This window comes from Rhodococcus sp. P4_C10 (assembly GCF_056402135.1).
On record NZ_JBFUHZ010000014.1, the window covers coordinates 1 to 115343 of the forward strand.

General features: G+C 70.7%; 80 protein-coding genes and 5 pseudogenes (1 of these 85 running past the window's edge). 31 read left to right on the top strand and 54 right to left on the bottom strand.

All coding sequences use genetic code 11. The features are described 5' to 3' along the window. The coding region (locus tag AC1DWC_RS11690) for an integrase core domain-containing protein (RefSeq protein ID WP_477908211.1) at positions 1 to 204 on the top strand (204 nt) is incomplete at its 5' end. Between the two features lie 13 nt (positions 205 to 217). On the opposite strand, the gene lpqB is transcribed toward AC1DWC_RS11690, so the two are convergent. The 5 genes and pseudogenes from lpqB to ahcY all read right to left on the bottom strand — a co-directional run. Then, complete coding sequence (gene lpqB / locus AC1DWC_RS11695; RefSeq protein WP_477908213.1) at positions 218 to 2005, bottom strand: MtrAB system accessory lipoprotein LpqB; 1788 nt, start codon at positions 2003 to 2005, stop codon at positions 218 to 220. Further along, entirely contained in the window at positions 2002 to 3738 is a 1737-nt protein-coding gene (mtrB, locus tag AC1DWC_RS11700; RefSeq protein WP_477908215.1) for an MtrAB system histidine kinase MtrB, read from the bottom strand. Before mtrB ends, lpqB begins: the two co-directional genes overlap by 4 nt. After that, positions 3735 to 4421, bottom strand: a complete 687-nt coding sequence (gene mtrA / locus AC1DWC_RS11705) for an MtrAB system response regulator MtrA (RefSeq protein WP_477843858.1) — start codon at positions 4419 to 4421, stop codon at positions 3735 to 3737. The genes mtrB and mtrA overlap by 4 nt, the downstream gene beginning before the upstream one ends. Beyond that, positions 4418 to 5083: a dTMP kinase gene (locus tag AC1DWC_RS11710; RefSeq protein ID WP_477908417.1), complete on the bottom strand. Its 666-nt coding sequence runs from the start codon at positions 5081 to 5083 to the stop codon at positions 4418 to 4420. The genes mtrA and AC1DWC_RS11710 overlap by 4 nt, the downstream gene beginning before the upstream one ends. A gap of 48 nt (positions 5084 to 5131) precedes the next feature. Then, positions 5132 to 6595: pseudogene (gene ahcY / locus AC1DWC_RS11715) on the bottom strand (adenosylhomocysteinase); the annotation flags it as partial. Between the two features lie 187 nt (positions 6596 to 6782). On the opposite strand from ahcY, the gene AC1DWC_RS11720 reads away from it, so the two are divergent. After that, positions 6783 to 7766 (top strand): iron-siderophore ABC transporter substrate-binding protein, encoded by a 984-nt coding sequence (locus AC1DWC_RS11720; RefSeq protein WP_477908217.1) that lies wholly within the window; start codon positions 6783 to 6785, stop codon positions 7764 to 7766. Here AC1DWC_RS11720 and AC1DWC_RS11725 read toward each other — a convergent pair. From AC1DWC_RS11725 to AC1DWC_RS11775, 11 genes and pseudogenes are all read right to left on the bottom strand, one after another. Then, positions 7741 to 9045, bottom strand: coding sequence for an MFS transporter (locus tag AC1DWC_RS11725; protein ID WP_477908219.1), 1305 nt, complete (start codon positions 9043 to 9045; stop codon positions 7741 to 7743). The two genes, AC1DWC_RS11720 and AC1DWC_RS11725, sit on opposite strands and share 26 nt — an antisense overlap. Before the next feature lie 54 nt (positions 9046 to 9099). Then, entirely contained in the window at positions 9100 to 9711 is a 612-nt protein-coding gene (locus tag AC1DWC_RS11730) for a TetR/AcrR family transcriptional regulator (protein ID WP_477908221.1), read from the bottom strand. Between the two features lie 121 nt (positions 9712 to 9832). Then, entirely contained in the window at positions 9833 to 10006 is a 174-nt protein-coding gene (locus AC1DWC_RS11735) for a rubredoxin (protein ID WP_477843834.1), read from the bottom strand. Further along, positions 10006 to 10170 carry a rubredoxin gene (locus AC1DWC_RS11740; RefSeq protein WP_477908223.1) on the bottom strand — a complete coding sequence of 55 codons (165 nt, stop codon included), beginning with the start codon at positions 10168 to 10170 and terminating at the stop codon, positions 10006 to 10008. Before AC1DWC_RS11740 ends, AC1DWC_RS11735 begins: the two co-directional genes overlap by 1 nt. Positions 10171 to 10172: 2 nt before the next feature. Then, entirely contained in the window at positions 10173 to 11393 is a 1221-nt protein-coding gene (locus tag AC1DWC_RS11745; RefSeq protein WP_477908225.1) for an alkane 1-monooxygenase, read from the bottom strand. 130 nt (positions 11394 to 11523) lie between these two features. Further along, a complete protein-coding gene (locus tag AC1DWC_RS11750) occupies positions 11524 to 13083 on the bottom strand; it encodes an amino acid permease (RefSeq protein WP_477908227.1) in 1560 nt (519 codons plus the stop codon). Between the two features lie 103 nt (positions 13084 to 13186). Then, positions 13187 to 14107, bottom strand: a complete 921-nt coding sequence (locus tag AC1DWC_RS11755) for a cation diffusion facilitator family transporter (RefSeq protein ID WP_477908229.1) — start codon at positions 14105 to 14107, stop codon at positions 13187 to 13189. A gap of 78 nt (positions 14108 to 14185) precedes the next feature. After that, positions 14186 to 15421 (bottom strand): mannose-6-phosphate isomerase, class I, encoded by a 1236-nt coding sequence (manA, locus tag AC1DWC_RS11760; protein WP_477908231.1) that lies wholly within the window; start codon positions 15419 to 15421, stop codon positions 14186 to 14188. Further along, on the bottom strand, positions 15421 to 16542 hold the full coding sequence (locus AC1DWC_RS11765) for a tobH protein (protein WP_477908419.1): 1122 nt from the start codon (positions 16540 to 16542) through the stop codon (positions 15421 to 15423). Before AC1DWC_RS11765 ends, manA begins: the two co-directional genes overlap by 1 nt. Beyond that, positions 16535 to 17896: pseudogene (locus AC1DWC_RS11770) on the bottom strand (phosphomannomutase/phosphoglucomutase); the annotation flags it as partial. The gene AC1DWC_RS11765 and the pseudogene AC1DWC_RS11770, both read right to left, overlap by 8 nt. 126 nt (positions 17897 to 18022) lie before the next feature. After that, positions 18023 to 18403, bottom strand: coding sequence for a DUF3499 domain-containing protein (locus AC1DWC_RS11775; RefSeq protein ID WP_072843794.1), 381 nt, complete (start codon positions 18401 to 18403; stop codon positions 18023 to 18025). An 81-nt stretch (positions 18404 to 18484) separates the two neighbouring features. Between AC1DWC_RS11775 and AC1DWC_RS11780 the strand changes: the two genes are divergently transcribed. After that, complete coding sequence (locus AC1DWC_RS11780; RefSeq protein ID WP_477844392.1) at positions 18485 to 18979, top strand: metallopeptidase family protein; 495 nt, start codon at positions 18485 to 18487, stop codon at positions 18977 to 18979. Between the two features lie 118 nt (positions 18980 to 19097). On the opposite strand, the gene AC1DWC_RS11785 is transcribed toward AC1DWC_RS11780, so the two are convergent. Then, positions 19098 to 19331: a WhiB family transcriptional regulator gene (locus AC1DWC_RS11785; RefSeq protein ID WP_169888194.1), complete on the bottom strand. Its 234-nt coding sequence runs from the start codon at positions 19329 to 19331 to the stop codon at positions 19098 to 19100. A 484-nt stretch (positions 19332 to 19815) separates the two neighbouring features. Between AC1DWC_RS11785 and cofD the strand changes: the two genes are divergently transcribed. Genes cofD through AC1DWC_RS11800 form a run of 3 tightly spaced genes read left to right on the top strand, consistent with a single transcriptional unit; the run spans position 19816 to position 22714 of the window. After that, on the top strand, positions 19816 to 20790 hold the full coding sequence (gene cofD, locus AC1DWC_RS11790) for a 2-phospho-L-lactate transferase (RefSeq protein ID WP_477908233.1): 975 nt from the start codon (positions 19816 to 19818) through the stop codon (positions 20788 to 20790). Beyond that, entirely contained in the window at positions 20787 to 22160 is a 1374-nt protein-coding gene (locus tag AC1DWC_RS11795) for a coenzyme F420-0:L-glutamate ligase (RefSeq protein WP_477908235.1), read from the top strand. The genes cofD and AC1DWC_RS11795 overlap by 4 nt, the downstream gene beginning before the upstream one ends. Positions 22161 to 22165: 5 nt before the next feature. Beyond that, positions 22166 to 22714: an NUDIX hydrolase gene (locus AC1DWC_RS11800; protein ID WP_477908237.1), complete on the top strand. Its 549-nt coding sequence runs from the start codon at positions 22166 to 22168 to the stop codon at positions 22712 to 22714. A 25-nt stretch (positions 22715 to 22739) separates the two neighbouring features. Here the strand turns inward: AC1DWC_RS11800 and AC1DWC_RS11805 are convergent, their stop codons facing one another. Together AC1DWC_RS11805 and AC1DWC_RS11810 are read right to left on the bottom strand one after the other, a co-directional pair. Next, the gene (locus AC1DWC_RS11805; RefSeq protein WP_477908239.1) at positions 22740 to 23387 is read right to left on the bottom strand and encodes a CoA transferase subunit B; all 648 of its coding nucleotides are present in this window, start codon (positions 23385 to 23387) and stop codon (positions 22740 to 22742) included. Continuing rightward, on the bottom strand, positions 23384 to 24130 hold the full coding sequence (locus AC1DWC_RS11810) for a CoA transferase subunit A (RefSeq protein ID WP_477908421.1): 747 nt from the start codon (positions 24128 to 24130) through the stop codon (positions 23384 to 23386). Before AC1DWC_RS11810 ends, AC1DWC_RS11805 begins: the two co-directional genes overlap by 4 nt. A 201-nt stretch (positions 24131 to 24331) precedes the next feature. Between AC1DWC_RS11810 and pcaH the strand changes: the two genes are divergently transcribed. The 6 genes from pcaH to AC1DWC_RS11840 are packed head-to-tail and all read left to right on the top strand — an operon-like array spanning position 24332 to position 30281. Continuing rightward, positions 24332 to 25054 carry a protocatechuate 3,4-dioxygenase subunit beta gene (gene pcaH / locus AC1DWC_RS11815; RefSeq protein WP_097210539.1) on the top strand — a complete coding sequence of 241 codons (723 nt, stop codon included), beginning with the start codon at positions 24332 to 24334 and terminating at the stop codon, positions 25052 to 25054. Beyond that, positions 25047 to 25694, top strand: coding sequence for a protocatechuate 3,4-dioxygenase subunit alpha (gene pcaG / locus AC1DWC_RS11820; RefSeq protein ID WP_477908241.1), 648 nt, complete (start codon positions 25047 to 25049; stop codon positions 25692 to 25694). The genes pcaH and pcaG overlap by 8 nt, the downstream gene beginning before the upstream one ends. A 13-nt stretch (positions 25695 to 25707) precedes the next feature. Beyond that, positions 25708 to 27066 carry a lyase family protein gene (locus tag AC1DWC_RS11825; protein ID WP_477908243.1) on the top strand — a complete coding sequence of 453 codons (1359 nt, stop codon included), beginning with the start codon at positions 25708 to 25710 and terminating at the stop codon, positions 27064 to 27066. Then, complete coding sequence (gene pcaDC / locus AC1DWC_RS11830) at positions 27063 to 28238, top strand: bifunctional 3-oxoadipate enol-lactonase/4-carboxymuconolactone decarboxylase PcaDC (protein ID WP_477908245.1); 1176 nt, start codon at positions 27063 to 27065, stop codon at positions 28236 to 28238. Before AC1DWC_RS11825 ends, pcaDC begins: the two co-directional genes overlap by 4 nt. A gap of 2 nt (positions 28239 to 28240) precedes the next feature. Then, complete coding sequence (locus AC1DWC_RS11835) at positions 28241 to 29047, top strand: IclR family transcriptional regulator (protein WP_477908247.1); 807 nt, start codon at positions 28241 to 28243, stop codon at positions 29045 to 29047. A gap of 22 nt (positions 29048 to 29069) precedes the next feature. Continuing rightward, positions 29070 to 30281 carry an acetyl-CoA C-acetyltransferase gene (locus tag AC1DWC_RS11840; RefSeq protein WP_477908249.1) on the top strand — a complete coding sequence of 404 codons (1212 nt, stop codon included), beginning with the start codon at positions 29070 to 29072 and terminating at the stop codon, positions 30279 to 30281. An 85-nt stretch (positions 30282 to 30366) separates the two neighbouring features. Here the strand turns inward: AC1DWC_RS11840 and AC1DWC_RS11845 are convergent, their stop codons facing one another. Further along, positions 30367 to 31554: a 4-hydroxybenzoate 3-monooxygenase gene (locus tag AC1DWC_RS11845; RefSeq protein ID WP_477908251.1), complete on the bottom strand. Its 1188-nt coding sequence runs from the start codon at positions 31552 to 31554 to the stop codon at positions 30367 to 30369. A 114-nt stretch (positions 31555 to 31668) separates the two neighbouring features. After that, positions 31669 to 32385, bottom strand: a complete 717-nt coding sequence (locus AC1DWC_RS11850) for an IclR family transcriptional regulator (RefSeq protein ID WP_477908423.1) — start codon at positions 32383 to 32385, stop codon at positions 31669 to 31671. Between the two features lie 179 nt (positions 32386 to 32564). Here AC1DWC_RS11850 and AC1DWC_RS11855 point away from each other — a divergent pair, with 179 nt between their 5' ends. Further along, on the top strand, positions 32565 to 33845 hold the full coding sequence (locus tag AC1DWC_RS11855) for an MFS transporter (protein WP_477908253.1): 1281 nt from the start codon (positions 32565 to 32567) through the stop codon (positions 33843 to 33845). A 39-nt stretch (positions 33846 to 33884) separates the two neighbouring features. On the opposite strand, the pseudogene AC1DWC_RS11860 reads toward AC1DWC_RS11855, so the two are convergent. From AC1DWC_RS11860 to rfbD, 4 genes and pseudogenes are all read right to left on the bottom strand, one after another. After that, positions 33885 to 34595 (bottom strand): annotated as a pseudogene (locus tag AC1DWC_RS11860) (SGNH/GDSL hydrolase family protein); the annotation flags it as partial. A 51-nt stretch (positions 34596 to 34646) separates the two neighbouring features. Next, positions 34647 to 35723 carry a mannose-1-phosphate guanylyltransferase gene (gene manB, locus AC1DWC_RS11865; RefSeq protein ID WP_072843797.1) on the bottom strand — a complete coding sequence of 359 codons (1077 nt, stop codon included), beginning with the start codon at positions 35721 to 35723 and terminating at the stop codon, positions 34647 to 34649. A 34-nt stretch (positions 35724 to 35757) separates the two neighbouring features. Then, positions 35758 to 36651 carry a glycosyltransferase family 2 protein gene (locus AC1DWC_RS11870; protein WP_477908255.1) on the bottom strand — a complete coding sequence of 298 codons (894 nt, stop codon included), beginning with the start codon at positions 36649 to 36651 and terminating at the stop codon, positions 35758 to 35760. Positions 36652 to 36661: 10 nt separating this feature from the next. Then, positions 36662 to 37519 carry a dTDP-4-dehydrorhamnose reductase gene (gene rfbD / locus AC1DWC_RS11875; protein ID WP_477908257.1) on the bottom strand — a complete coding sequence of 286 codons (858 nt, stop codon included), beginning with the start codon at positions 37517 to 37519 and terminating at the stop codon, positions 36662 to 36664. 195 nt (positions 37520 to 37714) lie between these two features. On the opposite strand from rfbD, the gene AC1DWC_RS11880 reads away from it, so the two are divergent. Both AC1DWC_RS11880 and AC1DWC_RS11885 read left to right on the top strand, forming a co-directional pair. Beyond that, positions 37715 to 39181, top strand: a complete 1467-nt coding sequence (locus tag AC1DWC_RS11880) for an LCP family protein (RefSeq protein WP_477908425.1) — start codon at positions 37715 to 37717, stop codon at positions 39179 to 39181. 62 nt (positions 39182 to 39243) lie between these two features. Next, positions 39244 to 39966, top strand: coding sequence for a TIGR03089 family protein (locus tag AC1DWC_RS11885; protein ID WP_477908259.1), 723 nt, complete (start codon positions 39244 to 39246; stop codon positions 39964 to 39966). On the opposite strand, the gene AC1DWC_RS11890 is transcribed toward AC1DWC_RS11885, so the two are convergent. The 10 genes from AC1DWC_RS11890 to AC1DWC_RS11935 all read right to left on the bottom strand — a co-directional run bounded on the left by AC1DWC_RS11890 (position 39963) and on the right by AC1DWC_RS11935 (position 50970). Then, positions 39963 to 40136 carry a hypothetical protein gene (locus AC1DWC_RS11890; protein WP_477908261.1) on the bottom strand — a complete coding sequence of 58 codons (174 nt, stop codon included), beginning with the start codon at positions 40134 to 40136 and terminating at the stop codon, positions 39963 to 39965. The genes AC1DWC_RS11885 and AC1DWC_RS11890 overlap by 4 nt on opposite strands. A gap of 201 nt (positions 40137 to 40337) precedes the next feature. Continuing rightward, positions 40338 to 42806 (bottom strand): FtsX-like permease family protein, encoded by a 2469-nt coding sequence (locus AC1DWC_RS11895; protein ID WP_477908263.1) that lies wholly within the window; start codon positions 42804 to 42806, stop codon positions 40338 to 40340. Next, entirely contained in the window at positions 42800 to 43546 is a 747-nt protein-coding gene (locus AC1DWC_RS11900) for an ABC transporter ATP-binding protein (RefSeq protein WP_477908265.1), read from the bottom strand. The genes AC1DWC_RS11895 and AC1DWC_RS11900 overlap by 7 nt, the downstream gene beginning before the upstream one ends. A gap of 120 nt (positions 43547 to 43666) precedes the next feature. Continuing rightward, positions 43667 to 44356 carry a response regulator gene (locus AC1DWC_RS11905; protein ID WP_477841508.1) on the bottom strand — a complete coding sequence of 230 codons (690 nt, stop codon included), beginning with the start codon at positions 44354 to 44356 and terminating at the stop codon, positions 43667 to 43669. Next, entirely contained in the window at positions 44353 to 45543 is a 1191-nt protein-coding gene (locus AC1DWC_RS11910) for a sensor histidine kinase (protein ID WP_477908267.1), read from the bottom strand. Before AC1DWC_RS11910 ends, AC1DWC_RS11905 begins: the two co-directional genes overlap by 4 nt. A gap of 168 nt (positions 45544 to 45711) precedes the next feature. After that, the gene (locus AC1DWC_RS11915; protein ID WP_477908269.1) at positions 45712 to 46872 is read right to left on the bottom strand and encodes an acyl-CoA dehydrogenase; all 1161 of its coding nucleotides are present in this window, start codon (positions 46870 to 46872) and stop codon (positions 45712 to 45714) included. A 183-nt stretch (positions 46873 to 47055) separates the two neighbouring features. Then, positions 47056 to 47730 carry a TetR family transcriptional regulator gene (locus AC1DWC_RS11920; RefSeq protein WP_477908271.1) on the bottom strand — a complete coding sequence of 225 codons (675 nt, stop codon included), beginning with the start codon at positions 47728 to 47730 and terminating at the stop codon, positions 47056 to 47058. 81 nt (positions 47731 to 47811) lie between these two features. After that, positions 47812 to 48918 (bottom strand): Rv3169 family protein, encoded by a 1107-nt coding sequence (locus AC1DWC_RS11925; protein ID WP_477908273.1) that lies wholly within the window; start codon positions 48916 to 48918, stop codon positions 47812 to 47814. Between the two features lie 121 nt (positions 48919 to 49039). Continuing rightward, complete coding sequence (gene purE / locus AC1DWC_RS11930) at positions 49040 to 49549, bottom strand: 5-(carboxyamino)imidazole ribonucleotide mutase (RefSeq protein ID WP_477908275.1); 510 nt, start codon at positions 49547 to 49549, stop codon at positions 49040 to 49042. A gap of 119 nt (positions 49550 to 49668) precedes the next feature. Further along, positions 49669 to 50970, bottom strand: a complete 1302-nt coding sequence (locus AC1DWC_RS11935) for a 5-(carboxyamino)imidazole ribonucleotide synthase (protein ID WP_477908277.1) — start codon at positions 50968 to 50970, stop codon at positions 49669 to 49671. Positions 50971 to 51106: 136 nt separating this feature from the next. On the opposite strand from AC1DWC_RS11935, the gene AC1DWC_RS11940 reads away from it, so the two are divergent. Then, positions 51107 to 51667 carry a GtrA family protein gene (locus AC1DWC_RS11940; protein WP_477908279.1) on the top strand — a complete coding sequence of 187 codons (561 nt, stop codon included), beginning with the start codon at positions 51107 to 51109 and terminating at the stop codon, positions 51665 to 51667. 3 nt (positions 51668 to 51670) lie between these two features. Here AC1DWC_RS11940 and AC1DWC_RS11945 read toward each other — a convergent pair whose 3' ends face one another. The 4 genes from AC1DWC_RS11945 to AC1DWC_RS11960 are packed head-to-tail and all read right to left on the bottom strand — an operon-like array spanning position 51671 to position 55525. Beyond that, the gene (locus AC1DWC_RS11945; RefSeq protein WP_477908281.1) at positions 51671 to 52975 is read right to left on the bottom strand and encodes a sensor histidine kinase; all 1305 of its coding nucleotides are present in this window, start codon (positions 52973 to 52975) and stop codon (positions 51671 to 51673) included. 12 nt (positions 52976 to 52987) lie between these two features. After that, positions 52988 to 53665 carry a response regulator transcription factor gene (locus tag AC1DWC_RS11950; RefSeq protein WP_477908283.1) on the bottom strand — a complete coding sequence of 226 codons (678 nt, stop codon included), beginning with the start codon at positions 53663 to 53665 and terminating at the stop codon, positions 52988 to 52990. A gap of 49 nt (positions 53666 to 53714) precedes the next feature. After that, positions 53715 to 54254, bottom strand: a complete 540-nt coding sequence (locus AC1DWC_RS11955; protein ID WP_477908285.1) for a PH domain-containing protein — start codon at positions 54252 to 54254, stop codon at positions 53715 to 53717. 17 nt (positions 54255 to 54271) lie between these two features. Next, positions 54272 to 55525: an AI-2E family transporter gene (locus tag AC1DWC_RS11960; protein WP_477908287.1), complete on the bottom strand. Its 1254-nt coding sequence runs from the start codon at positions 55523 to 55525 to the stop codon at positions 54272 to 54274. 203 nt (positions 55526 to 55728) lie between these two features. Here AC1DWC_RS11960 and AC1DWC_RS11965 point away from each other — a divergent pair, with 203 nt between their 5' ends. Continuing rightward, the gene (locus tag AC1DWC_RS11965) at positions 55729 to 56148 is read left to right on the top strand and encodes a DUF7144 family membrane protein (protein WP_477908289.1); all 420 of its coding nucleotides are present in this window, start codon (positions 55729 to 55731) and stop codon (positions 56146 to 56148) included. Between the two features lie 111 nt (positions 56149 to 56259). Here the strand turns inward: AC1DWC_RS11965 and AC1DWC_RS11970 are convergent, their stop codons facing one another. Then, the gene (locus tag AC1DWC_RS11970) at positions 56260 to 57102 is read right to left on the bottom strand and encodes a biotin--[acetyl-CoA-carboxylase] ligase (protein WP_477908291.1); all 843 of its coding nucleotides are present in this window, start codon (positions 57100 to 57102) and stop codon (positions 56260 to 56262) included. Between the two features lie 159 nt (positions 57103 to 57261). On the opposite strand from AC1DWC_RS11970, the gene AC1DWC_RS11975 reads away from it, so the two are divergent. The 3 genes from AC1DWC_RS11975 to AC1DWC_RS11985 are packed head-to-tail and all read left to right on the top strand — an operon-like array spanning position 57262 to position 59860. Continuing rightward, a complete protein-coding gene (locus AC1DWC_RS11975; RefSeq protein WP_072843655.1) occupies positions 57262 to 58902 on the top strand; it encodes an acyl-CoA carboxylase subunit beta in 1641 nt (546 codons plus the stop codon). A 17-nt stretch (positions 58903 to 58919) separates the two neighbouring features. Then, a complete protein-coding gene (locus AC1DWC_RS11980; protein ID WP_477908293.1) occupies positions 58920 to 59222 on the top strand; it encodes an acyl-CoA carboxylase epsilon subunit in 303 nt (100 codons plus the stop codon). Next, positions 59219 to 59860, top strand: a complete 642-nt coding sequence (locus AC1DWC_RS11985) for a Maf family protein (protein ID WP_477908295.1) — start codon at positions 59219 to 59221, stop codon at positions 59858 to 59860. The genes AC1DWC_RS11980 and AC1DWC_RS11985 overlap by 4 nt, the downstream gene beginning before the upstream one ends. A 79-nt stretch (positions 59861 to 59939) precedes the next feature. Here AC1DWC_RS11985 and AC1DWC_RS11990 read toward each other — a convergent pair. Beyond that, positions 59940 to 87383 (bottom strand): annotated as a pseudogene (locus AC1DWC_RS11990) (non-ribosomal peptide synthase/polyketide synthase); the annotation flags it as partial. A gap of 17 nt (positions 87384 to 87400) precedes the next feature. Between AC1DWC_RS11990 and AC1DWC_RS11995 the strand changes: the two are divergent. The 7 genes from AC1DWC_RS11995 to AC1DWC_RS12025 all read left to right on the top strand — a co-directional run bounded on the left by AC1DWC_RS11995 (position 87401) and on the right by AC1DWC_RS12025 (position 93508). Continuing rightward, the gene (locus AC1DWC_RS11995; protein WP_477908297.1) at positions 87401 to 87748 is read left to right on the top strand and encodes a hypothetical protein; all 348 of its coding nucleotides are present in this window, start codon (positions 87401 to 87403) and stop codon (positions 87746 to 87748) included. 43 nt (positions 87749 to 87791) lie between these two features. Then, positions 87792 to 88694 (top strand): sulfurtransferase, encoded by a 903-nt coding sequence (locus AC1DWC_RS12000; RefSeq protein WP_477908299.1) that lies wholly within the window; start codon positions 87792 to 87794, stop codon positions 88692 to 88694. Continuing rightward, on the top strand, positions 88691 to 89101 hold the full coding sequence (locus AC1DWC_RS12005; RefSeq protein WP_072843660.1) for a SufE family protein: 411 nt from the start codon (positions 88691 to 88693) through the stop codon (positions 89099 to 89101). Before AC1DWC_RS12000 ends, AC1DWC_RS12005 begins: the two co-directional genes overlap by 4 nt. Positions 89102 to 89288: 187 nt before the next feature. Then, entirely contained in the window at positions 89289 to 90707 is a 1419-nt protein-coding gene (locus AC1DWC_RS12010; RefSeq protein WP_477908301.1) for a condensation domain-containing protein, read from the top strand. 185 nt (positions 90708 to 90892) lie between these two features. Then, on the top strand, positions 90893 to 92680 hold the full coding sequence (locus AC1DWC_RS12015; RefSeq protein WP_477842373.1) for an acetyl/propionyl/methylcrotonyl-CoA carboxylase subunit alpha: 1788 nt from the start codon (positions 90893 to 90895) through the stop codon (positions 92678 to 92680). A gap of 76 nt (positions 92681 to 92756) precedes the next feature. Beyond that, the gene (locus AC1DWC_RS12020) at positions 92757 to 93173 is read left to right on the top strand and encodes a DUF1707 SHOCT-like domain-containing protein (protein ID WP_477908303.1); all 417 of its coding nucleotides are present in this window, start codon (positions 92757 to 92759) and stop codon (positions 93171 to 93173) included. Next, entirely contained in the window at positions 93173 to 93508 is a 336-nt protein-coding gene (locus tag AC1DWC_RS12025; RefSeq protein WP_072843664.1) for a hypothetical protein, read from the top strand. The genes AC1DWC_RS12020 and AC1DWC_RS12025 overlap by 1 nt, the downstream gene beginning before the upstream one ends. Here the strand turns inward: AC1DWC_RS12025 and AC1DWC_RS12030 are convergent. The 4 genes from AC1DWC_RS12030 to AC1DWC_RS12045 all read right to left on the bottom strand — a co-directional run bounded on the left by AC1DWC_RS12030 (position 93501) and on the right by AC1DWC_RS12045 (position 97492). Further along, positions 93501 to 94307 carry a tyrosine-protein phosphatase gene (locus tag AC1DWC_RS12030; protein WP_477908305.1) on the bottom strand — a complete coding sequence of 269 codons (807 nt, stop codon included), beginning with the start codon at positions 94305 to 94307 and terminating at the stop codon, positions 93501 to 93503. The genes AC1DWC_RS12025 and AC1DWC_RS12030 overlap by 8 nt on opposite strands. A gap of 21 nt (positions 94308 to 94328) precedes the next feature. Then, positions 94329 to 95384, bottom strand: a complete 1056-nt coding sequence (locus AC1DWC_RS12035; protein ID WP_477908307.1) for a lipid II:glycine glycyltransferase FemX — start codon at positions 95382 to 95384, stop codon at positions 94329 to 94331. 247 nt (positions 95385 to 95631) lie between these two features. Beyond that, complete coding sequence (lat, locus tag AC1DWC_RS12040; RefSeq protein WP_477908309.1) at positions 95632 to 96990, bottom strand: L-lysine 6-transaminase; 1359 nt, start codon at positions 96988 to 96990, stop codon at positions 95632 to 95634. 64 nt (positions 96991 to 97054) lie between these two features. Next, the gene (locus tag AC1DWC_RS12045) at positions 97055 to 97492 is read right to left on the bottom strand and encodes an Lrp/AsnC family transcriptional regulator (protein WP_477908311.1); all 438 of its coding nucleotides are present in this window, start codon (positions 97490 to 97492) and stop codon (positions 97055 to 97057) included. Between the two features lie 62 nt (positions 97493 to 97554). Between AC1DWC_RS12045 and amaB the strand changes: the two genes are divergently transcribed. Next, positions 97555 to 99075 (top strand): L-piperidine-6-carboxylate dehydrogenase, encoded by a 1521-nt coding sequence (gene amaB / locus AC1DWC_RS12050; protein WP_477908313.1) that lies wholly within the window; start codon positions 97555 to 97557, stop codon positions 99073 to 99075. On the opposite strand, the gene AC1DWC_RS12055 is transcribed toward amaB, so the two are convergent. From AC1DWC_RS12055 to AC1DWC_RS12065, 3 genes are read right to left on the bottom strand one after another with little or no spacing between them, the layout of a single operon-like run. Beyond that, the gene (locus tag AC1DWC_RS12055) at positions 99026 to 99907 is read right to left on the bottom strand and encodes an SDR family oxidoreductase (RefSeq protein ID WP_477908315.1); all 882 of its coding nucleotides are present in this window, start codon (positions 99905 to 99907) and stop codon (positions 99026 to 99028) included. The two genes, amaB and AC1DWC_RS12055, sit on opposite strands and share 50 nt — an antisense overlap. After that, positions 99904 to 101367 carry a flavin-containing monooxygenase gene (locus tag AC1DWC_RS12060; RefSeq protein WP_477908317.1) on the bottom strand — a complete coding sequence of 488 codons (1464 nt, stop codon included), beginning with the start codon at positions 101365 to 101367 and terminating at the stop codon, positions 99904 to 99906. Before AC1DWC_RS12060 ends, AC1DWC_RS12055 begins: the two co-directional genes overlap by 4 nt. Then, on the bottom strand, positions 101364 to 102299 hold the full coding sequence (locus AC1DWC_RS12065; protein WP_477908319.1) for a patatin-like phospholipase family protein: 936 nt from the start codon (positions 102297 to 102299) through the stop codon (positions 101364 to 101366). Before AC1DWC_RS12065 ends, AC1DWC_RS12060 begins: the two co-directional genes overlap by 4 nt. Positions 102300 to 102404: 105 nt before the next feature. On the opposite strand from AC1DWC_RS12065, the gene AC1DWC_RS12070 reads away from it, so the two are divergent. After that, the gene (locus AC1DWC_RS12070; RefSeq protein ID WP_477908321.1) at positions 102405 to 103463 is read left to right on the top strand and encodes an acyl-CoA dehydrogenase family protein; all 1059 of its coding nucleotides are present in this window, start codon (positions 102405 to 102407) and stop codon (positions 103461 to 103463) included. On the opposite strand, the gene AC1DWC_RS12075 is transcribed toward AC1DWC_RS12070, so the two are convergent. The 3 genes from AC1DWC_RS12075 to AC1DWC_RS12085 all read right to left on the bottom strand — a co-directional run bounded on the left by AC1DWC_RS12075 (position 103406) and on the right by AC1DWC_RS12085 (position 107676). Next, positions 103406 to 105412, bottom strand: coding sequence for a carbohydrate-binding protein (locus AC1DWC_RS12075; RefSeq protein ID WP_477908323.1), 2007 nt, complete (start codon positions 105410 to 105412; stop codon positions 103406 to 103408). The genes AC1DWC_RS12070 and AC1DWC_RS12075 overlap by 58 nt on opposite strands. A gap of 119 nt (positions 105413 to 105531) precedes the next feature. Further along, positions 105532 to 107241, bottom strand: coding sequence for an alpha/beta hydrolase (locus AC1DWC_RS12080; RefSeq protein WP_477908325.1), 1710 nt, complete (start codon positions 107239 to 107241; stop codon positions 105532 to 105534). 30 nt (positions 107242 to 107271) lie between these two features. Continuing rightward, complete coding sequence (locus AC1DWC_RS12085; RefSeq protein ID WP_477908327.1) at positions 107272 to 107676, bottom strand: DUF7144 family membrane protein; 405 nt, start codon at positions 107674 to 107676, stop codon at positions 107272 to 107274. A 103-nt stretch (positions 107677 to 107779) separates the two neighbouring features. On the opposite strand from AC1DWC_RS12085, the gene AC1DWC_RS12090 reads away from it, so the two are divergent. Beyond that, positions 107780 to 112351 (top strand): ATP-dependent helicase, encoded by a 4572-nt coding sequence (locus AC1DWC_RS12090; protein WP_477908329.1) that lies wholly within the window; start codon positions 107780 to 107782, stop codon positions 112349 to 112351. A 2-nt stretch (positions 112352 to 112353) separates the two neighbouring features. After that, positions 112354 to 113142: pseudogene (locus AC1DWC_RS12095) on the top strand (DNA-formamidopyrimidine glycosylase family protein). A 7-nt stretch (positions 113143 to 113149) separates the two neighbouring features. Here AC1DWC_RS12095 and AC1DWC_RS12100 read toward each other — a convergent pair. From AC1DWC_RS12100 to AC1DWC_RS12110, 3 genes are all read right to left on the bottom strand, one after another. Beyond that, a complete protein-coding gene (locus AC1DWC_RS12100) occupies positions 113150 to 114496 on the bottom strand; it encodes a permease prefix domain 1-containing protein (RefSeq protein ID WP_477908331.1) in 1347 nt (448 codons plus the stop codon). Beyond that, on the bottom strand, positions 114496 to 114861 hold the full coding sequence (locus AC1DWC_RS12105) for a PadR family transcriptional regulator (RefSeq protein ID WP_477908333.1): 366 nt from the start codon (positions 114859 to 114861) through the stop codon (positions 114496 to 114498). The genes AC1DWC_RS12100 and AC1DWC_RS12105 overlap by 1 nt, the downstream gene beginning before the upstream one ends. Positions 114862 to 114943: 82 nt before the next feature. Continuing rightward, positions 114944 to 115343, bottom strand: the 3' portion of a protein-coding gene (locus AC1DWC_RS12110) for a TetR/AcrR family transcriptional regulator (protein ID WP_477908427.1). Its footprint extends 185 nt past the window's final position; only the last 400 of its 585 coding nucleotides appear in the window; its start codon lies off the right edge, out of view; the stop codon is at positions 114944 to 114946.

The following is a 115343-nucleotide window of genomic DNA, read 5'->3' on the forward strand; positions in this document are numbered from 1 at the left end:
ATCAAACCGCACTGCCCGTGGCAGAACGGCAAGGTCGAACGATTGAACCGCACTCTGCAGACCGAGTGGGCGTACCGGCAGGTCTTCATCACCAACGCCGAGCGGACCGCCGCACTTGCGCCCTGGCTTGAGCACTACAACACTCGACGYCGCCACAGCGCACTCGGCGGACTCCCGCCGGTCAGCCGTCTGGCACCAACCTGATGGCCGGGTACACCTAGCCCGGCAGGATCGGGATCGCCTTGACCCCGGTCAACCCGGGCACCTCACGCCAGTAGCGGTCGCCGGCCGGGTCGTTGTTGTTCAGCTGGAACACCGCGCGCGCGTCCGCCACGAACACCGTGGTCACCGACGCGTCGACGGAGCTCACCGGCGCCGAGAGGTTCCGGCTCGGCAGGGCGTCCATCCGGGACCCGTCGACCGCCACGGACACCACCGGGATGTCCGAGGCCGCTCGGGCCACCACGATCGCCTCGCCGCTGCTCCAGTCCAGGGACAGGGCGGGGCTGCCCAGTCCGATCGCGACGGGCCGCGGCGCGGTCAGCGCGTAACCGCCGTCCGGCCTCGGGACCACCGTCGCGACGTACACCTTGCCGTCGACGATCAGCGCCGCCCGGACGCCGTCCCGGGACAGCCGCAGTTCGGTGATCGTGGCGCCCAACGGGGCGAGGTCCGCGGTGTCCACCGGCAGTACCACCAGCTGACCACCCTGGGGGTCGCGGACCACCCGCACCACCGAGGTGCCGTCGACGACGGTCCACACCGCCGGCTCGGTGCGCGACCACGTCGGCCGCGTCATCGAGCCCGCCTCGAGGGCCGGCGTCGCGAAGCCCTCGACGGGCCCCACCATCAGCGCGCTCCTGGGCTCCGGCTCGGGCTTGCCGGTGTCGGCCACCGCGGCCGCCAACCGGCCGTCCCGTGAGAGCGCGATCGACTCCAGAGTGGTGGCGGTGCCGAAGTATCCGGGCATCGCGCTCACCCCGGTGTCGTTGACGGCCACCAGCGCGCCGTCGACCAGCCCGTGCAGGCCCACTGTCGTGCTCGCGGTCGCCATCGGGTTCGTCGAGGACACGTCGGCGGTGGTCCAGCCGTTCGCGTACCGCTCGTCGAGAGGGGCGCCGTCACCCGTCAGCACGTACGGTCCGGAGATCTCGGCCGCCGCGAGGGTCCACACCACCTGGGCGGCGAGCAGGTCGCGGGCGTTCTGGTCGAGCGCCGACGCGCCGGTGAAGTCGATGTGCAGGCCGCCGAAGCCGACCCCGACCCCGGCGCTGCGGCCGTCCGCCTTGGTGATCGGTGCCAGCACCGACACCTTGCCCGCCATGTTCTGCACCGCGTCGGAGAGCGCGGGCTTGGGTCCGGCGATCAGCAGCTCGATCAGTCGTCCCGGCATCTGTTCCTGAGTCGCGGAGATCCACCGGAGGTCCGGCACCACGGTGGTGCCCGACGGGTCCAGGAAGTACAGCGCCTTGCGCTGGTAGGTCTTGAGGAACTGCGGGCGGTCCATGATCACCCCGGGCGGCAGGTCGTCGATCCGCCACTCGCCGTTGACCTTGCTCAGGCGCACCTTCGCCTCGAAGTTTCCCTCCACCGCCTGGTACTGCCCGCCGTCGTCCAACTGGCCGACCCGGTTGGCCCGGATCGTGTAGGTGGCCTGGTCGTCGGCGCGGGACTCCGGCAGCACGTCCACCTTGTCCACGACGGTGGTGCTGGCGGTGTCGTCCCAGCGGGCGGACGCCGCCGGCGTGAGGAACTGGCGAGCCGCCAGGTGCTTGTCCGCCGGGTCGGTGCTGGCCGAGAAGAAGTCCCGCAGCAGCAGGTCCGGTTCCCGGCCCGGCGTCGGCACCGGCACGCTGACGACCACCGGCTCACGGGTGATGGTGCCGATCGCCTGCGGCGACGACGACTCCGGCAGACTCGCGCAACCGCCGACCACTACGGCGACGGCCAGCAACGCGGCCGTCAGCGAGATCCGCCCGCGACCGCGCCGGCGCTCGCCCGTCACGGCCGCCGCTCCCGCAGGACCGGCACGCTGGAGGCCTGGTCGGGATCGAGGGCCTCACCGGAGGGATCGGCGTGCCCGCTGTGCGGGCGTTCCGCGCCGGGCAGCGGGCGGCCCTGGACGTGCTTGACGCTCGGCGGCCGCAACGGCAGCGGACTGCTGGTGATCTTGTGCCCGCGCACCAGCGGCAGGGTGAAGCGGAAGCAGGCACCCTCCCCCGGCTCGCCCCACGCCTCGAGCCGACCGTCGTGCAGCCGCGCGTCCTCGACGCTGATCGCCAGGCCGAGTCCGGTGCCCCCGGAGCGGCGCACCCGAGACGGGTCGGACCGCCAGAACCGGTTGAACACCAGCTTCTCCTCACCGGGTCGCAGGCCGATGCCCTTGTCCCGAACGATGAATGCGGCCGCGTCTTCGTCGGCGCGCAGGCGCAGCAGCACCGGTTTGCCCTCCCCGTGGTCGATGGCGTTCGCGAGCAGGTTCCGCAGGATCCGTTCGACCCGGCGTGGGTCCGCCGAGGCCAGCACGGGCTCGTCGGGCAGGTCGAGGATCAGTTCGGTCCCGGACTCCCGGGCCAGATGGCGGATCGTGGCGACCGCCGCGCGGGCGCTCATCCGCAGGTCCAGCTTCTCGGCCGCCAGCTCCGCCACGCCGGCGTCGTGCCGGCTGATCTCGAGCAGGTCGTTGAGCAGTGACTCGAACCGGTCCAGCTCGGCGACCAGCAGCTCCGAGGACCGGCGCATCGCCGGGTCCAGGTCGGCGCTGCCGTCGTGGATCAGCTCGGCGGCCATCCGGACCGTGGTCAGCGGGGTGCGCAGCTCGTGGCTGACGTCGGAGGTGAACCGTTTCTGCAGGTTGCCGAACTCCTCGAGCTGGGCGATCTGCTTGGACAGGCTCTCGGCCATGTCGTTGAAGGACATCGCCAGCCTGGCCATGTCGTCCTCGCCGCGGACCGGCATCCGTTCGCGGAGCTTGCCGTCGGCGAACCGCTCGGCGATCCGGGACGCGGACCGGATCGGGAGCACCACCTGCCGGGCCACGATCATCGAGATCGCGGCCAGCAGCACCAGCAACACGACCCCGCCGACGAGCAGGGTGCTGCGCATCAACGACAGGCTCTTGTCCTCGCTGGCCAGCGGGAACACCAGGTACAGCTCGAGTGTGGAGACGTCCGACGCGGTGGGGCTGCCGATGATCAGCGCGGGACCGCGGTAGCCGTCCGAGTCGGAGACCGTGGCGAACTGGTAGCTGACCTGACCGTTCTTGACGAACTCGCGCAGGTTCGCCGGGATCTGGTCCTCGGGCCCACTGGAGACCCCCTCGAGCGGCGGGATGCCGGGCACGATCAGCACCGGGTTGAAGGTGCCCGCCGCCCCGGTCGCCGGGCCCGTGTCGGTGCGACTGGTCAGGGCGGCGGCCGCGGCGTCGAGCCGTGCGGCCAGCGAGCTGCTGTCGTCGGATCCGGCCAGCTGGTTCTGCACGGTGTTACGGGCCCGATCCATCTCCTCCGTCGCGGCGCTGATCTTCGCCTCGAGGAGCCGGTCGGTGATCTGGCTGGTCAGCACGACACCGAGGATCGTGATCACCACCAGCGAGAGCGTCAGTGTCGACACGACCACCCGCAGCTGCAGCGAACGACGCCACAGGTGTGCGAGCGAACGGCTCCACCCACGAAAACGACGCAGCACCGGACCGAATGTGCCACCGATCCGGCGCCGCGCGCGAGTGCGTCCGATCACGGCGGTCCGGCCTTGTAGCCGACCCCCCTGACCGTGAGCACCACTTCGGGATTCTCCGGATCAGTCTCGACCTTGGCGCGCAGGCGCTGCACGTGCACGTTGACCAGCCGGGTGTCCGCGGCGTGCCGGTATCCCCACACCTGCTCGAGCAGCACCTCGCGGGTGAACACCTGGCGGGGCTTGCGGGCCAGCGCGACCAGCAGGTCGAACTCCAGCGGCGTCAGCGCGATGAGCGCGCCCTCGCGGGTCACCTTGTGCGCGGGCACGTCGATTACCACGTCGGCGATGGCGAGCAGCTCGGCCGGTTCCTCCTCGGTGCGACGCAGCCGCGCCCGCACCCGGGCCACCAGCTCCTTCGGCTTGAACGGCTTCATCACGTAGTCGTCCGCACCGGACTCGAGGCCCAGCACCACGTCGACGGTGTCCGTCTTGGCGGTGAGCATGACGATCGGCACGCCGGAGTCCGCGCGCAGCACCCGGCACACGTCGATGCCGTTCATCCCGGGCAGCATCAGGTCGAGCAGAACCAGGTCCGGCCGGATCTCCCGGACGGCGGACAGCGCCTGCGTGCCGTCACCGACGACGAAGGGCTCGAACCCCTCGCCGCGGAGCACGATGGTGAGCATCTCGGCCAGGGCCGTGTCGTCGTCGACGACAAGAATGCGTGGCTTCATGGTCTCTATCGTGTCACTTCCGACGGCAACCGACGCTGATTGGTTACGTCGGCGGCGAGTTGGGCCGGATCCACGTCGGGCCCGACCACGGTCCACGGCGAGATCCAGCCGCGCGCGGCGAGCCCGTCGTAGACCTCGCCGGTGCGGGCCTGCAGCCCGCCGTCCCGCTCGTAGGCGTCGCGCTGCCGGTCGGCCTCCTCGCCGGCCCGGTCGCGGGCCCGCTGCGCGGCCAGCTCGACCGGCACCCGCAGCAGCACCTGACGGTCCGGGCGCGGCAGGTCGAAGCGGCCGAACTCGAGGTCCTCGATCCACTGCACGGCCGGCCCGGCGGCGCCCTGGTGGCTGCGGGCCGCGGTGTAGGCGGCATTGGAGGCCACGTAACGGTCGAGCAGCACGACGTCGTGCCCGGCGACCAGTTCGCGCAGTTCCCCCGCCGCATCCCGGCGGTCCAGCGCCCACAACAGGGCCATCGCGTTGACGGACTCGGCGGTGTCGCCGTGGAAACCGCGCAGCGCCTCGGCGCCGAGGTCCGCGTGCACGGAGACCCCGTACCGGGGGAAGGCCAGGGTGGCCACGGACAGTCCGTCCGCGCGCCAGGACGCGACGACGGCGTTCGACAGCGTCCGCTTGCCGGCCCCGTCGAGGCCCTCGAGTGCGATCAGTGTTCCCACGATGATCCAGCTTAGCTGCGCGGACGACCGTGGCCGGCCCCGGAGTCCGGGGCCGGCCGGGCCCTCGACGTCGACGCCGATGTACTCGGCCTGCTCCTTGGTCAGCTTGGTGATCGAGCCGCCGAGCGCCTCGACGTGGATCCGCGCGACCTTCTCGTCCAGGTGCTTGGGCAGCCGGTAGACCTCGTTGTCGTACTCCTCCGGCTTGGTCCACAGCTCGATCTGCGCGATGGTCTGGTTCGCGAACGAGTTGGACATCACGAAGGACGGGTGCCCGGTGGCGTTGCCCAGGTTCAGCAACCGGCCCTCGGACAACACGATGATGCTGTGGCCGTCGGCGAAGGTGAACTCGTCGACCTGCGGCTTGATGTTGATCCGCGTGACGTCGGCGGCGCGCTCGAGGCCGGCCATGTCGATCTCGTTGTCGAAGTGGCCGATGTTGCCCAGGATCGCCTGGTGCTTCATCTGCTTCATGTGCTCGAACGTGATGATGTCCTTGTTGCCGGTGGACGTGATCACGATGTCGGCCTGGCTGATGAACTCCTCGACGGTCTTGACGTCGAAGCCGTCCATCAGCGCCTGCAGCGCGTTGATCGGGTCCGCCTCGGTGACCGTGACGCGGGCGCCCTGGCCCTTGAGCGCCTCGGCGCAGCCCTTGCCGACGTCGCCGTAGCCGCAGACCAGCGCGGCCTTGCCGCCGATCAGCACGTCGGTGCCGCGGTTGATGCCGTCGAGCAGCGAGTGGCGGGTGCCGTACTTGTTGTCGAACTTGCTCTTGGTGACCGAGTCGTTGACGTTGATCGCCGGGAAGACCAGCTCGCCTGCGGCGGCGAACTGGTACAGGCGCAGCACGCCGGTGGTGGTCTCCTCGGTGACGCCCTGGACGGACTCCGCGACGGCGGTCCACTTGGTCGCGTCGGCGGCCAGCGAGGCACGGAGCAGCGCCAGGAACACCTTGTACTCGTCCGAGTCGTGATCCTCGTCGGTGGGCGGCACGACGCCGGCCTTCTCGAACTGCGCGCCGCGCAGCACCAGCATGGTGGCGTCACCGCCGTCGTCGAGGATCATGTTCGCGGACTCACCCGGCCAGGTGAGCATCTTCTCGGCCGCCCACCAGTACTCCTCCAGCGTCTCGCCCTTCCAGGCGAAGACGGGGACGCCCTTGGGCTCCTCCGGGCTGCCGTGCGGGCCGACGACGACGGCCGCGGCGGCGTGGTCCTGGGTGGAGAAGATGTTGCACGACGCCCAGCGGACCTCGGCGCCGAGGGCGACGAGCGTCTCGATCAGCACCGCAGTCTGGATGGTCATGTGCAGCGAGCCCGACACGCGCGCACCCTTGAGCGGCTGCACCTCCGCGTACTCGCGGCGCAGGGTCATCAGGCCCGGCATCTCGTGCTCGGCGAGCCGGATCTCCTTGCGGCCGAACTCGGCGAGCGAGAGGTCCGCCACCTTGAAGTCGATTCCGTTGCGGCTGTCCGCCACGAGGTTGTTCTCAGACACGCTGGTCGTCATCTGCCTCTCCTGTTTGGATTTGTCTCGGCCCAGGCTATCGGGTTCGGACCCCGTCCGAAGACCAGCCGTCCGTGTACGGACCCCCGGCCCGCCGGCATCCCCACCCAACTTCTAAGGTGAGGGTAACCAAACAAACGAAGGGTGGTGCGGCATGGTGTCGGCATTGAGGCGGCGGACGGTTCTGTCGATGGGTCTGGTCGCGGCGGCCGTGATGGCGGTCGGCTGCTCCTCGACCTCGGCGGAGGGCACGTCCGATGCGGGGGCCGGGGCCGCCGCCGAGGCGGGCGCGCTCCCGGTGACGATCGACCACGTGCACGGATCGACCTCGGTCGAGGCGGTGCCGCAGCGGGTCGCCGCGGTGGGCATCGGCGACGCGGACGTCCTGCTCGCCCTCGGTGTGACTCCGGTCCTGGTGCCCGCGTGGAAGGGATCCGTCGACACCGGCATCGGCGAGTGGGCGAAGCCCGCCCTGGCCGGCGCGACGCCGCCCGCTCTGGCCAATGCGACGGCCGGATTCGACGTGGAGAAGGTCGCGGCGTCGAACCCGGACCTGATCGTCGCCGTGAACAACGCCATCGACGCGAACGTCTACGGCCAGCTCAGCGCGATGGCGCCGACCGTGCTGCATGCCGCCGACCAGGCCGACTGGATGCTGCCGTGGCAGCAGGTGACCACCCGGATCGGCGACGCCGTGGGTCGTCCGGCCAAGGCCGCGGAGCAGGTCCGCATGGTCGAGGACACCTTCGCCCGCGCCCGTAGCGAGCACCCGGAGTTCGCGGGCAAGTCGGCGATCCTGGTCCGGTACCTCGACGGCGACAAGTTCCGGGCCTACAGCCCCGCCTCCGCGCGCGGCCAGCTGCTCACCGAACTCGGATTCGGCGTCCCGGCGCAGCTGCGCGACCGCTTCGGCGATGCGCTCTACACCGAGATCTCCGCGGAGAACCTGGGCCTGCTCGAGGCGGACCTGCTGGTGGTCGACAACTACGACGCGGCCGCCGCGCGGCTCGACGCGCTGCCCACGTTCACGGGCCTGCAGGTGGTCCGCTCCGGCGCGATGGTGGGCCTGGACCCCGTGGTCAGCGACGCCGTCTCCATGCCGAACCCGCTGACCATCCCGTTCTCGGTGAACGCGGTGCTGGAGAGGATCAGCCGGACGCCGGTCGGGGCCTGACGGCCGCACGCGCCGCCGCGGCCCAGATCCCGGCCGCGGCGGCGGCGACCACCACGGCGAGGGTCCACCACGGCGTGGACGGCGCGACCGTGCCGGCGTCGACCAGGTCGTAGATCTGCCCGATCGCGAGGGAGCCGACCAGGGTCATCAGCCCGCCGAGGGTGCTCAGCATGCCGAAGTGGGCGCCGAGGTGCCGCTCGCCGGCCAGCACGCCGATGGTGTCGCGCATCGGCGGCACCATCAGCATCTGGCCGAGATGCAGGGCGGCCACCCACAGGCCCACGCCGACCAGCCCGGCGGCCACCGAGTCGGACGCAAGGGCTCCGGTGACGATCGGGAACAGGAACGACGCGGCGATGACCCCCATCCCGGCGACGATCGCCGTGTGGTGGCCCAGGCGGTGTGCCAGCGCCACCGTCGGCGACTGACCGACGATCACCAGTACCGCCGACGCGACGAAGAACCAGCCGAGCGCGGCCTGCGAGCCGGTGACCCGTTCGAGCTGTTCGGGCAGCATCAGGTACAGCTGGTTGTAGGCCACCAGTTGGAAGCCGCACAGCGCGACGAAGACCATGAACCGGCGATTGTGCAGGACCGTCCGCCAGACCACCCGCAGGCCGTCCGGACCCTGGGCGCCGGTCGGCCGGTGCGAGGTGGACGCGTCCGCGGGCAACCAGAGCGCGAACATCACGCCGAGGCCGGCGAAGAGGACGGCAGCCGCGATCGTCGTCCACGCGAAGGGCACCCCCAGCAGCAACGCGCCGAGCGCCGGGCCGATCACGGTGCCGAACCGGCTGCACATCTGCTCGATCCCGAACAGTTCGGTGCGGCGGATCCCCCCCGACTCCTCGAGCCCGCGCCCGTAGGCCGCGTTCGCGGCCTCCACCGCGGGTGAGAACAGCGCCGCCGCCAGCCCGACCAGGACCACGCCGACGATCATCGTGGCCAGGCTCGATGCCACCCCCAGCACCACGAAGCCCACCACCCGGATCGCGATGCCCAGCAACACCATCGGGCGAACCCCGAACCGGTCGGCGAGGCTGCCGCCGAGGAAGAACATGCCCTGCTGGCTGAAGGTGCGCAGGCCCAGGACCAGTCCGATGGCCCACCCCGCCAGGTGCAGGTCGTCGGCCAGGTGCACCGCGAGGAACGGCACCACGAGGTAGAAGCCGATGTTGAACAGCACCATCGACGCCAGGATCAGGCGCACCGCCGGAGGCAGGGTGCGCGCCGTTCTCAGCGCCGAGGTGACGGGACCGAGAGGGCGGACACGCAGCACGAGTGGTCAGCCTAGTCGGGTCGCACCGGGCGCAGGGACCCCGCGACCGGGCAGCTACGCGTGCGCGCCGATGATCGCCTCGATGAACGGCACGAAGGTCCGCGACAGGTCCTCGGCCACATCCCGGTCCGAGTCGGGCGGCATCGAGATGTAGCTGATCGCCAGGCGGACGATGCCCCGGCTGAGAATTCCGGCCTCGGCGGGCGGGGCCTGGACCCAGCTGCGTTCCAGCGTCTCGGCGAGCCTCGCCGAGGCGTGCTCGAGCAGGGGCCCGCTGTCGGTGGTGATCAGCCGGAGCAGGTCGGGCTTCGCCTCCCCGGTCAGCAGGGACTGCACCAGCGGATCGGAGGCGCTCTGCCGGAAGAACATGGTGAAGCCCTCGACCAGGGCCACGTGCGGCCGGCCCACGTTGGCGTAGATCGCGTCCTCGACGGCGCCGACGAAGCGGTCCGCGAGCCGCAGGGCATAGGCCTGCGCGAGCCCCTGCCGGGACTTGAACTCGTTGTAGACGGTCTGCCTGCTGACCTGCGCGCCCGCCGCGACATCGGTCATGGTCACCTCTGACCAGTCCTTCACCGACAGCAGGTCCCGCATCGCGTCCAGAACCGACTCCCGCAGGAGGGTGCGGGTGGCCTGCTGGTACGGGAGTCGGTTCGACGGAGCCATGGTGGCGAGAGTGGCATTGTGCGTGCGCGGCGTCAAACGTGGACGGCGTCACCGTGCACACCGGCAGTGGCGGCCGGTTCGCGCAGGTCGGCGATCCCGGTCCCGGCGATCGCGACCGAGGTCATGACCGAGCGACCTCGACCATGTCGAAGTCGGCCTTCGCGGCGCCGCAGTCCGGGCAACTCCAGTCGTCCGGGATGTCGTCCCACCGGGTGCCCGGGGCGATACCGTCGTCGGGCCACCCCAGCTCCTCGTCGTACTCGAATCCACACTGGACACAGCGGTACAGCCTCATCACGCACTCCTCGCGAAATCGATCTTCTCCCGCACTCCGCAGTCCGGGCAGCACCAGTCGTCGGGGACCGAGTCCCACCCGGTGCCGGCCGGGAAGCCCTCGCGCGGAGCACCTTTCGACTCGTCGTAGACGTACTCACAGACCGGGCACCGGTAGGCAGCCATGATCACGCCACCCCGAACCGGGCGTAGATGCGCTCACGCTTGGCCGGCTGCACGTTCACCCGGGTGATGTCGCCGTCGTAGTGGTCGAGGACGCGGTGGTCCATGACCTTGCGCCAGACCTGCGGGCAGTACGCGAGGGTGATCATGCTGGCGTAGCCGCTGGGAAGGTTCGGCGCGCCGTCCATGCTCCGCAGCGTCTGGTAGCGCCGGGTCGGGTTGGCGTGGTGGTCACTGTGCCGCTGCAGGTGGTACAGGAAGATGTTCGTGCAGATGTGGTCGGAGTTCCAGCTGTGCGCCGGGGCGCAGCGCTCGTAGCGTCCGCTCGCGGTCTTGCGCCGAAGCAGGCCGTAGTGCTCCAGGTAGTTCACGGTCTCGAGCAGCGAGAACCCGTACACCGCCTGGATCGCCAGGAACGGCAGCACCTCCCAGCCGAAGCCGGCCACCAGCGCCGCGTACAGGACCACCGACATCAGCCAGGCGTTGAGCACGTCGTTGTGGATGCTCCACACGCTCTTCTCGAGCCGCTGCATCCGGGCCTTCTCGAGTTCCCACGAGGACCTCAGGCTGCCCCAGACGCTGCGCGGCAGAAAGGCCCAGAAGGACTCGCCGAAGCGCGCGCTGGCGGGGTCCTCCGGGGTGGACACCCGGACGTGGTGGCCGCGGTTGTGCTCGATGTAGAAGTGCCCGTAGAACGTCTGGGCCAGGGTGATCTTCGAGAGCCAGCGCTCGAGCTCGTCCTTCTTGTGCCCCAGTTCGTGCGCGGTGTTGATGCCGATGCCGCCCACCACGCCGATGCTCAGCGCCAGCCCGATCTTCGACGCGAGTCCCAGCCCGCCGTCGATGCCGAGCCAGCCCAGGTTGTCCGCGGTCCACAGGTAGCAGGCGAACACCAGGCTCGCGAGCTGGAACGGGATGTAGACGTACGTGCAGTACCGGTAGTACTTGTCGTTCTCGAGCCGCTCCATCACCTCCTCGGGCGGGTTCTGCCCGTCCGGCCCGAAGAAGACGTCGAGCACCGGCAGCAGCCCGTAGACGAGGATCGGCCCGATCCACCACCACACCGGCGAGACCGCGGACCAGCCCAGCTCGTTGAATCCCCAGACCAGCCCGGCCGCGAGGAACACCGCCGTCGGCGGGACCAGCCCCAGCAGCCAGAGGTGCCGCTTCTTGTCTCGCCACTGCGCGGCGGGTACCTGCTCCGCTGGGTCGACTCGCATTGCCATGACCGCCTCCTCTCGAGGGCCGGCCCACATCAGTGAGCCAGGTCACCCGAGAGTTGACAGTACGCCGCCATTTGTCTGCGGTCTATACAAATACCAGAATTTGTAAACGGCGTCCGGGGGCGGCCGGCGGTCAGAGGCCCACCCCGCCCGGGCCCTCGGGCCCACCCAGGTGACCGAGTGCCTTCGCCTCGACCCCCGGTTCCGCCCGGTTCCGCCGCCCGACCATCGAGTGACGGTGCCCGTAGGCAAAGTAGACGACGATACCGATCGCCATCCAGACGACGAACCGGATCCAGGTCTCGACCGACAGGTTGAGCATCAGCCACAGGCAGGCCAGCACCGCGAGGATCGGCACCAGCGGGACCAGCGGGACCCGGAAGCCGCGCGGCAGGTCCGGCCGGGTACGACGCAGCACGATCACGCCGAGGCACACCAGCACGAAGGCGAACAGGGTGCCGATGTTCACCATCTCCTCGAGGGTGCCCATCGGGAAGAAGCCGGCCAGCAGCGCGGAGACGACACCGACGATGACGGTGATCCGCACCGGGGTGCCCTTGCGGCCGGTGTGCGCCAGCTGGCGCGGCATCAGCCCGTCCCGCGACATCGCGAACAGCACTCGGGTCTGGCCCAGCAGCATCACCATCACGACGGTGGTCAGGCCGGCCAGGGCACCCAGGTTGATCACCCACTGCGCCCAGGTGATGCCGTGGAACTCGAAGGCCGTCGCGAGCGTGGAGTTCTCGCCCGCGAGGTCGGTGTACTTGACCATGCCGGTGAGCACCAGCGTCACCGCGACGTACAGGACGGTCACGATCAGGAGGGAGGCGATGATGCCTCGCGGCAGCGCCTTCTGCGGGTTCTTGGTCTCCTCCGCCGTGGTGGCCACGACGTCGAATCCGATGAACGCGAAGAACACCAGGCTGGCGGCGGCGAGCAGGCCGTACCAGCCGTAGGTGCTGCCACCCGCCCCGGTGAGGAACGAGAACAGCGACTGGTGGATGCCCTCGCCGGTGCTGCCCGGCTGCGACGGCGGGATGTACGGCGAGTAGTTGTCCTTGTTGATGTAGAAGGCACCGACGACGATCACCAGCAGCACCACGCCGACCTTGATGCCGGTGATCACCGCGGACACCCGCGAGGACAGCTTGGTGCCGGTCACGAGGATGACGGTCAGGACCGCGATCAGCAGGATCGAGCCCCAGTCCATGTCCACCGGCCCGATCGAGACCACCGTCGACCCTTCGGCGCCGAGCACATTGCCCAGGTACAGCGACCAGCCCTTGGCCACCACCGAGGCCGCGAGCGCGAACTCGAGGATCAGGTCCCACCCGATGATCCAGGCCACGAACTCGCCGAAGGTGGCGTAGGAGAAGGTGTACGCGCTGCCGGCCACCGGCACGGTGGAGGCGAACTCGGCGTAGCAGAGGGCTGCCAGCCCGCAGGCGATCGCCGCCAGCACGAAGGCCAGCGACACCGACGGCCCGGCCACGTTGCCCGCGGTCCGCGCCGTCAGCGTGAAGATGCCCGCGCCGACGACGACGGCGACGCCGAACACCGTCAGGTCCCAGGCGGTGAGGTCCTTGCGGAGTTTGCTGTCCGGCTCGTCCGTGTCCGCGATCGACTGCTCGACCGACTTGGTGCGGAAGATCCCGGACTGTCGCCCAGACTCCGGCTTCTCGTGCACTGCCATCTTTGCCTCCTCGAGAGGGATCCAGCTGAGCCTATGACCCCGGGGCCCGCTCGAACAGGATTGTGTGGACGCCTCGCGCGTCAGGTAAGTGGTACGGGCCCGGTTACACGGGGGCCGTGCGGTACAGGTCGGGCTCGAGGTAGATCACCCGGGCCGTCGGCACCGCCGCGCGGACCCGGGCCTCCGCCTCGTCGATCGCGGCCGCGATCGTCTCGATGTCGGATCCCGGTGCCACCGCGACCTTGGCGGCGACGAGCAACTCCTCCGGGCCGAGGTACTGGGTCTTGCAGTGGATGACGCGGTCGATCTTCGACCCGTCGACCAGGGCGGCGAGGATCCGCTCCTCCTCGTCCTCGGTGGCGCCCTCGCCGATCAGCAGGCTCTTCATCTCGATGATGAGGATGACCGCGATGACGCCGAGCAGGACGCCGATGCAGAGCGTGCCGATGCCGTCGAAGACGGGATTGCCGGTGAGCATCGACAGGCCGACGCCGCCCAGCGCCAGGACCAGACCGACGAGTGCGCCGGTGTCCTCGAGCAGCACCACCGGAAGCTCCGGACTGCGCGAGGTCCGGATGAAGCGCCACCAGCCGGCCTTCCCCTTGAGCGGGCGCGACTCCTTGACCGCGGTGAGGAAGCTGTAGGCCTCCAGGCCGATTGCGATCAGCAGGATCACCACGGCGACCATGGGCGAGGACAGGTCCTCGGGGTGCTGGATCTTGTGGATGCCCTCGTACAGCGCGAACATCGAGCCGAGGGTGAACAGCACCAGCGCCACCACGAACGAGTAGAAGTAGCGGTTGCGCCCGTACCCGAACGGGTGCAGCTTGGTGGCCGCGCGGTTGGCCCGGCTCTGCCCCAGCAGCAGCAGGCCCTGGTTCGAGGTGTCGGCGACCGAGTGCACGGACTCCGCGAGCATCGACGACGATCCCGTGATCAGGAACCCGGCGAACTTGGCGACCGCGATCCCCGCATTCGCGGTCAACGCCGCGACGATCGCCTTCTTGCCTCCACTAGCTGACACTGCAGTACTCCTCCCCCGGCCGGCTTCTGCGGTCCGAGAATCGATCCGGGCGCTGACTACGGCGCGACGGCCCGACCGTCACCCGACCGAGGCGCTGAACAGCTGGGCGTCCGGGGTGGACGCCGATGCCGTCAGCGCGGGATCCGAGGCAGCGATCCACGCCGCGTCGCCCTGGTCGAGCACGAGGGTGTCATCGCCACCGCGAATTGTGACAGACCCGGAGGTGCAGAGCAGGATTCGGGGACCCGACGCGTCGAACTCCACGGCGGCCGGATTCGCGACACCGTCACGGGCGAGGTCGACGCGGGCGAGCGAGAACTCGGGCGCCGGCGTGTCGTAGACGTGCACGCCTGTCCCCGGCACCGGCGCCGGCAGCAGGAACGATCCGGTCAACGGCTCGAAGTCCAACACCCGCAACAGTTCCGGGACGTCGACGTGCTTGGGCGTCAACCCGCCGCGCAGCACGTTGTCCGAGTTCGCCATCATCTCGACGGCGAGGCCGTGCAGGTACGCGTGCAGGTTCCCGGCGTCGAGGTACAGGCCCTCGCCGGGCTCCAGGGTGACCCGGTTGAGCAGCAGCGACGCCAGCACACCCGCGTCGCCGGGGTAGGACTCGCCCAGCCCGAGCACGGTGCGCACCTCGTTGGCGAACGGGCGCTCGGCGCCGGGCGCGGCGGCCAGGTAGCGGACGCAGCCGTCGAGGATCCGCGGCAGCAGCGCACCCAGCGCCGGCTGCGGCAGCGTGATCCAGGTGGTGAACAACGCGCGCAGGCCTGCCGAATCCGGTTGCCCGGCAAGGAGTTCGATGTGGTGCGCCAGTTCCGGCACGTCGAGGGCCCGCAGCAGTTCCACGGTGCGGTGCGGATCCCGGAACCCGGCCAGCGCCTCGAACCTGGTCAGCGCCACCACGAGTTCCGGCTTGTGACTGTCGTCGCGGTAGTTGCGTTCGGGCGAGTCCAGGGCAATGCCGTCGGCCTCCTCACGCAGGAAGCCCTCCTTGGCCTGCTCCGCACTCGGATGTGCCTGGAGCGAGAGCGGTTCCTCTGCCGCGAGCAGCTTGAGCAGGAACGGCAACCGGTCCCCGAATCCGGTGCGTGCCCGGTCCCCCAGCTGTCCCGCCGGGTCGGCGTCGATGGCGTCGAGCAGCGAGCGGGACCCGTCGTCGGTCAGCAGCCGCGCCGGGTCCGCGGGGTGCGAGCCGAGCCAGAGTTCGGCCTCGGGATGGTCCGAGGGCACCGGGCGACCGCACAGGGCGGCGATCGCCGTGCGCGAACCCCAGGCATAGGTGCGCAGCGCACCGGAGAGCAGGTGCACTAGCTGCCGCCGATCAACTGCAGGTAGGCGGCGGCCATCCCCAGCCGCACCGCGGTCACCGCGAGCTGCTCGACCTCGGTGCGCTCGCCCCGAGCCGGTCCCGCGGCCCGTCCTCCCATGTCGCGGTCCCCCATGTCACGGCCCCCCATCTCGATCGTCTCCTCTTCCCCTGCGGCCAGCACCAGTTCGGCGTCCGGGAGGGCGGCGATCCGCCGTCCGGCGACGGCGCGCGTGCCGGACGTGGCCAGCGCGAACACCCGCACCGGGCGCACCGGCGGCGGGCCGTCGAGTTCCTCGTCGTGGAAGATCGGGTCGTAGTCGGCCGGCCGCGCCGCATCGGCGCCGGCGAAGCGGGCGCGAGCGGCCAGCACGTCGCCGAGGTCGGCCGCCGAGGCGACCGTGCCCGCGGCGCGCAGCACCAGTTCCGCGCAGTGCCGAGCCAGGGCCGTCGTGGCCGGGCCGTCCCCCGCCAGGACCACCCGACGGCCACGCATGCGGACGGCCGTCGACTTGGCGGGGTTGTGGAACACCTCGTTCTCCGGGTGCCCCCGCAGGGCCTCGGCGTCGAGCCGGTCCGCGAGCTCACCGAGGTCGGGCAGGAGGTCCCGCGCGCGTACCGACTCGAGCGCGGTCAGCACCGCCAACCCGGCGGCAAGGTAACGGGGGAAGGCGTAGTGGTCGGGCACGTGGACCCGCGGCGGCAGCAGCATCGCCCGGCCGGCGCCCGCCGCCCGCAGCGGACCCTCGTCCGGCGCCGCCAGCACCACCTCGGCGCCGCGGCGCAAGGCGCCGTCCGCCGCCTCGAGCAGCCGGGGGTCACCGGCGTCGTCGCCGGCCACCACCACCACGTCCAAGGGCCCGACCCAGGGCGGCACCGCGCTCAGCTGCAGCAAGGGCAGCCCCACCCGGGAGCCCAGCGCGGCGGTGAGCACGGACGCTGCGGCCGCGGCCCGGCCGGGTCCGGTCACCAGCACCACACTGCGGGGACGCAGCCCGGCGAGCCGGTCCAGCGCACCCTCGGCCMCGGCCGCGGCCGKGGCCCGGACCTGCGCGCCACCGAGCGCGGCAGACCGCATGGAACCGTCGACGTCGGCGGCGACCACACTTGCCGCGTATCTCAGTTACCAACGAATCGACGTCTTCCGACGTGCGGGCCTCTACGTTGAGCCGGAGCAACGGCTCGGTGTTCGACGCGCGCAGGTTGAACCAGGCGCCGTCGCCGAGGTCGACGGTCACGCCGTCGAGCCGGTCCACGGACGTCGTCCGCGACGCGAAGGCCGCGACGACCGCGTCGGTGCGCTCGGCGGCGACGGCGACGGTCGAATTGATCTCCCCGGACGCCGCGTACCGCTCGTAGCTCGCCATCATCTCGGACAGCGGCCGGTCCTGGCCGGCCAGCGCGGCCAGCACGTGCAGGGCCGCCAGCATCCCCGAGTCCGCACCCCAGAAGTCGCGGAAGTAGTAGTGCGCCGAGTGCTCGCCGCCGAAGATGGCGCCGGTCTCGGCCATCTGCTGCTTGATGAACGAGTGCCCGACCCGGGTGCACACCGCGGTGCCGCCGAGTTCGGCGACCAGTTCCGGGACGGCCCGTGAGGTGATCAGGTTGTGGATGACGACCGCCCCCGGCTCCTTGGCCAGTTCACGCTCGGCTACCAGCGCGGTGACCGCGGACGGCGAGACCGGGTTGCCCAGCTCGTCGACGACGAAGCAGCGATCCGCGTCGCCGTCGAAGGCCAGTCCGATGTCCGCGCCGGTCTCGCGCACGTACGCCTGCAGGTCCACCAGGTTCTTCGGGTCGAGCGGGTTCGCCTCGTGGTTCGGGAAGGTGCCGTCGAGTTCGAAGAACAGCGGCCGCACCGACACCGGCAGCGCGCCGAGCACGGCGGGCACGGTGTGCCCGCCCATGCCGTTGCCCGCGTCGACGGCCACGGTGAGCGGTCGCATCTGCGACAGGTCCACGAGCCCGCGGACGAACGAGGCGTACTCGTCGAGCACGTCCTGCTCGGTCACCGAGCCGGTGGCGCCGTCGTGGGACGGGACGCCGGCGATCACCTCGGCGGCGACGGTGGCCAGGCCGGTGTCCTGGCCGACCGGCTTCGCGCCGGCCCGGCACAGCTTGATCCCGTTGTAGCGCGCGGGATTGTGGCTCGCGGTGAACATGGCGCCGGGGCAGTCCAGGAGCCCGGACGCGAAGTACAGCTGGTCGGTGGAGGCCAGCCCGATCATGACCACGTCGAGGCCCTGGGCGGTCACCCCGTCCGCGAAGGCCTGAGCGAGTTCCGGTGACGAGGCGCGCATGTCGTACCCGATGGCCACCCGGGTCGCGGCCTGCGCCGGATCCGGGGTGTCACGGACGAGCCGGGCGAACGCGCCCGCCACGTCGCGAACGAAGTCGGCGTCGATCTGTTCACCGACCACCCCGCGCACGTCGTATGCCTTGATCACGGCATGGACGGATTCGGCGGAACGTGCCACTGCATTTCTCCTGCGTTCGGGGATTGTCTTCTCGCGCGCTGTCTCGGTGGGAAGCCTAGTGCCCCAGACCGGACACGCGGAATCAGCGGCCGACGCCGCGGCGGGACCGCATGGTGGATTCGAAGATCAGCTGGTGGGGTCCGGCAGCACCCGCAGGTGACCGCGACGTCCCGTACGCGGCGCGGAGACGGCCGGAGCCGCATGCTCGACACCGCGGGACTCGACGTGGACGCGTTCGCCCCGGCCGGCCTCGCGCACGGCCTCCGCCAGTGCGGTCAGGTCGTCCTCGTCGGGGCTCGTGGCGAATCCACCCTCGTAACGGACCAGTTCCCAGCCCTTCGGCGCGGTTATCCGAGAGGCGTGCGCATCGCACAGGTCCCAGGAATGCGGCTCCGCCACCGTCGCGAGCGGACCGACGACCGCGGTCGAGTCGGAGTAGACGTACGTCAGAGTCGCAACGGCAGGGTTCTTGCAACCCGGCCGGCAGCATCGACGTAGTGATATCACGAGAGTGAGGGTATCCCGCCGCTCCGCCAACTCCTACTCGGACACACCGAGTGACGATCGCGGTCGGTAGGATTGACACTCATGCGCAGAGCCCGACACGGTCGACCACTGAGTTCCCGATCGGCGGCTCGCCGGGGACGCGGGATCCGCGGACCGCTGCTGCCCGCGAGCGTTCCGGCATGGCGCAGCCGCGCGGAGAAGTTCGACCTGCTGGTGCTGGAGGCGTTCGCACCGATCGACGCCCGCTGGCACGACCGGATCGCCAAGCTCGACATCGCGGTCGACGAGGTGCCGAAAATTCGTGCACTGGACCCGGATTCGGTGACCTGGCCGCCCGAGGTGGTGGCCGAGGGACCCGTCCCGCTGTCACGACTGGTGCCCGCGGGCGTGGACCGGCACGGCGCCACGACCCGGGCGCGACTGGTGCTGTTCCGGCGCCCACTCGAACTGCGGGCCAAGCGCCAGGAGGACCTCGTCGACCTGCTCAACGAGGTGCTGGTGCGCCAGGTGGCCACCTACCTCGGAGTGGACCCCGAGGTGGTCGACCCCGACCTCACCGAAGACCCCGACGACTGACGGTCCGACAACCACACCGAAAACGTCACTGCCGGTTGATGACTGACCTCAACGGCCGGAAACTCGGTACGGCTGCGCCGACAGTAGTCGACGCAGCCGTACCGGACTCCCCGTTGTTCTAGACGATCCCCCGCTTGAGGCGCCGGCGCTCACGTTCCGACAGGCCGCCCCAGATGCCGAACCGCTCGTCGTTCGCGAGCGCGTACTCGAGACATTCCCCCCTGACCTCGCAGCCAAGGCAGATGCGCTTGGCCTCGCGGGTCGATCCCCCCTTCTCCGGAAAAAAGGCTTCCGGGTCGGTCTGCGCACACAGCGCGCGTTCCTGCCATTGGTCTTCGATGGCCTCGAACATGTCGTCGAAGCCGGTTTGCACCAGACTCAGCACCGGACGGACGACCCCCATGTCGTCCTGCGTCTGACTGACGCCCAGTGCCGTGCCCCCCGTGGCATCGATCTGCGGTTCCCCTTCAATGGCGCTCGGGAGAGTTAGTGATTCCTCGTACTGGATGGACATCATGCCGCCTCCTCACCTCTTGATTAGCGCAGAAATTTCATGAGCAGTCGGGACTCCCGACAATGTCATTCGAAATGAAACAGACGTTCGAATCGCTACCCATCGCAATGGATCTCGGATGATGAGCATGGAATGACATAGATGTGATTAGACACGCCCAGCTACCGAGGGTCAAGCTGTCAGCTAATTTTCCCTTACCATCCCCGACGAGCGATTCCGGACTGCTGCGCATATGTCCGGTTCTGCGCGTGTCGTGGTCGGCGCATGACGCTGGCACGGTGCCACTCGGTGGCACCGACGCTGGCCGCATAGGCTCTTGCGCGTGAGAGTCACTGTATTGGTAGGCGGAGTCGGCGGGGCGCGTTTTCTGCAGGGAATTCGCAGTCTGCTCGCAGAATCGGGCGAAGCGGTTGAACACGAAATCACTGCGATCGTCAACGTCGGCGACGACGTGTGGATGCACGGGCTGCGAATCTGCCCGGACCTGGACACCTGCATGTACACCCTCGGCGGGGGCATCGACCCCGAACGCGGGTGGGGCCATGTGGGCGAAACCTGGAACGCCAAGGAGGAGCTCGCGGCGTACGGCGCCAAGCCCGACTGGTTCGGCCTCGGCGACCGGGACATCGCGACGCACCTGATCCGGTCGCAGATGCTGCGCACCGGCTACCCGCTGTCCGCGGTGACCGAGGCGCTGTGCAACCGCTGGCAGCCCGGGGTGCGGCTGATCCCCGTCACCGACGACCGCAGTGAGACGCACGTCGTGATCACCGATCCGGCCGACGGCGAACAGCGAGCAATTCATTTCCAGGAATGGTGGGTGCGGCACCGGGCCCAGGTCCCGACCCACAGTTTCGTCCATGTCGGCGCGGACAAGGCGGCACCCGCACCGGGCGTGATCGACGCCCTGGAGAATGCGGATGCGGTGCTGCTGGCGCCGTCGAACCCGGTGGTCAGTGTCGGCGCGATCCTCGCCGTCCCCGGCATCCGGGGTGCGCTGCGGACCGGACGCGCCAAGGTGGTCGGCCTGTCCCCCGTCATCGACGGCAAGCCGCTGCGCGGCATGGCCGACGAGTGCCTGGAGGTGATCGGCGTCGAGACCTCCGCCGAGGCAGTCGGGCGCTACTACGGCGCGCGATCGGACACCGGAATCCTGGACGGCTGGCTGATCCACGACACCGACACCGCCGACGTCCCCGGCGTGACGGTCGAGGCGGTCCCGCTGCTGATGACCGACCCGGAGACCACCGCGGAGATGGCGCGGGCGGCGCTGCGCCTGGCCGGGGTGTCGGTGTGAGCTCCGAGAACGACAACGGCACGGCCGGCATCGGCGACCACGGCGCCGGCGCGGCCATCGAGATCCTCCCGGTGTCGGGTCTGCCCGAGTTCCGGCCCGGCGACGACCTGGCCGCCGCCCTCGCCGTGGCGGCGCCGTGGCTCCGGGGCGGCGACGTGCTGGTCGTAACCAGCAAGATCGTCTCGAAGGTGGAAGGCCGAATTGTGGCCTCCCCCACCGACCCCGACGAACGCGACGCGGCCCGCCGCGTCCTCGTCGACCAGGAGGCCGTGCGCGTCGTGGCTCGCAAGGGCCGCACGCTGATCACCGAGAACCGGCTGGGCATCGTCCAGGCCGCATCTGGAATCGACGGGTCCAACGTGCATCCCGCCGAGCTCGCCCTGCTGCCCGAGGACCCCGACGCGAGTGCACGGGCACTGCGCGTGCGGCTGGCCGAACTACTGGGGGTGTCGGTGGCGGTGGTGATCACCGACACAATGGGCCGGGCCTGGCGGATGGGCCAGACCGACGCCGCGATCGGCGCCGCCGGGCTGCCCGTGCTGCACGGCTACGCCGGCTCGGTGGACGCCCAGGGCAACGAGCTCTACGTCACCTCGGTGGCGATCGCGGACGAGCTCGCCGCCGCGGGCGATCTGGTCAAGGGCAAGGTCGGCGGGGTCCCCGTCGCCGTGGTCCGGGGCCTGAACCTGGCGGACGACGGCTCGGTCGCCGCCGACCTGCTCCGCCGCGGCGAGGAGGACCTGTTCTGGCTCGGCACCAACGAGGCGCTGGCCCAGGGCCGGGGTGAGGCTCTGCTGCTGCGCCGCTCGATCCGTGAGTTCTCCGACGAGGCGGTGGATCCCGAGGCGGTCCGCGCGTCGATCGCCGAGGCCCTCACCGCACCGGCGCCGCACCACACCCGCCCGGTCCGGTTCGTGTGGCTGCGCACCCCCGAGACGCGCAGGCGTCTGCTCGAGACGATGCAGCAGCGGTGGCGCGACGATCTTGCCGCCGACGGCATGAGCGACGAGCACATCGAGCGACGGGTTGCCCGCGGCAACATCCTGTTCGGCGCTCCGGAGGTCGTGATCCCGTTCTGCGTACCGGACGGCGCGCACCACTATCCGGACGAGCGTCGCACCCGCGCCGAGTCGACGATGTTCACCGTCGCGGTCGGTGCGGCCGTGCAGGGGCTGCTGGTGTCGTTGGCCGCCAAGGGGATCGGCAGCTGCTGGATCGGGTCGACGATCTTCGCCGCGGACACGGTGCGCGCCGTCCTCGGCCTGCCGGACGACTGGCAGCCGCTCGGCGCGATCGCCGTCGGGCATCCCGTCGAGGAGCTGACCCCGCGCAAGCCCCTCGCGCCCGGCGACGCATTGCTGGAGCTGTGACCGAAATGACGGCACAGTCGCTGCACGCGTCGGCGGTGGCCGCACTCGAGGACTGGGACACCGATTCCGGCGACGCCGAGTCGTTACGGCACACCATGCTTGCGTTCCTCGACTCGGCGCCGCTCGGTTGCCTGCGCGAGCACGTCCCCGGCCACATCACCGCGTCGTCGCTGGTGCTCAGCGAGGACCGGCGTCAGGTGCTGCTCACCCTGCATCCACGGGTCGGCCGCTGGATCCAGCTGGGCGGGCACTGCGAGCCGGGCGACGAGACGGTGGTCGACGCGGCCCTGCGCGAGGCCACGGAGGAGTCCGGGATCGCGGGCCTGCGGATCGATCCGTCGCTGCTGTCGGCGCACACCCACCCCATCACCTGCTCGCTCGGGGTGCCCACCCGGCACCTGGACCTGAGGTTCCTGGTGTGGGCCGAGGTGGGCGCCACGCCGGTGCGCAGTGACGAGTCGCAGGACCTGCGGTGGTGGCCGGTCGACGACCTGCCCGACGGCGCCGAGAAGGCGACGATCGACCACCTGGTCCGGCTGGCGAACCGGCGCTGAGCCCGTCCGCCGGCCGGCGGCGACGCTAGAGCAGCAGCGTCGCCGCGGTGGCGGCGACGACGTCGTCGACGCTGATGCCGGGCGCGGTCTCGACCAGGCGCAGGCCCTCGTCGGTGACGTCGAGGACGGCCATGTCGGTGATGATCCGCTGTACGCACGCCTTGCCGGTGAGCGGCAGGGCGCACTCGTCGAGGATCTTCGACTCGCCCTTCTTGGAGACGTGCTCCATCATCACGATGACGCGCTTGGCGCCGTGGACGAGGTCCATCGCGCCGCCCATGCCCTTGACCATGTGGCCGGGGATCATCCAGTTGGCGAGGTCACCCTTGGCACTGACCTGCATCGCGCCCAGCACCGCGACGTCCACCTGGCCGCCGCGGATCATGCCGAACGACTGCGACGAGTCGAAGTACGACGCACCCGGCAGGACGGTGACGGTCTCCTTGCCGGCATTGATCAGCTCGGGGTCGAGTTCGTCCTCGGTAGGGTACGGGCCCACACCCAGGACGCCGTTCTCCGAGTGCAGGACCACCGTGATGCCCTCGGGGATGTAGTTCGGCACCAGCGTCGGCATGCCGATGCCGAGGTTGACGTACTGCCCGTCGGAGAGTTCCTGTGCCACCCGCGCGGCCATCTGCTCGCGGGTCAGCTTCTGCACAATCGTCTGAGTCATGCTCGTACCGTTCGCTTCTCGATTCCGACAGTGACCTTGCCCACGGGCACGACGCGCTGCACGTGGATACCCGGGGTGTGGACCTGGTCGGGATCCAGCTCGCCCGGCTCGACGAGGTGCTCGACCTGCGCGATGGTGATCCGGCCCGACGCGGCGGCCGGGGGGTTGAAGTTGCGGGCGCTGCGGCGGAAGACGAGGTTGCCGTGGCGGTCACCCTTCCACGCGTGGACGAGGGCGTAGTCGGCGACGATGCCCCGCTCCATGACGTACGTCTGCCCGTCGAACTCGCGGGTCTCCTTGGCCGGGCTCGCGACGGCGATGCCACCGTTGCCGTCGTAGCGGCGGGGCAGGCCGCCGTCCGCGACCTGGGTGCCGACGCCGGCAGGGGTGAAGAACGCGGGGATGCCGGCGCCGCCGGCACGCAGCCGCTCGGCGAGGGTGCCCTGCGGCGTCAGCTCCACCTCGAGTTCACCGGAGAGGTACTGCCGGGCGAATTCCTTGTTGTCGCCCACGTACGAGCTGACGGTCCGGCGGATCCGGCCCTGCTCGAGCAGCACACCGAGGCCGAAGCCGTCGGTGCCGCAGTTGTTGCTCACCGTCTCGAGATCCGTCGCGCCCTGTTCCAGCAGCGCGTTGATGAGGATCTCCGGCACTCCTACCAGGCCGAACCCGCCGACCGCGATCGTCGCGCCGTCGGGCACGTCGGCGACGGCCTCGGCCGCCGTGGCAATGACTTTGTCCATCATGTGAGCCAGCATACGACGGTTCGTGCGTAATATGAACCCCCGTCCGCATTGCGAACAATTTGGGCGCGGGCCGTTGATCGCGCCCGCGGAACGCACTACGGTTGTTCGCATAACGTAACTTCGTCCACATTCCGAACAGGGAAGGCCGAACAAGACTCGGTACCCCTCACCCGGACCGTCCCCACACGAGGTCGTCACATGCTTCATCTGCCCCCGCAATACCGGCCGATCGGCGCCGACGTGAATGCGCCGCCGGACTTCGCCGACTACAAGACCACCGCGCTGCGCAGCCCCCGGCAGCCCCTCAAGCTGATCCCGCAGCGCCTCGGCGAGGTCACCGGACCCGTGTTCGGTGAGGACCGAGTCCAGCCCGGCGACGCCGACCTGACCATCGCCAACGGCGGCGAGGCCCAGGGGCAGCGCATCGTGGTGCACGGCCGGGTCCTCGACTCGGGCGGCAAGCCCGTCCCGAACACGCTGCTCGAGGTGTGGCAGGCGAACGCGGGCGGCCGGTACCGGCACATCGGCGACAACTGGCCCGCGCCGCTCGACCCGCACTTCGACGGCATCGGCCGGTGTGTCACCGACGCCGACGGTCACTACACGTTCACGACGGTCAAGCCGGGCGCGTACCCGTGGCGCAACCACGACAACGCGTGGCGCCCGTCGCACATCCACTTCTCGCTGTTCGGCCAGGCCTTCACGCAGCGCCTGGTGACGCAGATGTACTTCCCGGACGATCCGCTGTTCTTCCAGGACCCGATCTACAACGCGGTCCCCGCCGCCGCCCGGCACCGCATGGTCAGCGTCTTCGACTACGACGCGACCGTGGCCGACTGGGCCCTGGGCTTCCGTTTCGACATCGTCCTGCGCGGACGCGACGCCACCCCGTTCGAGGACGACGAGGATCACGATGACTGACACTTCCCCCAAGAACTCCGGTGCACCGACCTACGAGGTCACCCCGGGCGACTTCACCACCGCCGAGTTCGGCGTCACCCCGTCGCAGACGGTGGGCCCGTACTGGCACATCGGCCTGCCGTGGGCGGACGGCCCCGACGCCGCCCCCGAGGGCACCCCGGACCGGATCACGCTGCGCGTCACCGTCATCGACGGCGCCCGCACGCCGGTCGCGGACGCGATGATCGAGACGTGGCAGGCCGACGCGGCGGGCCGATTCGCCCACGCCGACGACCCGCGCGGCGCGGCCGAGCCGACCCCCGCCGGGTTCCGCGCCTTCGGGCGGGCCGGGGCGGACGAGACCGGCACCGCGGCGATCCACACCGTCAAGCCGGGTCCGCTGCCGGCCGAGAACGGCGCCGTCGAGGCCCCGCACGTCAACGTCGGCGTCTTCGCCCGCGGCATGCTCGACCGCCTGTACACCCGGCTGTACTTCCCGGAGGACACCGAGGCGCACGCCGTCGACCCCGTGCTGACGTCGCTGCCCGAGTCGCAGCGGCCGAAGCTGATCGCGAGCAAGACCGACGACGGCTACAGCCTCACCGTCTATGTTCAGGACAGCGATCCCGAGGGCGTCGAGACGCCGTTCTTCGAGCTGTGATCAGGAGCCTGGTGTGAGCAACGCCCGCGGTGCACTCTTCGATCCCGTCTTCGGTGGCGACGCCGTCGCCGCGGAGGTCTCGGACCAGGCCTGGGTGACTGCTCTGCTCGAGGTCGAGGCCGCCCTGTCCCGGGCCGCCTCGACCGTCGGGCTGGTGTCGGCCGCGCACGCGGCGACGGTCACCACCGTCGCCGCGGCGCTCGGCGCGCCCGCCGGGCTCGACATCGCGGACCTCGGCCGCAAGTCCGCCGCCGGCGGCAACCCGGTGATCCCACTGGTCCGCATCCTGCGCGCGGCCTGTGCCGCGGAGGGCGTCCCCGCCTCTGCCGTGCACGTCGGCGCCACCAGCCAGGACGTGATGGACTCGGCGCTGATGCTGCTCGCGCACAGGGCAGGTCACATCGTGCTCGCCGACCTGCGGGCGGCGGCGAACTCCGGCGCCGAACTCGCGCGGGCGCACCGCGCCACCCCGATGGTCGCGCGCACGCTCGGGCAGCAGGCGCTGCCCACCACCTTCGGTGCGCTCGCGGTGTCGTGGTTCACCGGCCTCGACGACGCGGCCACCCAACTCGAGCGGGCGCTCTGCGCGCTGCCCGGCCAGTTCGGTGGCGCGGCGGGCACTCTCGCCGCCGTCCACCCGCGCGGCCTCGAGATGGCCGACGCCCTCGCCGACGAACTCGGCCTGGCGCGGCAGGTGGCGCCGTGGCACACCACCCGCACGCCGGTCGCGGCCCTGGCGTCCGCACTCGGCATGGCCGCGGGCGCGGTCGCCAAGCCCGCCACCGACATCATCGCGATGGCCTCGACCGAGTTCGGCGAGGTCGCCGAGGACGCACCGGGCGGCTCGTCGGCCATGCCGCACAAGCAGAATCCGGTGGCGGCCATCACCGCACGTGCCGCCGCCCGCCGGGCGCCCGGCCTGGTCTCGACCGTCCTGTCGTCGATGGACCACGAGTTCGCCCGGGCCGCGGGCGCGTGGCACGCCGAGTGGGAGACGGTCACCGACCTGCTGCGCCTGGCGGGCGGGGCCGCACACCAGTTGGCGTCGAGCCTCGGCGGACTGCACGTCCACGCCGACGCGATGGCCCGCAACCTCGACATCACCGGCGGGCTCATCCTCGCCGAGCGGGTCACCGGAGCGCTGTCCGCGCACACCGACTCGGCGCGCGAGATCGTCACCGCCGCGGCGGCATCCGGGGTCCCCCTCGACCGCGCTCCCGAGATCACCGCGCACCTGTCCGCCGACGAACTGCGCGACCTGCTCGATCCCTCGAACTACCTCGGCCACGCCGTCGACCTCGTCGACCGTGCCCTTTCTGCCCGACCCACCCCAGCTTCCCGGCCCGCCCGAACCCCCGGAGGACCCGCATGACCGTGGACCTGCACTACGAACGCCACGGCGACCCGACCGCGCCGCCGGTGCTGCTGCTCGGCTCGCTCGGCTCGGACCTGCACATGTGGGATCCGCAGGTCCGCGCGCTGTCGAACCGCGCCCACGTGATCGCCGTCGACCACCGCGGCCACGGCGGCTCCCCCGTCCCCGCCGGCCCGTACACGATGGCCGACCTCGGCGGCGACGTCATCGCACTGCTCGACACGCTCGGCCTGGACGCGGCGCACCTCGTGGGCCTGTCCCTCGGCGGCGCCGTCGGACAGTGGCTGGCGGCGCACCACCCGCAGCGCGTGCACACCCTGACCGTGCTGTGCACGGCCGCGCAGTTCGCCCCGGCTCAGCCGTGGCTCGATCGCGCGGCCGCCGTCCGCGCCGACGGCGTCGCGTCCATCGCGGAGTCCGTCGTCGGCCGCTGGTTCACCCCCGAACTGGCGCAGCGTGATCCGGAACTGGTGGCCCGCCACGTCGCGATGGTCTCCGGCACTTCCGACGAGGGATACGCCGCGTGCTGCGAGGCCCTTTCCCAGTGGGACGGCCGCGCCGACCTGGCCCGCATCGCCGCGCCCACGCTGGTGATCGCGGCCGAGCAGGACGGCCCCACTCCCCCGTCCGCGCTGCGGGCCATCGCCGACGGCGTCGCCGGGGCGCAGTTCCACGTCCTGTCCCCCGGCGCGCACCTGGCGAATGTCGAGCAGGCCGGCGCGGTGACCCGCCTGATCGAGGCGCACATCGCGACGTCGACCCCGGTGGGTGTGGCCCGCCGCGCCGTCCACGACGTCGGGATGTCGGTGCGCCGTTCGGTTCTCGGCGATGCCCACGTGGACCGTGCGATCGGCTCCAGCACGGCGTTCACCGACCCGTTCCAGGACTTCATCACCCGCACCGCATGGGGTGACATCTGGGCCCGCGAGGGTCTCGACCACCCCACCCGCCGGCTGCTGACCCTCGCGATCCTCACCGCAGTCGGCAACGAGCACGAGCTCGACATGCACATCCGGGCGGCCCTGCGGGCGGGCATGGACCCCGAGCAGCTCGTGGAAGTATTCCTCCATACCGCGGTGTACGCGGGTGTGCCGAACAGCAACCGGGCGTTCGCGCTCGGGAAGCAGGCCCTCGCCGACCTGGCGGGGGCCACTGAGGGGAGTACCTGACAGTGAGCAACTCGAGCGAGACGACCGGGACCGAGCCGATCGGGGCGTCGCCCGACTACGTGCAGTCGCTCGCGCGAGGACTGTCCGTCATCAAGGCGTTCGACGCCGGCCACCCGCGGCGCACCCTCAGCGAGGTCGCCAAGCACACCGACCTGACGCGGGCGACCGCCCGCCGGTTCCTGCTGACGCTCGCCGAGCTCGGATACGTGCGCACCGACGGTTCGGTGTTCTGGCTGACGCCGCGGGTGCTCGAGCTCGGCTACAGCTTCCTGTCGAGCCTGTCGCTGCCCGAGATTGCCGGACCGCACCTCGAGGCGTTGTCCGAGCAGGTCCGCGAATCCACGTCGGTCTCGATCCTCGACCAGGACGACGTGGTGTACGTGGCCCGAGTCCCGGTGAGCCGCATCATGACCGTGTCCATCAACATCGGCACCCGTTTTCCCGCCTTCGCCACCTCGATGGGCCGCGTCCTGCTCGCGGGGCTGAACAAGCCCGAACTCGACGAGTACCTCGCGCGGGTGACGCTGACGCCCCTCACCGGCCGCACCATCGACACCCCGGACATGCTCCGCACCGAACTCGACCAGGTACGCGCGGACGGCTACTGCGTGGTGGACCAGGAACTCGAGGAGGGCCTGCGCTCGCTCGCCGCCCCCATTCGCGACCGCTCGGGCACAGTCGTTGCCTCCGTGAACATTTCGACGCAGGCGGCGCGGTACTCGATCGAGGACGTGTACAACACCCTCGTTCCCGCCGCCGTCGCAGCCGCGGAGGCCATCTCGGCCGATCTCGTCCGCACCCAGCATTGACCATCTCTGCAAGGAAGTAACCATGCCTGACGCAGTCATCTGCGAACCCCTCCGCACCCCCGTCGGCCGATTCGGCGGCGTGTTCCGCGACATCACCCCCGAGGACCTCGCGGCCACCGTGATCACCGAACTCGTCACCCGGACCGGCATTTCCGGCGCCGACATCGACGATGTGATCCTCGGCCAGGCCTCCCCCGGCGGTGAGGCGCCCGCGATCGGCCGGATCGCGGCTCTCAATGCCGGTCTCGGCGTGGACGTTCCGGGCCTGCAGGTGGACCGCCGCTGCGGCTCCGGGCTGCAGGCGATCATCCAGGCCGTGATGCAGGTGCAGTCCGGCGGCAGCGACCTCGTCCTCGCGGGCGGTGTCGAGTCGATGAGCCAGGCCGAGTTCTACGCCACCGGAATGCGTTACGGCGTCCGCGGCGAGTCGCTGGCCCTCAACGACCGGCTGGCCCGGGCCCGCGTCACCGCCGGCGGACGGAACTACCCGGTGCCCGGCGGCATGATCGAGACCGCCGAGAACCTGCGCGCCGAGTTCTCCATCAGCCGCGCGGACCAGGACGCGCTCTCCGTGGCGTCCCACCAGCGGGCCGTCGCGGCGCAGAACAGCGGCGTCTTCGCGCAGGAAATCGTCCCGGTCGCGGTGCCGCAGCGCAAGGGCGACGCCCTGATGGTCGACACCGACGAGCACCCCCGAGCCGACACCACCGTCGAGTCGCTCGCGAAGCTGCGCCCGATCCGCGGCAAGGTCGACCCCGACTCCACCGTCACCGCCGGCAACGCAAGCGGCCAGAACGACGGTGCCGCAATCGCAATCGTCACCACGCCGGAGAAGGCGAAGGCCCTCGGGCTGCGTCCGCTCGCCCGGCTCGCCAGCTGGGCCGTGGCCGGTGTGCCGCCGCGGACGATGGGCATCGGGCCGGTGCCGTCCACCGAGAGGGCGCTGAGCCGCCTGGGCCTGTCGCTGTCCGACATGGACGTCATCGAGCTCAACGAGGCATTCGCCGCGCAGGCCCTCGCCGTCCTGCGCACGTGGGACCTCGAGGCCGACGACCCGCGCCTGAACCCCAACGGCTCGGGCATCTCCCTCGGCCACCCGGTCGGCGCGACCGGCGCCCGCATCCTCGCGACGCTGCTGCGCGAGATGGACCGTCGTGAGGCTCGCTACGGCCTCGAGACCATGTGCATCGGCGGCGGTCAGGGGTTGGCGGCCGTCTTCGAACGCATCGGCTGACACCGCAGAGCGACACGCGAAATGGCCGGCCCCCTTGCGGGACCGGCCATTTCAGCGTTCCGGGACGAACCCGTCTGACCGCGGGTCAGCCCAGCGGGGTGCCCACGTAGTTCTCGGCGATCAGGGTGCGGCCGGCGACCGAGCGGGTCACCATGTCGAGCTCGGCGACCTGACGCTTGTGGTCGAAGCCGGACGCGTCGGGCAGGCGGTGCATCATCGACGACATCCACCAGGAGAAGTGCTGCGTGCGCCAGATTCGCGGCAGCACCGTCTCGGTGTAGGCGTCGAGCGGGCCACGGTTGCCGGTCTCGAAGAACTCGGCCATGCCCTTCGAGAGCACGTAGACGTCGGCCACGGCCAGGTTCAGGCCCTTGGCGCCGGTCGGCGGCACGGTGTGCGCCGCGTCGCCGGCGAGGAAGAGGTTGCCGTGCTGCATCGGCTCGCACACGAAGCTGCGGAACTGCAGGATCGACTTCTCGAAGATCTTGCCGTCCTTGATCTCCGCGCCCTCACCGTCGACCCGGGCGTGCAGCTCGGACCAGATGCGGTCGTCGGACCAGTTGTCCACCGAGTCGTCCGGATCGACCTGGAGGTAGTGCCGCTGGACCTGCGGGGTGCGGGTGCTGATCAGCGCGAAGCCACGCGGGTGGTTGGCGTAGATCAGTTCCTCGGACGACGGCGGCGCCTCGGCGAGGATGCCGAACCACGCGAACGGGTACTGACGGAAGTGGTCCTGGCGGATGGCCGGCTCGGGGATGAGCTTGCGGGTCTTGGTGCGCGAGCCGTCGCAGCCGCCGACCAGGGCGCAGGTGACGGTCTGCGGGTTGCCGTCCGTGTCGGTGTACGTGATGTGCGGCTGGTCGGAGGTGTGGTCGTGGACCTCGACGTCGGAGACGCCGAACCGGATGTCGCCACCGTCCGCGATGCGCTTGGCAATGAGGTCCTTGAGCACCTCGTGCTGCGGGTAGACCGTCACCGCGCGGCCGTCGGTGAGCTCGTCGAACGCGATGCGGTGCCCGCGGCCGCCGAACCGCAGCTCGATGCCGTGGTGCTCGAGCCCCTCGACCTTCAGCCGGTCGCCGAGGCCGGTCGCGGTCATGAGGTCGACGGTGTTCTGCTCGAGCACGCCCGCACGGATGGTGCCCTCCACCTCTTCCCGGGTGCGGGCCTCCAGCACGACGGATTCGATGCCGCGCAGGTGCAGCAGGTGGGACAGCATCAGTCCGGCCGGGCCGGCGCCGACGATGCCGACCTGGGTGCTCGGGTTGGTCATGGGTTACTCCTCGGTAGCTCGTGATCGCCACCACTGTTCCCGCGGCGGTTCCGGTGCGATACCGCGACTTTCACTCAGTGAAAGAATTCTCCGCCGTCGACCCTGAGACGTCCGTCACGCCATTCCGCGCGAGATTCCCCGCGCGGCGGCCCGCAGGGCGGGGATGAGCGGGGCCGGATCGTCGGCCGCCCGGACGACGACGGAGATCGACGCGACCACGGCGCCGTTGGCGCGCAGGATCGGCGCCGCGACCGCCAGCGTGCCGACGTTGAGGTGCTCACGGCACACGATGTAGCCGGCGCGCCGGATCTCGGCGAGCGTCGACCGCAGCCGGTGCTCGGTGGTGATGGTGTTCGGGGTGAACCGGGCCAGCCCGGCCCCGAGGACCTCGGCCAGCAGGTCGGCTCCCCCGTGCGCGAGCAGGACCAGCCCGCCGCTCGACGCGTGCAGGGGCAGCCGACCACCTGCGCGCCCCACCACAGTCACCGCCCCACGTGCGGAAAGTCGCTCGATGTACAGGGCCTCGAGCCCCTCGCGCACGATCAACTGGACGTTCTCGTGGGTAGCCTCGTAGAGGTCCTCGAGGTACGGCATCGCGACCTGTCGGAGCCCGTGCGCGCGGGGTGCCAGCGCCCCCAGCTCCCAGAGCCGCACGCCGATCTCGTAGCGCCCGTCCGCGTCGCGCTCGAGGGCGCCGTGGTCAACCAGTTGCCCGCACAACCGGTGCACCGTCGGCAACGGCAGACCGGTGCGCCGGCTCAGCTCTGACTGCGTCAGGCGCGGCCGCTCGACACTGAAGGAGTTCAGCACCAGGAAGGCCCGACCGAGCATGCTGCGGTCGACGGCGTTCACCTCACTCACGCATCCAGTGTGGCCGCCGCGTCGCCGCGATGACCTACCACCCCCGCGGTCCGCCCGCTTGACATTCGAATGTGATCCACCAAACAATGACGTTTGCCAAAAATGAACGGCAGTTCGCATTGCGAACGCCTGTGGATTCCGGAGAGTGAATGAGCACCATCGAACGACCGTTGACCCGCGGTTCGACCGCAATGTGGGTCGCACCGCTCTGCTGGATCGCCGTCCTCCTCGACGGCTTCGACCTGGTCGTGCTCGGCGCCGTCATCCCCTCGCTCCGCGAGTACGGGGACTGGAACCTGAGCACCGGCGCCATCACCGCCATCTCGACGTTCGGCCTCGTCGGCATGACCATCGGCGCACTGGTCATCGGCACCCTCACCGACGTCATCGGGCGGCGGCGGGCACTGATCTACGCCGTCGCGGCGTTCTCGGTCGTCACCCTGCTGTGCGCCGTCGCCCCGAACCCGTTCGTCTTCGGGCTGCTCCGCTTCATCGCGGGCATCGGCCTGGGCGGCGCGCTGCCCACCGCACTGGCCCTGGTCAACGAGTTCTCGAAGAAGCAGGGCGGCGGGTCGGCCTCGACCCTGCTGATGACCGGCTACCACGTCGGCGCCGTCGCGACGGCCGCACTGGCCCTCGTGATGATCGAACCCTTCGGCTGGCACTCGATGTTCGTCATCGGTGCGGCGCCCGCGATCGTGCTGATCCCGCTGATGATCCGGTACCTGCCGGAGTCGCCGTCCTTCCTGCTCTCCAAGGGCCGCCGCGACGAGGCCGAGGCCATCGCCGCGCAGTACGGCCTCACCCTCGAGCCGGCGCCGGCCGACGACGCAGCCGCCACCGTCACCAACCCGGTCAAGACGCTCTTCTCGCCGAAGTTCCTGCGCAACAGCATCGCCATCTGGGTCACCTCGTTCATGGGCCTGCTGCTGGTGTACGGCCTCAACACCTGGCTGCCGACGATCATGCGTGAGGCCGGCTACGAGCTCGGTGCGGCCCTGACGTTCCTGCTGATCCTCAACGCCGGCGCCATCGTCGGCCTGCTCGTCGCGGGCCGCGTCGCCGACAAGATCGGGCCCCGCACCGCCGCCATCGTGTGGTTCACCGGCGCGGCCATCTTCCTCGCGGCGCTCAGCATCGACGTCGCGGGCGGCATCTACGCGATGGTCTTCCTGGCCGGCTGCTTCGTCTTCAGCGCCCAGGTGCTCGTGTACGCCTTCACCAGCGCCAACCATCCCGCGGCCATCCGCGCGACCGCCCTGGGCTGGTCCGCGGGCGTCGGCCGGGTCGGCGCGATCTGCGGCCCCCTCCTCGGCGGCGCGCTGCTCGGCGCCGGCTACGCGGTGCCCTGGGGCTTCTACGCCTTCGCCCTGGTCGGCCTGATCGGCCTGATTGCGATCTCCTCGACCCGCAACCTCGGCACCGACTGACCAACCTGACGCGCAAGAGGGCCGACCGGGATTCCCGGTCCGCCGACCGACCCACGGCACCAGGAAGTCCTTGGTCCACGCGAGATCGGCGCGCCACCGCGACGCCTTGTCGGTGGGCAGGTCGGGCCCCAGCGAGTCCATCTCGATCCGGTGCGGGGCGCCGAGCGTCCCGAGTACCCGGATCGCCATGTTCTGGTGGCCGGCGGTGGACATGTGCAGGCGGTCCCAGTCCCACATCCGCAGGTCCTGGTACTCGTCGAAGCGCCAGAAGTCGACCAGCGTCGCGCCGTGCCGGTCCGCCACCTCACGCACCAGTTCGTTGTAGATCGCGGAGCGGCCCCGCAGCTTGCCGAACACCGCCGACCAGCCCGCGTCGAACGCGGTCCACATCAGCACCGTCGCGCCGGTCGCCGTCAGCTTGCCGATCGCCTCGTCGTACCGCGCGGCCAGTGCGTCGAGGTCGACCCTCGGCCGCATCAGGTCGTTGCCACCCGCGTAGATCGTGACGAGGTCGGGTTCCATCGCGATCGCGGCGTCGAGCTGTTCGTCGACGATGGGCCCGAGCAGCCGACCGCGGACGGCCAGGTTGGCGTAGCCGAAGTCGGCGTCGCGCCGGGCCAGCTCCTCCGCGACCCGGTCCGCCCAGCCGCGCAGGCCGTTCGGTCGCGTCGGGTCGGGGTCACCGACGCCCTCACTGAACGAGTCACCGAGTGCGACGTACCTGTGGAATACGGGTTCCTGCGACATCATGCCCCCCAGTATTTCAGTAGCAAAGCTAAGGAATCTGGAATCAGTGCCGAATCACACGTCGGTGCTGAAGCGGACGCCACCGTCGGGCAGGGCCACGCCGGGCCACACCCGGGCGCCGCGCAGCAGTTCGCAGCGCGCGCCGATGTCGGCGCCGTCGCCGATCACGGCATCGCGGACCAGTGCCCGCGGGCCGATCCGGGCACCGAACCCGACGATCGAGCGCTCCACCGTCGCGCCGGCCTCCACCACTGCGCCGTCGAACAGGATGGCGCCGTCGAGTCGCGCCCCGGCGCCGACCTCCGCGCCCCGGCCGACCACGGTCCCGCCGATCAGCACGGCCCCCGGCGCCACTCCGGCCCCGGGGTGCACCAGCGCCTCGCCGCGCGGGCCGGTCAGCGCCGGGGACGGCGCGATGCCGCGGACCAGGTCCGCCGAGCCGCGGACGAAGTCCTCCGGGGTCCCCATGTCACGCCAGTACGCGGCGTCCACATGGCCGAACACCCGCCGACCGTCGGCCAGCAGTCCGGGGAACACCTCGCGTTCCACCGACACCGGGCGACCCGCCGGGATCTTCTCGATGATCTCGCGCCGGAACACGTAGCAGCCGGCGTTGATCTGGTCGGTCGGCGGATCCTGCGTCTTCTCCAGGAAGTCGGTGACCCGGCCGTTCTCGTCGGTCGGCACGCAGCCGAAGGCACGGGGATCGCCCACCCGGACCAGGTGCATCGTCACGTCCGCGTCGGTGGCGGCGTGGGTGTCCAGCACCGCCCGCAGGTCGGTACCGCCGAGCACGTCGCCGTTGAACACGACCACGTTGTCGGCGCGCAGCTTCGGGAGCACGTTGCGGATGCCGCCGCCGGTGCCCAGCGGCTCGGTCTCGGTGACGTACTCGAGTTCGAGGCCCAGCTCGGAACCGTCGCCGAAGTGCTCCTCGAATACCTCCGCCTTGAACGACGTGCCGAGCACCACGTGGGTGATGCCCGCGGCCCGGATCCGGGCCAGCAGGTGCGTCAGGAAGGGCAGGCCCGCCGTCGGCAGCATCGGCTTCGGCGCCGACAGAGTCAGCGGCCGCAGCCGCGTGCCCTTGCCTCCGACCAGCACGACCGCGTCCACCGCGTCGTTTCGCACAATCTCGTTCCCCACGATGTCATTGCCCCCAAAGTCATCCGACACGGCCGGTTGTCTCCTCTTCGTTCGCACGATTGCGCACTGCCGACGCCACGGCGATCTTCGACCGCACCGCCAGACCGCCCTTGAGCACCCACCGCACCGGAGCCTGCCACCAGTGCGGATGCCGGTCCGCCTGGAACCGGTAGGCGCTCTGGTGGTGGGCCGGCAGCATCAGTTCGGGGTGGCGCCCGGCCGCGTGACCCTTGGTATGGGTGACCTCGGCGGACGGCACGAACACGTTGAGCCAGCCGGCCCGGCCCAGCCGGTCGCCGAGGTCCACGTCCTCCATGTACATGAAGTAGCGCGAGTCGAAGCCGTTGACGGCGTCGAACGCGGCGCGGCGCATCAGCAGGCAGGACCCGGACAGCCAGCCGACCGCACGCTCGGAGACCTGCTCGTTCTCCTGACGGTAGCGCTGCGTCCACGGGTTCGACGGCCACACCGTGCCGAGCACCGCGTGCCCGGCGCCGGACACCAGTCCGGGGACCTCGCGGGCGGACGGGTAGACGCTGCCGTCGGGCTCGAGCACCAGCGGCCCGAGCGCGCCCGCCCGCGGCCAGCGCTCGGCGGCGGCGAGCAGGGTGTCGATGGATCCGGCGCCCCAGCGGATGTCGGGGTTCGCGACGACGACGAACTCGCACGCGGGGTCCAGCTCGGCGACCGCGCGGTTGATCGCGCCGCCGTAGCCGATGTTCTCCCCCGTGCGCAGCAGGCGCACATTCTCGTTCGAGGCGGCGGCCGCCTCCGGCGCACCGTCCGTCGAACCGTTGTCGACCATGACGACCTGCGTCGTCAACCGGGTTGCGTCCTGGAGGCTGTCCAGGAACTCCTGGAGATGCCTGCCGGGCGAATAGGTAACCGTCACCACGGCCAGCTGCGAACTCACGCGGGCAACCTTAGTCGCAGACCGCGGGTACCTCCGCCAGGGCCGCCTCCAGTGCCGCGCGCCACGGCCGCAGCGGGGTCAGACCCGCCGCCGCCCACGCCGCCGGGGAGAGCACCGAGTAGGCCGGGCGAGGGGCCGGCCGCGGGAACTGTGCGGTGCCGCAGGGCCGTACCCGTTCCGGGTCCGCGCCCACGGCGGCGAACACCGCGCGGGCGAGGTCGAACCAGCTGGCCTGCCCGGAGTTGGTCGCATGCAGGACGCCCCCGACCGCGTCGCGGCCGGCCAGCTCGAGCAGTCCGGCCGCGAGGTCACCGGCGAAGGTCGGCGAGCCGACCTGGTCGTCCACCACGTCGACGTGGTCGCGCTCGCGTTGCAGCCGCAGCATCGTGGCCACGAAGTCGGATCCGGTCCCGGTGTACACCCAGGCGGTGCGGACCACCACCGCGGCCGGGTCCGCGGCCAGCACCGCCCGCTCCCCCGCCAGCTTGGTCCGCCCGTACACGGTCCGGGGCCCCGTCGGCGCGTCCGGCTCGTACGGGACGGTCGCGTCGCCGGCGAACACGTAGTCGGTCGAGACGTGGACCAGCCGGGCGCCGACGCGCGCGGTGGCCTCGGCAAGGGTGCGCGGCCCGTCGACGTTCACCCTGGTCGCGGCGGGCTCGTCGGACTCTGCGGCGTCGACCGCGGTGTACGCGGCGCAGTTGAGCACCACCGAACCGGGCCGAACAGCCGCGGCCACGGCGTCGGGGTCGGTGATGTCCAACTCGCCCGACCCCAGGCCGACGACGTCCAACCCGAGAGTGGCACCACGGCGGAGCAACTGGGTACCGAGCTGGCCACGGGCGCCGGTCACAAGGATCTTCGTCACATCGGAAAGTCTGGCACGCCGGTCCGAGGTCCGAGACCGGGGCCGTTTCGTCAGTAGCCTGAGACCGGGTCGAAGGGACACCGTATCGACAGGAGGACCCAATTCGTGCCGGACAGCAAGGTGCGCGGCGGCAGTACGCCGGGCCGAAGACCGCCCAGGGGTGATCGGTCGCGCCCGACCACCTCGGCGGGCGGGCTGACCGCCCACCCGGGACGACTGGCCCTTGCCATCGTGTCGGCGCTGGTCCTCGTGGTCACCGGGTTCGCCTGGCGCAGTGTCGACGCCCTCGAGGCCAACCTCGCCACCGCCCGACTCGGGCTCGGCGGCACCAAGGACGGCGCGCTGGACATCCTGATGGTCGGCACCGACAGCCGCACCGACGCGCACGGCAACCCCCTCTCGCAGGGCGAGCTCGACTCGCTGCGCGCGGGCGACGCCGAGGCCGACAACACCGACACCGTCGTGCTGATCCGGGTGCCCGTCGACGGCAGTTCCGCGACCGCCCTGTCGATTCCGCGCGACTCCTACGTGGACGTCCCGGGCATCGGCAACTCCAAGATCAACGCCGCGTTCGGCGCGACCAAGGCCACCGAACTCGACCGGCTGAAGGCGGAGGGCGAATCCGACTCCGAGGCCGAGCAGCAGGCCACCCAGGCCGGCCGCGAGGCCCTGATCAAGTCGGTCGCGAACCTGACCGGGGTGACCGTGGACCACTACGCGGAGGTCGGCCTGCTGGGATTCGTCCTGCTCACCGATGCCGTCGGCGGCGTCGACGTGTGCCTGAACAACCCGGTGGACGAGTGGATGTCCGGGGCCAAGTTCCCGGCGGGCGAGCAGACCCTCCGCGGCGCCGACGCGCTGTCCTTCGTCCGGCAGCGACACGACCTGCCCCGCGGCGATCTCGACCGCATCGTCCGCCAGCAGGTGTTCATGGCCTCGCTGGTGCACCAGGTGCTCTCGGCGAAGACGCTGAGCAACCCGAGCAAGCTGAGCCAGCTCAGTTCCGCGGTACAGCGCTCGGTGGTGATCGACGACGACTGGGACATCCTCGGTTTCGCCAAGCAACTGCAGGGCCTCGCCGGCGGTGAGGTCAAGTTCGAGACGATCCCGGTCGTCGACATCAACGCGACCACCGACTACGGCGAGTCCATCGTGCAGGTCGATCCCAAGGCGGTCCGCAAGTACGTGGCCTCGCTCGCGGGCCAGGGCGAGGACACCGACTCCGACGCGGAGTCGACGCCGTCGGTGGACCCCTCGACCGTGACGGTGGACGTCGCCAACGACAGCGGAATCGGCGGGCTGGCGACACGGGTCGCGGAGGCGTTGTCCGCGAAGGGCTTCCTCGAGGGCGCGGTCGGCAACAACACCGGCACGTCGGTGAGCACCAGCCGGGTCCTGGCCGCCGACTCCGACTCGGACGGCGCGAAGTCGGTCGCCGCGGCGCTCGGCGGGCTGCAGGTGGTCGGCGACCCGTCGCTGCCGGCGGACACCGTGCGGGTGGTGCTCGCCACCGACTACTCGGGTCCCGGTTCCGCCTCGGCCACGACGTCCGGTTCCGCCGAACCCACCTCCGACATCGTCGCGAAGGGCACCAACACCACCCCGGTCACCCCGGGGCCGGCCATCGATGCCGGCCGCAAGGGACCCCAGTGCGTGAACTGATGCGATGTGTGAACTGATGGCCGTTCGACTGGTGCAGTGCGCCAACTAGAGAAAGCGGATTCGTGAGCGAGACCAACCTGACCGCGGCCCTGCTCGACCCGATCCTGCAGCGGGACCCGGCGCGGCCGCGCGTCACCTACTACGACGACGCCAGCGGCGAGCGCATCGAGCTGTCCGCGCTCACCCTCGCGAACTGGGCGGCCAAGACCGCGAACCTGCTGCGCGACGAGTTCGGTCTGCTGCCGGGGGCCCGGGTGAGCGTGCTGCTCCCCGCGCACTGGCAGTCCGCCGCCGTCCTGCTCGGGTGCTGGTGGACGGGTGCGGAGGTGCTGCTGACCGCCGCCGACGACGCGGACCTGGCACTGGTCACCGCCGAGGGACTGGACGAGGTCGCGGACCTGGCGGAGGTGGCCGTGCTGTCCCTCGACGCGTTCGGCCGCCCCGCCGAGAACCTGCCGGTGGGCGTGACCGACTATGCGACCTCGGTGCGGGTGCACGGCGACCAGTTCCGCCCCGATGCGGCTTCGGCCGGCGCCCCGGCGCTGGACGGCCGGACCGTCACCGAGGTCCTGGCGGACGCTCGCGAATCCGCTGCGGCGCAAGGCTTCTCCGCCGACGACCGGGTGCTGTCGACCGCCGGGTGGTCGACCACCCGCGAGCTGACCGACGGACTGCTGGCCGTGCTGGCAGCCGGGGCCTCGCTGGTGCAGGTATCGAACCCGGACCAGGAGAGGTCCGAGCGTCGCGTCGCGAGTGAGAAGGTGACCCGGGTGCGGGCAGGCTAGCCGCTCAGGCCACCCAGGCTGCCGAGGCCGCCCATGCCCAAGCCGCCGCCCAGGCCGCCGCCGTTGCCACCGCCGCCGTTGCCACCGCCGTTGCCACCGTTCATGCCTGTCAGCAGATTGCTGATCAACCCGATCATGGCCAGCAGTACATTTTCGCTGATCGATCCCATCGTGCCCTCAACTCCTTGCGTTACCGGAAACGGTCACACCGCACCGCCGTGACAGTACGCTGTCCTCCGCGCCGCGCCCCGATCGCCGCACTGCTCCCATTGAACGCCTCACCCGGGGCATTGACCAGAGTCGCGCGGCATCTGGCACCGGGTGCACGACGGAACACCGCGCCGCGCCGAGACCCGGCGCGGCGCGGTGGCTCAGGCGGCCAGGGCCTGAACCGGCGACACCTGTGCCGCGGCCCTGGCCGGCAGCAACGCCGCGGCCACCCCCGCGACCCCGCCGACCAACACGATCACCACCAGCGTCAGCCAGGCCGAGGACGGCAGCACGACGTCCTCGGCACCGAACACCGATGCCGTGCCCGCCACACCCAGCACCAGGCCCAGCAGGACCCCGAGCGCCGAGGCGACCACCGCCACCAGCACGGCCTCGTACACCAGCAGCGTCCGCAGGCCCGCCCGGCTCACCCCGACCGCCCGCAGCAGTCCGGACTCACGCCGCCGCTCGAGCACCGACAGCGCCATCGTGTTGCCGACCCCGATCAGCGCGATCAGGATCGCCACCGACAGCAGTCCCACGACGATCAGCAGCAGCGTGTCGAGCACCGAGGCGAGCGCGGCGCGCATGGCCACCGCGCCGCCGACCTCCGCGGTCGGGTCGAGTTGCCCTGCCGCGTCGGTGATCTCGGACTGGACCGCGTTGACCTGTTCGTCGGTCAAGCCGTCGGCGAGCCGGATCCACAATGACTCGGTGACCGGGGCGGGGGTCATCGCCAGCACCTCCGACCGTCCGACCAGCGCGGGTTGTCCGTCCGGTCCGGCGACCACCGTCAACGCCCGTGTGACCCCGTCGTGGCGGAGTTCGAGCCACTGTCCCACGGCGACGCCGAGGGCGTCGATCTGCTCGGGCGAGAGCGAGATCTCCCCGGGCTGCGGCAGTGCGAGCGGGATCCGCAGTGCCGCGCGGGTCGCGTCCGGGTCCACGCCGGAGAGGGTCACCCGTTGGCCGTTCGGGGCCGTCGCCTCGGCGCGCAGCAACGGCGCCACGGCCGTCACCCGGTCGAGTGCGCCGACCTGGCGCTCGAGGTCGAGGGGTATGCCCTGCGGCGCGGCGCTGACAACGGTCACGTCGACGGGGAACTGCTCGTCGAGTGCCTTCGGCGCGCTGGCCCCGACCGCCGCGATGCCGACCACCATGGTCGCGGTGACCGTGACGCCGACCAGCAGCGCGGTCGCGGTCGCGGTGGTGCGGCGCGGGTTTCGCAGCGCGTTCCCCACCGCCAGCTCCCCCAGCGGTCCGGCCAGCCGGGCCGGGGCCCGCCCGAGCGCGGCCACCGCGGCGGGAATGACGGTGCGGCCCAACAGGACCACGCCGAGGAAGAGCAGGATGCCGCCGCCGCACGCGACGGTCACCTGTTCGGCGCGAACGCCCGCGGCCAGCACCACCACGCCCACGAGCAGCCCGGCGCCGCCACCGACGTTGCGGGCCAACGAGGACGAGGCCGGTTCGGGCTTCGCCTCGACGGGGGCCAGGGCGGCGAGGGGCGCCACCCGCGTCGCCGCCCGCGCGGGCGCCATGGCTGCCAGGTAGGTCACCACGAGCCCGACCGCCAGGCCGGCCCCCACCGCCGCCGGCGAGACACCGAGGGTGTCGAGCGGGACCGGGGCGTCCAGGGCCCCGGCCACCCGGGTGACGGCCCAGGCCAGCCCGACCCCGGCGAGTACCCCGGCGACGGAGGCCACCAGCCCGACGGCCAGCGCCTCGATCCGCACACCGCGCCGCACCTGGGCGCCGGTCGCCCCGATGCAGCGCAGCAGCGCCATCTCCCGGGTCCGCGCGGCCACGAGCACCGCGAATGTGTTGGCGATGACCAGCCCCGACACCACCACCGCGATCGCCGCGAAGGCCAACAGCACGTTGCGGATCACGTCGGCGCCGCCGAGGTACTCGGCCGAGGCCGCCTCCGCCTGCTCGGCTCCGGTCCGCACGGTGGCGTCCGGCCCGAGGGCGCCGGCCACCGCCGCGGCGAGTGCCGACTGATCTCCGTCGACGCCGGCCACCCGGATCTCGTGGTGTGCCCCGCCCGCGGTCCAGGTCGCGAGCTGGTCCGCGGTGGCGAACAGCGAGACCCCGCCCATCCGCCGGGCGCTCCCGGACAGGTCGACCTCCCCCACCACGACGGCCTCGCCCGAGACCTCTCCGGTGTCGGCCGAGAGCGCGGTCACCGCAACCCGGCTGCCGAGCGGGAGCCCGGAGCCGGAGCCGACGGCCACCTCGCCGGGTGCGTCGGGGAAACGCCCGTCCGACAGGCGCTGCCAGCGCAGGTCCTCGTCGACCGCAAGCGAGGTGGCGGTCCCGAACAGCTTCCCGTGTTCCGCCGCGGACACCCGCACCGCGGTCTCGGTGTCAGTGGTCACCGCCCGCACCCCGGCCACCTCGCCGACGGCCAGGGCGGCGCGGCGGGCCTGCTCGGCGTCGCCCGCGTCTGCCACCACCACGTCGGTGTTCCGGTACTGCCCGGCAAGGGAATTCGTGATGCTCGCCTGCGTGGTGGCGCCGAGCACCAGCGTCGCCACCACAAACGCGACGGCGATCAGGACCGCGAGGACGGAGGCCAGGTAGCGGCCCGCGTGGGCGCGGGCCTGCGCGAGGGTGAGGCTCAGCATGTGCGCGCCCCGAGCTCACGCATCGTCTCGATCACCGAATCCGTCGTGGGACTGTCGATCTCGCCGGCGATGTGGCCGTCGGCGAGCAGCACCACCCGGTCCGCATAGGAGGCGGCGACCGGGTCGTGGGTGACCATCACCACGGTCTGACCGACCTCGCGCACGCTCGCCCGGAGCAGGCCGAGCACCTCGGCACCCGAATGGGAGTCGAGGTTCCCGGTGGGCTCGTCGGCGAAGATCACGTCGGGCCGGGGCAGCAGGGCCCGCGCGACCGCGACGCGCTGCTGCTGGCCGCCGGACAGCTCGTGCGGCAGGTGGCCGAGCCGGTGCCGAAGGCCGAGTCGGGTGACCACCTGCGCCATCCAGTCGGGGTCGGGGCGCATCCCGGCCAGCCGCATCGGCAGCAGCATGTTCTCCTCCGCGGTGATCACCGGCAGCAGGTTGAACGCCTGGAACACGAATCCGATGCGGTCACGGCGCAACTCGGTCAGCGCGCGGTCGCCGAGCCCGGTCAGGTCGGTCTCCCCCAGGTAGACCCGGCCACCGGAGGCCTCGTCGAGGCCCGCGAGGCAGTGCATGAGGGTCGACTTCCCCGATCCGGACGGTCCCATGATCGCGGTGAACTCCCCGCGGCGGAAGTCCACGTCCACCGCGTCCAGCGCACGAACCGCGGCCTCGCCCTCCCCGTACAGCTTCGTCAGTGCGACCGCGCGGGCCGCCGGAATGTCCAGTGTCGTCATGAAATCGACGCTACGAGCGCGGACCGGTCGGGCGCATCGGCGCGCGGTGGGATCCAGGGCGCGGGAGCATCGGCGTGCGGGGGGACCCACCGGGCGGCCCCGTCATACCTGGGTAGGACGTCAGCCGCGGAGCAGGTCCTCCGGCCGCACCAGCCCCGCCTGGTAGGCGAACACCACCGCCTGGACCCGGTCTCGCGAACCGGTCTTCGAGAGAACCCGTCCCACATGGGTTTTCACCGTCGCCTCGGAGACGAAGAACTTCGCCGCGATCTCGCCGTTCGACAGTCCGTGCGCCATCGCCTCGAGCACCTCCACCTCCCGCTTCGTCAGCGCCTCCGGCAGCTGCGGGCGGGCCACGGGGGTCGCCCCGGCCAGTATCGGGCCGACGTGCTGGAGCAGCCTGCGGGTCGACCGGGCGGCGATCACCGCGTCGCCCCGGTACACGGTCCGCACCGCGTCGAGCAGCTCCTCGGGCTGGGCGTCCTTGAGCAGGAACCCACTGGCCCCCGCGGAGATGGCCGCGAGCACGTACTCGTCGTTGTCGAAGGTGGTGAGCACCACCACCTTCGGGGACAGCTCCAGCGCCGCGAGCCTGCGGGTGGCCTCGATGCCGTCCATGTTCGGCATCTGCACGTCCATCAGCACCACGTCCACGGGCACCCGGGTCAGCTCGCGCAATGCCTGCTCGCCGTCGGCGGCCTCGACGACCACGCTCATGTCCGGCTGGGAGTCGATCACCATCCGGAAGCCGGCCCGCACCAACTGCTGGTCGTCGACCAGTCCGACCCGGATCGGCCCGGATTCCGTCATGTCATGTTCCTCTCGTAGGGCAGTTCGACCTGGACCCGGTAGCCGCCGCCGGCCTGCGGACCCGCCTCGAACCGGCCCCGGTGCAGTTCGACCCGCTCCCGCATCCCGATCACGCCCTGCCCGCCGGCGCTCGGCGCGACCAGGGCGGCGGCGCCGCCCCGGCCGTCGTCGCTGACGGTCAGCTCGAGCGCCCGCTCACCCCACCGCTGGTCGACCGTCACCTGCGCGTCGGGTCCGGCGTGCTTGAGCACGTTGGTCAGTGACTCCTGCACGATCCGGTACGCGGTCAGTTCCGCCCCGGTGGACAGCTCGTGGGCCTCGCCCTCGACCCGGTGCGCCACCGCGAGGCCGCCGCGACGCATCTCCGTGATCAGGTCGTCGATGTCGGAAACCCGTGGCGTGGAGCTGTACTCACGGGGGTGGTCCGAACGCAGCACCGACAGCAGGGCACGCATGTCGGTCAGCGCCTGCCGCCCGGTCTGTGCGATCGTCTCGAGCGCGGCGACCGCCGCCTCGGGGTCGGCCCTGGCGCTGTAGCGCCCGCCGTCGGCCTGCGCGATCACCACGGTGAGCGAGTGCGCGACGATGTCGTGCATCTCCCGGGCGATCCGGGTCCGCTCGTTGATCGCGGCGATCTCCGCCTCCTGCGCGCGCTCGAGCTCGAGCAGCCGGGCCCGTTCGGTGAGGCCCTCCAACTCCTGGTTGCGCACCCGGCGCAGGTCCCCGAAGGCCCACACCGCGACGACGTACACGATCAGGAAGGCAATGATGAAGGCGTGGGCCTGCCAGGTGGATTCCTCGCCGCCGAAGAACCTCAGGCCCGCCGCCACCACACCCAGCACGGCCGCGGCCAGGCCCCACCCGACCGCCCACCTCGGCCCGTACGCCGCGAGCGCGTACAGGGCGATGGGGACACAGATGCCCGGCAGCGCGAGATTCGTCTGGGTCCCCGCGGCGAGGTAGATCACCGAGGACAGCGCGACCGCGAACCCGGTCACCGCCGGGCGGGTACGACGCCAGGCCAGCGGGACGGTCAGGCCGAGCGCGATCGCCACGTCGAGCGGTCCGGTGCCGACCGAGACGGCCACGCCGAGCAACGCCAACGCGGCCGCGAGAGCCCTGTCGATCCCCACTGCATGCGCGGCACTCCAGCGGTACCAGCGCTCGCCCAGCGGGAATCGGACCATGTCGCCAGCGTAGCCACCGGACGGCGCCGCACCGCACCGCGGCCACGGCCGACCCCACAAACGCCAGTTCCCCGATGTCACATCGGGTGCCCCGGGGGGGAACCGATGTGACATCGGGGAACGTGGGGTGGTGGGCCGCAGGGCCTACCGAGGGGCTGTGCGGTCAGCTCACTTGAGCAGCGCGCGGGACATCACGACCCGCTGAATCTGGTTGGTGCCCTCGTAGATCTGGGTGATCTTGGCGTCGCGCATCATCCGCTCGACCGGGAAGTCGGTGGTGTATCCGGCGCCGCCGAACAGCTGCACTGCGTCGGTGGTGACCTCCATCGCGACGTCCGACGCGAAGCACTTCGCGGCGGCCGAGATGAAGCCGAGGTTCTTCTCGCCACGCTCGGCGCGGGCCGCCGAGGTGTAGACCATCAGGCGTGCGGCCTCGACCTTCATCGCCATGTCGGCGAGCATGAACTGCACGGCCTGGTTGTCGGCGATGGCGCGGCCGAACTGCTTGCGGTCCTTGGTGTAGGCCAACGCGGCGTCGAGCGCACCCTGGGCCAGGCCGACGGCCTGCGCACCGATGGTCGGGCGGGTGTGGTCGAGCGTCTGCAGCGCGGTCTTGAAGCCGGTGCCGGGCTCGCCGATGATGCGGTCGCCCGGGATGCGGCAGTTCTCGAAGTACAGCTCTGCGGTCGGCGAACCCTTGATGCCGAGCTTGTGCTCGAGCGCGCCGACGGTGAAGCCCTCGTCATCCTTGTGCACCATGAACGAGCTGATGCCGTTGGCGCCCTTGTCCGCGTCGGTCACGGCCATCACGGTGTACCAGGCGGACTGGCCGCCGTTGGTGATCCAGCACTTGGAGCCGTTGAGGATCCAGTCGTCGCCGTCCGCCTTGGCGCGGGTGCGCATCGCGGCGGCGTCGGAGCCGGCCTCACGCTCGGACAGCGCGTAGGAGGCCATCGCGTCGCCGGCGGCGATCGACGGGAGCACCTGCGCCTTGAGCTCCTCGGAGCCGTTCAGGATCAGGCCCATGGTGCCGAGCTTGTTCACGGCGGGGATCAGCGACGACGAGCCGCAGACGCGGGCGACCTCTTCGATGACGATGCAGGTGGCGACCGAGTCGGCACCCTGTCCGCCGAACTCCTCCGGCACGTGCACGGCGTTGAAGCCGGAGTTGACGAGGGCGATCCGCGCCTCCTCGGGGAAGCGGGCCTTCTCGTCGACCTCCTTGGCGTACGGCGCGATCTCCTTCTCCGAAAGCGCGCGGATCGCCGCCCGGAGCTCGTCGTGCTCTTCGGCGAGCTTGAACAGGTCGAAGTCCGGGTTTCCAGCCATCTGCAGCTCCTCTGGGAGAAAGTGGTGATCCGCCGCGACCGAAGTCCGACGCGGCACTCAGTGCCAAACTGAGCCCACTATACCCCAACCACCGGCAAGTTCCTGGCGCACTACGTGCCGCGGTGCGGCACCGAGTGCCAGACCCTGCGAAGGATTGGCGCCGCCTTCACTCCGGCCCCGCGGTCAGCGCCCCGAACCCAGCCGCTCCTGCAGCAGGTCCGCCACCCGGTTCGGCGCGGTCCCGCGCGGGAAGACCGCAACCACCATCTCGTCGGCGAACCCGTCCGCTCCCGCGGCCCGGTGGACCCGCGTCCGGATCTCGGCCAGCGCGGCGCGCAATTCGCCCGAGGTGGCGCGCACCCCGTCGCGCACCATCCGGCGCAGCAGGTAGTTGTGGGTGGCGGTCACCGAGGCCGCGAACTGCACCAGCTCGAGGTCCGCCTCGTCGGGCAACTCACGACGCAGGTACTCCACGAACAGCCGCTCGTAGCGGTAGCCCGTCACGATCTCCCGGTCCCGCAACGCCGGCACGCCCTGGACCACCGCGTAGCGCCGTTCGGCCACGTCCCGCCAGTGCGAGAAGCGCTCGAACACCAGCATGGCGGCGTCACACACGGCCTTCCACGGGTCGTCGTGGTCGGTGTCCAGGTACTCGGCGGCCTGGGTCAGCAGCGTCTCGTGGTCGGCGAAGACCACGTCCTCCTTCGCCCGGAACTGCCGGAAGAAGGTGCGCCGCGAGATGCCCGCCGCCTCCGCGATCTCGTCGACGGTGGTGGCCTCGTAGCCCTTCTCGGCAAACAGCCGCAGTGCCTCCGCCACCACTGTGAGCCGAAACTGTGCGGGATCGTCGCTGGGCATGCGGACCAGCGTAGGCCCTGCGGGCCTGTGCGCCTTTCCGTAGCGGGAGCAACCAGAAAGGCGCACAGGCGTCGGAGCCGCCTAGGGGGCGACCGACGACCAGTCGGCGAACCCGGTGGGATCGTGCCTGCCGAGGCTCGCGTGCTCGAACAGGCCGGCGCCGGGCTCACCGTTGCAGGTGGCGCTGGCGGAGAAGTCGCTGACGCCGAAGGGAATACGGCCCGCGATCGCCGGGTCGGTGAGGTCGTAGACCGCGCGTTCGACCCACTTGCGGCCGCGCCACTGGCCGTGCGTCCACTCGGGATCGCCGCCGTAGCCCGCGCCGACGTGCAGCGCGATCCCGGTTCGCGGGGTCACCTCGATCGTCACCGGGCTGCCGTCGGCCGCGGTCAGGTGCAGGGTGGCCGCCCGGGCCCGCCGGGTGCCGGAGACGTAGTCGAACTCGACCCGCGGCCAGCCGAGCTGCTCGATCCGGCCGTCGTTCCAGACCCGGGTCGCGTCGTTGAGGGTGCGGAACCCGTCCGGGCTCTCCTGGACGATCACGATCACCGAGAACTCCTCGAACCGCAGCGGCACGTACAGCCACCAGAAGCCCTCGGACGGGTTGTCGACGAGCCGGCCCGCCGGGTCGCCGTCGCCGACCGGGCGGATCCCCCACGAGCGGTCGCGGGTGCCCATCCACCGGTCCGGATCGACGACGACGTCCTCGCCGTCGACCGACAGCACGCCCGACCAGGTGCCGGTCTGGGCGAACCGGCTCGAATCCAGCTGCGGCCGCAGCCCGTTCATGAGCAGGTGCGGCTGCTCCTGCACCGCGGGGCAGGAGCCCTCCCAGGTGAGGTCGAATCCGAGGCCGCCGGCGTCGTCGCCCTCGCAGACCACCCGCAGCCGCCGTAGCGGCTCGAGCACCTCGATGCGGAAGCCGCCGACCGCCAGGTCCAGCGAACGCTCCTCGAGCGCGTCGGAGAACCGCACGGCCCACTGCCGATCGCCCTTGCGGACGGTCGCGAACGCGTCGGTGACACCCAGGTTCGGGTACGCCCCGAAGCCGGTCACCAGGAAAAGGTCGCCCTCGGTGTCGAGGGCGTTGAAGTACGAACGGTCGTAGAAGTTCTTGTCGCTGGTGGCGACCCGCGCCATCGACAGCGGGGTCTGGTGGATCGGGTACTCGTCAAGCGGCGCAGGCATGTCGACTCTCCCAGGTTGGAATTCGTTGCAACGATGAACGTAAATCCGAACGTCGCAGAATCTAACCCGGCAGACCCACCCGGATGCGCGAAACGGGCAACTGCCCGCCCGCGCGTCTCGGTCAGCCCAGCAGCTTGGCGCGCAGCGCCGCGTCCTTCTCCAGCACCATCGACTCGAGACCGGCCTGGAACTTCTCCATCGCCGCCCGCAGCGCCGGGTCCGACGCCCCGAGGATCCGCGCCGCCAGCAGGCCCGCGTTGCGCGCGCCGCCGATGGACACGGTCGCGACCGGAACCCCGGCCGGCATCTGCACGATCGACAGGAGCGAGTCCATCCCGTCGAGGTACTTCAGCGGCACCGGCACGCCGATCACCGGCAGCGCGGTCGCCGACGCGACCATGCCGGGCAGGTGCGCGGCCCCGCCGGCGCCCGCGATGATCACCTTCAGCCCGCGATCGGCCGCCTCGCGGGCGTAGTCCAGCATCCGCTGCGGGGTGCGGTGCGCGGAGACCACGCCGACCTCGAACCGGATCCCGAACTCCGCCAACGCTTCCGCCGCGGCCTCCATCGTCGGCCAGTCGGAGTCGCTGCCCATGATCAGGCCGACCTGAGGCCCGTTCGAATCACTCACCGTGTCACTCCCCGTCAATTCGCTCGGCTGGTTCAATTCCCCGTCGCTTCGCTCGGCTGGTTCAATTCCCCGTCGCTTCGCTCGGCTGGTTCAATTCCCCGTCGCTTCGCTCGGCTGGTTCAATTCCCCGTCGCTTCGCTCGCCCCGCCATGCACGTCCCAACCGTCGGTCCACTCCCCGTGCGAGAGCCAGTGCGCCGCACGCTCGGCGCGCTCGCGCACCTGCGCCACGTACGCCGCGTCGTCGATCGAACCGCCGGCCGCCCCGACCACGTTCACGTGCCCGATCTTGCGGTCCTTGCGCTCGCCCTTGCCGTACAGGTGCACCTTCGCGTCCGGCATCCGGGCGAACAGGTGGTGCAGACGCTCGTCCATGCTCATCGCCGGCGCCTCGGGCGCCCCGAGCACGTTCGCCATCACCGTCACCGGTGCGATCGGCGAGGTGTCGCCCAACGGGTAGTCGAGCACCGCCCGCAGGTGCTGCTCGAACTGCGAGGTCCGCGCGCCGTCCTGCGTCCAGTGTCCGGAGTTGTGCGGTCGCATGGCCAACTCGTTGACCACCAGCCGGCCGTCCGTGGTCTCGAAGAGCTCCACCGCCATCGCCCCGACCGCGCCGAGCTCGGCCGAGATCCGCAACGCCAACTGCTCGGCCTCGGTCGCGAGCGCCGCGGGCAGGTCGGCCGCGGGCGCGATCACCACGGCACACTGCCCGTCCCGCTGCACGGTCTCCACCACCGGCCAGGTGGCACCCTGGCCGTACGGCGAGCGCGCGACCATGGCGGACAGCTCGCGACGCATCGAGACCTTCTGCTCGACCATCAACCGCACGCCCTTGTCGAGCTGCTCGGTGACGATCGCCTCGGCCGACTCGGCGTCGGTCGGCATCCACACGCCCCGGCCGTCGTAGCCACCGCGGACCGCCTTGACGACGATCTGCCAGCCGTGCTCGTTGCCGAAGCGCTCCACGTCCCCGGCCCAGGTCACCTCGGCGAAGGCCGGCACCGGCACACCCAGCTCGGCGAGCCGCCTGCGCATCGCCAGCTTGTCCTGCGCGAAGACCAGCGCGTGCGGCGGCGGCTGCACGTTGACACCCTCGGCGACCAGCACCTCGAGGTGTTCGGTGGGCACGTGCTCGTGGTCGAAGGTGAGCGCGTTCGAGCCGACCGCGACCCGGCGCAGCGCGTCCAGGTCGGTGTGGCTGCCGAGCACCACGTCGGAGCTGACCTGCGCGGCCGGCTCGTCCGGTCCGCCGGAGAGCACCCGCAGGCACTGGCCCAGCTCGATCGCGGCCTGGTGCGTCATCCTCGCCAGCTGCCCGCCACCGATCATCGCGACCACCGGCATGCCGGTGCTCGGGCCTCGTGGGCTGGTGGGGCGGGGCTGGGATCCGGGTTCAACGCTCACGACTGACCATGGTGTCATGCCCGGTTCGCCGTGGGTACGTCGAGGTCGACGGCACCCATCCGAAGGCGACGGAAGCACCACCCATCCTGATAGACGCCTGAGATCGGAGTGTCCGTCGCACGTCACACCGGGCTCTTTCGTAGACTCAACCGTTGTGTCATTTATCGATCAAGTCGTGAGCCGCCTCCCCCAACCCCTGCGGGGGCTGGTGTTGCAGCATCACGAACTGGTCAAGTTCGCCCTCGTCGGCGGCACCACGATGATCTTCGACCTCGCGATCTTCTACTCGCTGAGCCTGACGATCCTCGAAGAGAAGCCCGTCGTCGCCAAGATCATCTCCGGCGTGATGGCGACGATCCTGAGCTACATCCTCAACCGTGAGTGGGCGTTCAAGCACCGCGGCGGACGCGAGCGCCACCACGAGGCTCTGCTGTTCTTCACCATCAGCGCCGTCGGCGTGGGCCTGGCAGCCGCCCCGCTGTGGATCGCGAACAACGTCTTCGACATCCGCGGCACGCAGGACGTCACCACCGTGGTGATCGTCGACTTCGTGCTCAACTACATCATCGGCAACCTGCTGCAGATGGTCTTCCGGTTCTGGGCGCTGCGCCGCTTCGCGTTCCCCGAGGAGAACGGACGCGTCGAGCCCGACGGCACCATCGCGTTCGACGCGACCCCGGACCAGCTCGCCGAGGAAGAACTCGACCACAGCTGAGGGCTATCGCGGTTCGACCGGCGCGACGGGATCCTCACCGCGGGCGGTCGGCACGAACACCGCGAACAGCGCCGGTCGACGGCTCTGCAGTGCGAGGCGTCCGCCGTCGGCCTCGACCAGCGCCCGCGCCAGTGCCAGGCCCACCCCGGTCGACCCCGCCCCGGAGAACCCGCGTTCGAAGATGTGCGGGGCCAGCGCGTCACTGACGCCCATGCCCTCGTCCGACACCTCCACGCACACCATCGCGTCGCGGCGAGGCTCGACTCCCGGCACAATCCGCACCAGCACCGTGCAGGTGCCCGCGCCGTGCCGCAACGCGTTGTCGACCAGGACCGACACCGACTCCCGCAGTCGCGGCGCCGTCGCCGACGCCCACAGGTCCGGCGACCCGCGCAGCACCAGCGACCGTCCGGCCTGCTCGAACTGCGGCTGCCACTCCGCGACCACCGTCCTCAGCTCCGCCAGCACCGGCACCCGGCGGTGCCCGCCGCCGAGATCCCGGGACGAGCGCACCAGGTCGTCGATCGCCTGCGTGAGCCGATCCACCTGGGCGAGCGCCTCGTCCGCCTCGTGGACCACCGCCTGGTCCGGGTGCACGGACAGCTCGTCGAGCCGCAGCCGGACCGCGGTGAGCCGGCTCCGCAGCTGATGGGAGACGTCGCCGACGAGCTCACGCTCGCGCTGCAGGCGCCCCGCGATCTCGACGGTCGCGGAGTCCAGCACGTCCGAGACACGGTCGAGTTCGGGGATCCCGTGCCGCCGCGCGTCCTGACGGAAGTCGCCCTGCGCCAGCCGGGCGGCGCGGTCCGCCACGTCCTGCAAGGGGTCCGCCAGCCGACGGGCGGTGACCGATGCCACCGCCACACCCGCGCCGAAGGTCACCAGCACCACCAGCCCGACGGCGGCGGCGGCCTGCCGCTGCATCGTCTGCATCCGGTCGGCCGACACCTCGAGCCTCAGCGAACCGGACTTGCCCATCGAGATCGTCTCGACGAGCGGATCGTCGAGCGGCTCCGCCCCGATCTCGACGCGGGCGACCGAGTCGTCGGGCATCGGATAGGTCACCGAGAGCCGGCCGCCGTCCGGGATCGCCAACCGCAGCGTGTCGACGTCGAGCCCGCCCTCGATCACGCCGGCCTCGCCCTCCTGCGCGATGATCTCGTCGGCCAGTTGGTCGAGCCGGTTCTGCAGGCTGGTCCGACTGAAGTCCTCGACCCACATCCAGCCGAGGTACATCAGCGGCAGGCCGAGCAGGAGACCGGTCAGCAGGACGACGGCGACGATGGACTGCAGGATGCGACGACGCACTTCGGCGGCCCGTCAGTTGTTGAAGCGGAACCCGACACCGCGGACGGTGGCGATGCGACGTTCGGCGACCGGACCCTCGTCACCGATCTTCCGACGCAACCACGACATGTGCATGTCCAGCGTCTTGGACCCGCGCAGGTCCGCGTCGCCCCACACCTCGTGCAGGATGACGTCGCGCGAGACCACCTCGCCGGCCCGGTCGATGAGCACCTTGAGGAGTTCGTACTCCTTGTTGGCCAGGGCGATCTCGGTCCCGCCGACCAGCACCCGGCGGGCGGCCGCCTCGAGCCGGATGTCGCCGACCTCCACCACCGAGTCGTCGGCGTTGCCGCCGCGGCGCATCAGGGCGCGCACCCGGGCCATCAGCTCGGCCAGCCGGAAAGGCTTGCCGACGTAGTCGTCCGCGCCCGCGTCGAGGCCGACCACGAAGTCCACCTCGTCGGTTCGCGCGGTGAGCATCAGCACCGCCAGGCTGGACCCCTTGGCGCGCAACTGGCGGCAGACCTCGAGCCCGTCGATGCCGGGCAGCCCGAGGTCGAGGATCAGCAGCTTGAAGGACCCGCCCAGGGCCATGTCGAGCGTCTCGGGTCCGGTCTGGGCGACGGTCACGGTGTAGCCCTCGCGACCCAGCGCGCGGGAGAGCGGCGTGGCAATGGCCTCGTCGTCCTCGGCAAGTAGTACGGCAGTCACGTCACCACAGTACGGAGCCGCGCAACAACTGCGTATCCGTTGCCACCGATCAGCCGAAATCGACTGCTCCGCCCGGGTTCTCCCCAGGGTCCAGGTACGTCGAGTCGAACACCTGGTGGTAGAGCAGCGAATGCACCCGCTGCACGTCCGGGATGTCCTCGAACTCGAGCGGATCGTCAGCGGCCGACACGATCACCAGGGTCCCGGTCCTCAGCATCCGGTCGAGCAGACCGTGCCGGAACTGCACATTGCTGATCCGGCCCAGCGGAATGTCGATGCCCGTGTGGGTGATCACGCCGTGCCGGATCAGCACCCGACGGTCGGTGATGATGAAGTGCGTCGACTTCCAGCTGACGAGCGTGCCGACGCATCGCCAGCCGACGATCCCGATCCACCCCGCGAGCACGACGAGGAGGCCCACCGTGCGCGCTGCCCCCTCGAGCCGGGACTGGGCGAGGCCGGCGAGGAACCCGGCGGCCGCCGTCGCGAGGAGAAACGTGATCGCCGGCAGCAGCAGCATCTTCCAGTGCGGGTGCCGATGCAGCAGCAGTTCCTCGTCCGCGGCGAGGGCATCGTCCGGGTATCCCATGCGCGAAATTGTGCCACCTAGTCGCGGCCGGACGCCGTGCCCTCCGCGGCCACCACTGCGGCGCCGTCGGTCGGCTCCACGGACGCGTCCAGTACCGCCTCGGTGACCTCCGACTGCGCCGCCGACTGCAGGGCGGCGGCACGCTCCGCGGCCTCCTGCTCGGCGGTCGCGAGTTCCTCCGGACTCGGCGCGGACCCGGTGATCAACGCGTTCGCCCACCGCGTCGACGGGTCGATGTCGAGCAGCAACGCCTTGGCGAGCAGCGTCATCGGGATCGCCAGCAGCGCACCGAGCGGCCCGATCACCCAGCCCCAGAACACCAGCGCCAAGAACGTGAGCGTCACCGACAGGCCGACGGCCTCGCCGACGAACTTCGGCTGGATCACCGACTGGATGAGGACGTTGATGACGCTGTAGAGGACGATCACCCAGAGCATCAGCGTCGGACCCCCCTCCAGCAGGGCGATCAGCGCGGGCGGGATCAGGCCGATGACGAAGCCGATGTTCGGGATGTAGTTCGTGATGAAGGAGAGCAGTCCCCACAGGATCGGCAGTGGGATGCCCATGGCCCACAGCACGCCCGCGTCGATCACGGCGACGATGAGGCCGAAGACCGTCGAGACGACGAGGTAGCTGCGCGTGCCGCTGGCGAAGGCGGAGAACGCGTAGGCGATGTCCGCGCGGGAGTAGGCCACCGCGCGCATCCGCTCCCCGAACGAACTCGCGTCCATCGCCATGAAGATCAGCAGCGCCAGGATGAAGAAGAGGTTCGAGAAGACGCCGAGCAGACCGAGCAGCACGTCGTCGACCAGGCCGATGACCTTGCCGAGATCGATGCTCGAGAGCGCCTTCTCCACCTGTTCGGACCCGATGTCCAGCTGCGCGAACTGGCTCTGCAGGCTGGCGATCAGCTCGTCGGCCTTGTCGGTGTACTGCGGCAGCAGCGTGGCCAACTGGGCGATCGAGACAATCAGCGCCGCAACCAGACCGAGCAGGATCAGGTAGACCGCGGTCAGCGTCGAGATCACCGCGACCCACTTGGGCGCGCCCTTGCGCTGCACCCAGTCCCCCAGCGGCTGCACCCCCACCACCAGCATCAGCGCCAGGAACACCGGCCCGACGATCCCGGCGAAGGCCCTCGTGCCGGCCACCGCGACCACGGCGCCCGCGAGGCCGAGCAGCACGATCAACCCGCGCGGGAGGGTCGACTGGGACACCGGGGACGGCGGGGCGGACGCGGGCGTCGCGGCCCCGCCGGAATAGGTCGTCAAATGATTTGTCCTTCCTCGGCCACTGAATCAGCACCGAGGTTCGCACCGGGGCGGCCGGGGCGGCATCACCCACGACGGATGACTTCGCAACCGGCGAATGTCACCCCCAACGGATGATGTCCGACCTGCGGCGACGCCGACAGAATTCTTGCGAAGCGCACCATGCTCATCACTCGCCACCGACAAGACGAGAGGAACCAGCCATGACGGACCAAACTGCAACCCACCAGGCTGAGAACACTGTCAAGCAAGGTTTCGCGGCCGGGGCCTCCATCGCCGCCGCTGTTCTGTTGATGACCGTCGGCATCCTGCAGCTGTTCCAGGGCATCTCCGCCGTCGCCAAGGACAACCTCCTGGTGGTCGGCCCCGAGTACACCTACAAGTTCGACGTCACCACCTGGGGCTGGATCCACATCGTGGTCGGCATCCTGATCGCGCTGACGGGCCTCGCGCTGCTCAGCGGCGCCACCTGGGCGCGGGTGACCGCCATCGTGCTGGCGGCGCTGTCGATCATCGCCAACTTCTTGTGGCTGCCGTACTACCCGCTGTGGTCGATCCTCATCATCGCGCTCGACGTCGTGGTGATCTGGGCAGTGACCACCTGGGACAACGACCGCTACTGAGCCAACCGGGCACAGACGCGACGGAGGGGGGGGGGGGGGCAGACACSTCCGGACGCCAGATCAGTCCCGCGGCCGTAGATCCGTSGCGTCCAGACACCTCCGGACGCCAGCTCAGTCCCGCGGCCGCAGGTGCGTGACGTCGCCGGCCGCGACCGCCACCGGCTCACCCCCGCCGTCCGGCAGCACCACGATGCGGCCCTGTTCGTCGACGTCCGTCGCGACACCGAGGAGCTCGCGGTCCCCCGGCAGGCTCACCCGGACCGGCTGGCCGATCGTCGCGCAGCGGGCGCGGTAGTCCGCCGCGAGGCCCGCGGTGGACCAACCGTCCTCGCTCCACGCGTTCCACTGGACCGCCAACTCCCGCAGCACCGCGCGCAGCAACGTGTCCCGATCGATGGTGGCCGCGCCCACCAGCGCCAGCGACGTCGCGGTCGGGACCGGGAGCTCGTCCTCGGTGAGGCTGACGTTGAGCCCGACGCCCACCACCACCGAGGGCACCGGCACCGTCTGCGACACCTCCGCGAGGATGCCCGCCACCTTCCGGCCCCCGACGAGCACGTCGTTGGGCCACTTGAGGCTCGCATCCACCTCCGCCACCGAGCGCAGCGCGTTGACCACCGCAACCCCGGTGAGCAGCGGGAGCCAGCCGAGGCTGGAGATCTCGAGGCCGGGCATGCGCAGCAGCACCGACACCGACAGCGCCGACCGCGGCGGCGCCACCCAGGAGCGGGCGTGCCGGCCACGGCCGTGGTCCTGGAACTCCGCGACCAGCACCGCGCGGTCGAGGTCCGAGTCGGCGGCGCGCGCGAGCAGGTCGGCGTTGGTCGAGCCGGTCTCCTCGACCAGGTCGAGGCTCGCGTAGAAGGCCCGGGAGTCGCCGTCGGGCCCCGAGCTCACCAGGGCCGTGCGCAGGGCGTCCAGGTCGAGGGGTGGCCGGTTCAGGTCGGTGTACATGCCCCCGAGCCTATGGGCGGCCCGGTCGGCGCGCGACCCTCCGATCGGCCGGCCGATTCGACGCCGACTTGATACTCGCCAGTAGCTTGGGTTCAATGGTTGTACCCAATCTGCCCTCGGTCGACGGCCCCCGGAACCCTCTGGATAAACTCTGTCCTTATGACGAGTGTCCAGGACCCCACCGCGCAAGAGGCGTCGAGCACCCCTGATATCCACACGACGGCAGGAAAGCTCGCTGACCTGCACCGACGCCAGGCGGAAGCCATGCTCCCGAGCGGCGAGGCCGCCGTCGAGCGCGTCCACGCCAAGGGGAAACTGACCGCCCGGGAACGCATCACCGCGCTCCTCGACGAGGGCTCCTTCGTCGAGCTCGACGCGCTCGCCCGGCACCGCAGTGTCAACTTCGGTCTGGCCGACAACCGGCCCGCGGGTGACGGCGTCGTCACCGGTTACGGCACCGTCGACGGTCGCGACGTCTGCGTGTTCAGCCAGGACGCCACCGTCTTCGGCGGCAGCCTCGGCGAGATCTACGGCGAGAAGATCGTCAAGGTCATGGACCTGGCGCTGCGGACCGGCCGCCCGCTCGTCGGCATCAACGAGGGCGCCGGCGCTCGCATCCAGGAGGGCGTCGTCTCGCTCGGCCTGTACGGCGAGATCTTCCACCGCAACGTCCAGGCGTCCGGTGTGATCCCGCAGATCTCGCTGATCATGGGCCCCGCCGCCGGCGGCCACGTCTACTCCCCCGCCCTCACCGACTTCGTGGTGATGGTCGACCAGACCTCGCAGATGTTCGTCACCGGCCCCGACGTGATCAAGACCGTCACCGGCGAGGACGTCACCATGGAGGACCTGGGCGGCGCACACACCCACATGGTCAAGTCCGGCGTCGCGCACTACGTCGCCTCCGGCGAGCAGGACGCCCTCGACTACGTCAAGGACCTGCTGTCCTACCTGCCGTCGAACAACCAGGCCGCGGCCCCGCGCCTGGCGCCGTCCGACCCGATCGACGGCTCCATCGAGGACTCGCTCACCCCCGAGGACCTCGAGCTGGACACGATCATCCCGGACTCGGCCAACCAGCCGTACGACATGCACGAGGTCATCCGTCGCCTGCTCGACGACGACGAGTTCCTCGAGGTGCAGGCCGAGCGCGCCGCGAACATCATCGTCGGCTTCGGTCGCGTGGACGGCCGCAGCGTCGGCATCGTCGCGAACCAGCCGATGCAGTTCGCCGGCTGCCTCGACATCGACGCGTCCGAGAAGGCCGCGCGCTTCGTGCGCACCTGCGACGCGTTCAACGTCCCGATCATCACCCTGGTTGACGTGCCCGGCTTCCTGCCCGGCACCGACCAGGAGTACAACGGCATCATCCGCCGCGGCGCGAAGCTGCTCTACGCCTACGGCGAGGCGACGGTCGGCAAGATCACCGTCATCACCCGCAAGGCGTACGGCGGAGCGTACGACGTGATGGGCTCCAAGCACATGGGTGCCGACGTCAACCTGGCGTGGCCGACCGCGCAGATCGCCGTGATGGGCGCCTCGGGCGCCGTCGGCTTCGTCTACCGCAAGCAGCTCAAGGACGCCGCGGCGTCGGGCGCCGACGTGGACGCGCTGCGCCTGGAGCTGCAGAACGAGTACGAGGACACCCTGGTGAACCCGTACGTGGCCGCCGAGCGCGGCTACGTCGACGCGGTCATCCCGCCGTCGCACACCCGTGGCCAGATCGTTGCCGCCTTGCGACTCCTGGAGCGCAAGATGGTGACGCTTCCCCCCAAGAAGCATGGGAACATCCCGCTGTGACGACGACAGGCGACATCTTGAGCGACTCCGTACTCGAAGACGTCGAGGTGCTGGCCGAGGCCGCGGCGACCGTCGACTCCGCCGCTGTGGCGGAGGCCGCGGCGACGGGCGCAGCCGACACCCGGCCGCCTTTCCTCACGGTGCTCAAGGGCTCTCCGACGGATGCCGACGTGGCCGCACTGGTGACCGTGTTCGCGGCCGCAGCTGCGGCGGCGGACAGCGTGGTGGACAACACCCCGCAGGACCGCTGGGGTGAGCCGGTGCAGATGCACCGCACGCGCGCACCGTTCTCCCCGTACTCGTTCCAGAACCGGGCGTGACCCGGCTCGTCCTCGCCTCGGCCTCGCCTGCGCGGTTGACAGTGCTGCGCAAGGCGGGGATCGAGCCGTACGTCCACGTCTCGGGCGTCGACGAGGACGCGATCCAGGCCGCGCTCGGCCCCCGGGCCGCACCGGAGCACGTCGTCACGGAACTGGCCCGGGCGAAGGCGTCGGCGGTCCTGCCGGACCTCCCCGCCGAGATCGTCGCGGACGCCGTGGTGATCGGCTGCGACTCGATGCTGCGGATCGACGACGAACTACAGGGCAAGCCGCACACCGCGGCCGTCGCCCGAGCCCGCTGGCGGTCCATGGCCGGCCGCAGCGGCACCCTGCTGACCGGGCACTGCGTGCTGCGGGTCCGTGCCGGCGCCGTCGTCGACGAGGCCGCCGCGGACAGCGCGACGGTGGTGCACTTCGGGACCCCGTCGGGCGACGACCTCGAGGCCTACCTCGAGTCCGGCGAACCCATGCAGGTCGCGGGGGCCTTCACCCTCGACGGGCTCGGCGGCTGGTTCATCGACCGGATCGAGGGCGACCCGTCCAGCGTGATCGGCATCGGCCTGCCGCTGGTCCGGCGTCTGCTCGGCGACCTGGGCGTCGGGATCTCCGAACTGTGGGCCTCGACCCCCGCAGACTGAACTCACGCGCCACCAACTGAAGTCGCCCGCCGACTCCGCAATCGCGGACGATGCTCAGTGCCGCCGGCGACGTCATGCCCCAGTGGGTGCTGTCGACCACATGGTTACGAACACCCCCACTGACGTACGGCTGCCAGCCGGTAGCCGAGCGCAGACCGGTCGGGTCGTCCTCGCCGGCAGTGAAGAACAGCACCTCACCGTCGAACACCTCGGGCCGGTAGGCGGCGGTCAGTCCGGAGTTGTGCTCGGCGGCCGCGAGGAGTCGGCCGACGATCTCGGTGGCCCGCTCCTCGCTCTGCCCGGTCAGCTCACCGAACATGGCAACCGCCTGGTCCAAGGTCACCTCCGAGGCCAGTCGATCACCAACCGCGTCCATTCCCATGCCACTGAGCATTTCTGACATCGTCACTTCACCGAGGGTGTTGCCGGGCGTGGTCTCCGCGGTGAAGCTGTCGAGCATCGCCAGCAGTTCCACCTTCTCCCCCTGCGCCTGCAACTGCACCGCGATGGCGTGGCTGATCACCCCGCCGAGCGACCATCCGAGCAGGTGGTACGGCCCGGACGGCTGCACGCGCCGGATCTCACGGAGATAGACCTCCGCGACGGCCTCGATCGATCCCGGCAGCTCGCCGTCACCCAGTACCGCCGGCGTCTGCAGTCCGTAGATCGGCCGGTCCTCGTCGACGTACTGGGCCAGTCCGGTGTAGCACCATGCCAGCCCGACGATCGGGTGGACACAGAACACCGGCGGCCTCGACCCCGTCGGACGGATCGGGAGCAGCGTCCCGAAGGCCTGGTCGGCGATGTCGTCGGCGCCGTGCTCGATCTGCCGGGCCAGTGCCTCCGGGGTGGAATCGGAGAACAGCCAGGGCAGCTGCACGACGGTGTCGAGTTCGGCTCGCAGTCTGCCGACCACCCGCATACCGATCAGCGAGTTGCCGCCGAGCTCGAAGAAGTTGTCGTCCAACCCCACCCGCTCCACTCCGAGCAGCTCCGCGAACACCGCCGCGACCGCCTGCTCGGTGGCGGACACCGGGGGCCGGTACTCCCGCGCCGCGACCTCCGGCACGGGCAACGCCCGACGTTCGAGCTTGCCGTTCGCGCTCAGCGGGAATTCGTCGAGCACCATGATGGTCTCCGGAACCATGTACGACGGCAGCGCCGTCGACATCCCCCGGCGAAGCTCAGCGGTGTCGATCTCTCCCTCGCCGACCACGTAACCGATCAACTGCTGACCTGAGGGGCCCGAGTGCACGAGCACCACCGCCGCCCGCACCGACGGGTCCGCGGTCAACGCCGCCTCGATCTCGCCGAGTTCGATCCGCAGCCCGCGCAGCTTCACCTGGAAGTCGGTGCGGCCCAGGAACTCCAGTTCACCGTTGGCATTCCACCGGACGAGGTCGCCGGTTCGGTACAACCGCTCCCCCGGAGCGCCACACGGATCGGCGACGAACCGCTCGGCGGTCAGGTCCGGGCGGTCGTGGTAGCCCCGGGCCAACTGCGCGCCGGCCAGGTAGAGCTCGCCGGGCACACCCACCGGTACCGGGTTCAGTCGGGCGTCGAGCACGTGCGCCCGGGTGTTCCAGACCCCGCGGCCGATGGGCACCACGGCGCCGACATCGGATCCGATCCGGTGTGCGGTCGAGGTCACCGTGACCTCGGTGGGACCGTAGGTGTTGTCGAGCACGGCGATGGAACGGGCCGCGAAGCGCCGGGCCAACTCCGCCGGGAGTTCCTCGCCACCGGCGAGGACGTAGCGAAGTGACGCCGGCAGTTGCAGCTGCGGATCGGCGAGGAAGACGTCGAGCATCGACGGCACGAACTCCATGATCGTCACCGACCATTCCTCGGCGACGGCCACCAGGTACTCGGGGTCGCGATGGCCACCCGGCTTCGCAACCACCATGCGGGCGCCCACCTGCAGCGGCATGAACAACTCCCACACCGACACGTCGAAGGTGACGGGCGCCTTCTGCAGCACGGTGTCGGCAGGACTCAGGGGGTACTGGCCCTGCATCCAGGCGATCTGGTTCACCACCGAACCGTGCGTCACGGTCACGCCCTTCGGACGGCCGGTGGAGCCCGACGTGAACATCGAGTACGCGACGTTCGCCGGCCGCAACGGCGCCAACCGATCCGCGTCCGTCAACGTGGTGTCCGCGAAACCGGACAGGTCGAGCACGTCAATCTCCAACACGTCGACCGATGCCGGCAGGTCACCGGCATCCCACGACCTCGACAGCACCACAACGGGATTCGCGGTTGCCACGACGTACTCGGTGCGGTCGTCCGGATGCTCCGGATCGATGGGCAGGTAGCCGCCACCCGCCTTGAGGACGGCGTACATGGCCACGATCAGATCGACCGAGCGGTACATGCCGAGCCCGACCAGGGTCTCCGGCCCGACACCGACCGACACCAGGTACCGCGCCAGCCTGTTCGCCCGGCGGTCGAACTCCCGATACGTCAGCACCTCCTCGCCGTAGATCAGCGCGGTGGCCTCCGGCGTCCGCTCGACCTGCGCCTCGAAGGCGTCCACCAGCGTGAGTTCGGGGACCACGACGTCGGTCTCGTTCCAGAGCGCCATCGCGGAACATTCGGCGTCACTGCGCAGTTCGATGGCACCGACGGGCACCGCAGCGTCGACGGTGACGGCCTCGAGGATCGCGGTGAACTTCTCCGCGAAGCCGACCACGGTCGACTCGTCGAACAGGTCGCGTGCGTAGTTGAACGTCCCCTGGATCCCGGTGCGCCGCATCTCCTCGTCGAACTCGGTCGACAGCGTCACCTGCAGATCCATCTTCGCCGCGTCGGCCACCGCATCCACCGGCGCCACCGTCAGTCCCGGCAGCGAGATCTCCGATCGGGCGAAGTTCTGCACCACCAGCAGTACCTGGAACAGCGCCGAGTACGCCGTCGACCGGGTCGGGTTGAGCACGTCGATCAACTGCTCGACCTGGATGTCGGAGTGCGCGAAACCGTCGAGGTCGTTGGCGCGGACCCGGGCCAGGAAGTCGGTGAACGCGGCCGCGGGCTCGACCTGGTTGCGGAGCACCAACGTGTTGCCGAACATGCCGATCAGGTCGTCGAGCGCCTCCTCACCGCGGCCGGCAACCTGCACCCCGATGACGATGTCGTCGGATCCGGAGAGCCTCGACAACAGCACGGCCAGAGCCGCGTGGGCCACCATGAAGAAGGTCGAGTTGTGTTCCCGGGCAAGCCGGTCGATCCGATCCGCGAGGTCCGCCGACATCGTGAAGTTCACGTTGCCGCCGCGATTCGACGCGACCGCGGGTCGCGGGCGGTCGGTCGGCAGCTCCAGCAGTTCGGGGACCCCGGCCAGTGTCTGCTTCCAGTAGCCGATCTGCTTGGCGGCCAGACTTTCGGCGTCGTTCTCGTCGCCGAGCATCTCCCGTTGCCACAGTGCGTAATCGGCGTACTGCACCGTCAGCGGTGCCCATGCGGGCTCGAGGCCCATCCGCCGGGACTCGTAGGCGACGAGGATGTCCCGCGACATCGGGGCCAGGGAGCCGCCGTCTGCGGAGATGTGGTGCATCCCGAGCGCGAGCACGTACTCGTGGTCGGCGAGCTGGAACAGGGCCGCGCGCAACGGGACTGCCCGGGTGACGTCGAACCCGCCGCCGACCACCTCGAACACCCGCGCGTGCAGTCGGTCCTCGGACACCCACTCCGGCTCGAGCGACGGCACCACGTCCGCCGCAGGCAGGATCACCTGGTGCGGACCGTCCTCCGAGTCGGGGAAGACCGTGCGCAAGGCCTCGTGCCGCTCCACCATGTCGGACATCGCGGCCCGCAACGCGGCCGTGTCCAGGTCGCCGCTCAGCCGCAGCACGAAGGGGATGTTGAACGCCGGCGAGGTGGTGTCGAACTGGTTGAAGAACCACATCCGCTGCTGCGCATGCGACAACGGGATCCGCTCCGGACGCGGACCGGCCACCAACGGCGGACGCCCGCCCGCGCCGGCGTGCTGCTCCACCGCAACGGCGAGCCCGGCCACCGTCGACGCCTCGAACAGCACCCGCACCGGAACCTGCGTGTCCAGCGCCGCGCCGAGGCGCGAGATCACCTGGGTTGCGATCAGCGAGTTGCCGCCGAGCTCGAAGAAGTCGTCGTCGGCACCGACCCGCTCGATCCCCAGCACCTCGGCGAACACGCCCGCCACGATCTCCTCGATCGGCGTCGACGGCGCGCGGAACTCCCGCGCCGCGAACTCCGGCACCGGCAGCGCCCGCTTGTCCAGCTTTCCGTTGACCGTCACCGGCAGCGCGTCGAGAACCACCACCTGCGCCGGCACCATGTACGCCGGCAACGAACCCGCCAGCTCGTCGCGCAACACCTGCGGGTCGAGGGCGACCTCCGGGTCGGCGACCACGTAGCCGAGCAACCGCTGCCCGGTGTGCGGGTCCTCGTGCACCGTCACCACGGCCTGCGCCACTCCGTCGCACCCGGCCAGGGCCGCCTCGATCTCACCGAGTTCGATCCGCAGCCCGCGCAATTTCACCTGCGAGTCGGCGCGGCCCTGGAAGTCCAACTGACCGTCGGCGGTCCAGCGCACCAGGTCGCCGGTGGCGTACATCCGGGTCCCGGCCTCGCCGAACGGGTTCGCCACGAACTTGCTCGCGGTGAGCTCCGCGCGGTCGTGGTAGCCCCGGGCCAGTCCGAGCCCGGACACGTACAGCTCACCCACCACACCGAGGGGCACCGGTCGCAGCCGCGTGTCGAGCACGACTGCACCGACGCCCCCGACCGGCGGACCGATGGTGATCCGGTCACCGACCGCGATCGGCCCGGTCAGGGTGACGACGATCGTGGTCTCCGTCGGTCCGTAGCCGTTGATGAATCGCCGACCCGGCGCCAAGCGCGCCACCAGCTCCGGCGGGCAGACGTCGCCGCCCACCGCGACCATCTCCAGTGCAGGCAGGTCCTCGGGCCGAATGGTCCCGAGCGCGGCGGGCGCGCTCATCACGTGGGTGACCGACTCCTCACGCAACAGCGCAGCGAGCTCGTCGCCGCCCATCACCGCCGGCGGCGCGACCACCATGGTCGCGCCGGCACTGAACGAGGCGAGCATCTCGAACAGCGACGCGTCGAAGCTGGCGGAAGACAGGCGGAGCACCCGTGACTGCGCGGTGATCGCCATGTCCGGGTTGGCGACCGCGGTGAACGGGGCGAGGCCGGTATGGCTCACCGCCACGCCCTTCGGCATGCCGGTGGAACCCGACGTGTAGATCATGTACGCCACGTTGTCCGCGGACAGTGGCGTCGTCCGGTCCCGGTCCGTGACCGGAGCGTCGGACAGGCCCTCGGCCACCTCGCCGTCCAGCTCGAACCACTCGCTCGTGCCCGGCAGACCCTCGCGGACCCCGGCGACCGTCAGGCCCAGCGCCGCACCGGAATCGGTGAGGATGTGCTCGATCCGTGCGGCCGGCAGCGCCGGGTCCACCGGCACGAAGGCCGCGCCGGTCTTGGCGACCGCCCACATCGCGACCACTGCCTCCACCGACCGCGGGAACGCCAGCGCCACGAAGGACTCCGGGCCGACGCCACGCGAGATCAGCAGCCGTGCAAGACGGTTCGAACGACCGTCGAGCTCGGCGTAGGTGGTCTCGTTGCCGGACGAGGTCAACGCCACCGCGCCGGGGGCCAACGCCGCACCGGACGTCAGGATCTCCGGCAACAGCCGCACCGGCAACGGCGCCACGAGGGCCCGCTCGGCAACCGTCGCGCGTTCCGCCTCGTCGAGCAGGTCGAGTTCGCCGACCGGCATGGCCGGGGCGGCGGCAACGGCCCCGAGCAGCCGCACCAGTCGCGCGACGAATCCACGCACCGTCGACTCGTCGAACAGGTCCGCCGCGTAGGTCACCGAACCCATCAGTCCGTCCTCGGAGTCCCGGAAGGTCAACTCCAGGTCCAGCTTCGCGACCGCGATCTCCGCGTCGAGCGCGGACACCTCGATGCCCGGCAGCTCGAACGACGTCGCCCCCAGGTTCTGCAGCGCCAGCGCCACCTGGAACAGCGGAGAATGCGCCTGCGACCGAGGCGGATTCGCCACCTCGACGACCCGCTCGAACGGCACGTCGGCATGGCCGAACGCGGCCAGGTCCACCGCGCGGGCCTGTGCCAGCAACTCCGTGAAGCTGAGCGTCGGGTCCACCTCGGTGCGCAGCACCAGCGTGTTGACGAACATCCCGACCAGGTCGTCGAGTGCGGCCTCTCCGCGACCGGCGATGGCGGTGCCGACGGTGATGTCGGTGGACCCGCTGAGCCGAGACAGGGTTGCCGCCAGCGCGGCGTGCAGGACCATGAACAGAGTGGACTGCTCGGCCAGCGCGAGTTCCCGCAGGCGACCGGCCAGTTCGGCGTCGACGCCGAATTCGGTGCGCGCACCGCGCATCGACATCACCGGCGGGCGCGGGCGGTCCGTCGGCAACTCGAGCATTGCCGGCACGCCGGCCAACTGCTCGCCCCAGTAGCCGAGCTGAACCGCGGCCAGTGACTCCGGGTCGTCCTCCGAGCCGAGCACCTCTCGCTGCCACAGCGCGAAGTCCGCGTACTGCACCTCGAGCGGCGCCCACGTCGGCGCCAGCCCCCCGGCGCGGGTGGCGTAGGCGACCATCACGTCGCGCGCCAACGGCGACAGGGAGAAGCCGTCCGCACTGATGTGGTGCACCACGACCGCGAAGACGTGCTCCGCTGTGCCGGTCTTGAACAGCCTGGCACGCAACGGGATCTCCGTCGAGACGTCGAATCCGCGGGACACGAAGTCGAACAGCGAGGCCGTCAGCACATCCTCGGGCACCTCCGTCTCGTCGAGGTCCGCCTCGATCTCGCCGGCACCGACCACCACCTGGGAGGGTCCGGCCGCCGAGTTCGGGAACACGGTGCGCAACGACTCGTGCCGTTCCAGCACGTCACCGACGGCCGCTCGCAGCGCCGCCACGTCGAGTTCCCCGGTCAGCCGGATCGCCAGCGGGATGTTGTAGGCAGGCGAGCTGGTGTCGAACTGGTTGACGAACCACATCCGGGACTGCGCGAGCGAAAGCGGGATCCGCTCCGGCCGCGGACCGGCCACCAGCGCGACCCGCCCACCGCCGCCGACGTGCCGCTCCGCCGCGACAGCGAGCCCAGCGACCGTCGAGGCCTCGAACAGCACCCGCACCGGCACCTGCGTGTCCAACGCGGCACCGAGCCGCGAGATCACCTGGGTGGCGATCAGCGAGTTGCCGCCGAGCGCGAAGAAGTCGTCGTCGGCCCCGACCTGCTCAACCCCGAGCACGTCCGCGAACACGCGGGCCACGATCTCCTCGATCGGCGTCGACGGCGCCCGGAACGCGACGGCCTCGAAGGCCGGCACCGGCAGGGCCTTGCGGTCGAGCTTGCCGTTGACCGTCACCGGAAGCGCGTCGAGGACCACCACCTGTGCGGGCACCATGTACGCCGGCATCGATGCCGACAGCTCGCTGCGCAGTTTCTGGGTGTCGAGCGCGACCTCCGGGTCCGCGACGACGTAGCCGAGCAACCGCTGCCCGGTGTGCGGGTCCTCGTGCACCGTCACCACGGCCTGCGCCACGCCGTCACAGGCGAGGAACGCCGACTCGATCTCGCCGAGTTCGATTCTCAGTCCGCGCAGCTTGACCTGTGAGTCGGCGCGGCCGACGAAGTCCAGGTCACCGTTCGCCGTCCAGCGCACCAGGTCGCCGGTGAGGTACATCCGGCTGCCTGCGGCGTCGAACGGGTTGGCCACGAAGCGAGCCGAGGTCAACTCGGCACGGTCGTGGTAGCCGCGGGCCAGCCCGGCTCCGGACAGGTACAGCTCACCGACCACGCCGATCGGCACCGGCCGCAGTCGCGCGTCCAGCACCACCGCACCGACGCCGCCGATGGGCGCGCCGATGGTGATCCGGTCACCGGCGGCCAGCGACGCGGTCCGGGTGACGACGATGGTGGTCTCGGTGGGGCCATAGCCGTTGAAGAACAGCCGACCGGGCGCGAGCCTGGCCACGAGTTCCGGCGGGCACACGTCGCCGCCGACGCCCACCACCTCGAGATCGGGCAGGTCCTCGGCGCGCATGGTCCCCATCGCCGCGGGCGCGCTCATCAGGTGGCTCACCCGCTGCTCGCGCACCAGTCCCGCGAGTTCGTCACCGCCGACCACCTCCGGCGGCGCGACCACCATGGTCGCGCCGGTGCTGAAGGACGTCAGCATCTCGAACATCGAGGCGTCGAAGCTGGCCGAGGCAAGTCGGAGCACGCGAGAGGTGGCGGTGATGACCATTTCCGGGTGGGCGTCCGCGGAGAACGCGGACAGCCCGGTGTGGGTGACCACCACGCCCTTGGGCATGCCGGTCGAGCCCGAGGTGTAGATCATGTACGCGACGTTGGTGGCGGACAGCGGCGCAGTCCGGTCCCGGTCGGTGACCGGTGCGTCGGACAGACCCTCCGCCAGGGCGGCGTCGAGTTCGAGCCACTCGGTGGTGCCCGGCATGTCCTCGTGGACGCCCGCGACCGTCAGGCCGAGCGCCGCACCGGAGTCGGTGAGGATGTGCTCGATCCGCGCGGTCGGCAGCGCCGGGTCCACCGGCACGAACGCGGCCCCACTCTTGGCGACCGCCCACATCGCGACCACCGATTCGATGGTCCGCGGGAACGCCAGTGCCACGAAGGTCTCGGGACCCATTCCTCGCGAGATCAGCAGCCGTGCAAGGCGGTTCGACGTAGCCTCGAGTTCCGCGTAGGTCATCTCGGCGCCGGATCCGATCAGCGCGACCTTCTCCGGGTCCAGTGCCGCGCCGGTGGCGAGCATCTCCGGCAGCAGTCGCGCCGGCAGCGGTCGCGCGAGCGCCCGCTGCGCAAGGGTCGCCCGCTCGCCCTCGTCGAGCAGGTCCAGCTCGCCGACCACCACGGCAGGTTCGGCCACGATCGATCCCAGCAACCGCACCAGACGCGCGACGAAGACTCGCGCGGTGGACTCGTCGAACAGGTCGGCGGCGTACGTCAGCGAACCGGCCAGGCCGTCCGCGCTCTCCCTGAAGGTCAGTTCGAGGTCCATCTTCGCGACAGCGGCGTCCGTCTCGAGTGCCGACACCTCGATGCCCGGCAGCTCGAACGAGGCCAACCCCTGGTTCTGCAGCGACAGGGCGACCTGGGCCAGCGGCGGGTGCGCCTGCGAGCGAGGCGGGTTCACCACCTCCACGACCCGCTCGAACGGCACGTCGGCGTGGCCGAACGCGGCCAGGTCCACCGCGCGGGTCTGCGCCAACAACTCGGCGAAGGTCACGGTCGGGTCCACCTCGGTGCGCAGCACCAGGGTGTTGACGAACATGCCGACGACGTCGTCCAGTGCGGCCTCGCCGCGCCCGGCGATCGGGCTTCCGACGCTGATGTCGGTGGACCCGCTCAGCCGCGCCAGCTGCACCGACAGCGCCGCGTGCAGCACCATGAACAGCGTGGACTGACGTTCCCGAGCCAGTTCGGTCAACTGTTCCAGCAGCTCCGCGTCGACCGTGAAGTCGGTGCGCGCACCGCGCATCGACGCCACCTGCGGTCGCGGGCGGTCCGTCGGAAGTTCCAGCAGCGCGGGTGCCCCGGCCAACTGCTCGACCCAGTAGCCGAGCTGCACCGCGGCCAGCGACTCCGGATCACCTTCCGACCCGAGCACCTCGTGCTGCCAGATCGCGAAGTCCGCGTACTGCACCGTCAGTGGCGCCCACGTCGGGGCCTGTCCCTCGGTGCGCGCCAGGTACGCCACCATGAGATCGCGCGCCAACGGCCCCGCCGAGAACCCGTCGGACGAGATGTGGTGCACCGAGAACGCGAAGACATGCTCCGTCTCCGCGGTCTGGGTCGCTCCGCCGACTCCGTTCCCGGAAACGCGGAACAGGCTTGCCCGCAACGGGATCTGTGTCGACACGTCGAAGCCCCGCAGCGCGAAGGTGGTGAACGCGGCCATCAGGCCGTCCGCCGACACCGCCACCTCGTCGAGCTCCAGCCGGACGTCGTCGATGCCGACGACCACCTGAGACGGGCCGTCCGCCGAGTTGGGGAACACCGTCCGCAGCGACTCGTGCCGTCGGAGGACGTCACCGACGGCCGCCCGCAGGGCCGCGACGTCCAACTTGCCCGACAGCCGCACCGCGACCGGGATGTTGTACGCCGGCGAGGCGGTGTCGAACTGGTTGATGAACCACATCCGGGACTGCGCGGGCGAGAGCGGGATCCGCTCCGGCCGCGGCCGGGCGACGAGGGCCTGACGGCCACCGGCGCCCGCGTGCCGCTCCACCACCACAGCCAACGCGCCGACCGTCGACGCCTCGAAGAGCACCCGCACCGGCACCCGCGCATCCAACGCCGCACCGATACGCGAGACCACCTGCGTCGCCACCAGCGAGTTGCCACCGAGCTCGAAGAAGTCGTCGTCCAGACCGGCCCGGTCCACACCGAGCACCTCGGCGAACACACCGGCGACGATCTCCTCCACCGGATTCGTCGGCGCCCGGAACTTCCGCACCTCGAACACCGGCGTCGGCAACGCCTTCCGATCCAACTTGCCCGACGGGTTCAACGGGAACTCGTCGAGCACCACCAACACCGAGGGCACCATGTAGGACGGCACCAGTTGCGCCACTGCCCGAAGCAGGACGGTGACATCCGCCTCCGTACCTGCCGCGGGAACCACGTAGCCGACCAGCTGATCTCCGGTCTCCAACGCCTTGACCACGACAACGGCCTGCCCGACACCGCCCTGTTCGAGCAGTGCCGACTCGATCTCGCCCAGCTCGATGCGCAGACCGCGCACCTTCACCTGGAAGTCGGTTCGGCCGATGTACTCCAGTTCTCCCGCTGCGTTCCACCGGACGAGGTCGCCGGTCCGGTACATCCGAGTACCCGAAGGACCGAACGGGTCCGCGACAAATCGGTCCGCCGTGAGATCCGGGCGTCCGACATAACCCCGCGCAACCTGGCGGCCCGCCAGGTACAGCTCACCGGGCACACCCACCGGCACCGGATGCAGCCGGGCGTCGAGCACGTGGGCCAGGGAGTTCCACACCGGACGACCGATCGGGACCGTGTGCGGTTCGCCGACGATCTCGAACGCCGTGGCGTGCACGGTGAACTCCGTCGGCCCGTAGAGGTTGTGCAGCTCGGCACCGGTCACCGCACGCATGGCAGTCACCGTCGACGCCGGCAGCGCCTCTCCCGCGACCAGCACCGCGCGCAGCGAGGAGCACTGCTCGGGACGGGCGGTCGCGGCGAACACCGACAACATCGACGGCACGAACGACGTCATCGTCACGCCCTGCTCGTCGATGACCCGCGCAAGGTACTCCGGGTCACGATGCCCGTCCGGTGCCGCGATGACCAGGCAGCCACCGGTCGCCAGGGCGCCGAACAGCTCCCACAACGACACGTCGAACGTCGTCGGCGTCTTGAGCAGCACCACATCCGACGCACCGAGCCCGTAGCGACTGGCCAGCCAGGCAATCTGGTTCACGATCGAACCGTGGCCGACGGCCACCCCCTTCGGACGACCGGTCGAACCCGACGTGTAGATGACGTAGGCCGCATTGTCCGCACGCACCGGCGCGAGGCGATCGGCATCGGTGACCGGGCCGTCCGAGCGACCCGAGAGGTCCAACGCGTCGACGGCCACGAACTCGACGGTCGCCGGCAGATCCGCACCGTCGGCAACGGTGGTCAGCACCGCAACCGGCCGCGCGGACTCGAGCACGTACCCGGTGCGCTCCGCCGGGTGGTCCGGATCGAGCGGCACATACGCACCGCCCGCCTTCACCACCGCGTACATCCCGACCAGCAGGTCGACGGACCTGCGCATCGCCAGCGCGACCCGGGACTCCGGCCCCACGCCCATCCCGATCAGGTGGCGTGCCAGCACGTTGACCCGCGCATCGAACTCCGCATAGGACAGAGCTGTCCCCTCGAACCTGAGCGCGGTCGCATGCGGGGTCCGCGCCACCTGCGCGTCGAACATCTCAGCCAACGTCGACGGGGCCACCTCGTGCTCGGTCGCGTTCCAGGTGGCGGACACCAGCTGACGTTCGGCGGCGCCCAACAGGTCGATGTCCCCGACCGGCGTCTGCGGGTCCGCGACGACCGCATCCAGGATCCGCACGAAACGCTCCGCGAATCCGTGCACCGTCGACTCGTCGAACAGGTCGATCGCGTAGGCGAATTCGGCAGTGACGTCGGCCGGCCCGTCCACCGAGTCCGCCGATTCGGCCACCGAGAGCTGCAGGTCGAACTTCGCCAGGTCGAAGTCGAAGTCCACCGCACCGACCGTCAACCCGGGCAGCTCGAGGCTGCCCTGCTGGGCGTTCACGAACGAGAGCATCACCTGGAACAACGGGTGCCGGGCCTGCGAGCGAGCCGGGTTGAGCACATCGACCAGTCGCTCGAACGGCAGGTCCGCGTGACCGAAGGCGCCCAGGTCGGACTCCCGCGCCGTGGCCAGCAACTCCACGAAGCTGCGTTCACCGTCGACCTGGGTGCGCAGCACCAGGGTGTTGACGAACATGCCGACCAGATCGTCGAGGGCCGCCTCGCCACGCCCGGCGACCGGCGTACCGATCGCGATGTCGTCGGTGGCGGACAGGCGCGCCATCAGCACCGCCAACGCCGCATGCACCGCCATGAACGGGGTCGCCTGGTGGGCCCGGGCGAGATCGACGAGCGAGCGGTAGGTCGCGGCCGGAATCGTGAACGTATGTGTCGCACCCCGATACGACGCCACCACGGGGCGGACCCGATCGGAGGGCAGGTCGAGCTGATCCGGCAGTCCGGACAACGCCTGCGTCCAGTAGCCGAGCTGGCCGGCGATCAGCGACTCCGGATCGTCCTCCGACCCGAGCACCTCCCGCTGCCAGAGGCTGAAGTCCGCGTACTGCACCGCCAGCGGCGCCCAACCCGGCGCCTCGCCGGCCGAACGAGCCGCGTAGGCGACCATCACGTCGCGGGTCAGCGGACCCATCGAGAACCCGTCGGCGGCGATGTGGTGGATCACCACCACCAGCACGTGCTCGGTCTCACCGACCTGGAACAGCGTCGTGCGCAACGGCACCTGCGCGGTGACGTCGAACCCGACCGTCGCGACCTCGGTCACCCGCGCGAGGAGCTCGTCGGCACCGACGGCCACCGGCGTCAGGTCCGGAACCACCTCGCCGGCGGGCAGGATCACCTGCACCCCGGCGCCCCCGTGCTCGGGGTAGACGGTCCGCATGATCTCGTGCCGGGCAACGACATCGGCGATCGCGGCCTGCAGCGCCGGCACGTCCAGCGCGCCCGAAAGCCGGATCGCCGCCGGGATGTTGTTCACCGCGGACTCGGAATCGAACCGGCTCAGGAACCACATCCGCTGCTGCGCCAGCGACAACGGAATCGACTCCGGACGCTCCTGCGCGACCAGCGCCTTACGGCCACCCCGGCCCGCATGCTGCTCGACGGCCACCGCGAGTGCCGCGACGGTGGAGGCGTCGAACAGGGTCCGCACGGGCACCGTGGTGTCCAACGCCGCGCCGAGGCGCGAAACCAGCTGGGTGGCGATCAGCGAGTTGCCGCCGAGCGCGAAGAAGTCGTCGTCGGCGCCGACCCGCTCGACCCCGAGCACGTCCGCGAACACGCCGGCCACGATCTCCTCGATCGGCGTCGACGGCGCCCGGAAGGCCCGCGCCTCGAACTCAGGCACCGGCAAGGACTTCCGGTCCAGCTTGCCCACCACCGTGCGCGGGAGCTCGTCGAGCACCACCACCTGCGTCGGCACCATGTACGCCGGCAGCACAGCGGCCAGCGTGTCGCGCAACGTCTGCGGATCCAGCGCCGAATCCGTCTCACCCACCACGTAACCGAGCAACCGCTGCCCGGTGTGCGGGTCCTCGTGCACCATCACGACCGCCTGCGCCACCCCCGCGCAACCGGCCAGGGCCGCCTCGATCTCGCCGAGCTCGATCCGCAGCCCGCGGAGCTTCACCTGCGAGTCGGCGCGGCCGACGAAGTCCAGTTGTCCCTCGGGCGTCCAGCGCACCAGGTCGCCGGTGGCGTACATCCGGCCACCGGGCAGGCCGGCCGGGTTCGCGACGAAGCGGCCCGCGGTCAACGCGGCCTGCTCGTGATACCCCCGGGCCAGTCCGGCACCGGACAGGTAGAGCTCACCCACCACACCGACCGGCACCGGCCGCAGCCGGCCGTCGAGCACCGCGGCGCCCGCTCCCCCGATCGGCGGACCGATGGTGATCCGGTCACCGACCGAGAACGGCTCGGTCAGGGTGATGACGATCGTGGTCTCGGTCGGGCCGTAGCCGTTGACGAATCGACGGCCGGGCGCCAAGCGCGCCACCAGTTCCGGCGGGCAGACGTCTCCGCCGACTCCCACCATCTCGAGGTCCGGCAGGTCCTCCCCGCGCAGGGTCCCCAACGCCGCGGGCGCACTCATCACGTGGCTCACCCGCTCGTCCCGCAACAGCACCGCGAGCTCGTCACCGCCCACGACCTCCGGCGGCGCGACCACCATGGTTGCGCCGGTGCTGAACGCGCCCAGCATCTCGAACAGCGACGCGTCGAAGCTCGCCGACGACAGTCGCAGCACCCGCGACGCGGCGGTGATCGCCATCTCCGGACGTGCCTCGGCCGTGAATGCCGTGAGGCCGGTGTGGGTTACCGCCACGCCCTTCGGCGTACCCGTCGACCCCGACGTGTAGATCATGTACGCGACGTTGTCCGCGGACAGCGGTGCCGTCCGGTCACCATCCGCGACCGAGCCGTCCGGCAGCCCCTCGGCGACGTCGCCGTCGAGCTCGAGCCACTCGACGATGCCCGGCAGCCGGTCGCGGACCCGGGCCACCGTCAGCCCCAGCACCGCACCGGAATCGGTCAGCATGTGCTCGATCCGCGCGTCCGGCAGCGCCGGATCCACCGGCACGAACGCCGCGCCGGTCTTGGCGACCGCCCACATCGCGACCACCGACTCCACCGACCGCGGGAACGCCAGCGCCACCACCGACTCCGGTCCGGCGCCCCGCGAGATCAGCAGCCGGGCAAGACGGTTCGACGTAGCGTCGAGCTCGGCGTAGGTCATTTCGGTGCCGGACATCGTCAGCGCGACCTTCTCCGGGTCCAGCGCCGCGCCCGTGCTCAGGATCTCCGGCATCAGCCGGACCGGATGCGGCGTCGCGATCGCCCGCTCCGCGAGCACCGACAGCTCTCCCCCGTCGATCAGGTCCACCTCGCCGACGAGGACCGACGGGTCGGCCGAGACCGAGCCCAGCACCCGCACCAGCCGGTCGACGAACCGCTGCGCGGTGCCGCCGTCGAACAGGTCCGCCGCGTAGGTCAACGAGCCCGACATGCCCTCCTCGCCCTCGCGGAAGGTCAGCTCCAGATCGGTCTTCGCGACGTCGATCTCCGGGTCGAGCATCGTCACCCGCACGTCCGGCAGCTCGAGCGAGCCGACGCCCTGACTCTGCAGCGACAGAGCCACCTGGAACAGCGGCGAATATGCCTGCGAGCGGGGCGGGTTGGCGACCTCGACGACGCGTTCGAACGGCACGTCGGCGTGCCCGAATGCGGCCAGGTCGACCCCGCGGGTCTGGGCCAGCAGGTCCTCGAAGGTGAGCGTCGGGTCCACCTCGGTGCGCAGCACCAGGGTGTTGACGAACATGCCCACCACGTCGTCCAGCGCCGCCTCGCCGCGGCCGGCGATCGGGCTGCCGACGGCGATGTCGGTGGAGCCGCTGAGCCGCGCGAGCTGAAGCGAGAGCGCCGCGTGCAGGACCATGAACAGGGTCGAGCGGTGCTCGAGCGCGAGACCGTTGAGTCGCTCGGTCAGTTCCGCACCGACCACGAAGTCGACGCGGCCGCCGCGGTAGGACGCGACCGCCGGCCGGGACCGGTCTGTGGGCAGTTCCAGCACGCCCGGGACCCCGGCCAGCCGCTGCGCCCAGTAGGCCAGCTGGACCGACGCCAGCGATTCCGGGTCGTCCTCGGACCCGAGCACCTCACGCTGCCACAGCGCGTAGTCCGCGTACTGGACCGCCAGCGGCGCCCAGTCCGGGCACTCGCCACGCGTCCGGGCCTCGTAGGCGGTGAACACGTCGCGGGCCAGCGGCAGGGTCGAGAAGCCGTCTGCGCTGATGTGGTGAACCACCAGCACCAGCACGTGCTCGCTCGCGTCGAGGCGGAACATGCCGCCGCGCAAGGGGATGGTGGCGGTCACGTCGAAGCCGCCGGAGACAAGACCGAAGATCGCGGTCCGCAACTCGTCCTCACCGTCGACATCGACCGGGGTGAGGTCCAGCGCCACCTCGGCGCCGGCCAGGATTCGTTGCTGCGGCCCCTGATCGGAGTCCGGGAAGAGGGTGCGTAGGGACTCGTGCCGGTCGATGACGTCGCGCACGGCGGCGGCGAGCGCGGCGGCATCCAGGGCGCCGGTCAGCCTGACCGCGAGTGGGATGTTGTACACCGCGGACGCGGAATCGAATCGGTTGAGGAACCACATCCGCTGCTGGGCCAGTGAGAGCGGGATCCGCTCGGGCCGCTCCCCCGCGACCAGCGGGATCCGGTCCGCGGCCTCGTGGGTGTCCACCAGGGCCGCAAGGCCCGCCACGGTCGAGTTGCCGAAGACCTCCCGAACCCGCAGATCGGTGCCCGCGGTGGCGTTGACCCGGGCCACCACCTGGGTGGCGCTCAGGGAGTTGCCGCCCAGCGCGAAGAAGTCGTCGTCCGCGCCGACCCGCTCGGTCCCGAGTACCTCGGCGAAGATGTCGGCAACCACCTGTTCGGTGGCCGTCCGCGGCGGCAGGTACTCGCGCACCTCGAACACCGGCGCCGGCAAAGCCTTCCGGTCCAGCTTGCCGCCCGGCGTCAGTGGCACCGTCTCGAGCACCGTCACCGACGCCGGCACCATGTACTCCGGCAACCGATCCCGCACGAAGGCGGTCAGCGCGGCGGTGTCCACCTCGACACCCGCCCGCGGCAGCACGTACGCGACCAGCGACCGGCCACCGGCCGGGCCGTCGAATCCGACCGTCGCCGCGAAGTCGACGTCCGCATGGGCGGACAACACCGCGTCGATCTCACCCAACTCGATCCGGTGGCCGCGGATCTTCACCTGGGCATCGGTCCGTCCGAGGTACTCGAGAGTCCCCTCCCGCGTCCAGCGCACCAGGTCACCGGTCCGGTACAGCCGCGAACCGGCCGTTCCGAACGGGTTCGCCACGAACCGCTCCGCCGTCAACGACAGGCGGGCGTGGTAGCCACGCGCCAACCCGGCGCCCGACAGGTACAGCTCACCCGCGACACCGACCGGCACCGGATGCAACCGGGCATCGAGCACCACGACTTCGGTCCCGACGACCGGGCCACCCAGCGTCACCGGAGCACCGGGCACCATCGGATCCGAGTGAGCCGCAACCACTGTCGACTCGGTCGGCCCGTACGCGTTGAACATCCGACGTCCCGGCGCCCACCGCTCCACCAACGACGTCTCGCAGGCGTCGCCGCCGACGACAACCACCTCGAGCAGGTCGAGGCCCGCCGGGTCCACCGTCGCCAGGGCCGCCGGCGTCACGAACGCATGCGTCACGCGTTCCGCGCGCAACAGCCCGGCGAGGGTGTCGCCGCCGTAGACCTGCGTCGGCGCCACCACCATCGTGGCCGCGCCGCCGACCGCCATCATCAGTTCCAGGATCGACGCGTCGAAGCTCGGCGACGCGAAGTGCAGTGTCCGAGAGTCGCTGCGAACGCCGTACCGGGCGCGCTGGTCACTCGCGAACGCACCCAGACCGGCGTGCGTGACCACCACGCCCTTCGGGACGCCCGTCGACCCCGACGTGTAGATCACGTAGGCCGGATTCTCCGGACGCACCACACCGGACAGCTCGTCGTCGGCGATCGTCGCCGAACTCCTGGCCGCGACTCGCTCCGCGTCGACCGCGTCGTCGAGCACCAGCCACCGGACCGACTCGCCGAGCGCGCCTCGGCTCCGTTCCACCGTGAGACCGATCGCCGCACCGGAATCGGAGAGCATGTGCTCGATCCGCTCGGCCGGATAGGTCGGATCCACCGGCAGGAATGCCGCACCCGTCTTGGCCACCGCCCACACCGCCGTGACGGATTCGACCGATCGCTCCAGGGCCACCGCCACACACGACTCCGGTGCCACGCCCATGGCGATCAACTCACGCGCGACCCGGTTCGAGCGGGCATCCAACTCGGCGTAGGACAGAACTGTCCCCTCGAACGACAGCGCGTCCCCGGCCGGATTCGCCGACACGGCCTGTGCCAGCAACGATGCCAGGGTCGGGCCGACCGGCTCCGGCAGGGACGGCGCCGCACCCAACTCCCGCAACGACATTCGCTCGGCCGCATCGAGGATCTCGATGTCGCCGACCGGGACCGCGGGCGTGCGCACCGCGGCGGTGAGGATCCGCAGGAAGCGCGTGGCGAACTCGCGCACGGTCGCCTCGTCGAACAGGTCGGTGGCATAGACGAACTCGGCGGCCGCACCCTCGGCGTCGAGCAGCTCACTGACCGTCAGCTGCAGGTCGAACTTGGCCACCCCGAAGTCGAGCGGCTCGCGCCCGATCTGCAGACCCGGCAGGGCAAACCCGTCGACCGGCAGGTCCTCGAAGGCAAAGACCACCTGGAACAACGGGTGGTGTGCGGTGGAACGGGCCGGTGCGGTGACCTCCACCAGACGCTCGAACGCGACGTCTGCGTGCCCGAAGGCGGCGAGGTCGACGGCACGAACCTCACGGACCAACTCGTCGAACGACCGCGCCGAGCCCACCTCGGTGCGCAGCACCAGGGTGTTGACGAACATGCCGACGACGTCGTCGAGCGCGGACTCGCCGCGGCCGGCGACCGCGGTGCCGATCGCGATGTCGCTGGACTCGCTCAATCGCGCGAGCAGCACCGCCAATGCCGTGTGCAGCACCATGAACGGCGTGGCGTTGGCATGCCGCGCGATCTCACGGACTCCGTGGTAGAGGTCCGCGTCGATGGTGAAGGGCACCGTGTCGCCCCGGTAGCTCGGGGTCGGCGGACGCCGGTGGTCGTGCGGCAGCGGCAGCAGGTCGGGCAGGCCCGCGAGGCTCTGCGACCAGTACCCGAGCTGGCGAGCAGCCAGCGACTGCGGATCCGATTCCGATCCGAGGATCTCCTGCTTCCACAGCGCGTAGTCCGCGTACTGGACGTCCAGGGGCTGCCACGACGGCGCGACTCCGTGCGCACGGGCACCGAACGCGACCATGACGTCACGCGCCAGTGCCTGCATCGACCAGGCGTCGATGCTGATGTGGTGCACGACCATCGAGAGCACGTGTTCGTCGGGGGCCGCCCGGAACAGGCGCAGCCGGACGGGCGGGGCGGTGGTGACGTCGAACCCGCCGGCGGCCTCCGCCAGGAGTCGGTCCGAGAGCTCGGCCGGCGACACCGCCGCCACCCGCAGGTCCACGTCGACGTCGTCCGCAGCCAGGATCAGCTGGCTGGGACCGTCGACCGAATCCGGGTAGCGGGTGCGCAGCGACTCGTGCCGGCCCACCACGTCGGTGACCGCGTCCCGCAACGCGTCGACGTCGAGGGCACCGCTCAACCGCAGCGCCACCGCCACGTTGTACGCGCCGGAACCCGGGTCGAACTGGTTGAGGAACCACATCCGGGACTGCGCGGGCGAGAGCGGGATCCGCTCGGGACGCTCGGCCCGGACCAGCGGCCGGCGCACACCGGTGTCGGTGGCGTCGTCGAGCCGGGCGGACAGTCCCGCGACCGTCGGTGCCTCGAACAGCTCTCGGACACTCACCCGCACACCGAGTTCCGCATCGAGACGTGCCAGCAGCCGGGTGGCGAGCAGCGAGTTGCCACCGAGATCGAAGAAGTTGTCGGACGCACCGACCCGCGGCACCCCGAGCAGTTCGGCGCAGATCCGCGCGACCACGAGTTCGGTGGCCGTGGCGGGGGCGACGAACTCCGCGCCCGCGAACTCCGGTTCCGGCAGCGCCTTCCGATCGAGCTTGCCGTTCGCGTTCAGCGGGAGTTCGTCGAGGACGACCAGCACCGACGGCACCATGTACGCCGGCAGGTCGCGTCCCAGTGCTTCGAGCACGCCCGCCCGGTCGATCTCCACGCCCGGCGCGGGCACCACGTATCCGGCCAGGTACTCGCCGCCCACGCCCCCGCGCAGCAGCACCACGGACTGACCGACCGCACCGCCGCGCGTGAGCGCCGACTCGATCTCGCCGAGCTCGATGCGCTGACCGCGCAGCTTGACCTGGAAGTCCGAGCGCCCGATGTACTCCAGCTCACCCGAGCCGTTCCATCGCACCAGGTCGCCGGTGCGGTACATCCGCTCGCCGGGCCCCCCGAACGCGTTCGCGACGAACCGGTCCGCGGTCAGGTCGAACCGACCGCCGTAGCCGCGGCCGACGCCGACGCCGCCGACGTAGAGCTCACCCTCCACCCCGGCCGGTACCAGCCGCAGCCGACGGTCGAGCACGTACAGGTCGAGGTTCGCGACCGGGCGTCCGATGGGCACGCCGGCGACGTCCGCGGCCGACGCCGGGTGACACGACACCACGTCCGACGCCTCCGTCGGGCCGTAGCTGTTGACCACGCGCAGACCGGAATTCATCAGTGCTGCGAACTTGCCGACCCGGATCGACTCACCGCCGAGGACGACCATGTCGAGCCCCGCGAGGACGCCGTCGACATCGCTGTCCACGACCGCCTCGAACGCGCTCGGCGACATGTTCGCCACCGCCGCTCCGCCGTTGCCGACGATCCGCAGGATGTCCCACGGGTCGAATCCGTCCGCCGCCAGGTGGATCGTGCGCCCCTGGGTCAGGGCGGCCCACACGTTCTTCTGGGTCAGGTCGAAGTTCGGCGACGACGCGATGAGCAGGCCGCCGACGGCGGGCAGTTCGCGGCGGTACCAGGCCAGGGTGTTCTCGATGCCGGCCATCGGCACCAGCGTCGGCTTCGGCTTGCCCGTCGAACCCGAGGTGGAGATGACGTAGCCCAGCCGCAGTCCCGCCTCCGGTTCACGCCACCGGTCGACCGGACGCGCGGAAACCTCACCGGTCCCGGCGAACTCGTCCATCGCGACGACCGGGACCGGCAGGTCCCTGGCCGACGCGCTCAGCACGCACCGCGCACCGGTGTCCTCGAGGATCGACTCGATCCGGTCCGCCGGGTACGTCGGGTCGATCGGCGCGTACGCCGCACCGGCCTTCCACGCCGCCAGCATCGCGACGACCCACTCCACGGACCGCGGCAGCACGAGCGCCACCACGTCGTCGACGCCGACCCCCGACCGGACCAGTTCGACGGCCAGTGCCGTCGAGCGCTCGTCGAGTTCCGAGTAGGTCAGCGACGCCTCGCCCGCCACCACCGCGGCGGTGTCGGGGCACCGGTCGGCCTGGGCGCCGAACAGCGCCACCGGGGACCGGTCGTCGGCGGGCGTCCGAGCGCCCCGCGACCATCCGAGCATCCGGTCCCGCTCGCCCGCGCCGAAGAGGTCGATCTCCCCGACGGCCAGGGCCGGGTGCGTCGCCATGGTGTCGAGGATGCGGATCAGCCGGGAAGCCAGCAGCGTCACGGCGTCGCGGCCGAAGGACAGGGGGCTGAACCGCAGGTTCAGTCGCAGCCGCGGGTCGAGGACCGACATCAACGTCAGCGGGAAGTGCGTCGCGTCGTGCGCGTCGAGGTCGAGTACCCGCATCCCGCCGATGTCGGTGTTCTCGTCGAACCCGGACTTGTCTACGGGGTACGACTCGAACACCGTCAGGGTGTCGAAGAGCTCGCCGAGGCCGGCCGCGGCCTGGATGTCGCCGAGTCCGACGTGGTGGTGGTCGAGCAGGTCCGCCTGGTCGCCCTGCAGGCGGGACAGGAACTCCGCGACCGGCTCGTCCGGGTCGATGCGGACGCGGACGGGCACGGTGTTGATGAACAGGCCCAGCATGGACTCGACGCCGGCCAGCTGCGGCGGGCGTCCGGACACGGTGGCGCCGAAGGTGACGTCGCCTCGGGAGAGCAACCGGGCCAGCAGCAGCCCCCACGCCGCCTGGATCACGGTGTTCACCGTGACCCCGTGCTCGCGGGCCATCCGGCCGATCCCGTCCTCCAGCCCGGCGGGCAGGTCGACGATCAACTCCTCGGGCAGCGGGCCCTGCTCCCCCGGCGCCCGGACCGGCGCGAGCAGGGTCGGTTCGGTGACGCCGTCGAGGGCGCGCGCCCAGGCCGCGTGGGCGGCGGCGGTGTCGCAGTCGGCCAGCCAGGCGAGGTACTCGCGGTACGAGCGCGGCCGGGCCAGGCCCGCGACGTCGGCGCCGGCGGCGTACGAGATCAACAGCTCCCGCACCAGCAGCGGCATCGACCAACCGTCGAGCACGATGTGGTGGTTGGTGACGGCGAGCACGTACCGCTCGGGCGCCGTGCGCACCAACAGGATCCGCAGCAACGGCGGGCTGTCCATCGGGAACCGTGCGGTCCGCTCGTCGTCCAGCAGCTTCTGCAGGCGCACGTCCCGCTCGTGCTCGGGCAGCGCCCGGACGTCCACCTCGCGCCACGGCACGTCGACGTGGTCGAGCACGATCTGCACCGCGGTGCCGTCCTCCGCGTAACCGAACGCGGTACGGAGGTTCTCGTGACGACGAACCAGATCCGTTACGGCAGAACGCAACCGACTCGAGTCGACCACACCGGCCAGGCTCAACCGCAGTTGGGCGGTGTACACGTCCACCGTCTGCTCCGACAGCTCGGCGTGGAAGAGCAGGCCGCGCTGCAGCGGCGAGAGCGGCCACACGTCGGTCAGCAGCGGGTACCTGTGCTCCCACCGCTCGATCTCGCCCTGACCCACCCGGACCAGCGGGAAGTCCGACGGCGTGAACCCGCCCGTGGCGGGCTGCTCGGCATGCGCCGCGAACCCCTCGAGCGCGCGACGCCACAGGTCGGCGAGCTCGCCGACCTCCTCGGCGGAGAGCAACCCCGCCGGGAACGCGAAGGTGGCCGACAGGCTCGGCCCGTCGACTCCGTCGTCGACCATGGCGTTGACGTCCACCGCGGCGGCGACGGTCATGCCGGGCCCGCTCGCGGCGTTGAGGTCCGGCGCGTCCGGGTCGGGAATCCAGCCCAGGCCCCGCATCGACTCGGGCACCTGCGCCGCACCGGTGCGGCCGAGGTAGTTGAAGCTGACCTGCGGCTCGTGCAGGGCCGCGAGCACGGGGGCGGTCTCCTCGTCCAGGTACCGCAGCACTCCGAAACCGACGCCGCGGTTCGGCACCGCGTGCAGCTGCTCCTTGACGACCTTCATCACGACGGCGGCCGCGTCGCCACCGACGATCGCGTCGTCGAGGTCCACCGCGGCCAGGTCCAGCCGCACCGGGAACATGCTGGTGAACCAGCCGACCGTGCGGGAGAGTTCGGCGCCGGCGACGGCGGCGTCCTCGCGGCCGTGGCCCTCGAGCGTGAGCAGGACCGGGGGCGACGCGAGCCCGCGGTCGCGGCGCCACACCGACACCGCGACGGTGAGGGCCGCGATCAGTCCCTCGCTGACGCCGCACCGGAACGCACCGGGCAGGCTGGTCAGCAGGGACTCGGTGACGGCGGTGGACAGTTCCACCCGCACCCGCTCGGCGGTCGCCACCGTGTCGAGAACCGGGTCCAGGGACCGGGCGCCGAGCACCGGGTCCGGACCTGCGAGAACCTCTGTCCAGTAGTCCATCTCGTCGGCGAACGTCTTGTCCCGGGCGGAGTCGGCCACCCCGTGGGCCCACCGTCGCAGTGAGGTGCCGACAGGCGCGAGCTCCGGAGGGGCACCCGCCGCGGCCTGCATCGCGGCCTGCGCGAGGTCGGGGACGATGGTGCGCCAGGACACCCCGTCGACGACGAGGTGGTGGCCGACGATCAGGAGCCGACCCGCTGAGGTCGACTCGCGCGATTCTGTTGCCAGCCAGACGAACTGGAGCATGACCCCGTCGGCCGGGTCCAGCCGGCCCGCGGCGGCCTCGCACTCGTCGAGCATGGCGCCGTCGAACTCGGCGCTGCCCGGCGACGCGTCGACCGCGACCCTGCGCAGCAGCCGGGACGGGTCGACCGAGTCCGCCCGGGTCTCGAACACCCAGCCGTCGGGGCCGGGGACGAAGCGCGCACGCAGCGCGTCGTGACGGTCCGTCACGGCCGTCACCGCGGCGGTCAACATGGCCTGGTCGAGGTTGTCGGGCAGCGTCAGCGCGATCGCCTGGAAGAACCGGTCCGGGCCGCCGCGGGCGAGCATCGAGTGCACGATCGGCGTCAGCGGCACCGTGCCGATTCCGGCGCCGTCGAGTTCCACGAGTGCCGCGGACTCCGAGTCCTCCGCCCGCACCGCGACCCTGGCGATCTCGGCAATGGTCTTGCGCTCGAAGACGTCCCGCGCCGAGAAGCGCAGTCCGCGCTCCTTGGCCCGCGCGACGAGCTGGATCGCGATGATGCTGTCTCCGCCGACGGCAAAGAAGGACTCGTCGACGCTGACCCGGTGCGCTCCGAGCAGGTCCGCGACCACCTCCGCGATCACCTTCTCCGCGTCGGTGACCGGCTCGCGGTACTCCGCGGTGGCCGCACCGAACACCGGGATCGGCAACGCGCGGCGATCCAACTTGCCCGCGGTGGTCAACGGGACGCTGTCGATCACCATCACCACGGACGGCAGCATGTGGCCGGGCAGGAACTCGCCCGCCCGGGCGATGACCTCCGTCGGATCCACGGCGTGGCCCGAGCGGGCCCGGACGTAGGACACCAGCGCGATCGCACCGTTGCTGCGCTCGTGCGCGATGGTGACGGCGAAGTCGATGCCGTCCTGCGAGGTCAACGCGGCGTCGATCTCGCCGAGCTCGATCCGGAACCCGCGGATCTTGACCTGATGGTCCGCACGGCCGACGAACATCAGCTCGCGGTCGGGCGTCCACCGGACCTCGTCGCCGGTCCGGTACATCCGGGAACCCGGCTCCTCGAAGGGGTTCGCGACGAACCGGTCGGAGGTCAGACCCCGCCGGTCGTGGTACCCGCGGGCGAGCGCCGGCCCGGCCAGGTACAGCTCACCGACGGCCCCCACCGGCACCGGACGCAGCCGGCGGTCGAGCACCAGGGCACTCGCACCCTGGATCGGGGCGCCGATGGTGATCCGGTCGTCCACCGCGAGCGGGTGCCCGGTCGTGATGACGATCGTCGTCTCGGTCGGCCCGTAGCTGTTGGTGAAGCTGCAGACGTCGGCGAACTTCTCGACGAGGTCCGGCGTGCAGACGTCGCCACCGACGACCACCGCCTGCAGGTCCTCCAGACCCTTCGGGTCGACCGACCCGAGCACGGTCGGCGCCGAGATGATGTGGGTGACCCGCTGCGACCGCAGCAGGTCCACGAGGTCGTCGCCGCCGTAGACCTCCGGCGGGGCCACCACCATCGTGGCGCCCGCACTGAAGGCCTGCACCATCTCGAAGACCGAGGCGTCGAAGCTGGCGGAGGAGAAGCGCAGCACCCGGGACTCGGACGTGATGTCCAACTCCGGCCGCGCCGCGGCCGCGAAGTTGACCAGGCCGGCGTGGGTGACCACCACGCCCTTCGGCAGACCCGTCGATCCCGAGGTGTAGATGACGAACGCCGGGTTCGCCACGCAGAGGGCATGGCGCCGGTCCGCGTCGGTGAACGGATCCGTCGACAGTCCGGAGTACCGGGCGATCGTCTCCGCGTCGTCGGTCGTCAGCCAGTCCACCGAGGACGGCAACGCACCGCGCTGGGCGGTCGTGGTCAGCCCGACCAGGACGCCCGAGTCGGTGACCATGTGTATCTTGCGGTCGGCGGGCAACTCCGGGTCGATGGGCAGGAAGGCCGCGCCGGACTTCGCCACCGCCCAGACGGCGACGAGCGCCTCGACCGACCGGGAGAAGGAGAGCGCCACGAACGACTCGGGACCGACGCCCCGGTCGACGAGCAGTCGTGCGAGCTGGTTCGACCGGGCGTCGAGTTCCCGGTAGCTGACCCGCGCGTCGCCGGCGAGGATCGCGATTCCGTCCGGGTTCGCCGCGGCGCCGTCCCCGAGCAGGTCCGGCAGCAGTCGCGGGGCGGACGCGGCGGGCCCACGCAGCGGCACCAACTCGGCGCGTTCGTCGTCGTGCAGTACGTCCAGCCCGGACACCCGCGCCGCGCCGTCAGCCGCGGCGAACTGGGTGAGGTACTCGAGGAACCGGGCGTGGTGGCCCTGCAGGTCCTCGGCGGTGTACAGGTTCGGGTTCGCCTCGAAGTCGAGGTGCGGACGGCTTCCGGCGACGCTCGGGTAGATGTTGACGGACAGGTCCTCCACCGGACCGGTGGTCAGCACCCGCATCCGACCCGTCAGGTCGCCGAAGCGAATCTCGCTGTGGAACATCATGATGTTGATCGCCGGCCCGAAGAGGCCACGCTGCCCGGCGCCGGAGCCCAGTCCGCGACGCATGTCCTCGTGGCGGTAGCGCTGGTGGCGCAGCGCCCCGGTCAGTTCCAGCTGCACCGCGGCGACGAGCTCCGAGACCGTCGTCTCGTGGCCGACCTGGACCCGGAGCGGGATCACGTTGGACACCATGCCGCCGGACCGCCGCATCTGCGCGGTGGTCCGCGCCGACACCGGCAGGCTCAACGCGACGTCGCTCTCACCGGTGAGCCGGGAGAGGAAGGCCGCCACAGCGGCGATGGCGATCGGCGTGAACGCCGACTCGTTGGCGTCGATCGCGGCCTCGGTGGCCTCCGCCAGCGGCCCTCCCGCCACCAGCGAGAACGGACCGACCGCCGCGGTACTGGCGGCGAGGCTGATCGGCTCGGGCAGCTCGCGGGTCCGCTCCGCCCAGTACTCGCGGTCCTTGGCGAACCGGGTGGACTCCCGGTAGCGGGTCTCGTCCTCGCAGATCTCCCGGACGGGACTGGCCTTGTGGTCGGCGGCGGCCCTGCCCTCGACCGCCGCCGTGTACAGCTCGGCCACGCGGTTCATGTACGTCATCGCGCCGAACCCGTCGAGCGCGATGTGGTGGATGCGGGCGTACCAGTAGTAGCGGTCCTCCCCGATCCGCAGCACCGCGGACTCGATCAACCGGTCCGTCACGAGGTCGATCGGGGCGCTGTACTCGGCGCGCATCCAGTCCTCGGCTGCCCCGGCCGGGTCCGTCGCGGAACGCAGGTCGACGATCTTCATCTGGTCGTTGAGCGTCTCGTCGATGACCTGCGCGGGCTCACCGTCGTGCTCGACGATCCGGAGCATCCCGGTGCCCAGCTCACGCGAGGCGAGCGCTCCCGCCGCCTGCATCGCATCCATGTCGAGGTCGCCGACCACGTCGACGCACTGGGCAATGGTGATCGGCACATCCGGCAGCAGGTGCTGCGCGAACCAGATCCCGCGCTGCGCGGCCGAGAGTGGGAATGCCTCCACACCACCGTTCGCATCCGTCTGCGGAGAGTTGAGGATGTCGGACTCGCGGACGGAGTCACGTGCAGGAACCACCGGTAGAACCTCTCGAAATGATTGCTGAACCCCACCAGACTCGACACTTGGGCAAAGTGTCCAGCTATCGGGGAAATATGGGGTCTGTGCTGGGGAACCTTCGTGTCAACGGCGAGGATCGGACGCTGCAGTTCAGGGCACACGGATCGGCATGTGTCTGTGCGCAGAGAATACGAGATCCGGCGGACATCGCGCACGAGTATTGGACAATCGTGCAACTTCCGAACAAGCGCCACCCGCATTTGGTCATCGATGAATCCATGCAGGTCAAGGTGCAGTACCGTAGCAAGGATCTGTCGATCGCGGTACGCCTGGCGATCGGCGGGAACGCCTGGGGGGCGGCGGCCTGGGCTGCGTCCGCCTAGAATTGAGGCCGCCCCCGCCCGCCGCCTTGTCAGGAGCCCACCTGTGCCCGTCGCCGCCGATTCCCATGCAGCCTTCGCGGCCTATGCCCACCCCGAACGGCTGGTTACCGCGGACTGGCTCGCCGGCCACATCGGGGCACCCGGCCTCAAGATCGTCGAGTCCGACGAGGACGTGTTGCTCTACGACGTCGGACACATCCCGGGCGCGGTGAAGATCGACTGGCACCTGGACCTCAACGACCCGGTCACCCGCGACTACATCGACGGCACGGCCTTCGCAAAGCTGATGAGCAGCAAGGGAATCCGCCGAGACGACACCGTCGTCATCTACGGCGACAAGAGCAACTGGTGGGCCGCCTACGCGCTGTGGGTGTTCACCCTGTTCGGCCACGAGGACGTGCGCCTGCTCGACGGCGGCCGCGACGCGTGGATCGCCGAGAACCGCGACACCACCCTCGACGTTCCCGAGAACCAGCCCACCGACTACCCGGTGGTCGAGCGGGACGACGCGTCGATCCGCGCCTTCAAGAACGACGTCCTCGGCCACCTCGGCCAGGGGCCGCTGATCGACGTGCGTTCTCCCCAGGAGTACACCGGCGAGCGCACCCACATGCCGGACTACCCGGAAGAGGGCGCGCTGCGCGGCGGGCACATCCCCACCGCGGTGTCGATCCCGTGGGCCAAGGCGGCGGCCCCCGACAGCCGGTTCCGCAGTCGACCGGAGCTCGAGGAGATCTACGCCGACTTCGCCACCACCGACGACATGGTCGCGTACTGCCGGATCGGCGAGCGGTCGAGCCACACCTGGTTCGTGCTCACCCACCTCCTCGGGTTCGAGAAGGTGCGCAACTACGACGGCTCCTGGACCGAGTGGGGCAACGCGGTGCGGGTCCCCATCGTCAAGGGCGAGGCACCCGGCGTGGTTACCGAGATCGGGGCGTCGTGACCGCACTGCCCGCCCCGCTCGCCGAGATCGTCGACGACTTCGCCGCCGTCGACGGGCAGGAGAAGCTGCAGCTGCTGCTGGAGTTCAGCCGCGAGCTGCCTGACCTGCCCGCGGAGCTCGCGCAGGCCGCGATGGAGCCCGTCCCGGAGTGCCAGTCGCCGCTGTTCTTGTCGGTGGACGCCACCGACCGCGCGCACGTGCGGTTGCACTTCAGTGCGCCGCCGGAGGCCCCGACGACGCGTGGCTTCGCCTCGATCCTGCACCAGGGGCTGGACGGGCAGAGCGCACAGTCGATCCTGGACGTGCCCTCCGACTTCTACTCTGCACTCGGCCTCGCCGACGCGGTCAGTCCGCTGCGGCTGCGGGGCATGTCCGCCATGTTGACCCGAATCAAGCGACACCTGTAAGGAATGAAGTCCAGTCGTCTCGCGACGACGCACACAATGCGGTGAGCTGACGTCCGACCCTGTCGGACTGCGTGCCCGTCCTCCCATCGGTAAAATTTCCGGTCGGAGGCCGCTGTGTCCGGCCACCCTCCCGGACCGGCTCGGTCTACGCCTGAAGCACACCACTCGCGAGAACTGGATGCTGCCAATGGAATTTACTGAACTCGCCGACTACCCCGTCTCCCCGGGCACCCTCACCGAATGGCTGCCCACGGTCAGTCCACCGGCCGCTTCGTCCGCCGCACCCTGGTACGACGACCCCCGGCCCGCCTCGTTCGTCCAGGCGGCTCGCCTGCGCGAGGCGGCCACCCACACCGGGCCGGGGCACGAGTCCTGGCTCGGCACCGCGTTCACCGTGGCCGGCCCGCTCGACGAGGCCGCGTTCGGGCGGGCGCTGCGGGTCTGGATCGACCGGCACGAGGCGCTGCGCAGCCACGCCGAGGTCGAACCCGCCACCGGCAGGCTCAGCCGGCAGACCTTCGACGACGGCGTGGTCTCGGTGTGCCCGCTCACCCACGGCCACCGGTCCTCGGCCATGATCTTCGAGCACCTGCACGACCTGTTCGACCGCGCCACCTCCCCCCTGTCGTGGCCCGCGTTCGCCTTCGCGACCGTCGCCGCCCCGGACCCCGACGACGGCTTCACCGTCTACTTCGCCGCCGACCACGCGATCATCGACGGCCTGACCATCGTGTTGATCGCGCACGCGATCGAGGCGCTGTACCGGCAGGAACAGGGCGGTCCCGCCGCGGGCCTGTTCCCGGTGGGCAGCTACCTCGACTACGGCGTGCGCGAACGCGAGGACGCCGCCGACCTCGACGCCGCCGCGCCCGTCGTGCGCTCGTGGCGGGAGGCGCTCGACCGCAACGACGGCCGGCTGCCGCGGTTCCCGCTCGAACTCGGCGACCGGCCGGCCGGGCCGGTGCCGCAGGGCGCCCTGTCTGCGTGGGTGCTCGACGCCGAGGCCGCGGACGCCTTCGCCGTCGCCTGCCGGAAGGTCGGGCACAGCTTCTTTGCGGGCGCCCTGGCCTGTCTGGGCCTGGTGGGCGCCGAACTCGCCGGCGAGGACCGCTTCGACACCGTCACCCCGATGCACACCCGCAGCGACCCCTACGCCGCGGCGTCGGTCGGCTGGTACGTGGGTATCGGTCCGATCAGCTTCGACGTCCGCGGGGCGCGGTCGTTCGGCGAGCTGGCCGGCCGGGCCGCCCAGCAGATCGCGGCCGCCAAGGACTCGTCGAAGGTCCCCTTCGACCGGGTCTGCGAGGTCCTGGGCCGGGGCGCGCGGCCGCGGTTCGTGGTCTCGTACATGGATGTCAGGTTTGCGCCGTCGGCCTCCCGCTGGTCGGAGTGGAACGCCCGCGCGCTGCGCAGCAAGCAGTACGACGACGACTCCGTCTACATCTGGATCAACCGCACCCCGCTGGGGGTCAACATCGCGGCGCGGTACCCGAACACCGACGTCGCGACCGCCAACGTGCACCGCTACCTCGCCCGCCTGCGGATCCGGCTGGAGGAGGTCGTCGGGACCGGCAGTTGCGCGCTCGGCGAACCGCTCCACCGCTAGGCTCGAAAACTACTTGTCAGTAGTGTTTGCCGCCTCCCGAGAGCCGCTAGTGTGAATTGGCTATCCAATTACATCGGCGTCCTGGACGGTGCATACACTCCCAACAGACGCCCGTCCATACCTGCCGGGCAACGACCCCGGCCGGGGGACCGACGCGGTTTCCCATGCGACCAACAGGAGGCTCAGTGCCCAGTCATGCCAGCGCGCACATCACCAAGGTGCTCGTCGCCAACCGCGGCGAGATCGCAGTCCGGGTGATCAGGGCGGCAGCGGACGCAGGCCTGGCCAGCGTCGCCGTCTACGCCGAGCCGGACGCGGATGCGCCCTTCGTGCGCCTTGCCGACGAGGCGTTCGCCCTCGGCGGCCAGACGTCCGCCGAGTCGTACCTCGTCTTCGACAAGATCCTCGACGCGGCACGCAAGTCCGGCGCCGACGCCATCCACCCCGGCTACGGCTTCCTCTCCGAGAACGCCGACTTCGCCCAGGCCGTCATCGACGCCGGGCTGATCTGGATCGGCCCCTCGCCGCAGTCCATCCGCGACCTCGGCGACAAGGTCACCGCCCGGCACATCGCCGAGCGCGCCAAGGCCCCGATGGCCGCCGGCACCAAGGACCCCGTCAAGAACGCCGACGAGGTCGTCGAGTTCGCCAAGCAGTACGGCGTCCCGGTCGCGATCAAGGCCGCCTTCGGTGGCGGTGGCCGCGGCATGAAGGTCGCCCACACCATCGAGGAGATCCCCGAGCTCTTCGACTCCGCCACCCGTGAGGCGATCGCCGCCTTCGGCCGCGGCGAGTGCTTCGTCGAGCAGTACCTCGACAAGGCCCGCCACGTCGAGGCCCAGGTCATCGCCGACCAGCACGGCAACGTCATCGTCGCGGGCACCCGCGACTGCTCGCTGCAGCGCCGTTTCCAGAAGCTGGTCGAGGAGGCGCCCGCGCCGTTCCTCACCGACGACCAGCGCGCCCGGATCCACAGCTCCTCGAAGGCCATCTGCAAGGAGGCCGGCTACTACGGCGCCGGCACGGTCGAGTTCCTCGTGCAGGGCGACACCGTCTCGTTCCTCGAGGTCAACACCCGCCTGCAGGTCGAGCACCCTGTCACCGAGGAGACCGCGGGCATCGACCTCGTGCTCCAGCAGTTCAAGATCGCCAACGGCGAGGAGCTGGAGTTCACCGAGGATCCCGCACCGCGCGGCCACTCCTTCGAGTTCCGGATCAACGGCGAGGACGCCGGCCGCGGCTTCCTGCCCGCCCCCGGCCCGGTCACCAAGTTCGTGCCCCCGACCGGCCCCGGCGTCCGCATGGACTCCGGCGTCGAGTCCGGCTCCGTCATCGGCGGCCAGTTCGACTCGATGCTGGCCAAGCTGATCGTCACCGGCGCCACCCGCGACCAGGCCCTCGCCCGCGCCCGCCGCGCGCTGGCCGAGTTCCACGTCGAGGGCCTCGCGACGGTCATCCCGTTCCACCGCGCCATCGTCGAGGACCCCGCGTTCATCGGCAACGGCGAGAGCTTCGACGTCTACACGAAGTGGATCGAGAACGAGTGGAACAACACCGTCGAGCCGTACACCGCCGGTGAGGCGCTCGAGGAGGACGAGGCCCTGCCGCGTCAGGCCGTCGTCGTCGAGGTCGGCGGACGCCGCGTCGAGGTGTCGCTGCCCGGTCAGTTCTCGCTCGGCGGTGGCGGATCCGCCAACGGCGCCACCCGCAAGAAGCCGAAGCCGCGCAAGCGTGGTGGCGGAGCGGGCGGAGCGGCGTCGGGTGACGCCGTGACGGCCCCCATGCAGGGCACCGTCGTCAAGGTCGCCGTCGAGGAGGGCCAGGAGGTCGCCGAGGGCGATCTGATCGCCGTGCTCGAGGCCATGAAGATGGAGAACCCCGTCAACGCGCACAAGGCCGGCATCGTGACCGGACTGGCCGTCGAGCCGGGCGCCGCCATCACCCAGGGCACCGTGCTCGCTGAGCTCAAGTAGCACAAGCACTCTCACAGCGCCCCCGGTTGCCCAGGCAACCGGGGGCGCTGTGCTGTGCGCGCACTATCCTGTTCCCATGGCAGAGGTTCCCGAGATCCGCATCGGCACCGCCGAACGCGAACAGGCGCTCGAGGCGTTGAGCCGCCACTTCAGCGACGGTCGGCTGACGGTCACCGAATTCGACGAACGCAGCAGTCAGGTCGCCGCGGCCACCACCCGCGGCCAGATCGATCGGGTGTTCGCGGACCTCCCGGCCACGGCGGGACCCGGCTCCCCCGCGCCCGCCGAACCGGCCCGACGGTTCCAGCCGGACTGGTCCGGACGGGCGATGGCCGTCATCCCGATCGCCGCGCTGGTCCTGTTCTTCGTCACCGGCAGCTGGCTGTGGTTCCTGGCCGTCCCCGCGGCGGGCGCCCTGCTCTTCGGAACCGACCGCGAACGCAAGGAACGCCGGCGTCGTGATCGGCGCAACGACCGAGAGGACCGCAACTGATGGAACCGATCGAGGTGAACGCCGGCGCCTGGTACCTGCGGGCGCTGCGCGCCGACGAACGGGTCGACGACCGGCCGGCGCTCGCCGACGGCGGGATCGACGACCCGGACTACGTCGCCACCCGCACCGCGCAGTGGGCGGCCGACGAGCACTACTCGTGGGCGGTGTGCCAGCCGAACACCGGCGAACTGCTCGCCGAGGTGGGCCTGACCCTGGACGGACCCAGGGCCGTGCTGGCCGGCTGGGCCCGTCCCGGGCACGAGGATGCGCTGGGTACCGCGACGACCGTGATCCGCCGGTTCGCCGAGGGCGCGCTGGAGTTGACGGTTACGTGAGCAGGTTGGCGCGCAACGCATCCCGGTCGGCCGCCGAGATTCCCAGGCCGTCCGCGAAGTAGCCCTCGACGTCCCCGAAGCTGGCGTGGAGCTGCTCGAGCGCGGCCTCGAGGTAGGCCCTGCGGACGCCGAGGATCGGCAGCAGCAGATCGGGGTTGCCGCCCGCGGCACGGAACTTGTCGAAGACCGGCGCGAGGGCCGGCAGCAGCTGCTCGTTGGTCAGCAGGTAGTCCGCGAACGCGTCCTCCTTGCTGACCCCGAGGAACAGCAGCAGCGACGCGGTCGCCCAGCCCGTCCGGTCCTTGCCGGTGGTGCAGTGGATCAGCGCCGGCGTGTTCTGCGCCCTCGCCAGGTCCGTGAACAACGTGCGGTAGGCCGCGATTGCGCTGGGCAGGGTGACGAAGTCCCCGTAGACCTTGAGCAGGAATTCGTTGGTGTCGCCCGTGCCGAGCAACTCCTCCGCCACCTTCGGGTCGGTGAGGATGTGCTGCATCATCGCCGGGGCCGCGCTCTGGTCCGCGTCCGCGAAGACGTCCAGCGCCACCTCCTTCGCACCGCTCGGGGCCCGGTCGGGCAGCACCTCCCGCTCGGCCTCGGTCCGCAGGTCGTAGACCGTGGTGATGCCGAGTGCGTCCAGCGCGGCGACGTCGCCGTCGGCGACGCGCCCGAGGTCGGTCGACCGGTAGACGACGCCGGTCCGAACTCGGGCCCCGTCCGCTGTCGGATAGCCGCCGATGTCGCGCAGGTTGGGCACGGAGGGGATCGGGACTGCCGCTCCCGTGGTGGGTGTGATGCTCATACCCAGCAGGCTAATCCACGCTCACCAGTAGTAGTCCTTGCGGACGATCATCGTGAAGCGGCGGGCCTCCCGCTCCAGGACTTTTTGCCACAGCGCGTACCTGGCCCTGCTCAGCGGCAGGTCGTAGGCGCCCAGGTAGTCGACGATGTCGTAGCTGAAGCTCTGTTTGAACTGGCCGATCCCGTGGAACGGGTGCGCCTTGTCGTCGGCGAACGCCGCGGGCGGTGTCCCACCCATGTCGTATCGGACGCACCCGGACTCCCGGGCCCACTCGATCATCGCCCACTGAACAGCATGCCCGACGCCGTGCGCACCGAGTCCGCTCTGCGCGGAGGAGTCCTCGCGTTTGCGCACCGAGGCTCCGTTCATGTAGTACGCGTTGCGCCCCAACTTCATCGCAAACCCGCCCGCCATCACCTCACCCTCGAAGCGGGCGACAAACAACTGGCCGTTCCCGGACGACTCGTAACGCCCCCAGAACTCCTCGTAGTACTCGTAGCTCCGAATCCCGAACCGGCCCTTCGCGGTATCGGAGAGAAGGTCGAACACGAGGCGGCAGTTGGCAGGGGTCGCCGGCACCCGGTCGACGTGCACCCCGTCCCGCTCGGCCCGCCTGATCCAGCGCCTGGCCCTGGTACTGAACCGCGACATCACCTCCGTCGGCTCGCCCGAGATGTCGAGCACAATGGTCGACGAATTGGCCGCGATGGAACGAGCCTGCCTGAAGCCCCGAGCGAGGAGCTGGCCGCGTTCCATGTCGCCGAACCTGATCTTGGGCTCGATCTTCACGGCAAAGACGCCGTGGGCGCGGGCGAACTCGGCGAGCAGGTCGACAACCGAGATCACCCCGTCGATGCCGACCACGCCGGGTCCTCCCGGCAGATACCAGAGCTTCCCGAGCGCCACAACCCGCTTCTCGAGAACTGTCACGGCGAGTCCGTCGACCATGAGGTGCACGGGGTGGTAGCCGTTGAATCGCTTCTGCTCCGCGTAGTCGCGACTGCGCCAGACGTCACCGCCGTCGGGGTTCGCGACGATCAGGTCGTCCCAGCCCTCGACTTCGGACGGGTCCGCCATCCGCACGGTCACAACGCAGCCCGCCCGTCTCGCCGGACACCACGGAACCGTAAATCTTTAGCAAACGAAAGCAACTAGTCACACCCCTAGACACAGAACCCGGCCAACTGCTGGATTATGCACAAGGCCAGCCCCCGGCGGGCATGAATTCGAGGGTGAAATCGATCGGCAACCATGTAGCAAACCATGCGGGCGACGACCCGCTGATGGCTCACCGCACGACTGCGTGTGGGCCAGTCGGCAGGAGTCAGTGCCGCAACCGGTCAGCATCGACGGACGAGGTCAGCACCCGGTCCAGAGCGTCGACCGCATCGTCGAGTTCGGCGGCGGTGACGGTCAGCGGCGGCCTGAATCTGATCCCCCGCTCCCCCGTGCCCAGGATCAGCACGTGTTCGCGTTCGCGCAGCTCGGTGAGCACCGCGTCGCGGCGGTCCGGCGAGTCCAGCGTCACCGCGCACATCAGTCCGCGACCGCGCGGGTCGGTGACGCACTCATGCCTGGCGGCCAGCCAGTCCAGCCGGCCCAGCAGGTGCGAGCCCAGCAGTCGCGCCCGGTCGATCAACCGGTCCCGCTCGATCACCTCGAGAATTCGCCGGGCCCGAACCATGTCCGTCAGGTTGCCGCCCCAGGTGGAGTTGATGCGGGAGGAGACCCGGAACACGTTGTCTCGCACCTCGTCCACCCGCCCGCCGGCCATCACCCCGCACACCTGAGTCTTCTTCCCGAACGCGACCACGTCGGGGTCGAGGCCGAGTTGCTGGTACGCCCAGGACGTTCCGGTCATGCCGACACCGGTCTGCACCTCGTCGAGCACGAACAGCGCGTCGCTGCGCCGGCACAACGCCGCCATCGCCTGCAGAAACTCCGGGCGGAAATGGCGATCGCCGCCCTCGCCCTGGATCGGTTCGGCCAGGAAGCAGGCGATGTCGTGGGGATGTTCGTCGAACGCGCGGCGCGCCTGCGACAGTGCGCGTGCCTCGGCGGCCGCCACGTCCCGGCCGGGTTCGAGGCAGGGGGCATCGATCCGGGGCCAGTCGAACTTGGGGAACCGCGCCACCTTGCCGGGGTCGGTGTTGGTCAGCGACATCGTGTAGCCGGTGCGACCGTGGAAGGCGTGGGTCAGGTGCAGTACCCGGGTGCCGAGCGCGGGGTCGATCCCGCGCGCCTCGTTGTGCCGGCTCTTCCAGTCGAAGGCGACCTTGAGCGCGTTCTCGACGGCCAGCGCCCCGCCGTCGACGAAGAACAGGTGCGGCAGCGCCGGGTCGCCCAGCACCCGCACAAAGGTCTGCACGAACCTCGCCATCGGCACCGTGTAGACGTCGGAGTTGCTCGGCTTGTTCACTGCGGCGGCGGCCAGTTCAGCGCGGAACCCCTCGTCCTCGGCGAGGTCCGGGTGATTCACGCCCAGGGCGGAGGAGGCGAAGAAGCCGAACATGTCGAGGTACTCGGTGCCGTCGCGGAGGTCGACGAGCAGGCGTCCGTGCGAGCGGTCGAGGTCGAGAACCAGGTCGAAACCATCCACCAGCAGGCTCTCCCGCAGCACCGTGAGCACCCGGTCCGCGGGCAGACCAGCGGACGACTCGGATGACCACATCGCGGTGCTCATCCGCCCAGGATAGGCGCATTTACGTGAAATTGACCATCCCACAGGAAATATGACTGCCTGGACGCTACCGCTCGTAAAATGTCTGCAAGATGATGGTGCTGCGGGTCTGCACGTTGGCTGTCACCCGGATCTTCTGCAGCAACGCCTCGAGCGCCCGCGGGGACGCCACGCGCACCAGGAGCACGTAGCTGTCCTCCCCCGCCACCGAGTGGCACGCCTCGATCTCGGGCAGGTGCTCGAGCCGTGCGGGAGCGTCGTCCGGGCCGGACGGATCGAAGGGGGTGATCGCGACGAACGCGGACAGACCGTGCCCGACGGCCTCCGGGTCCACCTTCGCCGTGTAGCCGCGGATCACCCCTCGCGCCTCGAGCCGGCGTACCCGCGACTGCACCGCCGAGACCGACAGCCCCGCCTTCTCCGCAAGCGTCGACAGGGTCGCCCGCCCGTCCGCGATCAGCTCACGAACCAGCAGGGCGTCCGTCTCGTCCAGTTTCTCCGGCACCCGCGCAGGCTAACTCAGCGCACACTGGTCTCGGCGCACCCTCGCGACGAAAGGACACCGACATGATCCTTCCCGACACCGACAGCCTGCGGACCCGGGCCGAGGCGGCGCTGGCCGCGTGCGGGGCCCGCGACGACCATCCCAACCCCGACGGCGCGCTGACGGCCCGCACCCCGATCACCGGCGGCGTCCTGTGCCGGTTGACTCCAACCACACCGGCGCAGGTCACCGACGCCGTCGCCGACGCGCACGACGCCTTCCTCCGGTGGCGGACGGTGCCGGCACCGCAGCGCGGCGCGCTGGTCCGGCGGCTCGGCGAACTGCTGACCGAGCACAAGTCGGACCTCGCGACCCTCGTCACGCTCGAGGCGGGGAAGATCACCTCCGAGGCGCTCGGCGAGGTGCAGGAGATGATCGACGTCTGCGAGTTCGCGGTCGGGTTGTCCCGGCAGTTGTACGGCCGCACGATGCCGTCGGAGCGCGCGGGCCACCGCCTGATGGAGACCTGGCACCCCCTCGGTGTGGTCGCGGTGATCTCCGCGTTCAACTTCCCCGTGGCGGTGTGGTCCTGGAACACCGCGCTCGCCCTGGTCTGCGGCGACACCGTGGTCTGGAAGCCCTCCGAACTGACGCCGCTCACCGCGATCGCGTGTGATGCGTTGCTGCGCCGGGCCGCCGAGGACGTCGGTGCACCGGCCGGGGTCCACCGCCTGGTCCTCGGGGCCGGGCCGGTCGGCGAGCAGCTCGTCGACGACCCGCGGGTCGCCGTGGTCAGCGCGACCGGGTCGGTCCGGATGGGCGGGGCGGTCGGGCCGCGGGTCGCGCAACGCCTCGGTCGATGCCTGCTCGAGCTCGGCGGCAACAACGCGGCCGTGGTCGCGCCGTCCGCGGACCTCGACCTGGCCGTGCGCGGGATCGTGTTCTCCGCGGCCGGGACTGCCGGCCAGCGCTGCACCAGCCTGCGCCGGCTGATCGTGCACTCCTCGGTCGCCGACGAGACGATCGAGCGGGTCGCTTCCGCCTACCGGCAACTCCGGGTCGGCAACCCGCTCGAGGCAGACACCCTCGTCGGTCCGCTGATCCGCGAACGGTCCTGGGAGGCCATGACGGCCGCGCTGGACAAGGCCCGGGCGGACGGCGGCACCCTGGTGTGCGGCGGCGAACGGGTGGAGTCGGGCGGCGGTCACTACGTCGCGCCCGCGCTGGTCCGGATGCCCGCGCAGACCGCGGTGGTACGCGAGGAGACCTTCGCCCCCATCCTGTACGTGCTCACCTACGAGACCCTGGACGAGGCGATCGCGCTGCACAACGATGTGCCGCAGGGGCTTTCGTCCTCGATCTTCACCACCGACCAGCGCGAGGCCGAGCGGTTCCTCGCGGCGGACGGCTCCGACTGCGGGATCGCCAACGTGAACATCGGCACCTCCGGCGCGGAGATCGGCGGCGCGTTCGGCGGCGAGAAGGAGACCGGGGGCGGCCGCGAGTCGGGATCCGATGCGTGGAAGGCCTACATGCGGCGCGCCACCAACACCGTCAACTACTCCGATCAGCTTCCGCTCGCGCAGGGCGTGAAGTTCGGGTGATCGACTTCACCCGCTCCTCGTAGTCCGCCCGTCCCGCCGGGTCGACGGACGTCACCGCCCGGTTCCCGCCGATCACCCGGCGCACCAGGCTGATCAGCGGTTCGGGGGCCAGCGCGAGCGCGACGTCCAGGGCCGCCAGGTAACCGGGCACCGGGGTCTGTGCCCGCCGCGTCGACACCGTGCGCACTACCGCCGCCGCGATGTCCTCGGGGTCGACCGTCGGCAGCCCCCTGCCCAGGGGGAGCCCGGAGGTCAGGGTGGTGCGGACCGCGCTGGGCAGCACGGTGGACACACTGACCCCGTGTTCGGCGAACTCGAGCCGGGCGGTCGACGAGAGTCCCACGGCCGCAAACTTGCTGGCGTTGTACACCGCCAGCCCGGGGATCGCGACCTTGCCCGCGAGCGACGCGACGTTGACGATGTGGCCGCGGCCGCGGGTGACCATCGCCGGGGCCACCGCGCGCATGCCGTGGATCAGCCCCCACACGTTCACGTCGATCGTGGCCTCGCCGATCTCGTCCGGCTCCTCCAGGAACGGCGCGACCGGCATCACCCCGGCGTTGCCGACCAGCACGTCGACGGGCCCGAGGTCGGCCGTCACCGCCGTCACGCAGGCGTCCCACGACGCCCTGGTCCGCACGTCCAGCGTGTACGCCCGCGCCGCCGAACCGATCTCGGCCACCACCTCGTCGGCCGCGGCACGATCGAGGTCGGCCACCGCGACCCTGGCGCCGCGCGCGGCCATGGCGTGCGCGGTGGAGCGACCAATGCCGCGCCCCGCACCGTTGATCAGGACGACGGCTCCGCGCAGGTCGATCCCGGGGTACTTCACCGGGTCTCCATCTCGTAGGCGCGTTCGTCGAACTCGCCGAGCCTGGTCTTCATCCGCGCGGTGGACCACGGCCAGTTGAAGCTGTTGCGCCCGTTGACGTCCAGGAAGTAGCTCTGGCATCCACCGGCGTTGTAGACGGTGGTGGCCAGCGCCTGCTGCACCTCGGCGTTGAAGGCCGCCTGCACCTCCGGGCGGGTCTCCATCCGGGTCCAGTTGCCGTCCCTGGCCGCGGCGATCGCCTTCGCCAGGTAGCCCAGCTGCGCCTCGAGGATCATGAACGCCGAGGTGTGGCCGGTGCCGAGCGCCGGGCCCAGCAGCACGTAGGCATTGGGGAACCCGGCGATCGTGGTGCCGAGATAGGCCTGCGGGCTGCCCTTCCAGTGCTCGTCGAGGTTGCGGCCCTCGCCGTCGAAGATCTTGCCGCCGATCGGCATGTCGAGGATGTGGAAGCCGGTGCCGAGGATGATCGCGTCGACCTCCCGCTCGGCGCCGTCGGCCCCGACCACCGTGTTGCCCCGGACGGAGGCGACCGCGTTGGCGTGCACCTCGACGTTGGGCCGGGTCAGCGCCGGCAGGTAGGTGTTCGACAGCAGCAGGCGCTTGCAACCGAGGGTGTAGTCGGGCGTGAGGGCCTTCCGCAGCTCGGGGTCGCGGACCTGGGCACGCAGCTGCGCCTTGCCGATCTGCTGCACGATCCGCAGGATCCACGGGTGCCGGAACCCGAGCCCGAGCGCCTCCATGATCGAGTACTCGATCGCGCGGAGGGCGCGGTGTGCGCCCGGAATCCGGCGCATCACCCAGCGTTCCGCCTGCGGCACGTGATGGTCCGGCTTCGGCAGCACCCACTGCGCCGTGCGCTGGTAGAGGTGCAGCTCCCCCACGCTCGGTGCGATCGCGGGCACGAACTGCACCGCGGAGGCGCCGGTGCCGACGACCGCGACGCGCTTGCCCTTCAGGTCGTAGTCGTGATCCCAGCGCGAGGAATGGAATACCTTGCCGCCGAAGGTGTCCAGGCCGGGGATCGCAGGTACCAGCGGTTCGTTCCAGGGACCGACGGCCGCGACCAGGGAGTTCGCGGTGAGGGTGCCCTTCGAGGTCTCGAGCACCCAGCGGTGGGCCGACTCGTCCCAGTCCGCGCGGATCAGCTCGGTGCCGAAGCGCACGTGCGCGTCGACCCCGTGTTCGGCGGCGGTGCGGTCGATGTAGCGGCGGATCTCGTCCTGACCCGCGAACAGCCTGGTCCACTCCGGGTTCGGCGCGAACGAGAACGAGTACAGCCCGGACGGGACGTCGCAGGCGCACCCGGGGTAGTCGTTGTCGCGCCAGGTGCCGCCGAGCGAATCGCCCTTCTCGAGGATCGCGAAGTCCGTGATCCCCATCCGCCGCAGGGTGATCCCGGCGCCGATGCCGGAGATGCCGGCCCCGACGACGAGGACCTCGAAGTGCTGTTCCTGTGTCATACGAAGGCCTTTCGAGTCGTGCGCAGGGCGGCCTCCAGGGTGGCCAGACGCCTGCGGTCGTCCATGAAGTTCGGGCCCATCACGGCGAGGTCCTCGGCGGTGGCGTCGAGCCGGACGACCCGGGTGCCCGCCGCCGTGGCGGCGGCGATCTCCGCGTCCAGGCCGGCGCTCATCCAGCTGCGTAGGACCAGTCGTTCCGCGCGGGCGGCGCCGCGGGCGCGCACGGGGCCGGTGGAAGCCATCGGCGCCAGCACCACCAGTTCGTCGAGTTCGAGCGGGACAACCAGGTCCGCGGACGCGGTCGAGGCCGCGCCGCCGTCGACGTAGCGCCTGCCCCCGATCCGAACCGGCGGCATCCATCCCGGGATCGCCCAGGACGCGCGAAGCGCCTGCGACAGTGTCGCTTCCGGCGCGCCGGGCGAGCCGAACGCGACGCGGGCGCCGGTGTCGTAGTCCATCGCGACCAGCCAGGTCGCGGGGTGCGGGACCCAGGCACGGTCGGGGTTCAGCCCCACCGCGAGCCGGTGCAACCAGGACGCGTCACCCCCGCCGGGCGGCAGCAGCCCGCTCAGCGCCGTCACCGGCGCCACCTCGCGACGCATGCCCGCACGAATCAGCTTCGGCGAGCCCAGCGCGAGTCGAGGCAGCGGCGGCACCCGGCCGGGCGCGTCCGCGAGGTGATCGCGCAGCGCCGGATGGGTCGGCTGCTCCCCCAGCTGCATGGCCAGAATCTCGTCCACGCCCACCCCGCTGCCGAGCATGGTGACCAGTTCCGCACCCGCTGAGGTGCCGACGAGTACATCGGCCTCGCGGGGGTCCCAGCCGAGCTCGTCGCGTACCGCCACCAGCGCCGCGACGGTCCAGGCCGCGCCGAGGGTTCCGCCGCAGCCGATGACGAGGCCACGGCGAAGATGTGTGTCACTCGAAGTCATAGTTAGAAGTTAGCCGCGGAGGCACCCACTCGCACGGGAATCGACTCGCCGACCTGAGGCCGTCGCCTACCGCCCTTCGGTGCGCCTCGCCTCTACCCTGACAGCGTGACGAACTGGCAGAAGCTCGCGCAGGACATCGCCGACGACGTGCTGTTCCCGGCCGCGGACAGCGTCGACGCCGACGGCGAGATTCCCGTGAGCCACTTCGAGGCACTGGCCGACGCGGGCTTCTACGCGATGGCGGCGCCACCCGACGTCGGCGGACCGGGTCTCGGGATCGACGACCTCGTCGAGGTGGTGGAGACACTGTGCGGCGGCTGCCTCGCCACCGGCTTCACCTGGATGCAGCACCACGGCGTGGTCGCCGGACTGGCATCGAGTCCGAATCATGATCTGCGCGAACGGTACTGGGACGGTGTGATGGACGGATCGGTCCGGGCGGGCGTCGCCTTCGCCGGCGCCATCCCGCAGCCACCGCTGCTGTACGCGCGCCGCGTCGACGGTGGGTACGTGCTCGACGGCGTCGCGCCGTTCGTGACCGGCTGGGGCATCATGGACATCTTGCAGCTGAGCGCCCGCGACGAGTTCGACGATTCGATCGTGCATGCCGTCGTCGACGCGACCGGCGGCCAGGGCGTGTCGGTGGAGGAGCTACCGCTGATCGCCGCCCGCGGCAGCAACACCGTCCGGATGCGATTCGACGGTTTCGAGGTGCCGGACGAGCGGGTGAGCAGGGTGGTCACCCCCGGCGAGTTCGCGGCGGGTCAGGGATTCGGGTCCTGGCTCAACGCGTGCATGGCGATGGGCGTCGCCCGGCGCTGCCTCACCGAGCTCGGCGAGCGCGGCGTCGACACCGCCGGGTTCGCGTCGGAGGCGGCGGCCGTGCGGGCGAACCTCGATGCCGCGCTCGGTGGCCGTTTCGACCTCTTCGCGGCGCGGGCCCAGGCGTCGGAGCTCGCGATCCGGGCCGCCGCCGCGCTGGTGACCGCGACGGGCAGTTCCGCGGCGGTGAGCGGGTCCACCGCGGAACGGTTGATGCGCGAGGCGACCTTCACACTCGTGGCGGCGTCGAGGCCGCAGATGCGTGCGGCGTTGCTCGGCACCCTTCAGCCGGCCACCTCGACGGTGGCCGCCGCGCCGGGGGCAACCGCCACTTCGGCGTAGCTGACGGTGCTGCCGTCGATCACCTTGGTCTCGGCCGGCTGGGTTGCGCCGTTCACCGTGAGCGTGGCGTGCGCGCCGGGGAACTGCGCGATCCACGTCAGGCGGTCGGCCCCGGTGTTGGTGAGGACCGATTTCGTCAGGCCGTCGTGGCGGAGGGTGAAGGTCGACTTGCCCAGGGGGACCGAGGCGATCTCCAGCCAGTCGATGCCGGCCGGGAGGTGCGAGGTGGTGGTCACGGCACTGTTCGGGGCGTCCGGCTGGACGCCGAGCAGACCGTTGACGGTCTGGCTGACCAGCGTGAAGGCGACTTCGGGGTAGTCGCCGTTCACGAGCTTGCCGGTGGCGTGGACATTGCCGATCTTGCGGTAGACGTTCTGCATCCATTTCCAGGCGGCGTCGTCGGCATTGTTGGCGAAAAAGGTGTCCGGCAGGTACGTCTCGGCCTCGACGTTGGCGGGCGCACCGCTGCCCGAGGCCTGGGAGTCGATGAAGGAGAGGTAGTCGTCGCGGCGCTGACCCGGATCCATGATGCCCTTGAGCGGCATGAACCAGCTGTTCTCCTTGCCCCAGCCCGTGATCGGTCCGCCGTTGGTCCGATAGGCCCGCACCACCTCGCCGGGTTTGGCGGGGTCGATGCTCCACGTGGTGTTGTAGTGGTCCTTCAACGCCCGCGCGGCGTCGGTGAACGTCTCGGCGCGAGCGGTGTCACCCCTGGCGGAAGCCAGTCCGGCCGCCGCCAGGTAGGCCTGGTACTGCGAACCGATCGAGTCCCCGGCCTCGGCGAAGCTGTCCCAGCCGCCCTCGTTGTAGCTGGCGGTACCGGCGAAGATGTCGCTGCTCGTCGCCTGGGCGATCTTCACGTCGCCGTGGCCGAGCGGGCCGGGGTGCTGCTCGACGAACTTGGTGACGGTGTTCTCGGCGTAGTCGCTCAGCGTCGGTTCGGTCAGGTAGTCGGTGTCGCCGGTCTGGCGGTAGGCCTCATAGAGTTTTTGGGCCAGCTCGAAGGGGGCGGGCAGCTCCCGCACGTAGGAACCGGAGTCGCGGTAGTCGGCGCTCAGGTATGTCTTGGCGTCGAAGTTGATCGACCAGACCGGGTCGTACTTGTTCGCGGAGGTGGCCGAGGCGGCGAAGGCCTTCAACATGGTCTTGTTGGCGGCGTCCAGACCGAGCAGGTGGGCGCCGGCCAACTGGTGGACGAAGTCGCGGGAGTAGAAGCCCGACCGGAACGGGTAGCCGGCCCAGTAGGTGTTCGCGTAGGGCGCGGCGGAGGTCCCGAAGCTGTTGTTCTCGTCGGCGTTGATCGCGCCGATCTGGCCCGGTTGCTGAACCCAACTGTTGGCCTTCGCCTTGGCCCAGTTGAACATCTCGGTGAGCGTGGGGTCGGACGAGTCGATCCGCGGATCGTTCGGGGCGGACGGGGCCACGGTGACGTCGTCGATGTTGACCCAGCCGTTCGGCGACGAGTCGAAGGCAATCTCGACCCTGTCGCCGGCGCGAAGCGGCAGCCGGGAGAGGGTGTAGCGAGAGAAGATCGGCTGAGAGGCAAAGGTCACCGACGCGGCCGCCACCCCGTTGACCGTCGCGGAGAAGGTGCCCTCTGGCGCCCCCGTGGCGATCCAGGCCGACAGGTCGAACATGCCGTCGGCGGGGACCGTCACGATCTGGCCGATCCTGAAGCCGGTGCCCTGGTCCAGATAGGCGTTCTTGGCCCCGCTGTGTTTCAGATTGGTTCCGTTGCCGGCGCCGCCGGTGAACGTCCAGCCGGTCATGTCCTGCTCGAATCCCGGATTGACGAAGACGAGCGGTGCGGGCTCGGCCGCCGAGGCGGGACCGGGTGCGGCCGCGAAGGCGGGACCGGGTGCGGCCGCGAAGGCGGGGCCGGGTACGGCCGGCGCACCGGCACACAGCGCCAGGGTCAGCACGGCCGCTCGGCAGGTCCGGGAAGCCATGGTGCTGCTCCTGGTGTGGGAGGGATGGGGGCGCTGGACCTTAACCGCCCGCCGCCTGTCCCCGCAGGAACTTGGGAAAGCTCACTTGTCCTGCGGTCCAACGGCTTCACGGGGAGCCGCTACCCGCCGCCGCCGATGACGGTCCGGAGGGTGGCGAGCTGCTCGCCGGTGAGACCCGCGGGTTGCAGGACCGCATTCCATCCGTCGACGTACTCGGCGGTGTACTTGTGCCCGTGACCGCCCGGAACGCCGGTGGAGAACGGCAGGTCTGCGGTGATCTGCCAGAACGTCACGAACGGTATCCAGACCATGTCCTCGAGCACGTCCCGCCCGGGCGGCTGACCGATCCAGTCCGGCTCGCTCAGGATCAGGTTCGGGCTCCACCAGACGATCGGGTCGGACGGATGCATCAGGTACAGCACCCGGGTGCCGTCCCACGGGCTCCCCGTGGGAGGAATTCCGGCCTCGGGGTCGTTGCTGAACCGCACCGTCCGCCCGTTCTTGTAGACCGGCTCGACTTCCGGGCTCCCCGGCTCCCGCCGGTCGCTGAACTCACGGAACAGCGTGTTGAAGTTGGGAGGGCCGGCGAACAACGTTCCCGAGGTGCGGTTGCGCAGGTCGTACTCACCGCTGAAGGCGGTCTCGCCGCCGAACGAGCCCAGGCTCTCCCCGGCGACGAACAGCTGGGGACGGTTGTCCGGCGGCAGCTTCGACCACACGTCGTAGACCGCGTCGAACAGGTCGCGCCCGGCTTCCCGGGCCTTCGACTGGTCGACCAGGTAGGAAATCCACGACGGCAGGTACGAGTACTGGATCGCCACGGTCGCCGCGTCGCCGCCGGTGAGGTACTCGAAGCTGTCCACCAGGGCCGGGTCCACCCAGCCGCTCCCGGTCGTGGTGACCACGAGCAGGTTGCCGCGCTGGAAACCTCCGGCCCGGCTGAGGTCCTCGACCGCCAACGCCGCCCGGGACTCGGAGTCCGCCGACGACGCCAGACCGGCGTAGGTGCGAATCGGTTCCAGGGCCGGGTGGTCGACGAACTGACCGATCTGGTCGGTGGACGGGCCGTCGCCGATGAAGCTGCGCCCCTGCCATCCCAGCGAATCCCACGGCACCACCGATCCGGGTCCGCCCGACCGCAGGCCGGTGGCCGGCTGCGCCGCACCCTCCGGAGTCATCGTGTCGCGCAACGAGAAGGCCTCGTTGGCGACGCCGACGAGGCCGCCGAGCAGTACTCCCGAGACCACCGCGTAGACCAGCCCCGCGATGAGAAACCAGCCGACCACCCCCGCCGCCCGCCGCCCGATCCACCGGTGGAGCAGCCTGGCGCTCGCGCGGTACAGGCCGCGGATGCCGCGTCCGACCGCCAGGAGGAGACAGAACACCACCGCCGCGACGACGGGCGCGAGGACCACGAGCGGGATGTTGTACTCGGCGACTCCCATCAACGCGCGGATCTGGTGCTGCCAGTACTGCCCTACGCCGAACGAGACGGCGAACAACACCACCGCACTGACGAGGAAGACCAGCCAGGGCCGGCGCCCCGGGCGCCGCGGAGACCGGTCGGCGAACGCCCGCCACACGAAGGCCGCGAACACTCCCAGCCCGTACCCGATCGCGGCGGTGATTCCACAGACCACTCCCTGGAGCACGCCCCCACGCGGAAGCAGCGACGGGGTGAACGACAGACAGGCGAAGACGAGTGCACCCCAGCAACCGGGAAGGGTGGCGTAGAGCAGCTTCCGGTGCTCACCGGACTCGGGCGGCGCACCGTCGTCGACTCCGGCGGCGGACGGACCGCCGGGCGAATCCAGGACCTTCAGCTCCATGACAACCTCCGCCTACCGCTACGGCTACGGCTACTCCCAGCCGGAGCTCGGAATCCACGTCCATATCGCCCAGATGACGACGGCATCGATCGCGATGATCACGCTGGCCCACACCGGGTGGTAGGGCAGCCACAGGAAGTTGACGACAATCGACAGTGCCGCGATGACGACGGCCAGCGTCCGCGCCCATATCCCGCCGCTGACCAGTGCGACACCCACCAGCGCGATCAGCACACCGAGCACGATGTGGATCCAGCCCCACACGGTCAGGTCGAACTCGTAGGTGTAGTCGGCACCGACGGCGAAGACCTCGTCGCCGGCAACCGCGGCGATCCCCTGAAGAACCTGGAGGATACCGACGGTGACGAAGAGGACCGCGGCCCCGATCGACGTGCCGGCCGCGACATGCTGTTTGTGGCTCAACTGATCGGACACGACGGTTCACCTCTCCGGACTCGGATGCAGTACGCCATGCTCAGTGTGCACTCAATTGCCCGTGGTGTGCGCTCATCCGCCCGTGTCGGTGAGCCGAGGCACTATGGACACCATGGACACGGTGCTCGGCAGGTTCTCCGCCCCCACCCGGGAGTGGTTCGCCGGCGCCTTCCCCGCGCCCACCGCCGCCCAACTGGGCGCCTGGGACGCGATCGCGGACGGCTCGCATGCGCTGGTCGTGGCCCCGACCGGATCCGGAAAGACCCTCTCCGCCTTCCTGTGGGCGCTCGACCAGCTCGCCACCCGTCCGCACGACGAGAAGCGTCCACCGGGCACCACGGTCCTGTACATCTCGCCGCTCAAGGCCCTCGCGGTGGACGTCGAGCGCAACCTACGCGCACCGCTGGTCGGGATCACCCAGACCGCGAAGAGGCTCGGGCTGGCGCCGCCGGAGATCACCGTCGGCGTCCGCTCCGGCGACACCACGCCCGCGGACCGCCGCGCCCTGGTCCGCACGCCGCCCGACATCCTCATCACCACGCCCGAGTCGCTGTTCCTGATGCTCACCTCGGCGGCCCGCGAATCGCTCGCCACCGTGCGGACCGTGATCGTCGACGAGGTGCACGCCGTCGCGGCGACCAAACGCGGTGCGCATCTCGCTCTCTCGCTCGAACGGCTCGACATGCTGCTCGAGCGGCCCGCCCAGCGAATCGGGCTCTCCGCCACCGTCCGGCCGCACGAGGAGGTCGCGCGGTTCCTGGCCGGCGCGTCGCCGGTACACATCGTGTGCCCGCCCGCACCGAAGACCTTCGACCTGACGGTGCGGGTACCGGTCGAGGACATGACGGAGCTCGGGGTCACGGCAGCATCCGACGAGTCGAACTCTCCTGCACCGCAACAGGGCTCGATCTGGCCGCATGTGGAGGAACAGATCGTCGACCTGGTCCTGGAGCACTCCTCGTCGATCGTGTTCGCGAACTCGCGCCGGCTCGCCGAACGGCTCACCGCCCGGCTCAACGAGGTCTACGCCGAGCGGCTCGGCTCCCCCGTCGACACCGTCCACCCGCCCGCGGCGCAGATCGGCGCCCCCACCGAGGTGAACCACGGCGCGGACCCGCTGCTGGCCCGCGCCCACCACGGCTCGGTGAGCAAGGACCAGCGGGCGATCATCGAGGACGACCTCAAGTCGGGGCGACTGCGCTGCGTGGTCGCGACCAGCAGCCTCGAACTCGGCATCGACATGGGCGCGGTCGACCTGGTCGTACAGGTCGAGGCACCGCCCTCGGTGGCCAGCGGACTGCAGCGGGTCGGCCGGGCCGGGCACCAGGTCGGCGAGATCTCCCGCGGGGTGCTCTTCCCCAAACACCGCACCGACCTGATCCACTGCGCGGTCACCGTCGAGCGGATGACCGCGGGCAGGATCGAGTCGCTCGCGGTGCCGGCCAACCCGCTCGACATCCTCGCCCAGCACACCGTCGCCGCCTGCGCGCTCGACCCGCTCGACGCGGGGGTCTGGTTCGACGCGGTCCGGCGCACCGGGAGTTTCGCCGCCCTGCCGCGCTCGGCCTTCGACGCCACCCTCGACCTGCTCGCGGGTCGGTACCCCTCCGACGAGTTCGCCGAGCTGCGCCCGCGGCTGGTGTGGGACCGCGACGCCGACGTGCTCACCGGTCGGCCCGGCTCGCAGCGCCTCGCCGTCACCTCGGGCGGCGCCATCCCGGACCGCGGCCTGTTCACCGTCTACATGGTCGGCGGCAGTGACACTGGTCGCTCCGCAGGCTCCGCTCCTGCCCAGTCCAGGGTCGGCGAACTCGACGAGGAGATGGTCTACGAGTCCCGCGTCGGCGACGTCTTCGCGCTCGGCGCCACCAGCTGGCGGATCGAGGAGATCACCCACGACCGGGTCCTGGTCAGCCCCGCGTACGGACTGCCCGGCCGGCTTCCGTTCTGGCACGGCGACGGCCTCGGCCGGCCCGCCGAACTCGGTGCCGCGCTCGGCGAGTTCCTGCGCGAGATGTCGCTCGGCGAAGCCGCCGACCTGCGCGCCCGCCTCGCCGGCCAGGGCCTGGACACCAACGCCACCACCAATCTGCTGGCGCTCGTCGAGGAGCAACGGACCGCGACCGGCCAGGTGCCCACGGACCGGACCCTGGTGCTGGAGCGGTTCCGTGACGAGCTCGGCGACTGGCGACTGGTGCTGCACTCGCCGTACGGGCTGCCGGTGCACGCACCGTGGGCACTGGCGGTCGGCGCCCGACTGCAGGATCGCTACGGGATCGACTCCACGCCAACGGCATCCGACGACGGCATCATCGTCCGGCTGCCGGACACCGAGGACGCGCCGCCGGGCGTGGACCTGTTCGTCTTCGACCGCGACGAGATCGAGGACATCGTCACCGAACAGGTCGGCCACTCCGCCCTGTTCGCGTCCCGGTTCCGCGAGTGCGCGGCCCGTGCCCTGTTGCTGCCGCGTCGCAACCCCGGCAAGCGGGCGCCGCTGTGGCAGCAGCGACAGCGGTCCGCGCAGCTGCTCGACGTGGCCCGCAAGTTCCCGACCTTCCCGATCCTGCTCGAGACGGTGCGCGAATGCCTGCAGGACGTGTACGACCTGCCCTCGCTGACCCGGCTCTTCGACGCCGTCGGCCGCAAGCAGATCCGGCTGGTCGAGGTGGAGACCGCCTCGCCCTCCCCGTTCGCCGGCGCGCTGCTCTTCGACTACGTCGGCGCGTTCATGTACGAGGGCGACAGCCCGCTCGCCGAACGCCGCGCGGCCGCACTGTCGCTGGACTCGACCCTGCTCGCCGAACTGCTCGGCCGGGTGGAGCTGCGCGAACTGCTCGACGCGGACGTCATCGACCTCACCGAACGCGAACTGCAGCGCCTGGTCCCCGACCGCAAGGCGCGGGACGCGGAGGGCGTGGCCGACCTGCTGCGCCTGCTCGGGCCCCTGACCACGGAGGAGATCGCGGCGCGGGCCGTCGCCGAGCCGCGGGAGTGGCTGGCCGAACTGGAAGCCCGCAAACGCGTCATGCGGGTCGCCTTCGCGGGCCGCCGGTGGTGGGTGGCGATCGAGGACGCCAGCCGGATGCGCGACGCCCTCGGGGTGCCGCTGCCGATCGGGACGCCCGCCGCGTTCATCGAGCCGGCCCTGGACCCGCTCGGCGACCTGGTCGGCCGGTACGCGCGCAGCCACGGCCCCTTCGCGCTCGCCGACGCCGCCGCCCGGTTCGGGCTCGGCACCTCCGTCGTGCGGGACGTGCTGCGCCGCCTCGCCGTCGACAGGCGCGTCGTCGAGGGCGAGTTCCGGCCCGCGGAGTCGGGCAGCGAGTGGTGTGACGCCGAGGTGCTGCGCCGGCTGCGGCGCCGCTCGCTGGCCGCCGCGCGGCGGGACGTCGAGCCGGTCGAACCGGCGGCGCTGGGCCGCTTCCTGCCCGACTGGCAGCACGTGGGCGGCGGCCTGCGCGGCATCGACGGCGTCGCGGCGGTGATCGAACAGCTTGCGGGCGTACCGATCCCGGCCTCGGCCTGGGAGTCGACGGTGCTGCGGTCGCGGGTGCGCGACTACCAGCCGGCGATGCTCGACGAGCTCACCACCACCGGCGAGGTGCTGTGGTCGGGCGCGGGGCAGATCTCCGGCAGCGACGGCTGGGTGTGCCTGCATCCCGCCGACGCGGCGCCGCTGACACTGACACCGGCGGACTCCACCCAGCTGTCCGAGCAGGCCCGCGCGATTCTCGAGGTGCTCGGCTCGGGCGGCGCCTTCTTCTTCCGAAACCTCGCCGGTCAGGTCGGGTCCACGGACGACGAGTCCCTCGTGGCCACGCTGTGGGAACTGGTGTGGTCGGGACACGTGAGCGGCGACTCGTTCGCCCCGCTGCGCGCGCTGATGTCGGGCACCACCCGGTCCACCCCCAGCCACCGGGCGCCGCGCCGAACCCCACGGGCCCGCCCCTACCGCGCGCTCGCGCGACCCACGCTGCCCACCCGGACCGGACCCCCGACGGTGGCCGGACGCTGGTCGATCCTGCCGGAGCTCGAGGCCGACCCGACCGTCCGGGCCCACGCCCGCGCCGACCTGCTGCTCGAGCGGTACGGGGTGCTCACCCGGGGTTCGGTCGTGGCCGAGTCCGTGCCCGGCGGCTTCGCCCTGATGTACAAGGTGCTGCGCGGGTTCGAGGACAGTGGCCGGTGCCGCCGCGGCTACTTCGTGAACACCCTCGGCGCCGCCCAGTTCTCGACCTCCGAGGTGGTGGACCGGCTGCGCGGATACGGCGACGGCACGGTCGCCGAGCCGGCGCGCACCGCGGTGGCGCTGGCGTCGACCGACCCGGCGAACCCGTTCGGCGCGGCGCTGCCCTGGCCCACCGTCGACGGCGGGCACCGGCCAGGACGCAAGGCGGGCGCCCTGGTCGTGTTGGTCGGCGGCGAGCTCGCGCTGTACGTCGAGCGGGGCGGAAAGACGATGCTCACCTTCACCGCCGACCCCGGCGACCTGCACACCGCCGCGATCGCGCTGGCCGACCTGGTGGACGGGGGCGGCGTCGAGAAGATCGTCATCGAGAAGGTGGACGGCGAGTCGGTGCACACCAGCGGGCTCTCCCCCGCCCTGGTCGAGGCCGGGTTCTCCGCCACCCCGCGCGGGCTGCGCAAACGGACCTCCTACGCGCGGGGCTGACCGTGCCCGAAGGTGACACCGTCTGGCAGGCCGCGGCGCGGCTGCGCACCGCGCTGGCCGGGAAGGCGCTGACGGTCAGCGACTTCCGGGTGCCGCGGTACGCGACGGTGGACCTGACGCCGGGACCGGTCGAGGAGGTGCTCAGCCGCGGCAAGCACCTGTTGATCCGGATCGGCGACGCCACGGTGCACACCCACCTGAAGATGGAGGGCGCCTGGCACGTCTACCCGGCCGGCACGCGGTGGCGACGGCCCGGCTGGCAGGCCCGGGTCCTGCTGGGCACCGACGATTCTCTGGCGGTCGGATTCCAGCTCGGGATCGTCGAGGTCGTCCCTCGGGCCGACGAGGCCGGCGTGATCGGGCACCTCGGTCCGGACCTGCTCGGCCCCGACTGAGACGCCGGCCGCGCCGCGGCGAACCTGGCGACGGACCCGGGCCGCCCGATCGGCCTGGCGCTGCTCGACCAACGGGCGATGGCCGGTGTCGGCAACGTCTACCGCAACGAACTGTGCTTCCTGCGCGGCGTGCATCCCGCGACCCCGGTGGCCGCCGCCGGCGAACTCCTCGATTGGACCGAGCTCGCGCACCGACTGCTGGTGGCGAACCGGGACCGCACCGTTCGCGTCACCACCGGCGACCGTCGCCGCGGCCGCACCACGTGGGTGTACGGCCGTGCCGGCAGGCCGTGCCTGCGCTGCGGCACCCTGGTCGAGTCGGGACCCCTCGGCGACGACTCGGCGCCGGAGCGGCAGATCTTCTGGTGCGCCCGCTGTCAGCCCGCCCGGACCTGACCCGCGCTCACACGAAGTCGAAGAGCGGTGGCACCAGCAGGACGACCAGTGCCGCCCATGCCCCGAAGACGGGCAGGTAGCGGGTCTGCCAGCGTTCGGTCGCCTCGAATCCGCTTCGGCCGCGGACGAATCCGAGCAACAGGCGGGCCGACCACACGAGATTCACGAGCAGGACGAGGTTCAGTCCGAGTGCGACCACCTTGTTCGGCGTGAAACCGAACTCCGCGATCCGGGTCAGCATCGCCGCCAACATCATCAGGTCGACCGCCAGCGCACTGACGACGAGCACCAGCTGGAGTCGGTCGAACAGGTCCGGCGGCGCCAGCGGGTCTCGCGCCGACGTCGCGTACAGCACCAGTCCCAGCACGACCACGAGGATCAGATCCATCAGGATCAGCAGGTTCCGGTCGACGTCACCGACGTTGCCGTCCACCGCGAACGCGGCGAGCAGGACGAGCAGCATCACGATCGTGATCGGCGTGAACACGCGGGTCAGGACGGGCGCGATGTTCTCCACCACGCTCTGCTTCGCCTCGACGAGCCACGCGGCGACGATGACGGCGCCGGCCGCGCCGAACGGCAGCACCCAGTCCTCGATCACCCACTCCATGTCGGTGCCGAGCGAGGTGAAAGCGCCGACCGTCAGCCCGATGAGGACGCCGCCGCCGAGCGCGAGGAGGGTCAGGTACACGACCCATTCGCCGGTGAACCGGATGAAGTCCATCCGTCTGCGGTCGGAGCGCCAGTCACCGCCGACGTACGCCAGTCCGACGGCGAACCACAGCACGACCGGTACGTGGATCGCGGCGACGATCTCGGTCGATCCCTCCGGATCGAACGGAAAGAGGTTCAGCACCAGCGCGGCCCCCGCGAACGGCACCGCGAGCGCGGCCGCAACCCGGGCCGTCACCCGGCGCTTCCACGCGAAGTAGCCCGCGAGGAAGGGCAGGATGAACACGCTGACGTTGCGCGCGAAGACGTTGTCGTCCAGTTCCGCCCACCGCGCCAGCTCGAGGGTGGCACCCGCGCAGAGGGCGAGTGTGAGAACGACGAACAGTTCACGACGGGGCGGGTGCGTGCTCGCGCCGGTCTCCGCCTGGACGAGCACCAACTGCTTCCAGAGCCGTTCGGAATGCTCCCGGGCGAACTCACGGGAGATGGCGTCCACACTGCCCATCCGTTTGACCGCGACCAGGAAGGCCTCGTCGTCGGCCAGTCCGGCGGCGGCGAGGTCCGAGATCCGGTCGCGCAGATGGTCTTCCATCTCGTCGACGTCCGCGGACGAGATCACGCGGTGCCGCTCGACGTAGCCGCGCCACTGGCCGATCTGGGACTCCAGTGCGGCGTCGGCCATCACGACCACCCCTGCGCGACGCCGGTCGGTGGCAACTGCGCACTGCGCCACACCTGGTTCAGCGCGTCCGCGACGACGTCCCACTGGCCGCGCCGCTCGGCGAGCACGCCGCGGCCCGCCTCGGTGATCGCGTAGTGCTTGCGCCGGCGCCCGGCGTCGGAGGTTCCCCACGACGCCGAGACGTACCCGGACCGCTCCAGGCGATGCAGCAATGGGTACAGCATCCCGTCCGTCCACTGGATCTGTCCCTTGGACAGGTCGTGGACCCGCTTGAGGATGGCGTACCCGTACGACTCGCCGTCCACCAGGATGCCCAGCACGAGCAGCGTCGCCGAGGCTGCCACCAAATCCTTGTCGATGTGCACAGCACCTCCATACCTAGATCTGCTAGCCATGAACCCTAGCAGTTCTAGGTATGGGCGCCAGGAACAGGCGAACCGACGTCGGTCACGGGCGGGCCGCTCGGTCGAGCAAATCGAGGCAGTGCCGGATCAGCCGCTCCCGGGGCACGGTGACGGTGCCGTCGAGGTAGCCGATGAAAAGGCTCGTCAGGGCGCCGACGAGACCGAGCGCCCGCAGGGCGCGTTCGTCGGGATCGGCAACGCCGCGCAGCTGATCCTGTACCAGCACAACGAAACTCGGGGCCAACTCCAGGCCGCGGCCGCCCAGCGCGGGGTCCCGCAGCGGCGCCAGCAGCAGAACTCGGCCGGCTTCGGGGTGGTCGAGGACGAGGGCCACGAACGCGCGCACCGCGAGTTCGGCGGTCTCCGACGGGGTCTCGGCGCCGGAAACCGCGGTCACCAGGGCGGCACGGGCCTGCTCGCCGACCTCCGCGTACACCTCTCGG

Excerpts from the sequence above, each read along its gene's own strand:
- AC1DWC_RS11730 (WP_477908221.1), bottom strand. The coding sequence starts at position 9,711 with ATGGCTCCGTCGAACCGACTCCCGTACCAGCAGGCCACCCGCACCCTC.
- pcaDC (WP_477908245.1), top strand. The coding sequence starts at position 27,063 with ATGACCGTGGACCTGCACTACGAACGCCACGGCGACCCGACCGCGCCG.
- AC1DWC_RS11890 (WP_477908261.1), bottom strand. The coding sequence starts at position 40,136 with ATGGGATCGATCAGCGAAAATGTACTGCTGGCCATGATCGGGTTGATC.
- AC1DWC_RS11785 (WP_169888194.1), bottom strand. The coding sequence starts at position 19,331 with ATGTTCGAGGCCATCGAAGACCAATGGCAGGAACGCGCGCTGTGTGCG.
- AC1DWC_RS11745 (WP_477908225.1), bottom strand. The coding sequence starts at position 11,393 with ATGGCAATGCGAGTCGACCCAGCGGAGCAGGTACCCGCCGCGCAGTGG.
- AC1DWC_RS11810 (WP_477908421.1), bottom strand. The coding sequence starts at position 24,130 with ATGGACAAAGTCATTGCCACGGCGGCCGAGGCCGTCGCCGACGTGCCC.
- AC1DWC_RS11735 (WP_477843834.1), bottom strand. The coding sequence starts at position 10,006 with ATGAGGCTGTACCGCTGTGTCCAGTGTGGATTCGAGTACGACGAGGAG.
- AC1DWC_RS12100 (WP_477908331.1), bottom strand. The coding sequence starts at position 114,496 with ATGGCCGACGCCGCACTGGAGTCCCAGATCGGCCAGTGGCGCGGCTAC.
- AC1DWC_RS11920 (WP_477908271.1), bottom strand. The coding sequence starts at position 47,730 with ATGCCCAGCGACGATCCCGCACAGTTTCGGCTCACAGTGGTGGCGGAG.
- AC1DWC_RS11995 (WP_477908297.1), top strand. The coding sequence starts at position 87,401 with ATGATTGCTGAACCCCACCAGACTCGACACTTGGGCAAAGTGTCCAGC.
- pcaG (WP_477908241.1), top strand. The coding sequence starts at position 25,047 with ATGACTGACACTTCCCCCAAGAACTCCGGTGCACCGACCTACGAGGTC.
- amaB (WP_477908313.1), top strand. The coding sequence starts at position 97,555 with ATGATCCTTCCCGACACCGACAGCCTGCGGACCCGGGCCGAGGCGGCG.
- AC1DWC_RS11805 (WP_477908239.1), bottom strand. The coding sequence starts at position 23,387 with ATGACTCAGACGATTGTGCAGAAGCTGACCCGCGAGCAGATGGCCGCG.
- AC1DWC_RS12065 (WP_477908319.1), bottom strand. The coding sequence starts at position 102,299 with ATGACTTCGAGTGACACACATCTTCGCCGTGGCCTCGTCATCGGCTGC.
- AC1DWC_RS11720 (WP_477908217.1), top strand. The coding sequence starts at position 6,783 with ATGGGTCTGGTCGCGGCGGCCGTGATGGCGGTCGGCTGCTCCTCGACC.
- AC1DWC_RS11855 (WP_477908253.1), top strand. The coding sequence starts at position 32,565 with ATGAGCACCATCGAACGACCGTTGACCCGCGGTTCGACCGCAATGTGG.
- AC1DWC_RS11800 (WP_477908237.1), top strand. The coding sequence starts at position 22,166 with ATGACGGCACAGTCGCTGCACGCGTCGGCGGTGGCCGCACTCGAGGAC.
- AC1DWC_RS12025 (WP_072843664.1), top strand. The coding sequence starts at position 93,173 with ATGGAACCGATCGAGGTGAACGCCGGCGCCTGGTACCTGCGGGCGCTG.
- AC1DWC_RS11900 (WP_477908265.1), bottom strand. The coding sequence starts at position 43,546 with ATGACGACACTGGACATTCCGGCGGCCCGCGCGGTCGCACTGACGAAG.
- AC1DWC_RS11845 (WP_477908251.1), bottom strand. The coding sequence starts at position 31,554 with ATGACCAACCCGAGCACCCAGGTCGGCATCGTCGGCGCCGGCCCGGCC.
- AC1DWC_RS11910 (WP_477908267.1), bottom strand. The coding sequence starts at position 45,543 with ATGGTCCGATTCCCGCTGGGCGAGCGCTGGTACCGCTGGAGTGCCGCG.
- AC1DWC_RS11970 (WP_477908291.1), bottom strand. The coding sequence starts at position 57,102 with ATGTACACCGACCTGAACCGGCCACCCCTCGACCTGGACGCCCTGCGC.
- AC1DWC_RS12075 (WP_477908323.1), bottom strand. The coding sequence starts at position 105,412 with ATGGCTTCCCGGACCTGCCGAGCGGCCGTGCTGACCCTGGCGCTGTGT.
- lat (WP_477908309.1), bottom strand. The coding sequence starts at position 96,990 with ATGAGCACCGCGATGTGGTCATCCGAGTCGTCCGCTGGTCTGCCCGCG.
- AC1DWC_RS12030 (WP_477908305.1), bottom strand. The coding sequence starts at position 94,307 with ATGAGCATCACACCCACCACGGGAGCGGCAGTCCCGATCCCCTCCGTG.
- AC1DWC_RS12035 (WP_477908307.1), bottom strand. The coding sequence starts at position 95,384 with ATGGCGGACCCGTCCGAAGTCGAGGGCTGGGACGACCTGATCGTCGCG.
- AC1DWC_RS12060 (WP_477908317.1), bottom strand. The coding sequence starts at position 101,367 with ATGACACAGGAACAGCACTTCGAGGTCCTCGTCGTCGGGGCCGGCATC.
- AC1DWC_RS12090 (WP_477908329.1), top strand. The coding sequence starts at position 107,780 with ATGGACACCATGGACACGGTGCTCGGCAGGTTCTCCGCCCCCACCCGG.
- AC1DWC_RS11895 (WP_477908263.1), bottom strand. The coding sequence starts at position 42,806 with ATGCTGAGCCTCACCCTCGCGCAGGCCCGCGCCCACGCGGGCCGCTAC.
- AC1DWC_RS11925 (WP_477908273.1), bottom strand. The coding sequence starts at position 48,918 with ATGCCTGCGCCGCTTGACGAGTACCCGATCCACCAGACCCCGCTGTCG.
- AC1DWC_RS11740 (WP_477908223.1), bottom strand. The coding sequence starts at position 10,170 with ATGGCTGCCTACCGGTGCCCGGTCTGTGAGTACGTCTACGACGAGTCG.
- AC1DWC_RS11750 (WP_477908227.1), bottom strand. The coding sequence starts at position 13,083 with ATGGCAGTGCACGAGAAGCCGGAGTCTGGGCGACAGTCCGGGATCTTC.
- AC1DWC_RS11850 (WP_477908423.1), bottom strand. The coding sequence starts at position 32,385 with ATGCTCGGTCGGGCCTTCCTGGTGCTGAACTCCTTCAGTGTCGAGCGG.
- AC1DWC_RS11975 (WP_072843655.1), top strand. The coding sequence starts at position 57,262 with ATGACGAGTGTCCAGGACCCCACCGCGCAAGAGGCGTCGAGCACCCCT.
- AC1DWC_RS11935 (WP_477908277.1), bottom strand. The coding sequence starts at position 50,970 with ATGACACCATGGTCAGTCGTGAGCGTTGAACCCGGATCCCAGCCCCGC.
- AC1DWC_RS12020 (WP_477908303.1), top strand. The coding sequence starts at position 92,757 with ATGGCAGAGGTTCCCGAGATCCGCATCGGCACCGCCGAACGCGAACAG.
- AC1DWC_RS11780 (WP_477844392.1), top strand. The coding sequence starts at position 18,485 with ATGCGCAGAGCCCGACACGGTCGACCACTGAGTTCCCGATCGGCGGCT.
- AC1DWC_RS11955 (WP_477908285.1), bottom strand. The coding sequence starts at position 54,254 with ATGGGATACCCGGACGATGCCCTCGCCGCGGACGAGGAACTGCTGCTG.
- AC1DWC_RS11840 (WP_477908249.1), top strand. The coding sequence starts at position 29,070 with ATGCCTGACGCAGTCATCTGCGAACCCCTCCGCACCCCCGTCGGCCGA.
- AC1DWC_RS11965 (WP_477908289.1), top strand. The coding sequence starts at position 55,729 with ATGACGGACCAAACTGCAACCCACCAGGCTGAGAACACTGTCAAGCAA.
- AC1DWC_RS12080 (WP_477908325.1), bottom strand. The coding sequence starts at position 107,241 with ATGGAGCTGAAGGTCCTGGATTCGCCCGGCGGTCCGTCCGCCGCCGGA.
- AC1DWC_RS11915 (WP_477908269.1), bottom strand. The coding sequence starts at position 46,872 with ATGGCTGGAAACCCGGACTTCGACCTGTTCAAGCTCGCCGAAGAGCAC.
- AC1DWC_RS12010 (WP_477908301.1), top strand. The coding sequence starts at position 89,289 with ATGGAATTTACTGAACTCGCCGACTACCCCGTCTCCCCGGGCACCCTC.
- AC1DWC_RS11905 (WP_477841508.1), bottom strand. The coding sequence starts at position 44,356 with ATGACGGAATCCGGGCCGATCCGGGTCGGACTGGTCGACGACCAGCAG.
- pcaH (WP_097210539.1), top strand. The coding sequence starts at position 24,332 with ATGCTTCATCTGCCCCCGCAATACCGGCCGATCGGCGCCGACGTGAAT.